Origin of the sequence: Enterococcus sp. DIV1420a (genome assembly GCF_051712165.1) — a bacterium.
GTDB lineage: Bacteria > Bacillota > Bacilli > Lactobacillales > Enterococcaceae > Enterococcus > Enterococcus faecalis.
In genome coordinates this window covers 1,268,774-1,384,116 of record NZ_JBIOOI010000002.1, presented here as the reverse complement: position 1 = coordinate 1,384,116, position 115,343 = coordinate 1,268,774, and the positions used below count along the sequence as shown (strand labels likewise).

The following is a 115,343-nucleotide window of genomic DNA, read 5'->3' as shown; positions in this document are numbered from 1 at the left end:
AGAAAACGCTGAAGTGGGCAAAGTGTTGTTTGATAAAGCGACAGCCAACGGCTACATTCCAATGTTTAATCAACAACCACCAACATTGGAAGAAATTTTCAAAATGAAAGTAGGTGGGCAAGATGAGTAAATTTTGGATTATTGCGACTGATGTCTATAAGAAAAATGTGAAGTCGCTGTCTTTCTTAATCATGATTTTAGCGCCATTTCTTCTTGTAGGAATTGTTTACTTAGCGGGCTCTCTAGCTAGCGGTTTTTCAGGAGATACTACCATTGGTCTGGTTTCGGAAAATCAAGCGCTCGTTAAAGAGTTGACAAAGAATAAAACAGAGGACTTTTCTTTCAAAGCTGTTTCTTCTGAGAAAAAGGCCCAAGAACAATTAAAAGACGAGAAAATTGATGCCTATTTACTTTTGGACACTACAGATAATCAGATTTCTGGTCAGCTTTACTCTGAACGCTCTTTAGGAAATGCAACCGAGATGCTAATTCCTCAAATGTTAAACCAATTACAAACAATGGCGAATGCCAATCGTTTAAACCTAACAGCTGAGCAAGTTGCCATGTTGAATCAACAAGCAACATTTAAAAAAGCCAAAATTAGTTTTGATGAAAATGGCAAAATAAAAACAGGAGAAGATAACACAGGGATTCAAATGGCGTTAGCAATGGGGATAACAATTTTGTTATTTGTCTTCATCAGCAGTTATTCTTCAATTATTGCCCAAGAGATTGCTTCTGAAAAAGGCACTAGAATCATGGAAGTTATTCTCTCTAGTACAAAAGCGCAAACCCATTTTTATGGCAAATTAACTGGGGTTATTCTAGTAGCTTTAACACAAATTTTTATTTACGGAGTGGCGTTTGTTCTCGGCTATTCTCAATTGAAAAATCTTGATTTTATGAAAAGTCTATTAAGTGGTATTTCACCACAAAGTATCTTTTCATCAACCTTTATTTTTACATTAGGCTTTTTCATTATTGGTATTCTCGTTTTTGCTGTTTTGGCAGCACTTTGTGGTTCTCTTGTTTCCAAACCAGAGGATACAGCAAAAGCAGTTCAGCCCATCATGTATATTGGTTTAATCGGTTATATGATTGGCATTACGTTTGGGACGAATGATCCACAAAATATCGTGGTGAAAGTGACTTCCTTTATTCCGCTGATTTCGTCATACATTATGCCAGTACGCTTGGCGACCGAAACGGCATCAACAATGGAAGCAATTGTCTCATTAGTGATTTTGGCAGTCTTTGGAATTATTTTAACAATCTTCTCTGCTCGCTTATACAAATCAAACGTTCTTGTATACAGCGAAGGCGGCATGATTCAATCCTTAAAACAGTCAATTTCTATTTTAAAAAATGAACAAAAGCATAAATAATTTTTGTTTAACTCTAAAAGGACCCGGTAAATCAGTCAAAGTGACTGATCTGCCGGGTCTTTTTTAGGCACCGTTCGTCGTTCAACTAGACGAACGGTTAATTTTTTTTCAGGAATGTTCGTCTGATTTAATTGGTTGTATAGGTAAATAAATGAGTTTTCGGCTTGATACTGAATGGCATAATCAACAGTCGTAATATGCATCAATTCACTGACATAACTATTATCAAAGCCAATGACAGCGACATCGCGAGGAACGGCATAATTTAGATTTTCAAGTTCTGAAATAAACTCAGCTGCTACGTGATCATTATAAAAGGCCAAAGCTTCTGGCTTTTCGGTTAATTGTTGCCAGTAATGGGCAATTTTGCGACCAGAATGGTTAGTATACTGATCATTAATCAGCCACTCAGCTTGCCAAGGTGCCTGAGTGTTTTCATAAAAATCTTTCATTGCACGTTTTCGTGCGTGCGTGTTTAAATTTTCGGGATTACCGAGGACATGACCAATTTTTTGGTATCCTTGTTGTTGTAAATATTCTAAGGAACGATAATAACCAGAGTAATGATCAATGTAGGAAGAGTATATATTAGGTGAATCGATACGATGCCAGGTTGCTAAAGGACCATACGCGCTGTATGGCTCAATCACCGACCATTCATTTGTTCGTGTCAATAAAAACAAGCCATCTAATTGTTTGTATTTTAATTGGTTCAAGGCATCAATTTCTTTTTGCTGATCGCCATCTGTAAAAAATAAGGTTACGGAATAATTGTATTTTTTGGCAATTGAAATAAAGCGATTCAAGAAAATACCTAAGGAACCTAAATAGCTAGGGGCTAAAAAGCCAATGGTTTTTGTGGCACCTGCTCGTAAATTCCGCGCCACATAATTCGGGGTATAATTTAATTCTTTCATTGCTTTGAGAATTTTTTCTTGACTATCGGCACTCACATATCCTTTTCCAGAAATTAAGCGAGAAACAGTCGATTTCGAGACACCGGCAACTTTTGCTACATCAATGATAGACGTCATTTTTTACCTCCAAAGTGGAATGTATTCTTATAAGAAGTATAGCATACATTTTTTTGAAAATAGTGCTTGACATGGGAACATTCCCATAATTTATCCTAAAGATGTAAACGATAACAATTTAATCAAGGAGGAAGAAGACGGATGACAAGAGGAGCATTAAAAATTGCAACAATTGGTGGCGGTTCTAGTTATACACCTGAATTAATTGAAGGATACATTAAAAGAAAAGATGAACTGCCAATTAAGGAAATTTGGTTAGTCGATATTGAAGCTGGTAAAGAAAAATTGGAAATCGTTGGGGCAATGGCGAAGCGCATGATTAAAGCTGCTGGTTTAGATTGGGAAGTTCATTTAACATTGGACCGTGAAGCAGCCTTAAAAGGGGCGGATTTTGTTTCAACACAGTTTCGTGTAGGATTATTAGATGCCCGCATTAAAGATGAACGGATTCCTTTGTCCCATGGGGTATTAGGCCAAGAAACAAATGGCGCGGGAGGAATGTTTAAAGCATTTCGAACAATTCCTGTCATTTTAGCTATTATTGACGATATGAAACGTCTTTGCCCAGATGCTTGGTTAGTGAATTTTACTAATCCAGCTGGAATGGTTACGGAAGCTGCAATTAAACATGGCGGTTGGAAAAAAACAGTTGGCTTATGTAATGTGCCGATTGGTCATAGAAAACAAGCGGCCGAAATGCTGGGAATTCCAGAAGAAGACTTATTCTTTAAATTTGCTGGAATTAATCATTTCCATTGGCACCGTGTTTGGGACAAAGAAGGACAAGAGCGAACACAAGAACTCATTGATTTAATTTACGGACCTAAGCAAGAGCAAGAAAGTCATTTGAAAAATATTTTTGATGCGCCGTTCCATTATGAACAGTTAAAAGATTTAGGAATGTTACCATGTGGTTATCATCGCTATTATTATATTGAAGATGAGATGTTGAAGCATTCCATCGAAGAGTATGAACGGGGCGAAACAAGAGCACAAGTGGTTAAAGAAACGGAAGGTCGTCTGTTTGAATTGTATAAAGATCCCAAACTAGATTACAAACCAAAAGAATTAGAAGAACGGGGCGGCACACACTATAGCGATGCAGCTTGTGAAATGATTGCATCAATTTATAATGATAAACGAACGGATATGGTTGTTTCTACTGAAAATAATGGGACAATTACTGATTTACCGTATGATTGTGTTGTAGAAGTATCTGGACCTGTGACAGCTCATGGCCATGAACCTTACAACTGGGGGGCCTTTCCGCCAGCAGCACGAGGAATTATTCAAAATATGAAAGCTATGGAAGAAACGGTTATTCGAGCAGCCATCAATGGTGATTACGGCGCAGCATTGCATGCTTTCACTATTAATCCATTAGTTCCTGGCGGCGTCATGGCGAAGACCTTGTTGGACGAATTATTAATTGCCCACAAAGCGCATTTACCGAATTTTGCAGATGCGATTAATAAAATTGAAGAAACACAACCAGAAACAGTCACATATGTGGCCGAATTAATGAAAAGTAATTAAAAAATATCGCACGCTAAAGATTCGTTTAGTGTGCGATACTTTTTTTAGAATAGGAAGCAAAGGATTCCGTTTTTTTCTTGACAGTAAAATGATAGGTTTGTTGCCGGAACAGCCACTGAATACCAGAGTAAATTAAAATTTCAGCAATAATAAACGTCGAAAGTTTCTGTGCGGAAAGGAATAATAGCGTTAAAATTAAAAATAAGACGACACAGGTATAAAAAACATGTTGCAATTTTTTAGAATTGATAATCGTGATTTCTTTGGTATCTTCAGTAACTTCAATGCGCCGATAAAATTGGAACCAGCCTTCATAGAACGTTAAAACATCCCCAGGATCAGCCTCAATTTCAATAGGTACATTAGTAAAAAGTTTCCCTTGATGCACGCCATTTTTATAAAATGTAAAATAGCGTAACGCGCCCCAAGCTGATGTTTTTCGTGTCAATGTAATCTTCATGGTTTTCACCTCCGTCTTTATTTTGCCATAGTTTCGGTAAAATTGTATCCTACTAAAGTCCGATTCTCTCATTTTAGGGTCAGAATTGACAAAAGAAAGCAGAGGTGTTAATGTGGGAGTAATTAAACGAGGAGGTATAATTGTATGTTGGCATCTATCAGAATTTGGATTGACTTTTTGACAAAATAAATTGAATAAATCTTATCAAAAAGTCTGAAATTAAAATTCATGGGTGGCGTGTGTACTTTTATACGAAACTACAAGGATAGCGATTAGGCTGTCCTTTTTTGCGTACCCAAGATTCTTTCGTTTCAGAAATGAAAGAAGAAGGCAAAATGAAAAAATTAAGTATTCATCTGAAAGAAGTAAGTATTCACTTTTCGGGAAAACCAATTCTAGAAATTGATGAATTATTTGTATATGAAAATGAAAAAATTGGGATTATTGGTAAAAACGGCGCAGGAAAATCAACACTGCTCAATTTAATTATGGGTAAGATTCAATCAGACAAAGGAAAAGTTCAAAGATTGAACGACTTTCATTACTTGGCACAAGTAGCTGAAGAAATAACGAATGAACCAGAGAAAACTGACAAAAACTGTTTGCTAAATCAGAAAAATCAAAAACTAAGTGGTGGCGAAAAAGTCCAAAAACGCTTAGCAACATTATTTTCAGAGTATCCAACCGGGGTTATTTTAGATGAACCAACTACACATTTAGATAAAGAACATCGTCAGTTGTTAGTGGCAGATTTAACGTATTATTATGGGACCGTTTTGTTTGTTAGTCATGATCGCTTTTTCTTGAATCAATTAGCAGAGAAAATTTGGGAAGTTTCGGATGGACATGTCAAAGAATATTTAGGAAACTACGATGCCTATTGTCGTCAAAAAGAATTGGAACAGCAAACACGATATAATGTCTATCATCAGTATCAAAAGGAAAAGAAAAAATTACAGGAATCTTACACAAAGAAACAAGCACAAGCGCAAAAATCTAGTCATGTTTCAAAAAAACAAAAACAAAAGCAAATTAAACCTAGTCGTTTAGCTGGTTCTAAACAAAAAGATACCGTACAAAAAGCACTCCAAAAACAAGCGAAAGCGATTAATGCCAGAATTGACAGATTACCCGATGTTGCGCAAGCAAAACAAGAGCGAAAAATTATTTTTCCTACTAATAATCAGTTCTCTTTATACAATCCATATCCAATTAGAATTGAAAATTTAACTTTCGCTTATGAGAATCGAACAATTCTTAACCAAGTGAACGTTCAAATTCCTTTAAACGAAAAAATAGCACTTTGTGGAAAAAATGGTGCTGGGAAGAGTACCTTCCTTTAACAAATTGAAGCTCGTCACCCGGCCATTTACTTTTCTCCCAAAGTCCGGTTAGGAACGTATCATCAATTAGATTATCGATTAAAAAATGATGAGCCACTGTTGACTTATTTATTGAAGCGGACAAATTATTCTGAAAAGGTTGTGCGTTCACTTTTATATCGGCTAGGTTTTCAACAAGAAAATTTACAGACAAAGATATCTTCTCTAAGTGGTGGCGAAGCCATAAAAATTACTTTGGCGCAACTGTTTATAGAACCAAATAATATTATCTTATTGGATGAACCCACCAATTTTCTTGATTTAGAGACAATCCAAGCACTTGAAGAATTTATAAGTGCCTATCAAGGAACAGTAATTTTCACCTCGCATGATGAAACGTTTGTGGAAAAAGTAGCCACCCGCACTATTTATTTAGAAAACGGGAAAATTATTGATAAATAAAAAAAGTAAACAAAAAGTCGCTATTTTAGCGACTTTTTGTTTAGACTTCTTCAATTGGTAAATAGGTGTATTCTGCAATTTCTGCGGCATGGGAGCCAGCAACATGTCCAGTGACAAATGCAGCTGTAACATTGTAGCCTCCAGTATAGCCATTAATATCTAAAAGTTCACCAGCAAAAAATAAACCATTGACTAATTTGCTCTCCATTGTTTTAGGGGTCACTTCTTTGAGGGAAATCCCACCGCCTGTGACAAAAGATTTTTCCAAAGGCAATGTTTTCGTAACAGTGAACTGAAAGTCTTTCAGTAGTTCCACAAAGGAAAGACGTTGCTTTTCTGTTAGTTGTTTGGCAGGCACTTCTTCAATTGCTAGTTTCTCTAGATAAAAAGTAAGCAGACGTTCTGGTATTAAAGAATGAAAGGCATTTTTTGCCACTTTATTTGGCTGTTCCTCAATCATGTAATCAACATTTTTCAGCACTTCTTCAAAAGATTTTGTCGGAAACACATCCAAGGCTACCGTGACAGGTTGATTGCCGTTGCGAGTTAACTCTTGGTTAATAAAACTAGAACAGCGGAGCGCGGCAGGTCCTGAAATGCCAAAATGTGTAAACAGCATATCCATTTGATGATTAACTAAAGGTTTTCCTTTTTGGTTCAAAACAGTTAAATTAATATCTTGTAAAGAGAGACCTTGCAACGTTTTATCAAGGATAAAAGGTTCTTCAGAAATAATAGGCGATTCGGTAGGGTAGAGCGGGCTGATGGTATGCCCCATTTTTTTGGCTAGTTTATAGCCATCACCAGTTGCTCCTGTGGAAGGATAAGTGCGGCCGCCAGTTGTTAATACAACACACGGTGCATAAATTTTTTCCAGTTCGGTTTCAACGCCAATTATTTGATCGTCTTTTCGTAGTAATTTTGTGACCTGTGTTTTTGTAAAAACAGTGACTCCTAATTCGTTAATGCGGTTAAATAGCGCATCAACAATTGACTTCGATTTATCTGTAACAGGGAACATGCGTCCGTGATCTTCTTCTTTTAAGTGAATACCATTGGATTCAAAAAAGTTCATGATATCATAGTTATCAAATTGTGAAAATGCGCTGTATAAAAATTTTCCATTCCCAGGAATAAATGAAATGATTTCTTCTGCGGGCCGATTATTGGTTACATTACAGCGGCCGCCACCAGTCATTAATAATTTTTTCCCAACACGGCGATTTTTTTCAATCAATAATACTTGAGCACCAGCTTCTGCGGCCGCAATCGTGGCCATCATACCACTCGTCCCAGCACCGACAATAATTACATCAAATTTCTTCATAGTTCTCCTCCAATTCAATAGGTAGTGTACCATAATTACAGGATTTTTTCTGGATTTAAGGAAAAAATAAACGTTTGACTATGGTAATTTTTGAATTTTCAGTTAAAATAAACTTATAACAATGAGAGGATGATTAAATGGACGCAAAACAATATGTTAAAAATATTCAAGAAAAAATTCACCAATTAGACCAAGGTCAAACAGAATATTTACAAGCAGTCGATGAGTTTTTACCAACCGTAGAAGGTTTTTTAGAAAAAAATCCTCAATACATTGAAGCAAATGTTTTAGGTGTCTTGATTGAACCTGAACGTATTTTTCAATTTCGTGTGCCGTGGCAAGATGACCAGGGCAACTGGCATGTGAACAGAGGCTATCGTGTCCAATATAATTCAGCGATTGGACCATACAAAGGTGGTTTGCGGTTTCATCCAAGTGTGAATTTAAGTGTGATGAAGTTTTTGGCCTTTGAACAAATTTTTAAAAATAGTTTAACTGGTTTGCCAATCGGTGGCGGCAAAGGCGGTAGTGATTTTGATCCAAAAGGTAAGTCAGATGCTGAAGTGATGCGCTTTTGTCAAAGTTTCATGACCGAACTTCAAAAACATATTGGTCCAAGTACAGATGTTCCAGCAGGCGATATTGGCGTAGGCGCTCGTGAAATTGGTTATTTGTTTGGCATGTATAAACGCTTGCGCAACTATGATGCAGGAGTGTTGACTGGAAAACCTTTAGGATACTGGGGAAGCCAAGCAAGAACAGAAGCGACGGGTTATGGAACGGTTTATTTTGTTAAACATTTATTAGCAGATAAAAACGATACGTTTGAAGGCAAAAAAGTCGCTGTTTCTGGTAGCGGTAATGTCGCAATTTATGCCATGGAAAAAGCAACTGAGCTAGGCGCCACAGTAATCACATGTTCCGATTCGTCTGGTTTTGTCTATGATCCAGAAGGAATTGATGTGGCGTTAGTAAAAGAACTAAAAGAAAAAAATCGTGAACGCATTTCAAAATATGTTGAAACACGTAAAGGCGCAACTTATTATGATAAAGAATCTGTTTGGGATTTCGAAACAGCTTATGACATTGCATTACCATGTGCAACACAAAATGAAATCAACGAAAAGCAAGCCGCTATTTTAGTGAAAAACGGAGTGAAAGTCGTGGCAGAAGGCGCAAATATGCCTTGTACACTAGAAGCAGTCGCCGTTTTTGCTAAATCAGCTGTAATTTATTGTCCAGGCAAAGCCGCTAATGCAGGTGGTGTTGCGGTTTCTGCATTAGAGATGAGCCAAAATGCTGAACGTTTAGCTTGGTCCTTTGAAAAAGTTGACGGTATGCTAGATCAAATTATGCAAAACATTTATGAGACTTGTCGTGATACAGCTAACGAATATCAGGCACGAGATAACTTTGTTTTAGGTGCGAATATTGCTGGCTTTGAAAAAGTAGCGGCAGCGATGCTAAGTCAAGGACTCGTTTAATAACAAAAAATGCTAGGATTTCCTAGCATTTTTTATTGATTTGTTTGATTAAGAGAATAAATATCTCTAATTAAATAGTTAAAATTAAACAATTGGTCTATCCAAAAGAATTTGCTTGAAAAAATGTCTAAAAACACGTAAAGTATACATGTAGTAAGTTTACTTTCGAGGAGGAAAAGGAATGTCACACATTCAATTAGATTATTCCAAATTAGCACCATTTGTTGCTGACCATGAATTGGAATACATGCAAACACAAGTCACTGCAGTGGACAAAGCATTACGTGAAGGTACAGGAGCTGGTAATGATTTTACTGGCTGGATTGATTTACCAGAAAACTATGACAAAGAAGAATTCGCGCGCATTAAAAAAGCAGCAGCAAAAATTCAATCTGACTCTGAGGTATTAGTAGTCATTGGTATCGGTGGTTCATATTTAGGTGCCCGTGCAGCAATTGAATTTTTGACACATTCATTTAATAATCTATTATCAAAAGAAGAACGGAAAGCGCCACAAATCTTCTTTGCTGGAAATAGCATCAGCTCAACTTATTTAGCTGATTTAATCAATGTGATTGGTGATCGTGATTTTTCTGTCAACGTTATTTCAAAATCTGGAACGACGACAGAACCAGCGATTGCTTTCCGCGTCTTTAAAGAGTTATTAATTAATAAATATGGCAAAGAAGAAGCCAATAAACGTATTTATGCGACAACTGACCGTGCTAAAGGAGCAGTAAAAGTTGAAGCTGATGCGGAAGGTTGGGAAACATTTGTGATTCCTGATGATGTGGGCGGCCGTTTCACTGTTTTAACGCCAGTAGGTCTTTTACCAATCGCTGTTAGCGGTGCGGATATTGATCGTTTAATGGAAGGTGCAAATGATGCACGTAAAGAATACGGCGCAACGAGCGACTTAAAAGAAAACCAAGCCTATCAATATGCTGCGTTACGTAACATTTTATATCGTAAAGGTAAAACAACTGAAATGTTAATTAACTATGAGCCTGGTATGCACTATTTCTCTGAATGGTGGAAACAATTATACGGTGAATCAGAAGGAAAAGATGGCAAAGGTATTTTCCCAGCAGCCGCAGACTTTTCAACTGACTTACATTCTATGGGTCAATATGTTCAAGAAGGTATGCGTAACTTATTTGAAACAGTGGTTAAAATTGAAAATCCACGCCATAGCATTTCAATTCCAGAACAAAATGAAGATCTAGATGGCCTAGGCTATTTACAAGGAAAAGAAATTGACTTCGTCAATACAAAAGCGTTCGAAGGTACGTTGCTTGCTCACACAGATGGTGGTGTGCCAAACATGATCGTTAAAGTGCCAACAATGGATGCTTATTCATTAGGTTATGTTATGTACTTCTTTGAAATTGCGGTGGGCATCTCAGGTTACTTAAATGGGGTTAATCCATTTGATCAACCAGGTGTTGAAGCTTACAAACGCAACATGTTCGCTTTATTAGGTAAACCAGGTTTTGAAGAATTAGCAAAAGATTTAAATGCACGTCTATAATTTGTAAATAACAGAAGAAAAGAGCCAGAAACACTTACGTTTCTGGCTCTTTTCTTCTGTTTAAATTATTTTTCCAAAGGTTCGTTCCATTTTTTAGGACTCCAAATAGTTCCTTCCAATGCAACTTGAAGACTTTCATTATCATCTTCTAATTGTTCAATATATTTGATGGTTTCCTCGATAATAAAAGAATTGGGTTCTTCACTGATTGACTGAAGTTGTTCTGCTAACCATGTATTTCTCATTTTTCTTCACCTCAAAATGTAGTCTATCATAGGTGAGCTTTTTAGTAATGAAACTTGCTTATTGGTTTTCCTTTAAAATAGCATAAATTCGTTCAATATCCGCTTGGGTGCCTCTTAATTCATAGTCAGCTAAGAAGGGAAAGTTAAATTGTTCCGCATACTGTTTAGCTGTCAGGCAGTATTGGTGATTAAAGTTTTTATTGCCGCTGCCCACCACGCCAGAGCAATAACGATAATTATTTTCAAAAGCAAGATATTCTCGCATGACTTCTGTTAAAATTTCGGTATTGCCGTTGTTGATGCCATCGCCACCATCTAAATAGGTAGGCACAAAGGTAAAAAATGGTTCTGTTTCTACTTCTAACGGAGAATTTTCCGAAATTTCTTTGAAAGTAATCGTAGGATTTTTTTCGTTGTGCTGATGTTGCTCTTCAGAATAAGTTGTTAAACGTTGAACAAATGAGCGTGTATTACCAGAGATTGAAATATATCGTATATTCATCAGAGATTCCTCCAAATAAATTTAATTGTTTACGTAAGTATAGCACATCTATGTGAAAAAAATTCAAGATCAATAATTATAAAGCGAAAAAAATAATGCCTTTTTATTACCTATTATAAAAGTGAAAATTTGTTATTTTAATTCATTTGGGTAAGTATTGAATTTTGCGAAAAACTTTGCTAAGATGGTAGAGTATTGAATAAAGAATGGTTGGGCGAAAGCTTCAAGGATTCAGTTCTTCAAGGGGTGAGAAGAACAATTTTTGAGTTTGCGCCTTTTTGCATACCTAAAACAAAAGGGCTGAGCGTATCTCTATTTCGCTAGTCCTTTTTCTTATATGCTAAAGGTGTAAAAACTAAGGAGGTGGAGACAATGGTACAAGAAGTACTAGAGCAAATCAAGGCAGCGGAAGATGCGGTGGAAGAGCATCGGCAACAAGCTAAGATGAATTGTCGTTTATATGAAGAACAGAAGCAAGAACGTTTAGCTGAACTACGTCAAGAGAGTGAAGAAGCTGTTGAAAAAGTGCTGACGGATTCACTAGCAACGCAAGAAAAGATGTTACAACTTGAAAAAGAACAACTTTTAGATGAAACAAAGCGCACTGAACAAGCGCTTCACGAACGTTACGAAGCGAACAAAGAACAAGTCATTGATTCAATTATTGAGAGGGTGAAAGACGTTTATGGCAGTTAGTAAAATGGAAAAAATGACAATAATTGCCGCTGCCGAAAAAGAAGCAGCAATTCTACAAGCCATTCAAGGCTTGCAAATTGTCGAAGTAAAACGGATTTTTCATTCGCCTGAAGAAGAACAAGCCTTAAAGAGTCAATATTCTTTTTTACAAGCAGAACAGTCAACTGAACAGCTACGTAAATATGAAACGATGCTACAACAATTGCAAGAGCTTCTTTTATTTTTGACACGCTCTTCAGGAAAAGGGTTAAAGATAAAAAGAAAAGTCTATACTTTGGAAGAGTTGGAACAAACCTTTGATGAAAAAACATTACAAAGCTATTTGACGGAATTAAAGAATATTCAAGAATCTTTGAAACAAATTCAAACGGATCGTCAAGGATTAGAAGCCGAAGAAGAATTATTAGGCCGCTGGCAATATCTGGATATTTTACCGCATAAACAACAGTTAAAAAGTAGTTATGTCGTTCATGGTTCGATAAATCTAGCCAATAAAGCCAGTTTTTTGAGCGCTTTGTCTCAATGGCCAACGGTTTATTTTGAAGAAATTTATCAAAGTATGCATCATAGTTACTTTACACTCGTTTACCTGAAGGAACATCAGCAGAGTGTAACCGAGTTATTAAACCAATATAGTTTTGAACCACTCCAATACCGTTATGATGTTCCGCCTAAAGAGGCATATCAACAAGTCAAAGAACGATATGAAATTTTACAAAAAGAAGAAAAAGCCTTAAAGCAACAACTGGCTTCTTATCATGATTTTTATGAAACGTTTTGCTTGGCTGAAGAAGTCTTATTGGCGGTTATCCAAAGAGAACAAGCACGTCAACATTTGTTAAATGCTTCATCATTTTTCATCTTGCAAACGTGGATTCCAGTCGAAGAAAAAGCCGATATTTTGACAGCGATTGAAGAAAAAGTTCCTAAGGACGAAATAGCTCTTACTTTTGAAAATCCTACGAAGGCGGAAATTGAGACGGATATACCAGTTAAACTAGCGAATAATAAATTGGTGCAGCCGTTTGAAATGTTAACAGAGATGTATAGCTTACCAAAATATGAAGAAGTTGATCCGACACCTGCGATGATGCCGTTTTATCTAGTCTTTTTTGGCATGATGGTAGCGGATATTGGCTATGGCTTACTGATGCTACTCTTGTCTATTATTGCTTTGAAAGCATTTGTTTTACCGAGAGGCATGAAACGTTTTGCCGACTTTTTCTTGATTTTATCATTTCCAACAATTATTTGGGGCTTCATTTACGGTTCGTTTTTTGGTGCAGCATTACCGCCAACAATGTTTGGAATCAAATCACCATTTCCGATTTTATCAACGACCGAAGATGTAAATACGATTCTTATTTTATCGGTTATTTTTGGGTTTATCCAATTGGTTGTCGGTTTAATGATTAATGGGATTCAGTTATCAAAACAAAAGCGCTATTTAGATAGTATTAACGAAAGTTACGCTTGGTTAGGGATTTTGTTTGGTTTAGCATTGTTAGTCGTTGGTAAATTAGTGGTTAAAAATGAAGGCTTATTTACAGCAGGTGCGATTTTAGCTAGCCTTTCTGCCATTGCAATTATTGTGATTCCAATGATTCAATCGAAGGCCAAATTAAAAGGCTTAGCCAAAGGACTGTATGGACTATACGGTGTGACAGGTTATGTCGGTGATTTAGTTAGTTATACACGTTTGATGGCGTTAGGAATTGCTGGGGGAAGTATTGCTTCAGCGTTTAATATGCTCGTAGAGTTCATGCCGCCAGTTGCCCGTTTTAGCGTGGGCATCTTGCTGTTAATTGTTTTACATGCGTTAAACATATTCTTATCGTTATTAGGTGCTTATGTTCATGGCGCACGTTTGCAATATGTTGAGTTCTTTGGAAAATTTTACACAGGCGGTGGCCGGGCGTTTAATCCGCTAAAAACAAAAGAAAAGTATGTCAATGTTGAGAAAAAATAGAAAATTATTTATTGGAGGAAAATAGAGATGATGGATTACTTAATTAATAATAATGGTGGAATTGTTTTTGCAGTATTAGGAATGGCAATGTCGACAATTTTTGCTGGGATTGGATCAGCCAAAGGGGTTGGCTTTACTGGGGAAGCAGCAGCAGCTTTAACGACGGAGCAGCCAGAAAAATTTGGTCAAGCGTTAATTTTACAGTTATTACCAGGTACACAAGGACTATACGGTTTCGTTATTGCTTTCTTAATTTATATTAACTTAGGAAACGATATGAGTATGGTTCAAGGATTGAACTATTTTGTAGCAGCTTTACCAATTGCTTTTGCAGGATTGTTCTCTGGGATTGCCCAAGGTCGTGTAGCCGCTGCGGGGATCCAAATTTTAGCGAAGAAACCAGAACATGCAACAAAAGGAATTATCTATGCTGCCATGGTTGAAACTTATGCCATCTTAGGGTTCGTAATTTCCTTCTTACTTGTATTGAACGTCAAATAATTGAGGAGGCAGATGGATGGATGCCATTGAAAAAATCATCAGTGAAATTAAGCAACAAGGAAAGCAAGAAGTCGAAGCCTATGTCACCAGTGAACAAACGCGCATCGATCAAGAATTCCAAGCAGCACAACAAGAAATTTTGCTGAAGCAAGAACATGAAATAGAAAAACGACAACAACAATTATTAAAAGAATTTAAACAACGCCAACAACGGCAAACACTAGAAATTCGTCAGGATGCATTAAATAAAAAACAAGCATATCTTAACCAATTATTTGACGAAGTGGTCTTAAAGATGAGTGAATGGTCAGCGGAAGAATTTCAAGAATTCATGAAAGCACAATTAGGTTCACTTGAATTAACAGGAAAAGCAACCATTCTTTTAGGCGAGTATTCTCAAACGAAAGTGACGCAAGAATGGCTGACCGCCCTTTCTGATGCTACTGTTCAATGGGAGCTTTCAGAGGAAGTTGTCCCAAAAGAAAGTGGCTTTATCGTTGCAAAAGACGGTTTGGATTATAATTTTCTCTTTTCAGCATTAGTTGAAGAGATTCAAAAAACAGAAGGCTTTAAAGTAGCAGAAAAACTTTTCAGTTAAGAAGGGAGGACGTAGCATGAGAAAACCAACGTATCATCAAATTAATCCGCTGATTCGTTTAAAAGAAACGGAGCTGCTTTCTGAGCAACAGTTTCAACAACTTTTAGAAGCGGAAACAGTTGAAGACGTTAAAAATATGTTAAAAAGTACGGTTTATCAACCTTATTTAACCGAAACTTTTGAAGAAAAATTTGACTACCATTCTTCTGAAGCGCTGGGAAGTCTTTATCGCTGGTTATATGAAATTGCTCCAGAACCAGCTGTAGTAACGTTGTATACGATGCGTTTTACCTTCCATAACTTGAAAATTTTGACGAAAGCTGAGCGAACAGGTAAAGATTTTGATTATCTTTATTTAGAAGATGGTCGTTATTCTCTAAACACAGTCAAAAGTGCCATTCATACAAAAAACTCTTCCGAACTTGAGCCAGCATTATTAGAAGTGATCCGTGATGTTTTTGCCTATCTGGAAGAGGGCGGTTTGCCGCAAGCAATTGATATCCTTTATGATCGAGCATTTTTAAAGCAACAACGAAAATTGGCGGATGAATTGGGCTATGAAGAGTTAACGAAGGAAGTCATCGCTTTTATTGATTTAACCAATCTATCAACGATGGCTAGAGGGATTGTTCAACATCAAAACAGTAACTTTTTATCAACCGTGATTTCTAGCGCTGGCAGTCTCTCAAAGAAAGAACTGTTGACCTATGCGGAAAAGTCACTTGTAGAATTTACAGCATTTGTCAGAACAACGAATTACGGACAACTATTAGAAAAGATTATCAATAAAGAAACCAATGAATTAAATTTATTGGCTTTTGAAAAACTCAAAGATGATTACCTGACCTCAATGTATGAAAACGGTCGGACGGTTGCTTTTGGGCCGCTCCCATTACTAGCCTTTTTGAATGCGAAAGAAGTTGAATGGAAAAATTTGCGTTTAATTTTGGTCGGAAAACATAGTGGGTTTTCAAATGAAAAAATTCGAGAAAGGATGCGAAAAGTCAATGGGGTATAAAATTGGTGTCATTGGAGACAAAAATTCAATCTTACCATTTAAACTGTTTGGCTTTGAGGTCCATCATGCCATTTCAGAAATGCAAGTTAGAGAAGCTATTGAAACTATGGCAAAAAATAAGTTTGGGGTCATTTTCATAACGGAAGAAGCCTCTACTTTAGCAGAAGAAACGATTGAACGATACAAAGAACAAGTGACACCAGCGATTATTTTAATCCCAAGTCATAATGGTACAATCGGAATCGGTTTAAGTGAGATTGAAAAAAATGTTGAAAAAGCAATTGGACAAAATATTTTATAATGCAAAGGAGAATGAGCGTGCAAATTGGAAAAATTGTCAAAGTTTCAGGTCCTTTGATTTTAGCTGAAAACATGTCAGATGCTAGTATCCAAGACATTTGTCATGTAGGAGATTTAGGCGTTATCGGAGAGATTATTGAAATGCGAGGCGACGTCGCTTCGATTCAAGTATATGAAGAAACAACAGGCATTGGACCAGGAGAACCAGTTATTTCAACAGGAGAACCATTATCTGTTGAATTAGCCCCAGGTTTAATTGCCGAAATGTTTGATGGTATTCAACGACCATTGGATACATTTCAAGAAGTAACCCACAGTAACTTTTTAGGCCGTGGCGTTAAAATTGATGCGTTAGATCGTGAGAAAAAATGGACGTTTGAACCAACTGTGGCAGTTGGTGAAGAAGTGTCGGCAGGTGACATCGTCGGTGTGGTTCAAGAAACACCGATTATTCAACATAAAATTATGGTGCCTTTCGGCGTTTCAGGAACGATTGCCGAAATTAAAGCAGGTGACTTTGCCATTGATGAAACAGTTTACTCAGTGGAAACGGCTAAAGGAACGGAAAGTTTTAGCATGATGCAAAAATGGCCCGTTCGGCGGGGACGTCCCATTTTAGAAAAACTAAGTCCCAAAGTACCGATGGTGACCGGACAACGCGTAATTGATACCTTTTTCCCAATTACGAAAGGCGGAGCGGCAGCAGTTCCAGGACCATTTGGCGCTGGAAAAACAGTCGTTCAGCACCAAATTGCCAAGTGGGCCGATGTCGACTTAGTCGTTTACGTTGGTTGTGGGGAACGCGGGAATGAAATGACAGATGTTTTAAATGAATTTCCAGAATTAATTGATCCAACAACTGGTGAGTCTTTGATGAATCGGACGATTTTAATTGCGAATACGTCAAATATGCCGGTAGCGGCACGGGAAGCCTCGATTTATACAGGGATTACCATTGCAGAATATTTCCGTGATATGGGTTACTCAGTCGCAATTATGGCGGATTCTACTTCTCGTTGGGCAGAAGCGTTACGAGAAATGAGTGGTCGGTTAGAAGAAATGCCTGGTGATGAAGGCTATCCAGCCTATTTAGGTAGTCGCTTAGCTGAATATTATGAACGAGCAGGACAAGTCATCGCGTTAGGAAAAGATCATCGTGAAGGAAGCATTACGGCGATTAGTGCGGTTTCGCCATCTGGTGGGGACATATCAGAACCTGTCACTCAAAATACGTTACGCGTTGTTAAAGTATTCTGGGGCTTAGATTCTCAATTAGCACAAAAACGTCATTTTCCTTCTATTAACTGGTTGCAAAGTTATTCTCTTTACTCCACAGAAGTAGGGCAATATTTAGACTTGGAATTGCAAGGAAACTGGGCCGCTATGGTAGCTGAAGGGATGCGGATTTTACAAGAGGAATCTCAATTGGAAGAAATTGTTCGTTTGGTTGGGATTGATTCCTTGTCGGATAAAGACCGTTTAACGTTGGAAACAGCCAAATCATTACGGGAAGACTATTTGCAACAAAATGCTTTTGATGACGTGGATACGTTCACTTCTCGAACCAAACAAGCGAAAATGTTGCAATTGATTCTAACTTTTGGTGAAGAAGGTCAAAAAGCCTTAAGTTTAGGCACTTATTTCTCTGAGTTAATGGCGGGAACAGTTGAAATCCGCGATCGCATTGCTCGTAGCAAGTATTTACCAGAAGAAGAATTAGAAAAATTGGATCGTTTACAAGCAGAAATTAAAACAACGATAAAAGAAATCATTGCTGAAGGAGGAATGACGAATGATTAAAGAATATCGTACAATCAATGAAGTCGTTGGTCCTCTGATGATTGTTGAAAAAGTGGCAGGCGTAAAGTACGAAGAATTAATTGAAGTACGCATGCAAAATGGCGAAATTCGCCAAGGGCAAGTTTTAGAAATCAATGGAGATAAAGCGATGGTCCAAATTTTTGAAGGAACGAGTAACATCAATATTCGTGATTCAAAAGTTCGCTTTCTGGGACATCCTTTAGAATTAGGGGTTTCGCCAGATATGATGGGGCGCGTTTTTGACGGCTTAGGTCGCTTAAAAGATAATGGACCAGAATTATTACCTGAGAAAAAATTAGATATTAACGGCGAAGTTATCAATCCAGTTGCTCGTGATTATCCCGATGAGTTCATCCAAACAGGGATTTCAGCGATTGACCATTTAAATACCTTAGTTCGTGGTCAAAAATTACCTGTTTTTTCAGCATCTGGCTTACCTCATAAAGAATTAGCGGCACAAATTGCCAGACAAGCCAACGTGTTAAATAGTGAAGAAGAATTTGCCGTAGTTTTTGCGGCCATTGGGATTACCTTTGAAGAAGCGGAATATTTTATGGAAGATTTCCGTCAAACAGGCGCAATTGATCGTTCAGTCTTGTTTATGAACTTAGCGAATGATCCAGCCATTGAACGGATTGCAACACCTAGAATGGCTTTGACAGCCGCTGAATATTTAGCTTATGAAAAGGGCATGCATGTCTTAGTTATCATGACGGATATGACCAATTATTGCGAAGCGTTGCGAGAAATTTCAGCAGCACGCCGTGAAGTTCCAGGACGTCGTGGTTACCCGGGTTATCTTTACACGAACTTAGCAACGTTGTATGAACGGGCAGGCCGAATTCGTGGCTCAAAAGGTTCCGTAACACAGATTCCTATTTTAACAATGCCAGAGGAGGATAAAACACATCCAATTCCCGATTTAACTGGCTATATTACAGAAGGGCAAATTATCTTGTCCCGGGAACTATATAAGAGCGGTATCCAACCACCAATTGATGTATTGCCATCACTTTCCCGTCTTAAAGACAAAGGAACTGGCGAAGGCAAAACGCGCGGGGATCATGCAGCGACGATGAATCAATTGTTCTCAGCCTATGCACAAGGGAAACAAGCCAAAGAATTAGCTGTCATTTTAGGAGAATCAGCTCTTTCCGATGTCGATAAAATTTACGCAGCTTTTGCCCAACGTTTTGAAGAAGAATATGTCAATCAAGGATTCGATACAAACCGTTCGATTGAAGAAACGTTAGATCTTGGGTGGGAACTATTAAGTATGCTACCGAGAACAGAACTAAAACGAATTAAAGAGGATATGCTCGATCAATATTTAACTGAAGGGAAGTAGAAAAATGGCTCGATTAAATGTTAATCCAACCCGTATGGAACTTTCCCGATTGAAAAAACAGTTAACTACGGCCACGAGAGGTCATAAGTTGCTGAAAGACAAACAAGATGAATTGATGCGACGGTTTATTGCGCTAGTCAAAGAAAACAATGAGTTACGTATTCAGGTTGAACAAGAAGTGACGGATGCGTTATCAAATTTTGTATTGGCAAACGCAACGTTGAACGAAGCCTTTATTGAAGAGTTAGTGGCAATTCCAGCCGAAAAAGTTGAATTAGAAATTATTGAACAGAACATCTTAAGTGTGCCAGTTCCTAAAATGATTTTTGATTACGATGAATCGGTTCAAGAAGCACCCTTAGATTATGGCTACGTGAATTCAAACAGCGAGCTTGATCAAGCTTTTGCTAAAATTTCAAGCATTTTACCGAAATTATTAGCACTTGCAAATGTTGAAAAGACGTGCCAATTATTATCAAAAGAAATTGAAAAAACGCGTCGTCGTGTCAACGCCTTAGAGTATATGACGATTCCGCAATTAGAAGAAACAATTTACTACATTCAAATGAAATTAGAAGAAAATGAACGTGGCGAAATTACACGTTTAATTAAAATTAAAAGCATGAACAAAGAAAATTAGTGGTTAGAAAGAACGAGTGCGAAGCCAGTTGGTAGCTTTCGTGCTCGTTTTTAATAAAAAAGGGAGTGGAAAAAATGAAAAATGAAGAACGCCGCAAAGCGATTGCACTGAATTGTCAAAAATACGAAAGTGACTATGCTCGCTTGGTGGAACCAATCAATGAGCTACTGTTAAACTTGGGAGCGGCTATTTCAGAAGAAGCCGCGAAGCAAATCATTCTGAATGTAAAACGATATCATCACGGCGTGAAATATCTTCCTGAGTGTCATTTAGATGAAAGTAACCAATTTATCGAAGATGGGCTTGAAGCTCTTAAAAAGGGAGATTTAGGCAACGGTGCGTTACAACTATTTGGGGCTGGCTTAAACTTTGCTAGTTTTGTAGCAAAAGCACAAGGAACCAAAAAAATTGATGCCCACCAAATGTTGGCAGAACGTTTTACGAAGTTGTTGTCTGTAAAGTAGCCAGCTACTCATTGTGAATTTTAGTATCTGGGACAGTAGTCAAAATGACTTTTGTCCCAGATATTTTTTTTATAAAAATATGAAACCTTTTACAGATACTTAACGTCTAATAGTTAGTTAAATGAAAAGAGGTGTTTTATGGATAAAATTTCAACAAAAAAATTAGTTCAGAAAGCAAAAAAAGGAGATGGACAAGCATTTGTTCACCTTTGTCAAAAATATGAAACAGTTTTATACAATGCTGCATATAAAATGCTATTAAACGAAGTCGACGTTGCTGATTGTTTACAAGAAACTGAACTATGTGCATGGGAAAAAATAACAACATTAAAAAATGAATATGCGTTTAATTCATGGATTTTTAAAATAATGTTAAACCAAGTTCAAAATATTTTTAGAGAAAAGCAGAAAACAACTCACTGGATGGATACTTATTCTCCTGTTCCTGCTTTTGATGATTTATATGATTTGGATAAAGGATTACATAAATTACCTGATAATTATCGCGTTCCGCTAGTTATGTACTATTATGTTGGCCTTAGTATAAAAGAAATCGCTCAGCAACTTGATGTTTCAACAAATACCATCAAAATTCGCCTTTCTCGTGGTCGAAAAAAATTAAGGACATATTTAAAGGAGACATGGTAAATGGATAGAAAACGAAGTGATATATTAAAATATGAAAAAAAGATGCCTTTAGAAACAGTGGAACGTTTAAACACACAAAGAACTAAGATATTAATGGGAGAAATAAAACAATACAGACAGCCAAAGAAAAAAATATCGCGTAAACATTTAATTATAGGGCTAATTAGTATTGCTACCACTTTTACTTTGATAGTAAAAACACCCATTGGACGTGCCATAGAAGAGGTATTGGGGATTAGTCAAGATACAGGTGTTCAAACAGTAGAATCTTCTGGTGTTCCAACAAAACTAGAATTGCGGAGTGTACAAAATGAGCGAGAAATCGTATTAACAAAATTTGTATCGACAAAAAATAAAATGGCGTTTGATTATCAATTTAAGATTAAAGATCAGAAATTAAAAGAGTTATTACAGAAAAAAATCGCTAGAAATAATTATTCTCAAGATATTCAACTAGGGTTATTTAGAGAAGAAAGCAAAGAAGATTTATTTGGGGGTGTAAGTTCAACATCGTTATATAGAATCGAGAAGGATGTTTTTTATGGTTCAGTGATTTCAACTTTCAATAAGCAAAAACTTGTTAGTCAAGATCAATTAACGCTTCATATCTACCGATTAGCTTGGGAAGATCAAGAACAGCATGATAATGAATTAAAAGAAGCAATCAAAGCAAGTAGCCGATCTTTTAGTGTTGAGAATGCATTAGAGTATCAAGGCGATTGGACGTTTAAAATTCCTTACCAACCCATTATGAAAGAAACGATACCTAGCATTAAAAACGTGAAAAAAATTAAAAATATTAAGGCCCAAAGTGATGCGCTTCAAACTACGCTGATTATGGATGTTCCAAATCCAGAAAAAAATAAAAAAAGTCGTGATATTCTAATTTCAGTTTATAAAAACGGTCTTGAGATACCTATTGCACGTCAAATTGGTAGTGGCTTTAATAAAGGGGAAGATGCTACAATTAACATTTCTTTTGACTTAAGTAGTTTGGATCATAAGTCATTATATAAAGTAATCGTTAGAAATTCTTATGAAGATGATGCAGCAGGAAAAGAATTAGGTTCGTTGGAGTTAAAAAATACTCAGAAATAATTGCTAAAAAGGTTATGGGAAATACAAATATTTTAATTAATATAACTACTAAAAAAAGCATCTTTTTTATTGAGCGTTGTCATTAAAAAAAGATGCTTTTATTTTCATTATCAATGGTTATCATTAGGGTATTCAGACACCTGTAATTGCCATAACTTATCTGTCACTGAAGCAATAAACGCAGCACTCTTAGCATTATCAGGTCCTTTAGTAAAAATTGCTAAAGCAAAGGGGTGAGGTGTTTCTAAAATCCCCATATCATGAATAAATTCATCATAGGAACCAATTTTATGAGCAATTTTTCCTTGAGTTGTGGGAGTTTCCATTCTTTCATGGAAAACACTTTGTTTCATAGAATCATAAATCGCTTGGTAATCTGGTTTTGTTGCTTTTTCAGTATATAATTTTTGTAGAATAACAAGCGCATCTTCAGAAGAAAATTGTGGCTCTTCAATCGAAGGTGTCTTGTGCAAATAACGCTGATACATTTCTCGTTTTGCTTTTGCATCACCACCCAATGTGTCATAGAGCATATTTTTAGCGATATTATCAGAATAGGTGATGGCATATTCTTGTAACGTTTTTAATGGATATTCTGGTTGGATATTATAGGCAATGATCCCAGTTCCTTCTTCATAATCTTCTTCGGCGTTATAGGGAATCAGGTCTGTCCATTTTTTTTGACCAGAAGCAACCGTGTCGGCGACTAGCATCGTCAGGGGCACTTTAATAGTACTAGCTGTATAAAATTCATGTTGGCCATTCACGGAACGCTGTTCGCCAGTTTCTAAATCCAAATAACTAATCCCGACCGTTCCTTCAAATTCTTTGACAGAAGCGACGAGCAGGTCATTTATTTTATCAAAAAATACTGTATTTGCTGAATTATTTTCTTCCTTGTCTTTCGTATGCTTCTCATGTTTGGCGGAATCAATTGTAACTTTTTGTTCAGATTCTTTGGCATAATCTTCGCCACGACTTGAGAAGAAGAAGCCTACAATTAGGAAAAAGCAAAGAAAGAAAATGATGCCGTATAGTGAGAGTTGCTGTTTCTTCAATGTAAAACCCTTTCCGTTTCTCTAATAGATATTTTTCTCAACTCCTCCATTTAATCATTTTTCGGATAAGAGCGCAAGCGTCTTTTTAACGGCACTACTGGTTTTGTTTCATTTGTTTTTGGAGTGCTTGCGATTGCTTTAATAGCTCTTTGCCGATAGTGGTATCTTTCACTAATAGCCGCTGTAAGGGGCGATCGATGACTTGTTTGATGGAATGAATGTCTTGATTATTTAAAATGGCTGTTTCTTTACTAGAAAAAGATTTATGCGCGGTCAGTTGTAAACCAAACGAGTTGTACAACAATGTATAACCAGCAATCCCAGTAATTGTCTGATAAGATTTTGAAAAGCCGCCGTCAATTACGAGAAGCGTGCCATTTGCTTTGATTGGCGATTCGCCTTTTGTTCGTTTAACTGGTGTATGGCCATTAATGATATGTCGATTTTCACCAGTCACTTCAAATTCATCTAGGATTCTTTCACAAACTTCAACCGTATCACGCAAAGAGTAGTAAGGATTCTTTTCTTCGTAATGTGTTTCTTTTTCAGCGAGAAAATAACGCTCAAAGGTTTTCATAGCTCGTTTACCAAATAATGAGGAACCTTCGCCACACCAAAGATACCATAAACAATCTGTCGCATAGTCATCTGTACTAGCAGGCTGAGCGTAAGCTTCTTCTAACATTTCCTGAAAGAAGTCAACTAAAGCTTTTCCTGAATAGGAGTGGCCTTTAAATGTATAAGCTTGAAAAGTACCGTCCGCATTCAGAGGCAGACAGCCATGAATCAATAAATTTTGATTATACACAAGATAAAGAGAGGCTTTTTCCATTAGAAAGCGCATGTGTTTTGTTAACCGCGGTGAAGACTGAAATTGCGTTAATAAATCATCAATTATCTGTTTTTCCTCACGTGTTAATTGGTAAGGCTGCTCTTCAGAAACGGTTTGGAAACAGCTGTTAATTAATGTATAACGACATTCGTCAAAAGTAATAGTTTCCCCTTGAATCTTATCTAAGCGTAGCCGATGTGCCAAGTTAAAATCAGGGCGTCGACCAATAATTTGCCCTTCTAGTTTTTCTTGAATAATGGCAATGGCTTGTTGCACACGCATCGCTACTTGTTTTTCATCTTCAGTTAACGCACGATAGGGATTTTTCTTGGGTTCAAAAGCAGGATTTTCTTTATATGTTTCTAAACTAAATTTTTTTAAGGCGGTTAAATCGATAGCATAACGTTCTTCTAACAAATCTAAATTTCCATAGCGAGCACAAATACGTACTACATTGGCTAAACAAGCCAGTGAACCACTATAAGCAGCCAGCCAAATCATATCGTGATTGCCTAGTTGAATATCCAAGGAGTGATAGGACATTAATCGGTCCATAATTTTATCTGGTGCTGGCCCCCGGTCATAGATATCCCCAATAACATGTAGGTGATCGATAATCAGACGTTGGATTAGATAAGCTAATTCTGTCACGAAACGTTTGGCTTCACCTAGTAAAATAATTTTTTCAATAATTTGTTGATAGTAACCGTTTTTGGTTGTTGTTTCATCATATTGATAAATCAATTCTTCGAGAATATACCCATAGGTTTCAGGAAGGGCTTTGCGAACTTTAGAACGTGTGTACTTCATCGAAGAAGAACGGACGATTTCAACCAGACGGCGAATCGTTAATAGCCACCATTCATAAGAGAGGGCGCTTTCATTTTCTAAAAGTGTTAATTTTTCTTCTGGATAGTAGATAATAAAACAAAGCTCGTCCATCTGATGGGCATTTAATTCTTGTTTAAATAAAAATTGAACTTTTTCTCGGATTCGCCCAGAACCATTTCTTAAAATATGGTCAAAAGCTTCAAATTCACCATGTAAATCACTGACAAAATGTTCTGTTCCTTTCGGTAAATTCAAAATTGCTTCCAAATTAATAATTTCTTCAATTTGTTGATCGCGGTTCAGTGTAGCCAAGTCATCTGCCTTCTTTCTTTTTCGTATATACCAATTTTGATTTAAAAGATTAAAGTCTTGATAATGAAGGTTTTTTATTCGTATGCCAATTATTGTAGGCTATTTGGCGAAAAAAAGCAACAGGAGAAAGTCAGAGAAAAATGTGGAAAATTATAGGAAGCTACTGGGTTTTATGCTATGATTTTTAATAAAACGAAATGAAGGGGCGGGAAAACATGTTATTTGGTACAGCAAAAATGAATCGGGAAAATCATTTAGAAATCGGTGGTTGTGACACCGTAAAGTTGGCGCAAAAATTCGGGACGCCGTTATTTGTCTATGATGTCGCTCATATTCGCGCGCAAGCACGTGGTTTTAAACAAACGTTAAATCAATTAGGTATCAAAAATAAAGTGGTTTATGCAAGTAAAGCATTTAGTTGTTTAGCTATTTATCAAGTGTTAAAGGAAGAAGATATTGCTTGCGATGTTGTCTCTGGTGGAGAACTATTCACAGCTTTAAAAGGGGGCATGGAGCCAGCGGAAATTGAGTTCCATGGAAATAATAAAACCCCTGAAGAATTACGTTATGCTTTGGACAACAAAATAGGTACAATTGTCATTGATAATTTTTACGAAATTGACTTGTTGGAAGAATTATTAGCTACACGAAACCAAACACAAAAAGTTCTTTTTCGGGTGAGTCCTGGCGTGGATGCAGAAACACATGATTACATTTTGACAGGCCAAGAAGATTCAAAATTTGGTTTTGATGTTGCAAGTGGCCAGGCAACAGAAGCGCTCGTTCGCCTTTTATCAAATCCCTCTTTTGATGTGCAAGGGGTCCATTGCCATATTGGCTCGCAAATTTTTGCTGTGGAAGGCTTTTTAGCTGCTGTTGAAAAAATGTTCACTATTTTAGAAGACTGGCGGCAAGTCCATCAATTTACAGCACGTGTTTTAAATATGGGTGGTGGTTTTGGTGTGCAGTACACGCAGCAAGATGAGCCATTAGCACCAGCAACATTTGTTGAAAAAATTGTTTATTCCTTGAAAGGTCATTGTGAACAATTAGGGTATCCACTGCCTGAGCTTTGGATTGAACCAGGCCGCAGTTTAATTGCCGAAGCGGGCACAACGATATATACAGTTGGCGCGCAAAAAGAGGTTCCTGGTGTTCGTCATTTTGTTTCCGTAGATGGTGGCATGGGTGATAATATACGGCCTGCTTTGTATCAAGCAGTTTATGATGGTTTTCTAGCGAATCGTGAGGGACATGATTCAGTCAAGAAAGTCACAGTGGTTGGTAAATATTGCGAATCAGGAGATGTCTTACTTCGAGATATTTTATTGCCAGAAGTTAAAGCAGGGGATTTATTGGCCATTAGTAGTACGGGGGCTTACGGTTATTCAATGGCAAGTAATTACAACCGAAATCCTCGACCAGCGGTGGTTTTTGTCGAAGATGGACAAGCAAAATTAGTTGCTCGCCGTGAGACATATGAAGATATGACAACGTTGGATTGTTGATAGATTAAAAGTAGCCGCCTCTTTTTGAGACGGCTGTTTTTTTTTTCAAAAAATAACAAAATGTAAGGGTGATTTCTTTCAGAAATGAAAAATCCATAGTATATTAAATGAAGAAGGAAATACTTTAGAAGAGGGTGTGATTTGCAGATGAAATGGCTCCTCGGGTTACTGATCATTTTTGCAATAATTGGCGTTGTTTTTTCTTTTTACATTGCCAATTATTTTTTGAAAATTGCGTTGCTTAAAGACAACCCTTGGTATCATAAAAAAGGGCATCGGTTATTAAATCCTGATAATTTTCAAGAACGTGAAACAAGATATACAAAAATAGAAGAACAACAAAAACAAGAAGGCGAAGCTTTTTGGACAGAGTCTTTTGCTGAAGATCGTTGGTTGAAAATTAAAGATGAAACATTGTATGCACGGTGCTTTATTCCTTATCCAGATAACCATCGTTGGGCGATTTGTGTGCATGGTTATCGTTCAAACGGAAAACGCGATATGGCATATACTGCATTACGTTTTGCAGAAGAAGGCTACAATGTTTTAGTTCCCGATTTGCGTGCGCACGGGAAAAGTTCAGGGAATAAAATTGGGATGGGATGGCTGGATCGGTTAGATTTATTAAGTTGGATTAGTGAAGTTCTTGCCATTGATATGGAAGCAGAAATTATTTTAGTGGGCGGTTCCATGGGAGCGGCTACTGTCATGATGGCAAGTGGTGAAAAGTTACCAACGAATGTCCGCGGATTAATAGTGGATTGTGGCTATACTTCTGTCTATGATGAATTTAAATACGTCCTACATGAATCTTTTCATTTACCCGCTTTTCCTATTTTAACGATTGCTAATCAATTAGCATTAAATAACTATGGCTTTCAATTGAAAACCGCTTCTTCCGTGAGACAATTACACAAAAATACGTTGCCGACATTTTTTATTCACGGTACAGGTGATCGCTTTGTTCCAATGACAATGTTTGAAGAAAATTTAGCGGCAACTCAGGGGATAAAAAAAGGCCTCATTGTTGCTAAAGCACCACATTTATCTTCAAGTGTCTACGAACCTGAAAATTATTACAGTAGTATTTTTGAGTTTTTGGAAGAAAACTGTCCTGCGGTAAAAACAATATCCGACTAAAAAAGACATGGATTTTCATGATTCCATGTCTTTTTTTTGTCTGACTCGTTTAGCTAAATTTAAAGTGCTTAAAAAGAAAAATAACGGCGCCAAACTACCAAGGCAAAGGAACCATTTCATTGAATAAGTTAACTCTTGCTGTAAAAGAGATTCTCGTATATAGCTGAAACCTTCGCCATGGACCCGCAAATAAATATAAATGTAAGCAAAAAGAATCACTAAAGGCAAAATACAGACTTCTAATATTTCCAAAAGATAAGGAAAGGTTTTATTTAATAATTTGAGGCGTGTCTTATTCAATAGATAAGCAAAAATGAAAATTGACCATAAAAAACCAAAAAAACTAATCAAATAAAAAATCAGATTCGCACTTCCTGCATTCATAAAAGCTTTCGGGAAAAGTAGTCTGCCGATGAATGTATTTTTAATTGTAAAAGGAACATCAAAAATGGAAATATAAAGACAAAAAAGTACTAATGTTAACAAGGCATGCCAAATCTTTTTCTCCATTTCATTTAAAAAATATCTAATTACTTGGTACATTTCCATAAACTGTCGCTCCGTGTTTGAAATAATTGTAGTTTTGACTATACCATAGCTGTTCTCAATTTTCTTGAAAAAAATACACGCAACCAGCCTCGACTATACGAAACACACAGAGTGTCTAAAAAATAAGTTGCCGATCGCATTTTTTCGCATGCTAGTGTTGCACTTCTGTTTCGTTGGTGTTTTCTAATTGATGATTTGTTGATTAAAAAAGGGCAGGAGGGAGCGTTTTTCTAGTATAATAATATAAAAGAATATAGAGAAAATCGTAGGATGGGAGTTATTCAAAGTGGCGGAGATTACAGTTAAGACAATTTCAGCGAAAGATGATTTAAAGAAGTTGCTTTTGGGTCAAGAGTATGACCAACAGCAGCCAGTTAAAAATATTTTAAAAGCTAGAACATCGAATGTCCATATTGAAAAGTACGAGGTTGTGGAGGATGTTTTTTTAAAGTTAACTGGGAAGGCGACCGCGCACAAAGATATTATGAACTCATTTTGGACAACGTATAAAATTATGTTACAACTTGTTTATCCCGATTTCTTTAGACCAGCGGAAGTAATTGGGGAAAATCAAGAAAGCTATTTAGAAAAACCTTCTGAACAGAATTTGCTTGCAGTAAATAGCAAGTATCCGCCTCATGATTCCGGGGCATCGGCTGTGATTTCGGACCAATATTTAACTTATTTTGACCAAGTTTTTCCTGACTATTTACCAAATCCTGTACCAAAAAAATATACATGGAATGAATTTCTTCTCTACAATTTTACTAAATTTGAGCGAGTCCATCAGGACCCACAATTAAAGCGTTTTGCCGAACTTACCCATTCAATTGGAAACATTACAGTAGTTCCACTAGGATTTAACAGCGGAAGAAGCTTATCGTTTAAAGATTATTGGGATTATTCTTTAGAACAACTTTCGATATTTTTAGCTTCGTTTCATTCATGGGAAAGCTACGTTCATACGTATGAGATGCAACCATTTTTAAATGAACAGTATCAACCAGTAGCGCTATGGAAAAATCATTTGAAAAAAGACTCGTTTATCTTACCTCAGAATATAGAGGAGATAAATGAATATTTAGTTCAAGTAAATCAACGAATAGAAAAAAGAGGGCAGCGAATAGTGAATCGGTTGTAATGAAATAAGAATCGACTTTTCACTAAACGTTGAAAGTCTCGAATCTTGTGCTCTTTTATTGACTCAGAAACAGAGAACAATTAAACTACTAGATTAGTATCAAAAAATAATTGCGTATAGGGATAACCAGTCGCATGTTTAAATAACTTTTAGGTCTTATGTAAGTAACAAAAGTTATTAGTACGAAGCAATCATTTTAGAAAGGAGCTTTTATGCAATTCACATTATTAAATCAAGAAAATCAAGCCTATTGGGAAGCAACCTACATAGAAGCTTTTCCAGAAGAAGAGAGACTGCCGTTTGATCAATTATTGACGTCTTCTCAAGCAGGAAAATTTCATTTGTTTGTTATTCAAGAGGCGGATGAGAACGTGGGGATTTTGTTAAATAGTCAAATTGCACTTGAAGCAACCTATGTCTTTTTCTTTGCAATTGATCAGCACCACCGAAACAAACGATTAGGCTCAACCGTGTTAGCGTTATTGAAGACACGTTATCCTAAGGGGGTTCTTTTAGAGAGTGAAGAAATTGGCAAAAATGCAGCGAATGAAGCCCAAAGAGAAAAACGTTATCAGTTTTATGAAAGAAATGGCGTGCAGGATACAGGGTATCTGATTATGGATAGAGGGCTCACTTTTCATATCATGTTTGCTGGAGCGTCAAGCTTCGGTGGAACGCAGTTACAGTTTTTATTAGACTTCCATCCAGTAGCAAAAATTTGGAAAAAACCAAGTATTGATGGCATTAGGTAATTTTTATCAAATAAGTAAATTAAACAAACAAAAAAACATATGAAAGAACGGACCAATCGGTTCTTTCATATGTTTTTTATCATTAGCCTCGAAATAACTAGCGAATACCCAAAGCAATTCGTGCGTAACGGCTCATTTTATCCGTTGTCCAAGCAGGGTACCAGACTAATTTTACTTCGATATTATTCACTTCAGGAATATCTTTTAAAACACCATGGATTTGTTCTGTTAAAACATCTGCTAACGGACAACCCATTGTGGTTAAGGTCATTTTGATGACAGTATCACCAGTTTCTTCTGCAAATTCAACTTCATAAATTAGTCCTAAATTAACAATATCGATGCCTAATTCAGGGTCAATCACTGTTTCTAATGCAGTTAAAATATCTTCTTTAATTGCTTCAACTTCTTCGGTTGAACGTTGTTGAGGTTGTTCACTCATTCGTCTTCTACTCCTTTGCAAGTTGCCTCTTTACTATCATACCTTTTTTAAGAATGTTTGTAAATGAGAAGTATCTCACATGTCATGGAATTTACTGATTTATTAAAAAAGCTCATAAAATTCGAAATTCATTTTATTTTAATCGAAATCTCATTATTTTATTGACATTAGAAAACAATGAGTTTAGAATGATCGATAACAATCTAAATTTAATTTTTGGATATTTTTAAAAAACTGAATTTTCAGTCAATTGGAAATATCAAAGGGAGGATTTTATGAAAATTAAGCAGGTACATGTTAGGGCATCGAAAATTAAACTGAAAGAAACATTTACGATCGCTTTGGGGACGATAGAATCAGCGGATAGTGCAATTGTGGAAATTGAAACAGAAGAGGGATTAGTTGGATATGGAGAAGGAGGGCCAGGCATTTTTATTACCGGTGAAACGTTGGCTGGCACGATTGAAACGATCGAATTATTTGGCCAAGCAATCATTGGCTTAAACCCCTTTAATATTGAGAAAATTCATGAAGTGATGGATAAAATATCTGCTTTCGCTCCAGCGGCAAAAGCAGCAATCGATATTGCTTGTTATGATTTGATGGGTCAGAAAGCTCAACTGCCTCTTTATCAATTGTTAGGCGGCTATGATAACCAAGTAATAACGGATATTACACTAGGTATTGATGAACCAAATGTGATGGCACAAAAAGCCGTCGAAAAAGTCAAACTAGGTTTTGATACATTAAAAATTAAAGTCGGAACAGGAATTGAAGCTGATATCGCAAGAGTAAAAGCGATTCGTGAAGCAGTTGGCTTTGATATCAAGCTCCGCTTAGATGCGAATCAGGCTTGGACGCCCAAAGATGCAGTTAAAGCGATTCAAGAATTAGCAGATTATCAAATTGAATTAGTGGAACAGCCAGTTAAAAGACGCGATTTAGAAGGTCTAAAATACGTTACTTCACAAGTTAATACGACAATTATGGCTGATGAAAGCTGTTTTGATGCTCAAGATGCGTTGGAATTAGTTAAAAAAGGCACAGTCGATGTTATCAATATAAAATTAATGAAGTGTGGCGGCATTCATGAAGCGCTGAAAATTAATCAGATTTGTGAAACAGCAGGCATCGAATGCATGATTGGTTGCATGGCGGAAGAAACAACCATTGGCATCACGGCTGCTGCCCATTTAGCTGCTGCTCAAAAGAATATCACACGAGCAGATTTAGATGCGACATTCGGTTTAGAAACTGCGCCCGTAACTGGGGGCGTATCCTTAGAAGCAAAACCATTATTGGAATTAGGAGAAGCAGCTGGATTAGGCATTTCTCATTAAAAAAGGAGTAAAGCAAATGAAGTATGATTTAAAGTATCTTAGTGTTCCTTTGCCTGAGGAAATTCAAAGGGTGAAAGAATTTGGCGATTTTGCAAGTGCGGATATTGCCATTGATTTTTGGTTGACAAAAGAACTTCCGCAGGCATTAAAAGAACGTTTGATAATTGAAAAAGATGTCATTAAAATGATGCGTATGAATGAGTATCCTCATAGCTTTGCAAAAGCTGATCAAATGATGAGAGACACTTTTCAGGATTATCAAACAGAGGAATTAATTCGTTTAAAAGAAACGGGATTAGTGGACTGGGTTTATATTGACGGTGAACCGTATTTCCAACTTCGATTTTTGGCCAATTTAATTAAAACAAATGCGGCATATGTTGCACGTTTGCGGGAAGCAGAAAGCAATCAATTAGAAATTCTCCGCAAAAAAGAACTAAAAGAGAACATCGAACAAATGCAAAAAAACGGTGGTAGAAAAGTGAGAACAACAATTAAAGCCACCATTCAGGTGAAAAAAGAATTTGAGCGTCCAGGTGAGCGTGTTCGTGTCCATTTGCCGCTGCCCAAAGCGTGTCAACAACAATCAGAAATTGAAATCCTAGCTACGTCACCTGAAGCAACCTATATTGCGGCAGAAGATGCGCCTCAACGAACACTGTGTTTTGAAACAATCTTAAAAGAAAATCAAACGTTTACAGTTGAATATTGTTATGTTAATCGGATGGTTTACCAACAGTTAGAAGAAAATAACGTAGACAAAATGCAACCAAGCTTTGATTTAGAGGAACATTTACCGCATATTCGATTCACGCCTTATTTAAGAAATTTAGCAGATGAGATTGTGGGCGATGAAAGTAATCCCTTAAAAAAGGCACGCTTGATTTATGACTTTGTGACGACAAAGATTCATTATTCTTTCATGCGTGAATATTTTACAATTTCCAATATTTCAGAGTATGCCGCAACTAATTTAAAAGGTGACTGCGGCGTGCAAGCGATTTTGTTTATCACGCTTTGTCGGATTGCAGGGATACCAGCCAAATGGCAATCGGGATTATATGTTTCTACACATTATACAGGCTGTCATGATTGGGCACAATTTTATATAGAACCGTACGGCTGGCTCTTTGCGGATTTATCTTTTGGCGGAGGTGCTTACCGAGACGGGGATAGACAGCGGTGGAATCATTATTTCGGCAATTTAGATGTTTTTAGAATGGTCGCAAATAGTGAGATCCAGGCAGACTTTCAGCCGGCGAAAATGCAATTGCGTGCAGACCCAATTGACAACCAGCGGGGAGAATTTGAGTACGAAAATGAGGGCTTGCCCTACGCATGCTTGATAGTTTCGCAAGAACGGCTTTCCATGGAAGAGTTGCCGTTTGATTGACACATAGGGGGAATAGTATGAAAAAGTTAAAAATGATGGGGATTATGTTATTTGTTAGTACGGTCTTGGTAGGTTGTGGCACAACAGCAGAAACAAAAATAGACGAGAAAGCAACTGAGAAAACCAGTGTCTCGAAAAAAGTTTTAAATTTAATGGAGAACTCGGAAATCGGTTCAATGGATTCTATTTTTACACAAGATGAAGCCAGTATTAACGCACAGTCCAATGTCTTTGAAGGGTTATATCAATTGGATGAAAAAGATCAACTAATACCAGCTGCCGCTAAAGAGATGCCTGAAATTTCTGAAGATGGTAAACGATATACCATTAAACTAAGAGAAGATGGTAAGTGGTCCAATGGTGATGCTGTAACAGCCAATGATTTTGTTTTTGCTTGGCGTAAATTAGCGAATCCCAAAAACCAAGCCAATTACTTTTTCTTGTTAGAAGGAACGATTCTGAACGGAACAGCTATTACAAAAGAGGAAAAAGCACCAGAGGAATTGGGTGTCAAAGCGCTTGATGATTATACTTTGGAGGTTACTTTGGAAAAGCCTGTACCGTATTTTACGTCGTTATTGGCATTTTCTCCATTTTTCCCACAAAACGAAGCATTCGTGAAAGAAAAAGGACAAGCCTATGGCACTTCTAGTGAAATGATTGTATCTAATGGTCCGTTTTTAATGAAAAATTGGGATCAGTCAGCGATGTCGTGGGATTTTGTGCGTAATCCCGACTATTACGATAAAGAAAAAGTAAAATCAGAAACGATTCATTTTGAAGTTCTTAAAGAAACCAATACCGTTTATAATTTGTACGAATCAGGTGAATTAGATGTGGCTGTCTTAACAGGAGATTTTGCTAAACAAAATCGAGACAACCCAGACTATGAAGCAATCGAACGGTCAAAAGTCTATTCCTTACGTTTAAACCAAAAAAGAAACGAAAAACCATCCATTTTTGCAAATGAGAATGTCCGCAAAGCTTTAGCTTATGCTTTGGATAAAAAAAGTTTAGTCGATAATATTTTGGCAGATGGTTCAAAAGAAATTTATGGGTACATTCCAGAAAAATTTGTATATAACCCAGAAACGAATGAAGATTTTCGTCATGAAGCAGGCGCCCTTGTCAAAACAGACGCCAAAAAAGCCAAAGAGTATTTAGATAAAGCAAAAGCAGAGCTAAACGGAGATGTAGCCATTGAACTTCTTTCAAGAGATGGTGATAGTGACCGAAAAGTTGCTGAATTTATCCAAGGCCAGTTACAAGAAACGTTGCCTGGTCTCACTATTAATGTCAAAACAGTTCCTTTAAATAATGCGATTGAATTAATGAGAAAAGGGGATTATGAATTGTCTGTTGGCATGTGGGGACCCGATTATCAGGATCCAATGACTTTCTTAGAAAGCTCAGTTAGTGGTAACCGTATGAACTATTCTAGCCCAACGTTTGATCAACTAATTGAAGAAGCAACAACTAAATACGCAAATGATCCTGAAACTCGTTGGCAAACATTAATTAAAGCTGAAAAAGTATTGGTGGAAGAAGATGCCGCTTTAATTCCTTTATACCAAGAGGCTCGTAGTCAGCTTATACGACCAGGTGTCAAAGGTATTCAGTATCATAACTTCGGTGCAACGAGCACATATAAGTATGCCTATAAAGAATAAATTAGTGAACGAGCGTGGAGCAAAAATCCAAAGTGATTTTTGCTCCACGCTCAAAAACTGATAAACGGCGGGAACAGAAGCAACACTACGCGTTGCTCTGATCTCAACAACTTCTAAGGTGTTTTCTCGACATGCGTCTCGTCACAGTACAGCTCTTCAAAAGAGCTACAGCTCTAAGAGTTGCGATGTTTCACTGTGAAGCATGAACAGATGAAATCATCGTACCTACTTGGTGAAGGTCCTTCGGAAATAAGCCGAAATTGTTGAGAATCACGAAGAACGTAGTGATTCGATGATGAACAATACCTACTTGGTCTCCAAAAATTAAAGAACACCGGGTAGGTATCATGCAACATCAACTCGTTCCTCGTTGTGTTTTATGACAATTTTCGGAAATTCCTTCTTATTGCTGAGAAACACTATTTGCAAAGCAAATAGATGTTGAACAGTACCTACTTGGTTCTCGGAATTAAACACTTCTGTCCCGACCTCTTCCCGATAAGAGCTTCTTTTTTGTTAATAGTCAACAATTAATAAAAAAATAATTGAAAAAGGTTGACAAAAATAATGATACTCGTTAGAATAAGCACTGTTAACAAATGAATAGCGTTTTCATGTGACTAGATAATACTAGGCATGGAAGAATTTCGTAATACAATGTGGTGTACAATGGTTACGCAACATGTTTAACGGGATTGTTCTATGCTTTTTTTGTTGTTTTCACTGAAAATGTTAGAATTACTTCTGCAGAAGAGGGTCATTTATGAAAATTAAAAAGGTGCTAAATCAAAATGCTGTACTTGTTCTTGACGAAGGACAGGAGAAAGTAGCTGTCGGTAAAGGCGTCGGGTTTAATAAGACTAAAAATGATGTCTTATCTCGACAATTGGTGGAGCGGATGTTTGTGATGGAGCCAGAAGGACTGAAAAAACTTCAAGTATTGCTATCACAAATCGAAGACAAATACTTTTTAGCGAGTGAAGAAATTATCCAACATGCTGAAACGGTATTGGGTGAAAAGTTGAATGAACATATTAATATTGGGTTGAGTGATCACATTGCTTTTGCAGCTGAAAATATTCAAAATAATATTATTGTTCGGAACAAGCTTTTAAGTGAAATTGAGATTTTATATAGTGAAGAATTTGCTATTGCTCAATGGGCTGTAGAATATTTAACACAAACCTTAGAGATTCCATTTAGTTATGATGAAGCGGGGTATATTGCAATTCATATCCATAGTGCTCGTAGCGGGCGTACTGATAATAGTAAAAGTATCCGTGAAGTTACAATCGTTTCTGAAATTATTCATTTAATCGAGCAGGAATTGGCTATTGATATTCATGATGATAAAAATAGTCTCAGTTATTCACGTTTGGTGAATCATTTACGTTTGTTTATTCATCGCTTCCAACAAAATCAATACGCTGTTTTAGATGAAGAAATTTTGGAAGTCGTAAAGAAAAAGTATGCTGAAAGCTATGAAATCTCAAAAAAAGTACAAGTCTTATTAATGAGAAATTTTCATTATCAAGTACCAAATGAAGAACTTGGTTATTTATCGATTCACATTGAACGATTAAGAATGACCAAATAATAAAAATTAAATAGTTTATGTGAGGAGTTACGTATAATGAAAGCGTATATGCAAAGAATGGGACGTTCGTTAATGTTACCAGTTGCTGTATTACCGGCGGCTTCTTTATTAGTCGGTATTGCTAACTGGATCGTGGGAACAATCGGCGCTAGTCCAGCCACAACTTTTCTAATGAATGGTGGTTTGGCTATCTTAAACAACTTAGCATTATTATTTGCGGTTGGTTTAGCGTTAGGAATGTCAAAAGATAAAGATGGATCGGCAGCATTAGCTGGTTTAGTCGCTTATTTAGTGCCAAAAACTGTTTTAGCGCCTGCTTCTATCCAAGCCATTAAAGGCTTCAAGGATATTGCTGAAGTAAACCCAGCCTTCAACAGCATGGACAACAATGTCTTTGTCGGGATTGTCGCTGGTTTAGTTGCTGCGGCAATGTATAATCGTTTCTCTGGTGTGAAATTGCCAATGGCTTTATCATTCTTTAGTGGAAAACGTTTAGTTCCTATTATGTCAGCTATTTCGATGTTAGCAATCTCAGCTGTCTTATTCTTCTTCTGGCCAGTTGTTTATAACGGATTAGTTGCTTTTGGTAAAGGAATCTCTAGCTTAGGTTTCGTAGGAGCTGGCTTGTATGGTTTCTTTAACCGACTATTAATTCCAACAGGCTTACACCATGCCTTGAATTCTGTTTTCTGGTTTGATGTTGCTGGTATCAATGATATTGGGAACTTTTTAGCTGGTCAACAAGCGTTAGATACTGGTAAAGCAATTGTAGGACAAACAGGGATGTATCAAGCTGGTTTCTTCCCAGTAATGATGTTTGGTTTACCAGCAGGCGCGTTTGCTATTTATCAATGTGCGCGTCCTGAGAAGAAAAAAGTTACAGCTTCATTAATGTTAGCTGCTGGTTTTGCGGCTTTCTTTACAGGCGTTACTGAACCTTTAGAATTCTCATTTATGTTCGTTGCTTGGCCTTTATATGTTTTACATGCAGTCTTTACAGGTATTTCTTTAGCATTCGCTGCGTTTATGCATTGGACAGCTGGCTTTGCCTTTAGTGCAGGTTTTGTAGACTTCTTCTTAAGTTTGAAAAACCCAGTCGCGAATCATCCAATGATGTTGGTGGTTCAAGGACTTGTCTTTGCAGCAATTTACTACTTCGGTTTCCGTTTTGCAATCACTAAGTTTAACTTAATGACACCAGGACGTGAAGAAGGCGATGGCGAAGAAACGCCAGATGTTGCAGAAGGTGACAACAAATTTGCTTCTCTAGCTCGTCGTATTTATGATGGTTTAGGCGCTGATGCTAATGTAACTTCTATTGATAACTGTACAACTCGTTTACGCTTAACAGTGAAAGATACAGGCAAAGTGGATCAAGCAAAAATTAAAGCAACTGGGGTTCCTGGTGTGAAAGTCATTGATGACACCAATATCCAAGTGATCGTTGGTACGGAAGTACAATTTGTTGCTGACGAAATGCAACGATTATATAACCACCAAGCGCCAGCAACACCAGTCAAAGAAACACCTGTTTCTCAATCAGTTGTTGAAGAAAAAGCACCAGTTTCAACGAAAGAAACTGAATTATATTCTGTAGCGAATGGGAAAGTTATTCCTATTTCTGAAGTACCAGATGATGTTTTCTCAGCAAAAATGATGGGTGACGGTTTTGCTGTCGTACCAACAGACGGCGAAGTTTCAACACCCGTTGCTGGTAAAATTACTAGCATTTTCCCAACAAAACATGCGTTAGGTATCCAAACAGATTCAGGCATTGAAGTATTATTACACATGGGTCTAGATACTGTTGAGTTACAAGGTGGACCATTTACATTACATGTTGAAGAAGGCCAAGTTGTAAAACAAGGCGATAAAATTGCAACCATTGATTTAGCGGCATTAGAACAAGCTGGCAAAAAATCAGATTTAATTGTTGTTTTCACAAATCAAGATATTGTTGCTCAATACGATTTACAAAAAGCAGGTCAAACGACTTCAATGAATGATGTAATCGGAAATGTTACCGTAAAATAAAAGTAAAAAAGGGCTAGCCGTAAGGCAGCCCTTTTTTGTATTCTTTGAAAGTATTAGTGTCTGTAGAGCCAGTAATTCAAAATCGCTTGCTCTGCAGATTTTTATTTATAAATAGCCTTAGAAAGTTTCGCATAATTGAACACTTTAACCACTCACAAAAATGGCCAATGTAACGGACAGAAAACAAGGAAGCGTTTTCTTTTATATGGATTATAATAAATATATCAAGGAGGGGTTGCTATGAGTTCGAAAAAAGAACGTGGACAAAAATTGTTGTTACTTCTCTCAAAAAAACAAGATTATATGACTGCAGAAGAATTGGCAAACTGCCTAAGTACTTCTCCTAAGACAGTTTATCGTTTGATAAAAAAAATTAACGATGAATTTTCAGAAGGTTCACTCATATTATCTGAGAAAGGACGAGGATACAAGCTAGACTATGAACGATTTATGGAACAGAATCGACATTTAGTCGAAAAAGAAAGTGATTTTTCGCCAAGGGAAAGACGCAATCGAATTCTGGAGGAATTGTTGTTAGCTTCTCCACAAGCTAAAAATGTTTATGAATTATTTGCAAGATATTATGTTGGCGATTCTGTGATATTTAGCGATGAACAACAATTATCCGAAGATTTAAAGAAATATGATTTAACACTCAAACGGAAAAATCGAACGTTGGCAATTATCGGTGAGGAAAGAGCTATCAGGAAAGCCATTTCCGATAGAATACAACTGTTGAACATTATCGATATTGAGGATCTTCGAAACAACAAAGCATTAAATTTTAATAATTATGATGTCCTTTTTACGTTAGATCAAGTCAGGAACATTGAAAAAAAACTGGATATTACTATTCCACATCCATATAACGTAAACATCTTTTCGCATCTTTATATCTTAATTAGTCGTTCACGAAAAGTAGCTATTTCTGAAAAATACCAATTATCTAACGAAGAAGAACAAGAATTAACAAAGGACTTAGTACTCAAAAAGGTCGCGCAAACAACGATTCAACAGATTGAAACTTATTTAAATAAGAGACTGCCTAACGTTGAAATTTATTACTTATATCAATATTTAGTTTCTTCTAGGATGCAAGGTTCGTTTAGTAAAGTAACTAATTTTTCTTTCAAAGTAATGCAAATTACTCAATTTTATTTAGAGGAAATGAGTGCACAACTAAAAATTTTAACTGATAATGATCAGCTACTTCTTGAATTGGCTAGTCATATAAAACCAATGATAAATCGTCTTGAAAACGGCATACATGTTAAGAATAGTTTATTGGATCAAATAAAAATGACGTATGAAACAATTTTCAGAAAAATTGTGCAAGTTTCTAAGCAAGTAAGTAAAAACTATCAACTGCCGGCTATAAACGAAGATGAGAATGGGTTTATTACATTGTATTTTGCGCGAATGATTGAAACCAATCAGTTACCTATTCGTACTTTGATTATGTGTACCACTGGAATTGGAACTTCAGAACTATTGAGAGTAAAAGTTGAAAAGAAATTCCCTGAATTACAAATTGTTGAAATTATTGCCACACGAAATATAAAGAAATCATTAAAAGATTATTCTGATATTGAATTGATTCTTACAACGATTCATTTACAGGAAAAGGTCCCCATTAAATCATTGTTGGTAAGTGCCATGTTTACAATGGATGATCAGTATCGATTACAAAGAAAAGTTGAGGAAATCTATCATGAACGTTAATCCTTTATACCAAGTTTTCCTAAACCAAGAACTTCTTTCAAAACAGCAAGTATATCAATTCATTGCAGAAACAGCAGCACCTTTGTTAACGCTCGAAGAAAAAAAGCAGATTGAGGAATCTTTGGTAAATCGTGAGAAGATGGGAAGTAATCAGATTGCAGAGCAAGTTGTCTTGCCACATTTAGAGAATGCACTCTTGAAAAAAAGTGAAATATATCTGATTGGCTTAAAAACAGAAATCCAAGAATGGACGGCAGACATTAAGCAAGTGAAATTAATTATTGTCATTTTACTAAAAGAAAATGAACAGTTAAAAGTAAAAAAAGAAATCAGTCGATTTACTAGAAAATTAGCAAATGAAGACTTCTTAGAAAAGTTGTTGCGTTTAAAAACAGAAACAGATTTTTATAAAATTATAGAAAAATTTGAGGAGGAAAAATAATGAAGATAGTCGGCGTAGCAGCCTGCACAGTAGGAATTGCTCACACATATATCGCACAAGAAAAATTGGAGAACGCTGCAAAAAAAGCAGGAGTTGAGATCCATGTAGAAACACAAGGGACCATTGGGATTGAAAACAAACTAACGGATGAACAAATTAAGGAAGCGGACATTGTTATATTAGCCATTGATGTAAAAATTTCTGGAAGAGAGCGTTTTGATGGGAAACGAATCATTCAAGTACCTACAGAAGTTGCTGTAAAATCACCCACTAAACTAATTGAAAAAGCAGAAGAAGTTATGACACAAGAAAAGTAATCTTCTAGGAGGAATTGTAATGGAAGTAAAGGATATCATTGACTTAAAAACCGTTAAAACGAATATGAATGTAAATACAAAAGAGGAAGCGTTAAAAGAATTAGCCAATCTTTTGCTTGAAAATGGCAATATTTCAGAGGAAAAAGGTTTTATAAAAGATATCTATGATAGAGAGGCGGAAGGCCAAACAGGCATCGGAAACTATCTAGCCATTCCACATGGCAAAAGTGCGTATGTAAAAAAAATAGGCGTGGCCATTGGTATTAATAGTACAGAAATTCCTTGGGAATCTTTAGATGATAATGGCGTAAAAGGAATCATTCTTTTTGCTGTGGGTAATGATCATAAAGAAACAACTAGCCATCTTAAACTATTATCATTGTTTGCCAGAAAACTCGGAAATGATGAAGTAGTGAGAGAATTCCTTCAATCAAAATCGCCAGAGGATGTAGTGAAGGCATTCTCTTAATGAAATTACTGAGACAGCATATTGTGGATATTTTCTACAGAAGAATCCACAACAGTAATTTTTTTAAATAGAAAATAAAATGAAAAGAACAATGTTTAGGAGGATAAAAATGAAAAAACTAAAAGAGTTAAATCTTAAAGGTCATTTATTAACAGCAATCTCATATTTAATTCCAATTGTCTGTGGCGCTGGCTTTTTAATTGCAATTGGTATGGGGTTTGGTGGCTCAAGTCAAGGAACCTTGGTGCCAGGTGAATTTTCGCTTTGGGATGCTTTAGCTACTATGGGTGGCGCTGGCTTAGGCTTACTGCCGGTTGTTATATCTACTGGCATTTCCTTTTCAATCGCTGGTAAACCTGGAATTGCTCCGGGCTTTATTATTGGTTTAACTGCGAATGCAGTTGGCGCTGGCTTTATTGGTGGTATCTTAGGTGGTTACTTGGCAGGATATCTTGTATTAGCTATTTTAAAATATGTGAAATTACCAAACTGGGCGAGAGGGTTAATGCCAACATTAATTATTCCATTTTTAACCTCAATTACTGGTGGATTAATCATGGTATATATTATCGGGACCCCAATAACGGCATTTACTTCATTATTAACGAACTTTTTAGATAGCTTAGGTAACTCGTCATTATTAATTTTTGGTGGTGTAATTGGTTTATTAAGTGGTATAGACTATGGCGGACCCATTAACAAAACTGTTTTTGCCTTTGTTTTGACAATGCAAGCGGAAGGACTTAATGGACCAATTACAGCATTGCAATTAGTAAATACAGCAACGCCAATAGGCTTTGGATTAGCTTTCTTCTTTGCTAAATTATTTAGAAAAAATATTTATACAAAACTAGAAGTTGAAACGTTAAAGTCTGCCGTACCAATGGGCGTGATTAACATTGTTGAAGGTGTTATTCCTTTAGTTATGAATGATATTGTCCGAGGAGTCATTGCTACAGCGATTGGCGGCTTCGTGGGTGGCGCAACAACAATGATCTTAGGGGCAGATGCGACAGTTCCATTTGGCGGTGTTTTAATGATTCCAACAATGAGTAAACCGCTGGCTGGCATTATTGCAATTGTTGTAAACGCTGTGGTTACCGGTTTAGTTTTAGCTATTATTAAGAAAGATATAACTGAGAAAGATATGGAAGCTTTAGTAGAAAAAGAAGAAGAGGAGATAAACTTGGAAGATATTCAGATTTTCTAAACAAAATGAAAAAGCGCAACAAAATTAATGCAATTTATATTGCCTGTCAGAGATGTGTCAACGTCTGAATATAACGAGTTAGAAAAATTTTCAAAAACATCAACCAAATAATCAGATAGAAAGAGTTGAAAATTAGAATGAACAAAGTTGAATTTTCTCCGTCACTAATGACGATGGATTTGGACAAGTTTAAACAACAAATCACCTTTTTGAATGATCATGTTGCTTCGTATCACATAGACATTATGGATGGTCACTATGTGCCAAATATCACGCTATCTCCGTGGTTTATTGAGGAGTTAAGAAAAATTTCGAAGCTCCCAGTATCTGCCCATTTAATGGTTACGAATCCAAGCTTTTGGGTACAACAACTAGTAGATATCAAATGTGAATGGATTTGTATGCATGCAGAGGTTTTAGATGGTCTAGCATTTCGCCTAATTGACCAAATTCACAATGCTAATCTTAAAGCAGGGATCGTCCTTAATCCCGAAACGCCTATTGAATCAATCTTTCCATATATTGAATTGTTGGATAAAATCACAATCATGACCGTTGATCCAGGCTTTGCTGGCCAGCGATTTATTGAAGGAACACTTGATAAAATTGTTGCTCTTCGTAATTTACGTGAAGAAAAAGGGTATCGTTATGTAATTGAAATGGACGGCTCATCGAATAGAAATTCATTTAAGCGAATTGATGCTGCAGGACCTGATATTTATATTGTTGGTAGAAGCGGATTGTTTGGATTGAATGAAGATATTGAAAAAGCTTGGAGAATGATGAGTAGAGACTATGAAGAAATGACTGGGAAAAAAATTCCATAAAACATTTGACTGTTTGTTAAAAGAATAGATAAGTTGTATAAAGCCAAGCCTAGAAAAGAATTTTGTTCATTCTTATCTGGGCTTTTTTGATGCAATAAATAAGCGCCAATAGAACAAAATTACTTGTTATTCTATTCTAGGTGAAAACGTTCAATCTTGCGAAGTTACGGTTTGTTCACAAAAAAGTTACTTTTATTAAATAAAACTAAAGAAGTAACAAAAACTTCGCTTTTTTCAGTTATTTCAAGTAACATAGAACGTATCTTAAAAGAAAAAGTTTGGATGATTCGATGCGTAGAGTAAGAAAAATAATTTATAAAATCATGCTACTTTTGTTTGTTGGTTTAGTTGCTGGTCTTGGCTATCTTGGCTATAAAATACATCAAAATGTTGAAACGGTAATGACCTTTGAAAAACAAGTAGAAGCAGAAGTCAAAAAAAATAAAATACCTGAATACAAAACATTAGCTTTAGCGATTATCTATACAGAATCTAAAGGGAAATCTGGCGATATTATGCAGAGCAGTGAAAGTGTTTATGGACAACAAGAAGTGATTGAAACACCAGAAGAAAGTATCGCGCATGGCGTAAAATTTCTCGCGGAAGCGTTAGCGAAAGCAAAAGAAGCTGGCTGTGATGAGTGGACAGGCGTACAAGCATATAATTATGGACTGGATTATATTCAGTTTGTTAAAGAACGCGGCGGGAAACACACGACAGAGTTAGCAGAAGAATATTCAAGAGAAGTCCTTTCACCGTTGCTAGGGAATGACCAAAATACGAAATATCGTTATTATCGTTGGCAAGCGTTAGTTTACAATGGTGGTTACCTTTATCAAAATGGTGGCAATATGTTCTATGCGGAAATTGTCAAAATGAATCGTTGGTTTATTGAAAAGTTAAATTAAAACGAGAAAAGTCTAAAGAATTCTTTCAACTTACAGGAATTTTTTAGGCTTTTCTTGCAGTTTCATGAAAATGCAAGTAAACTAGAAGGGATGTAACTGATTAATTGAAAAGGTAGGGAAAGAGCTGGATGTTGAATAAAGTCGACCTGAAAAAAGGGTTAAGTACAGAAGAAGTTGCCAAGCAGAAAGAGTTAGGCCTTCAAAATAATTATGAGGAAAATGTAGCAAAATCTACAAAAGATATTATTTTTGATAACGTCATGACGTTATTCAACTTTTTAAACTTTGCAATCGCTGTTTGTTTACTATTTGTCGGAGCGTATTCCAATCTGGCTTTCTTAGCGATTATTATTGTGAACATGTCAATCGGGATTTTCCAAGAAATTCATGCCCGTAATTTAGTTCAAAAATTATCTATTGTGGCAAAAGAAAATGTTCATGTTGTTCGAAATGGCGTACAACAAGAAATTGATACAAAAGAACTAGTTATGGAAGATATTGTTATTATCTCTGCAGGGGAACAAGTTCCTTCTGATATGGAAGTTATTGACGGTAAAGTCGAAGCGAATGAAGCGTTGTTAACAGGTGAATCAGATTTAATTGAAAAGGAAATCGGCGATACCTTGCTTTCTGGAAGTTTCATTGTTAGCGGACAAGCCTATGCCCGTGTTATCCACGTTGGTGCCGAAAACTATGCTGTGAAAATCACCCAAGAAGCTAAAGTGCATAAACCAATTCAATCAGAGTTAGTCAATTCGATTCGTAAAGTCTCTAAATTTACAAGTTGGGTGATTATTCCTCTAGGGATTATTTTATTTGTTGAAGCTTTTTGGCTAAGAGATGCTGGCATTAAAACATCTGTTGTTGCTTCTGCAGCTGCTTTGTTAGGGATGTTACCAAAAGGATTAGTACTATTAATTAGTATTGCGCTGACAACAGGTGTCATTAAGTTAGCCAAAAAACGTATTCTAGTACAAGATATGTACTCAATTGAAACATTGGCCCATGTGGACACTTTGTGTTTAGATAAAACTGGAACGATTACAGAAGGTAAAATGAAAGTGCAAAAGGCGATTATCTTGCATGACAAATATGAAGAACTCTTCCCACAGATTATCGGAAGCTACCTATCTGAAAGTACGGATAATAATATTACAATGCAAGCAATTCGTGATCATTATGAAGTATCCAATCGATTTGGCGCAAAAGAAGTCTTGGCTTTTTCTTCTGAACGAAAATGGGGGGCTATTGAATTTCCAGAAATTGGGACAGTTTATTTAGGGGCTCCTGAGCGTTTGGTAGACGATAGTCGGTTGCCAGAAGCTGTTTTTACAGCACAAGAGAATGGGTATCGCGTCTTGATGTTAGCCATTGCGGAACAACAACCGTTAAACGAAACCAAAATGCCTTACTTAGAGCCATTAGCAATTCTAGAAATTGATGATCCAATTCGCCAAAATGCCAAAGAAACACTGGCTTATCTAAAAGAAGAAGGAATCGACTTAAAAGTAATTTCTGGTGATAATCCGGTGACTGTTTCAAATATTGCTCGTCGTGCTGGGCTACCCGGTTATGAGTCTTATATTGATTTGTCGACCAAAACGACAGAAGCAGAAGTGCGTGAAGCAGTTCAGCAATACACAGTGTTCGGACGTGTATCGCCTCAGCAAAAACGAACCATTGTACGTGAGTTGAAAGACACAGAGCATGTGGTGGCGATGACCGGCGATGGCGTTAACGATGTTTTAGCGTTACGAGAAGCGGATTGTAGTATCGCCATGGCAGAGGGAGATGGCGCTACTCGGCAAATTTCTAATCTAGTTTTGCTAGATTCTGATTTTACAACGTTACCAGATGTCTTGTTTGAAGGACGACGTGTGGTAAATAATGTAACCAGAGTTTCCAGTGTTTTCTTCATTAAAACGATTTATTCGTTTATTCTCTCAATCATTTGTGCCTTAACGGCCATTGCGTTCCCGTTCATTCCGATTCAAGTGACCTTGATTGATTTAGCAATTGAAGGGTATCCAGCCTTCTTCTTATCTTTCGAAGGGGACAAACGAAAAGTTGTCGGGAAGTTTTTACCAACGGCTTTGAAAAATGCGTCTGTTAATGCGCTTTTAGTTGTAGCGAATATCATTGCTGTTTATCTGATTGGACAAAATCAAGGATTTTCTTCTTTAGACACCACGACGTTAATGTATTATTTATTAGTCGGAATTAGCTGTATGGCTGTTGTTCGAGCATGTCTGCCTTTAAATCCATTACGCATTTTCTTGGTTTTCAGTACCATTATTGGTATTTATGTAGCAGCTATGTTATTCCACAACATTTTAGAAATTGGTTTCTTAACTTCGCAAACAATGGGTCTCTTCTTTATTATGATGGCCATTAATATTGTAGTGCGTGTAACAATTGGTTTCGTACAAATGAAACGTGCTGGAAAAACAATTAAAGATTTATAAAAAGCAGAGGTTGAGCTAAAAGCATTCGTCTCCAGAAATGCAGTTCTTCTTTAAATCTTGAAGGAAGTCGGAGCAAGTTTGATGTTTAACTGATTATTTTAAGAGTTAGTGTCTGGGGCAGGAGTCAGGATGACTTTTGTCCTAGATACTTTCTTTTTTTGTTGAGTTGAAACAAGATACTTGAAAAACAGAGATTATGTGATACAATAAATCATGTGTAAATGTGTCCATTGGAATTCGCACTGAAATGACAGTGCGTTTTTTAAACGGTCAATCACATGAGTTAGCACAATGCTATTCTTAGGAGGTGAGGACAATGGCACAACGCATTCCTCAGGAAGTCATTGAGGAAGTTCGTCACCGAACGAATATAGTAGATATTATTGGGCAGTATGTCCAGTTAAAAAAATCCGGTAAAAATTATATGGGTTTATGTCCGTTTCACGAAGAACGTTCCCCTTCATTTTCAGTAGCAGAAGACAAACAAATTTTTCACTGTTTTGGCTGCGGGAAAGGTGGAACTGTTTTTAATTTCTTGCAAGAAATTGAAGGCATTAGTTTTCCAGAATCCGTGAAACGTGTTGCAGATTTGGAACATTTATCTGTGGACTTTGATTGGTCAGAGCCGCGTGAAGTAGCGGATACCCCAGAAAACCAACAAAGACGGAGTTTGTTACAACTGCATAGTAAAGCCGCAGAACTTTACCATCATATTTTAGTGAATACTAAAATTGGCGAACCCGCATTAAACTATTTATTAGAGCGGGGGTTAACACAAGAACTAATTGAGACCTTTCAAATTGGATTTGCGCCGCAAAAACGTGATTTCTTAAGTCAAGTTTTTAAAAACGAACAACTGGATGAAACGCTTTTTGAGCCTTCTGGGCTGTTTGTCCAAAGAGATAACGGTACGTTTTTGGATCGTTTCTATCAACGAATCATGTTTCCAATTAATGATCCCCAAGGCAATGTCATCGCCTTTTCTGGTCGCTTGTTAAAAACAGCTGATTTTCCAGGGGATGAGATGCCTAAATACTTGAATAGTCCTGAAACAACACTTTTTAATAAGCGAGAAACGCTGTTTAACTTTGATAGAGCCAGAAAAGAAATTCGTAAAGAAAATACGGTCTTGCTTTTTGAAGGATTCATGGATGTTATCGCTGCTTGGCAATCAGGCGTAAAAAGTGGGGTGGCTTCAATGGGGACTAGCTTGACCAATGAACAAATTCGGCGTTTGGAACGGGTCGCTAAGGAAGTAGTTATTTGTTACGATGGCGATAATGCCGGTGTTCAAGCCACAAACCGTGCGATTCAATTATTGCAAGAAAACAGTCATTTTGACTTGAGTATTGTCAGCATCCCTGAAAAGCTGGATCCTGATGAATATGTGCGGAAATATGGCGCAGAAGCTTTTCAAAATTTAGCCAATCATGGCCGAGAAACAGTTTTTAGTTTTAAAATGAATTATCATCGGTTAACTAGAAACATGAATAACGAAAAAGAACAATTGGATTATGTGAACGAATTGTTACGGGAGTTAACCAATGTTCAATCTCCCTTGGAACGTGATCGTTATTTAAACCAAATTGCTCAGGAATTTCAACTTTCTGTTCATAGTTTGGAAGAGCAATTCAATCAATTGAAGCAAGAGCAACGTTCAGTCCAACGGCAAGAAAGGCAACAATTTTATCAAGATGAAATGATGCCACCACCAATGGAAGAACCTGTTTTTGAAGAGAATCACGTCCAGAACAAGTTACCGTTAACCCAAGTTCAAAAAGCAGAACGTTCTTTATTATTTCGTTTAATGAATGAACAAGGAGTACGGCAAACCATTCAACAATTGCCAGATTTTTCATTCGCTCATGATGAATACCAAGAATTATATTTCTTGCTAGAAAGTTATGCGACACTGCATCAAAGTTTCGACATTGCCGATTTTATTAATTTTTTGCAAGATAATCAAACCAAACAATTAGCAATTGAAATTGCGTATCAGAATTTATCGGAAGAAAGCTCTGAGCGAGAAGTTGCCGATTTATTACATGTAATTGCCTTATCAAGTATTGCAGAGGCAATTGAGCAGAAAAAGATTCAACAGCAAGAAGCAAAACGAGTGGGCAACCAACAGCTTGAAGCCGAATTAACAATGGAGATTATCCAATTGGCTCGACAGCTTAAAGCTCAACGAACATTTACTTAAGCAATAAATGAATAGAACTAAGCGTTTTGTTCATTTTATTTTGATAAGTCCCAGTGATTTATCAGTTATTTCAAGCGTGAACCGAAAAATGAAGGGGGCCTTCTTTCATGGAAAAAGAAACAAGTAAAAAATATGAAGCTGCAGTGGCAGCATTTATCAAAGAAAACAAGCCTAAAGGAACAGTGGTTTATGATGATTTAGCGAATCAATTAGCCACACCGTATACTTTGGATGCAGAAGCTATGGAAAAATTGATCCAAAAAGTTGAAGATGCTGGTATCAGCGTGGTCGATGAAAATGGAGACCCAAGTGAACATAGCTTGAAAAAAGATGAAAAAGAAGCGGAAAAGGCCCAAGCAGAAGACTTATCTGCGCCAACAGGTGTTAAAATTAATGATCCCGTGCGTATGTACCTAAAAGAAATTGGGCGCGTTCAATTGTTAACTGCCGCAGAAGAAGTTGAATTGGCACTTAAAATTGAAGAAGGCGATCAAGAAGCAAAACAACGTTTAGCAGAAGCCAACTTACGTTTGGTTGTTTCAATTGCCAAACGATATGTAGGTCGTGGTATGCAATTCTTAGATTTAATTCAAGAAGGTAATATGGGCTTAATGAAAGCTGTTGAAAAATTTGACTACCGTAAAGGGTTCAAATTCTCTACGTATGCTACTTGGTGGATTCGTCAAGCGATTACGCGGGCAATTGCGGACCAAGCTAGAACGATTCGAATTCCTGTTCACATGGTTGAGACAATCAATAAATTGATTCGGATTCAACGCCAACTATTGCAAGATTTAGGTAGAGAACCAACGCCAGAAGAAATTGGTGCGGAAATGGATTTACCAACAGAAAAAGTTCGTGAAATCCTAAAAATCGCACAAGAGCCAGTCTCTTTAGAAACACCAATTGGTGAAGAAGATGATTCACATTTAGGTGATTTCATTGAAGACCAAGATGCTACCAGTCCTGCTGAACATGCAGCTTACGAATTGTTAAAAGAACAACTAGAAGATGTTCTGGATACTTTAACAGACCGTGAAGAAAATGTTTTACGTTTACGTTTTGGTTTAGATGATGGTCGGACACGTACGCTAGAAGAAGTCGGAAAAGTTTTCGGTGTCACTCGTGAACGTATTCGTCAAATTGAAGCAAAAGCGTTAAGAAAACTAAGACATCCTTCTCGTTCAAAACAATTAAAAGACTTTTTAGAATAAACATACCGTTTAGCGGCTCTTTTCGTGCATGCGAGAAGAGCCGCTTTTGATTTTTAAAAAGTCTCTAAATGTCATTGCTAGTTATTGGAAGAAGGCGCAAGTTGTGGTAAATTAGAAGTAATGGAATATTAGCAGAATGTGAGGCGGAAGAATGACAAAAAAATGTCCGAAGTGCGGGAACGAATTCGATGCAGAATTAACGACCTGCCCAACATGTGGCTATTCACTAACTGACACAACAGTTGATAAAGAAGAAGCGGAAACGACTTCAACAAATATAGATTTTGAAACACAGGAAAATGAAGAACACGAAGATCAATTAAATGAGAATATTGAGTGGTCTGAGTTAAAAGATATGAGCTTAGGCCATGTGATGGAACTGTTTGGCGAATCACCAGAAGAAGAAAGTAATGATGACAAAAAAGAAGAGTCGACAGAAGATAACTTAATAGTCTCTGATTCAGAGGATGTTTCTGGTCTAGAAGCATCGCTTCAAGAAGGGGCTAGTGAGGAGACTCATGATTCGGTGGAGGAGTCGATACCAGCGACAGAAGAGACGCCTACTCATTCAACAGAAGAAAAACTAGCAACGGACGAAGCAGTTAATTTAGAGGAAACAACAGAAGAAACAACGGAAGAAACAACTACTGTTGAAGCAGAAACAGCTGAGGTATCTGAGACGGTGAAGTCAGAAGAGGAAGCTTTAACAGAGATTTCAGGAACTGAAGTTATCTCTACCACTTCTGAAGAAGAAATTTTTTCACAACCACCGATAGAAGATCAAGATGTAACACCAAACGAAACTTTGCAAGCTTATATTCAAGCGCATCGAGCAGATACAGAAATGTCTGAAAATCCATCAGAAGAAACAGCAGAGACCCAAGAGTTAGAAACCAGCGGTGAGGCAGTATTAACCCAAGCCGAAACACCAACTGAATCCATTTCAGATTCTGAAGAAGGGTTAACAAGTGCAGCGTCGCTAGAGGCACCGAGCGACGCTGATGCAACCGAGGAAAAAGTTTCAGATTCAGGTGTGATACCACCGATGAATGAAACTGGGAATGCTCAACCAGCGCCTGCTCCGAAGAAACCATCAAAAAAAGTAGTTTTCGTTGCGCTTGCGGTTGTTTTATTAGCTGGAGGTAGTGCTTGGGCGTATCATGATCAAACGCAAAAAGCTGCCGCGCAAGAGGCGGCGGCACTAACCAAGAAAACAGATACGCTGAAAGATGAACTAGCAGCCTTTTATACCACGAAGGAGCAAGTTTTTATTAAACCCGATATGGTGACTGTTAGTCCAGAAAAACTCTTAAAACAAGTCGCGGAAATTAAAGATTCAGAAGAGTATTCTCAATTAAATAAACAAATTCAAACATTGAAAGAGAAGCAACAAACCATTCAACAAATCAACCAATTATTTGAGGCGCCGATTGTCAATGGCAATGAGTTGAAACCGGCGATTTTAGCTGCTGATCAACCAATTTCCGTAAAGAAATTAACAGGAAATGATCCATTTGACCAATTGATGAACCAAGCAATCGATCAAGCGAACCAACAATACAACCAATTACAAAAAGCTAAAAAAGCGGTTGAGGTCATTTATAAAGATGGAAAAACTACCAATCAGCTGAATCGAGACACGTATCAAGCTGCTAAGGCAGAAGTAGATAAAGTAACAAGTGATAAGCTGAAAAAAGAATTGGTCAAACAAGTCACGACAGCTGACCAAGCGTTAACCAAGGTTGAAGAAGAACAGAAAAGAATTGCAGAAGAACAAGCTGCCGCAGAGCAAGCAAAACAAGCAGAAGAACAAGCGAAACAAGCTGCTGCCGCGAAAAAAGAGAACGCTAAGAAGGAAGAAACAGCAAAAACAGAAGCGAATGGCTACACGGCGCCGAACAGTGACGGGGTTTACACTAGTCCGCTTTATGCGCCAGATGCTGCCGATATCGCTGATAGTAGCAATCCAGCGTGGACATGGGCACCAGGTGTGAAAGAAAAAGTCTTAGACACAGTGATTGCTCGTGGCTATGTGGTTCCTGGCGGATATTCTTTAGAACCTGCCAAAATTGTGAATGGCGAAGGTTACTACAATCTTTATGCAACAAACAATCAATCAAAATTATTAGAAGGCACTACAGAGAAAAATGTTCACATGTATTTAGTTACAATCAATGCTAAAACAGGTTGGTTCAAAGGGAACGCTTCTCGTAATGCAGGGCAATAAAAGAAAATAGAAACAATCGAACAAAAGCGGAAATCTTTTGTTCGATTGATTTTCCTTGAGGAGTTAATGATAAATGAGAGAATTACTAGCAACAACATTTACCGGCATTGTGGTCGATGAAAATGAACAATTTTATTTTGTTCAAAAAAATGGCATCACATTCCGTTTAAAAAAAGAAGAAGGTACGCATGCCATAGGAGAGGCTGTAGAAGGCTTTGGTTATTTAAATCAAAAACAAGAGCCAGCACTGACAACTACAATTCCTACTGTGCGCATTGGTAGCTATGGCTTTGGTACTGTCACAGGAACGAGACGTGATTTAGGTGTCTTTGTGGATGTTGGCTTACCAGATAAAGATGTCGTTATTTCGTTGGATGAATTACCAACTATGCGGGAACTTTGGCCTAAAAAAGAAGACCGAGTAATGGTTACTTTAAAAGTGGACAGTAAAGACCGCATTTGGGGCGAATTAGCAGATGAAAAAGTCTTTAAAGCAATGGCAAAACGCGGGAATGCTGAAATGCAAAACCAAAACTTAACCGGGCATGTGTATCGTCTGAAACTTGCAGGAACGTATATTTTAACTGATGATTTATACATTGGATTTATCCATCCTTCTGAACGATTCCAGGAACCACGTTTAGGTGAAAAAGTAGTGGGACGTGTGATTGGCGTGCGGCCGGACGGCGTATTGAATCTTTCATTAAAACCAAGAAGTCATGAAGTAATCAGCGATGATGCGTTAATGATTCTAACTTTCTTAGAAAGAGCAAACGATCACCAAATTCCTTTCACCGATAAATCAAGCCCTGATGAAATTAAACAAACCTTTGGCATTAGTAAAGCTCAATTTAAACGCGCCTTAGGCCATTTAATGAAACAAAAATTAATTAAACAAGAAGATGGTAAAACAATTCTAATTGGCTCGTTGGAACAATCAAAAGAAAAAAATTAAGGTAGCTAATTGAGAATATCTTGCAAATTACAGTTATTTCTTTTATAATTATTTTAATTTGATTGATAAATTAAGTTTCTTAATTTGTAATCATTCTAAACAAGGAGCTGTAATAATGGATTCGACTGCTGCTTTAAAAAAGACAAAAAAACAATTACATGAATCAGGCTTTAAATTAACACCACAACGGGAAGCAACCGTACTTGTATTATTGGAAAATGAAAAAGATCATTTATCAGCAGAAGAAATTTACTTCTTGGTAAAACAAAAAAGTCCGGAAATTGGTCTAGCAACAGTCTATCGAACGCTAGAAATTTTAACAGACTTAAAAGTCGTTGATAAAGTGAGCTTTAACGATGGTTTAGCTCGCTATGATTTAAGAAAAGAAGGCGCCAAACACTTTCACCACCATTTGTTATGCTTAGAATGTGGCACAATTGAGGAAGTGGAAGAAGACTTGCTTGGTGAAGTAGAGCAAATTGTTGAAAGTCGGTATCATTTTTTAGTCAAAGATCATCGCTTAACTTTTCATGGTATTTGTCAAAGTTGTCAAAGTAAACATTAAAAAAACTGCCTTGCATTAATTTATGCAAGGCAGTTTTTTATTCATTGGAATTATAAATTAGCGAATTTTTCCAATAAGCGAATCATTTGGCAAGTAAAACCATATTCATTGTCATACCAAGCCACAGTTTTCACTAATTGGAAATCGCCAGCTGTCGTTACTTCTGTTTGCGTTGGGTCAAAAATCGAACCTTCTGTCGTGCCGATTATGTCTCCAGAAACAATTTCACGATCATCATAACCGAAAGAAGGGTTATCAATGGTGTGTTTTTTCATTGCTTCATTTACTTGATCAGCTGTTACTTTTGTTTTTAAAATGCTAACTAATTCTGTTAAGGATCCATCCACAACGGGAACACGTTGGGCATGGCCTTGTAATTTTCCATTAAGTTCTGGAATAACTAAGCCAATTGCTTTAGCAGCACCAGTTGAATGGGAATAGTATTGTCTGCAGCAGAGCGTGCCGCACGAAGATTTCCGCCACGAACAGGGCCATCTAATAGCATTTGTGTTGATGTGTAGGCATGGACAGTTGTCATGGTACCAACTTCAATACCGAATTCATTATTTAAGAAGTAAGCCATCGGTGCTAGACAGTTTGTCGTACATGAACCAGCAGAAATGATTTTATCGTTGGCATCAAGTGTATCATCATTGACGTTGTAAACGATTGTTTTCATTGCGCCTGCAGGAGCAGAGATAACCACACGTTTCACACCTGCATCTAAATGAGCTTGTGCTTTTTCTTCAGAGGTATAAAAACCTGTACATTCAAGGACAATGTCTACTCCGTTTTCTTTAACCCAAGGGATTTTACTTGCATCTGGTTCTGCGTAGACACGGGTTTCTTCGCCGTCAACCACAATGCCATTTTCAGTGGCTGTCACGGTGCCAGGATAGGTGCCATGCGTAGAGTCAAATTGTAATAAGTGAGCCAACATTGTTGGGCTAGTCAAATCATTGATAGCCACAACTTCAATATCATCAGAAACTTCTTTTATTCGGCGAAAGGCTAAACGACCAATTCTTCCAAAACCGTTAATTCCTACTTTGACTGTCATAACAAAAATTCCTCCTTTAGATGTTTGTGTTTCTTTGGACCCTTGCTGAAAAAGTGATTTTCTTCAACTATCTATAGTATGAACCTCTAAAATTTTTTTGTCAAAAGACTGATAGCGAAGCGACAAAAAGAAAGCGAAAGATTCATGAGAAATTTTGCTTTTTCCAACGATAACTAACTAGAATTGCTAGACAAACGGTTGTTTTCCCGATACAATAATAAAGACTTTCGAATCACGCTTTTTGAGGTGATTAAAGATAGTAGAAGTAGAATAGGAGGACAAATTATATGTCCATGTTTTTAGATCAAGTGACGATTGATGTCAAAGCTGGTAAAGGCGGCGACGGAATGGTTGCTTTCCGTAGAGAAAAATATGTACCAGACGGGGGTCCCGCTGGTGGTGATGGCGGTCGCGGTGGCGACGTTGTTTTAGTTGTTGAAGAAGGATTACGCACATTAATGGATTTCCGGTTTAATCGTCATTTTAAGGCGACACCTGGAGAAAATGGTATGAGTAAAGGAATGCACGGTCGTGGTTCAGAAGATTTACTTGTCAAAGTTCCACCAGGTACAACAGTTCGTGATGCAGAAACCGGAGCCTTAATTGGGGATTTAATTGAGAATGGTCAGACCTTAGTAGTAGCGAAAGGCGGACGCGGTGGTCGTGGGAATATTCGCTTTGCTTCCCCAAGAAACCCTGCACCAGAAATTGCCGAAAACGGCGAACCGGGTCAAGAACGTAAAATCGAATTAGAATTAAAAGTCTTAGCAGATGTTGGTTTAGTTGGGTTTCCTTCTGTAGGGAAATCAACGTTACTCTCTGTTATCTCGTCCGCTCGTCCGAAAATTGGTGCCTATCATTTTACGACGTTAGTTCCAAACTTAGGGATGGTGACTACTAGTGACGGTCGAAGCTTCGCTGCAGCAGATTTGCCAGGCTTAATTGAAGGAGCTTCTCAAGGTGTCGGCTTAGGAACACAGTTCTTACGCCACATTGAACGGACGCGTGTTATTTTACATGTCATTGATATGAGTGGCATGGAAGGACGCGATCCTTATGAAGATTATTTGGCAATCAATAAAGAATTGGCTTCACACAATTTACGTTTGATGGAGCGACCTCAAATTATTGTTGCCAATAAAATGGACATGCCTGAAGCAGAAGAGAATTTAGCGAAATTTAAAGAGCAACTTGCGAAGGAACGCACCGATGAGTATGCTGATGAGCTACCTATTTTCCCAATCTCTGGGGTTACTCGTAAAGGTATTGAACCTTTATTAAATGCAACAGCTGACTTGTTGGAAGTAACGCCTGAATTCCCATTATATGAAGATGAAGTGGTAGAGGAAGAAACCGTTCGTTATGGCTTCCAACCAGAAGGTCCAGAATTTACGATTGATCGTGAACCAGATGCTTCATGGGTTTTATCTGGTGAAAAATTAGAAAAATTATTTGAAATGACGAATTTCGATCATGATGAAACAGTAATGCGTTTTGCACGTCAATTACGTGGTATGGGTGTCGATGAGGCATTACGAGCACGTGGCGCGAAAGATGGCGACATTGTTCGGATTGGTAATTTTGAATTTGAATTTGTCGAATAAGCATAAAACCAGTTCACTCAGTGAACTGGTTTTTTATTTTAAAATTAGTATTAAATTAGCGAATAGATTGAAATAATATTTTTAATAGCTTATAATTTTAAATGTAACAAAATAACAAACGAAAGGAGCGAAATTGAAATGGAAAACAATCAAGCAATGGTTCCTAAGTTTTCAGTTAAAAGTGCCGGTTTTCTTTTTAGTATGGGGTTCTTATGTGGTGTCCTGTTGCCGAGTGTTTTATTATGGACTTTCAGTCTGCCGTTTAATATTGGTGCCATGATTTTTTTGCCTGTTGGGATTGCTTTTGCGTTAGCGTATAGTCATTATTTTATTGAAACGAAAACAGGTTTTTGTAAGCGTTTTATTTGGTTGTTTTTAATTTCTCTTATTTTATTAGAGCTTATCTCTTATTTATGGCTGATTAAAGGAGTTATTTTTTAAGAGAAAAACAGAGGAGAGTGTTATTTATGTTAGATAAACTGACTGTTTGGATTGAAAATCATCTAGCTGGACCAATGGCTAAAATTGCCAATCAGCGCCATTTACGTGCGGTGCGGGATGGGATTATTGCGACATTACCTTTAATTATTGTCGGTTCTTTTTTTCTAATTATTGCGTTTCCGCCGTTACCAGAATCTTGGGGCATTACTCAATTTTTAACAAGTAATGCTGCTACAATCTTATTGCCTTACCGAATGACAATGTACATTATGGCGTTATATGCGACTTTTGGCATTGGCGCTAGTTTAGCGAAATCATATAATCTTGATCAAGTCTCTGGAGGGATTTTGGCTACGATTGCTTTTTTATTAACATTAGTACCTGTAGCGATTCCTGAAGAAGCCAGTAAAGCAGCTGGCGTTTCTGGGTTTGTTTTACCAATGGCTAATTTGGGTGGTGCAGGGATGTTTGTCGGGATTGTGACGTCAATTATTGCTGTCGAAATCTATCGAGTGACAGATAAGTCTAAGTTCAAAATTACAATGCCTGATAACGTTCCACCTGCTGTTGCTCGTTCATTTGAATCGTTGACTCCGACGTTAATTGTCATGTTATTGATTGGTTCAATCACTTATTATTTAGGCTTTGATTGGCACACATTTGTAGGGAACTTAGTAGGACCACTAGTTCAAGCAGCGGACTCTTTATTGAGTGTCTTGCTGTTGGTCTTTTTAACCACATTTTTCTGGTTCTTTGGGATTCACGGCGCTTCAATCGTAGGATCGTTGGCGCGTCCTCTATGGCTACAACTATTAGAGGAAAACACGACTGCTAAAGCAGCTGGCGAAGCATTACCTCGGATTGCGGCAGAACCTTTTTACCAATGGTTCATTTGGATTGGTGGTGCCGGAGCCACAATTGGTTTAGCCATATTATTAGCCTTTCGGGCAAAATCAGAATATGGTTCAAAACTAGGAAAAGCTATTTTAGCACCGTCTATTTTTAATATTAATGAGCCAGTTATTTTCGGTGTACCGATTGTCTTAAATCCTATTTTAATGATTCCTTTTATCTTTGCACCAATGGTTTTAGCAACGATTGCTTGGTTTGCCACAAAATTAGGTTTAGTAAGTGAAGTTGTCTTTACCGCTCCTTGGACCTTACCAGGACCAATTGGCGCCTTTATGGCGACAGGCGGCGATTGGCGTGCTGCTGTTTTGAATATTGTTTTAATTCTAGTGGCCATCTTGATTTACTATCCGTTCTTTGTAGCTTATGATAAAAATGAGCTTGCCAAAGAACAAGGCAAACAAATAGAAGAATAAAGAGTGCAGCCGTTTAGTGTCCAGAACAAAAGGTGATGACCTTTTGTTCTGGACCTATTTGTTTATAGGCGATGAAAATTCTCAATTTTTTTGAAATGTATAGAAAATTTTGAGAAAAGAAACGCATAAAAAAGTGTAAAATATTATATATATAATGAAAATGGTTTTCTTTTGTGTGAACATAATAAAGTTATTGTTAACTAAAAGAGAAAAGGGGTATGAAAATGGTTAGAACGAAGGTATATACAAAGGAAAAAATCTTAAACGTAGCTGAAAAAATTTTAGTAGATAAAGGTTTTTCTAATTTAACTGCTAGAAATATTGCAGATGCTATGGGGATTTCTACGCAGCCAATTTATTTAGAATTTGTCAACATGGACGATTTAAAACGAACCTTAATTAAATCGTTATTTCATCGTATGCAATTATTTTATAAAGCAGATGTCGGTGCCTCAGACCCAGTGATTGCATTGGGTCTGAACTTTATATTATTTGCCCAAAAACATCAAAAAATCTATACGGCGTTATTTATGAAAGCACATGGTTATGAAGAAGAATTGCAGCAAATGCTTCAAACTTTTTTTGAAGAGCGTTTATTATTGGATAAAAAATATGTACAAATGGACAAAGGAAAATTTGTCGAATTATTTCCTAAAATGGTGGTAATCTATTTAGGTTTAGCCACAGCGGTTACAATGAAAACAATTGACTTAACTAAGAATCAAGAAATTCAATTATTAAGTCAATTATTGATAGAAGAGTAGTGTTTTGTTATTTATTCAAAATAACAAAAATACGACATAAGTCTGAGGAAAAACTGGTCGTTGCGCCCGAGGAAGGATTGTTTAAAACTTGCTATACTTTGGAAGAAGTAACAGAGAATAATTACTCGGGAGGATTTATGTGATGAAATTTATTAAATTTTTAGTGGTGACAGCAATTGTTATTGGTGGTGGTTTATTTGGGGCCAAGTTTTACGCAGAGAAGAACTCTGGCGAATTAGCTGGTGTGTTAGATCAATTAAATCCATTGGTTAAAGAAGGAAATGTGTATGTTAAAACAAAGAAAGCCGATAGCGTTAATGGCTATGGAATTGCTAGTTATACGCAAGTAGCCGCAGATGAGGAAGGCAAAACGCGAGAAATAACTTTCACAGCGGACCATGAATTAAAAACAGATCATTATCTAAAAGTCTCAAATAAAGGGGCCCACATCAATACGTATGAAGAGGTCAATCAAGACCAAGTACCAGAAAAGGCATTACAAGCGATTCAAAAATAACAAAAAGTCAGAACGTATCTTCAGCGTACGTTCTGACTTTTTGTTATTTTTTTGCTTCTTGAAGAATATTGATTTTTTCAATTTTAACATCAGTTTTTGGTTTATCGTTGGCACCAACTTCGACTTTGGCAATTTTATCGACAATATCCATTCCTTTGGTTACTTGACCGAAAACAGTATGTTTTTTATCAAGAGAAGGATAGCCGCCTTTTTTGTAAGCATCAATGATTGCTTTTGGATAATCATCATATAAAAGACCATCAGATTGATCATCTGTATTTTGGACAATAAAGAACTGACTGCCGTTAGTATTAGGTCCTGCATTCGCCATTGATAACGCGCCACGAATGTTATATAACTGGTTTGAAAATTCATCTTCAAATGGTTTATTCCAGATGCTGTTTCCGCCAGTTCCATCACCGCTAGGATCGCCACCTTGGATCATAAAGTTATTGATGACGCGGTGGAAAGTCAAGCCATCATAATAGCCATCTTTGGCATGTTTCATAAAGTTCTCGACAGTTTTTGGAGCCTGTTTAGGAAATAGTTTGATTTCAATATTTCCCATTGAAGTAACCATTTGGACTAAGTCTTGATCTTCGGCAACTTTGTCATCTAGTTGTGGTAAATCTAGTGAATTTAAGTCGACCGAATCCTTTGTTTTGCTTTCACTGGATTTAGCGACAGAATCACTCGTTGCGGTCGTGCCTTTATTATTGGTTGTGTTACAGCCTGCTAAAAGCAAGGTGAATGCTGCAACTGAAGCAACAGCAAGTATTTTCTTATGTTTCATCTGTTTTCCTCTTCCTTTCACACTGACAATTAGGTTCTTTTTTATCATAACAAAAGAGAAGATAACAAACCAGTGGAATTTTTATAAGATTTCCTATAGGAAAGGTGTAGACCACTTTTGTTTTTTTTGTTACAATGTAAGCAGATACATTATTATGTTTTACAATTTAGGAGGCAATCACATGGGAAAATTAGGTATTTCAATTTATCCAGAACGTTCAACATTTGAAAAGGACAAAGCATATTTGGATTTGGCTCATAAATACGGCTTTAAGCGTGTCTTTACTAGTTTATTGCAAATCAATGATGATCGGGAAAAGGTATTAGCAGAGTTTAAAAAAGTCGTAGATTACGCCAACCAATTAGGTATGGAAGTGATGGTCGATATTAATCCTGCATTGTTCGAACAATTAGGCATCTCTTATGATGATTTATCATTTTTCCATGATATGGGCGCTTACGGTATTCGTTTAGATCTTGGTTTTACTGGGCAAGAAGAGGCGAATATGACAAGAAACCCTTATGGCATTAAAATTGAAATTAATATGAGTTCAGGGACAAGTTATGTAGATAATATTATGGCCTACTCACCAAACACAGAAAATTTACTAGGCTCACATAATTTCTATCCACATCGTTATACAGGCTTAGGCTATGAGCATTTTGTTTATTGTTCAGAAAAATTTAGAAAATATAATTTAAATACGATGGCGTTTGTGAACTCACACGATGCTACATTTGGACCATGGCCGACACAAGATGGGTTATGTTCTTTGGAAGACCACCGCGATTTAGAAATTGCAACGCAAGTTAAGCATTTAGTTTTAACAGGATTAATTGATGATATTTCTGTCGGAAATGCTTATGCCTCAGAAGCAGAATTAGCAGCAATGGCAGAAGCCTTTCATGCACCGTATCCTTCGATCAAAGTGGATACAGAACCAGAAATCACAGAAGATGAAAGAATTGCATTGTTCGATAACTTACACAGTTATCGTGGAGATCGTTCTGATTACGTTTTGCGTTCAACAATGACACGTGTTTACTATAAAGATCGTCCTTTCCCAGCTCATACAACGAGAGATATTGTTCGAGGCGATGTCTTGATTGACAACGTTGGCTATGGACAATACAAAGGGGAAACACAAATTGCTTTAAAAGAAATGAAAAATGATGGCCGTGTAAATGTGGTTGGTCGTATTTCTGATGACGAACGTTTCTTATTAGAATTTTTGAAACCATGGTCAAGTTTTAAACTTATTGAAAATAAATAATTTTTAGTTTCCTATAAATAGATAAGTGGAGCATAGCGTAAAAGGTAACATTTTTGTGCTATGCTTTTTTTGTCGCAACAAAATTGTCTCATTGTAGTGGTAAAGAAAGATGGCTGAATCTTTGAATGGTAGTTGTCAAAAAAAGGGCGACAACTTATAATGAATCATACAGTTTAAATAAAAGGAGTACGTAGATGAATCGATGGTTAAAAATTTTGATTGCGCTTATTGTAGTAATTGCAATTGGTTTAATTGCGGCAGGCTTATATTTTTATAATTATGCAGTAGTTCCAGGAAAGAAAGACTTTATAAATGAGAATACCCCAGGGTCAAAAGTGGTCCAGACACCTGAAGGCGCGTGGTTTAAAGATGACAAAAATCGACAAGAATGGTCAATTACTTCGGAAGATGGGCTACGTCTAAAGGCCATTTATTTACCAGCCGACAAAAAAAGTAATCGTACCGTTATTATGGCGCATGGTTATATGGGTTCGGCAGAAACGATGTCTGTCTTTGCGAAAATGTATCATGATTGGGGATACAATGTGTTAGCGCCAGATGCGCGTGGTCACGGGAAAAGTCAAGGAGATTATATTGGGTTCGGCTGGCCCGATCGTAAAGATTATGTCCAATGGATTGAGAAAGTTTTAACCGAAAATGGTCAGCAAGAACAAATCACTTTATACGGTGTCAGTATGGGTGCTGCTACAGTCATGATGACGAGCGGGGAAAAATTACCAGATAACGTGAAAGCCATTGTGGAAGATTGTGGCTATTCTACAGTCAATCAGGAGTTGCAATATCAATTGAAAGAGCTTTTCAATTTACCAAGTTTCCCATTAGTTAATGTTACTAGCGGGATTACGAAACTTAGAGCTGGCTATTTCTTTGGGGAAGCAAGTGCTGTTAAGCAATTGCAAAAGAATCATTTACCAGTGCTCTTTATTCATGGTGAAAATGATACGTTTGTGCCGTTTAGTATGTTAGACGAAGTTTATAATGCAACCCAAGGACCTAAAGAGAAATATGTCGTGCCTGGAGCAGAGCATGCGAAAGCTTATAATAAAAACCCAGAAAAATATAAGGAAACAGTAGCTGCTTTTCTAGATAAATATATAAAATAACAAATTTATTCTTTACTAATAGTAGCAACAACAAAAGACTTGTTCTTAAGTTAACGACTTAGTGAACAAGTCTTTTGTTGTCAGTTGATTTTTTTTAATAAGTTGGAATTTACCCATGCAATCTAGGGCATAATCTGATAGGATAGTACTAGAAATGAGGGAAGGATAATGGAAGAACAATTAGTCGATTATTTACACTATTTACAAATAGAGCGGGGCTTATCAAATAACACACGACGGAGTTACGAACGAGATTTAAAAAAATACGTAGCCTTTTTACAAGAACAAGGCCTGCATTCTTGGGACGAAGTTGACCGTTACATGATTACAGAATTTTTGCAATCCCTTCACGAAGAACAGCAAGCTTCAGCAAGTGTGATTCGGATGATTTCTAGTTTGAGAGGATTTCATCAATTTTTACGTCAAGAACGCTTAAGCGAACATAATCCGATGCAACATATTGACTCCCCCAAGAAAGTTCAAAAATTGCCAAGTACATTATCTGTTGACGAAGTGACTCGATTAATTGAAACGCCTGATACAAGTAAACCACTAGGTATGCGGAATCGTGCTATTTTAGAAGTGATGTATGCAACGGGCCTGCGAGTTAGTGAGCTAATTGAAATAAAATTAGGGGATCTGCATTTATCCATTGGTTTATTGCAAACAATCGGAAAAGGGGACAAAGAACGAATTATTCCTTTAGGCGATTATGCGATTCAATGGATTGAGCGCTATATGAACGAAGCCAGACCTCAATTGATTAAAAATCATCCGAATGAAACACACCTGTTCGTTAATCATCATGGCGAACCGTTATCTAGACAGGGCATTTGGAAAAATTTAAAACAGATTGTCCGAGAAGCCCAGATAGAGAAAAATATTACGCCGCATACATTACGGCATAGTTTTGCGACACATTTGTTGGAAAATGGCGCAGACCTTAGAATCGTTCAAGAATTATTAGGACATGCAGATATCTCCACGACACAAATTTATACACATATTACCAAACAACGAATGGCAGATGTTTATAAGGAACATTTTCCTCGGGCTTAATTTGCGAGAATGCCCACAAACGAATAAATTTATGGTAAACTAGGAAGTCGAGAAAAGAAAGTAGGTGTCGTTTTTGCAAGAAATTAATTTAAAACTAGATGTCTTTGAAGGACCACTGGATCTTCTACTACATTTAATTCAAAAATTAGAAATCGATATCTATGACATTCCCATTACAGCAGTAACTGAACAATACATGTCTTATATTCATGCGATGCAAACCTTAGAGTTAGAAGTCGCTGGAGAATATCTAGTCATGGCTGCCACCTTAATGGCTATTAAAAGTCAGATGTTGCTTCCAAAACAAGAGCTTGAAATCATTGATGATGAAGATTTTTTTGAAGAGGAAGACCCACGGGAAGCTTTAGTAGCTCAGTTATTGGAGTATCGGAAATTTAAATATGCAGCGACTGTTTTACATGAAAAAGAAGAAGAACGTAAACTCTATTATACAAAAGAACCAATGGATATGGATGATTATAAAGAGGAAGATACAACACTACCGCCTAATCAAATTAATACAATTGATTTATTTCTAGCCTTTCATGCCATGTTAGAAAAGAAAAAAAATCGCCAGCCTGTTGAAACAACTGTTGCTAGTGACGATGTTTCCATCGAAGAAAAAATCACCGCTATTTCAGAACGTATGCGTCAAGTACAGAAAGGGAAGGCAGTGTCGTTTGATTCTTTCTTCGATTCTTATTCCAAACAAGAAATTGTGACAACGTTCATGGCTCTTTTAGAATTAATGAAAACAGGCGTGATTTATGCTGAACAAGAAAATAATTATAGTGAAATTTTGTTATTTAATACAGAAACCCAGCAGGAAGATACAACAGAGGTGGAGGAAACACAGTGACATTAGTTAGTCAAATTGAAGCAATTTTATTTGTGGTTGGCGAAGAAGGAATTGGCTTGGAAGAGCTTGCGTACTTATTAGAGAAGTCAACAGCAAAAACCTATGAAGAATTAACGAAATTGAAAGAACATTATGCTTCTGACAATAAATCGGCGTTGAATATTTTAGAAGTCGGCAATCATTTTGTCTTAACAACGAAGAAAAAATATGCCTCATTACTAAAAAAATATGCGCAATCGCCTATGTCAAACGCCTTATCACAAGCGGCGCTAGAAACATTATCCATTATTGCTTATAAGCAACCAATTTCGCGTATTGAAATTGATGAAATTCGTGGCGTACAGACTTCTGGCTCTATCCAAAAGTTAGTTGCCCGTCAGTTGATAGAAGAAAAAGGCCGCGTCGATGGTCCTGGTAGAGCAATTTTGTATGGCACAACGAAGTATTTTATGGATTACTTTGGGTTGAAAAGTTTAGATGAATTACCAGATATCCAACAAATGGAAGATGAATTAGAAGAAGAACTACCAATGGATCTATTTTTTGATCGTTATCAAGAAACGAACCCAATGTCTGAAACAACAGAAGGCGAGGAAGCTTAAACAATGGAAAGATTACAAAAAGCAATTGCTCATGCTGGGGTGACTTCGCGTCGCAAAGCAGAGGAATTAATTGTCAAAGGTCGCGTAAAAGTCAACGGCCAAGTGGTCAAAGAATTAGGAACACAAGTAAGTAAACAAGATACCGTTGAAGTTGATGGTGTACCAATTTATCAAGAAGAATATGGTTATTATTTATTCTATAAACCAAGAGGGGTTATTTCTGCGGTGTCTGACGATAAAGGCCGTAAAGTAGTAACGGATTATTTTACAGATGTTACTGAGCGAATTTATCCAGTCGGTCGTCTGGATTATGATACTTCTGGGTTGTTACTTTTAACGAATGATGGAAGTTTTTCACAAAAATTAACCCATCCTAAACATGAAGTAGATAAAGTCTACGTAGCAAAAATTAAAGGTGTACCAACTAAACGAGATCTATTGCCATTAGCCAAAGGCATTCGCATTGATGGCAAACGCACAGCACCAGCCAATTTTCAAATTCTTTCAGCGGATATTAAAACAGGTAGCAGTGTCGTGGAATTAACGATTCATGAAGGACGTAATCATCAAGTGAAGAAAATGTTTCAAGCTGTTGGTTTCCCTGTTCAAAAATTAAAACGTGAACGTTATGGTGAGTTGACCTTACAAGGTTTGCGACCAGGGCAATATCGTGATTTAACTAAAAAAGAAATCAGTCAATTATTAAATCAAGCTAAATAAGATAAAATGACTCGATCTCTTCGCGCTTATGGCGAAGGGATTGTTTTTTTTTGAGAAATGAAACAATCAATGAAATTTAATAAAAAAGCTTAGTTAGTTGCATTCATTGTTCAAATCGGTTACACTAAGTAAGTAAAAAAATATAATACAAGGTTCGTCTTCAGGGGCAGGGTGTAATTCCCGACCGGTGGTTATAGTCCACGACTCGTTTTTAACGATTGAATTGGTGTAATTCCAATACCGACAGTATAGTCTGGATAAAGAAGATAGGGCTTATTTGAGACGCTTTTTCATCAGATAATCCTACTCTATTTTTCCCTGCAGAAAAATAGGGTTTTTTTGTATGACAAAGAAGCGAATCAAAAAGTTCGTTGAAGATGGGTCCTTAATTGGAGGATTTCAGATGAACAACAAGGTACAAAAAATGGTCAGCATTGCAATGTTGGCTGCAATCGGTACAGTATTACAATTTGTGGCATTTCCGATTATGCCGGCGTTTAGTTTTTTGAAAATCGATTTTAGTGATATTCCGATTCTACTCGGAATGTTCTTGTACGGACCGTTAGCAGGAATAATTACTGCTTTTGTTCGTTCGTTGCTACACCTGTTCTTAACCGGACTAGCACCGCAAAATATGGTGGGAGATTTCGCTAGCTTTTTAGCAAGTAGTATCTTCACCTTGCCAATTTTTTATTTCTTTGGTAAAAAGAAAAATATCCGTACAAATCGGATAGTGGGCTTAGTAAGTGGGATCTTAGCCTTGACAATTTTCATGAGTATTGCGAATTATTTTGTCATTACACCCATTTACTTACAATTATATGGTGTGACCACACAACAATTTTTAGGAACATCTTTAGCAAGCTATGTGGCGATTGGTATTGTGCCATTCAACCTTATTAAAGGCCTCTTAGTCAGTGGTGTTTTTCTAGTACTACATGCGAAGTTATTGCCATGGCTATCAAAAAAACAACATACTATTCAGAAAAAAACACCGTTAACAAAATAAATGATAAAAAACCTGCTGTTGAACAATGTTTGACAGTGGGTTTTTAAAATTTACGCCTAAAAGAAAAGAGGTTGTCATAATCTGTCATCATTCTGTTAAAAAATACTAAACCATCTGCATTGTAATTTTAACTTTCCCTTGGTATGATAGAAATCATCAAAGAAAGAGGAGTTTTCCTGAGTGAAAAAGTGTAAAAATTGTCGTCACGTGAATCGTGATACGGAGTCCTTTTGTGAAGAATGCGGCGCTCCGCTAATGAATGAATCAATGCATCAAGAGGAAAACCAAGCGCAACCATCAATGAATAAAGGGAACGAATCTACTCCTCTCAGATCAAAAAGAAGCTGGATCTGGGTGTTTCTTTTTGTGTTCATCGTTCTTGGAGCAGGTAGCTATTTTCTCGGGACGCATTATTTTTCTAAGGAACAACAAATTTCTCATTTTATTGAAGCGATTGAGAATGGTGATGCCCAAGAATTAAGTAAAAAAATGAGGACGAACGAGTCTGAATTTCAAGTGAATCCGCAAAGCATTAAGCCCTTAATCACTTATTATCAAAAAAATCCAACTGAGCTAAAAAAATTAGAAAAAGCGCTATTAAAGGATAAAAAGCTACATGGTTTAACTATTCGTGAAACAAGTCAAACAGCATTTTTCTTTCACCGTTATCAATTCATTTTAACGCCTGTTTCTGTTCAGTTAACGACGAATCAGCGCGGTGTGACGCTAGCAATGAACGGGCGGGAAGTGGGCACTTCCGACTCAACCACTTATCAAAAGGAATTGGGACCCTTAGCGCCAGGACAATATACCTTTACAGCCACAGTGAAAGATAGCACCGGCGAACCTGTTATCACAGAAGAGTATCGTTTATTAGAAGAGGAAAATTATATTTCTAGTATTCCTTTAGATTTTAAACGAATGAATTTTGTTGTGGAGAGCAATCTGCCAGACGCAGATATTTATATTAATGATCGGAAAGTTGGTACGCTAACGAATGGAAGCAAAACGATTGGCCCTTTGTTCTGGTCCAAAGGGATGACGATTCAACTTAAAAAGACGATTAATGGAGAAGAAATTCAAACATCAAAAGAAACGATTGGTGAAAATGATTTTGTCGAAGCGCTCTCCGATAATCCAACGCTACAATTGAATTTTCCGTTAGCTAGCGACTATGATGCCCGCAAAGCGCTAGAAACCTTTTATCAAGCATTTGCCAAACAAGTGAAAAGTCATACGGATAGTACAGAATTTGCTAAAAAATATCTCGTTGGTGGGGAAAATAATCCTCAATTTCCTTCTTTTATAGAAGCACTTGAACGATTACGTGAAAAGAAATCGACCGATGTTTCACCAGATTTTGAAGTGACCATTAATACGCTACAATTGGATGGTAAAGAAAATTACCATGTCAATTATTATTTAGAAGCTAAAAATTCTAAAGCAAAAGAAAATGGTCTTCGTTATGAATGGATCAATGGCCTAAATGATCAAATTCATTTAGTCAAAGAACCGCTAAAAGAAGGACAATTACAGTTTGTTTCGATAGATGAACAAACACTTGCTTGGCTCGAAAAAATACTCTAAGCAAAAATGAGTGCTAAATTATTTAGCACTCATTTTTGCTTATTTCTATTGCACGCGTGGGACATTTGCGGTACGCTTTTAACACATTCTCGCGTTCGTTTTCTGGAATAAATTGTTGTCGAGCATGCGGCTCGTCTTTAAAAAGGACAATCCCATGATCATCATAATCAAATATATTGGGCGCATAAACTTGACAAAGTCCACAAGCAATACATTTTTCAGGAACTAAACGTGATTGCATAAACAGTGACACATCCTATCTAAAAGAGGTTTACTATGGAAGCAACTTTTATTTTAGCGTTATTATCTCATGGATACAAGGTACGTGCATCAACTTTGTATCATCTTTTAAAAGGCAAACGGACTAGCTCTGTTTTGATTTATGGTTTTTTATATGATTGTTTACGGTTCATTGGCTGGTGGCCAACGATTTCCGAACAAGCCTTTTTTCAATTTCTTGAAAAACTTTCGAAGGCGAAACAAATTCAGTATCACAAAGAGACAAATGAGATTCAACTAACAAAAGAAGGGCAACTATTTTTAAAGGAGCATCATTTTTCGTTGCTGGATTATCCTGCAATTGATCTTTATCGTTTTGGCAGAAGTGATCGAGAAAGTTGGCAACTCATTCAATTTGCCGTGCAAGTGACTTCGTATTTATCATTTGAGGAAAAACAGTATATTCCACTTTTATCAACACCGATTCCGCAACTATATTTGAAACGATGGTTACAACAAGACAAGAAAGAGCAGCGCATTCAATCAATCAAAGAAGAACTGTTGCGAGGGTTTGAGTTACTACCTGAAGCAGAAAGCGACTATTTGGTTGCGCAACTTTCTGGTTATCAGCAAACTGGCAAAGTTCCTCAGCAATTAACAAGCCATAAGACAGCTCTTGAACAGCGTTTATGGCATACGCAAGCGGTTCATCATTTACTGCAGTTGATAATGTACGGAGGAAACTATCCTGCTTTACAAACGCTTGTATGGCCGTATCTAGAAAAAAATCTAAACCAAAGTATGCAAGAAACCCAACGATTGTTAACGGAAGGCAAGACGCTTCAAGAAATTGCTGAGCAGCGAAAAATAAAACTGAGTACCATTCATGATCATCTATTAGAGTTGGCTATTCAAGGGCAGCTGCAGGCGTCTGTTTATCTTGAAAAGGAGGCAATACTCCAAAACTTGGCTCAAACAGAACAAAATCCGCGGTTGTGGGTGTATCGGGATTGGCGAGCGCAAGAAGCGACGCTTTCTTATTTAGATTTCCGCTTATATCAAATCCAACAAATTTGGCAAGAAAAGGAGTGAGTGTTGTTGACATTAGAACAAGAATTATTCACTCGATTTGGTTATGCAGCGTTTAAGCCTGGTCAAAAAGAAGTGATTACAAACTTACTTGACGGTATGAATACATTGGCTGTTTTGCCAACAGGCACTGGCAAATCATTGTGTTATCAATTTGTGGGCCAAAAGTTAGAGGGACTAACGGTAATTGTTTCTCCCTTACTTTCGTTAATGGAAGATCAGGTGCGTCAATTACAAAGACAAGGAATTAAAGGTGCGGTTGCCTTAAACAGTACGTTACAGTATTCAGAAAAGCGTTATATTTTAGCGAAAATGTTCCAATACGATTATCTGTTTTTAAGCCCAGAAATGCTTTTGCAACAAGAAGTACTTAGTGTGTTACAACGCCAAAAAATTGCATTATTTGTGGTGGATGAAGCCCATTGTGTTTATCAGTGGGGCGTCGATTTTCGCCCTGAATATAGTAAATTAGATCTGGTCCAAAAACAGCTAGACTTTCCTTTGACCTTGGCGTTAACTGCCACAGCGACACCCGTTGTACAGCACGCAATTATAAAACAATTATTTTCTCATGGTAGCTATCAAGAAGTTCTTTCTTCAGTGAATCGAAAAAATATTGGCTTGTTCGTGAAGGAAACGTCAGAAAAAGAAGAAGTATTACTAGATTACTTATCTAAAACGGCTGGTAAAATCATTATCTATTGCGCCACGCGCAACAAAACAGAACAAATCAGTCAACTTATTCAGGCGAAAACCAGTTTTAAGGTAGCCTATTATCATGGGGGCTTGGAGGCTAGTGAACGTAGTCGCTTGCAAGAACAATTTATTGATAATCAAATCGATATTCTTTGTGCAACGAATGCTTTTGGGATGGGAATCGACAAACCTGATGTTCGTGGAGTGATTCATTTTGATTTGCCTGATAGCTTAGAAAATTACCTGCAAGAAATCGGGCGAGCTGGACGTGATAGTCAAAAAAGTTGGGCGCTATTATTGTATAAAAAAGGGGATGAATTTATTCATCGGTTTTTCTTAGAAGAGACAAGAGCGAATCGAGCGACCTTAAAATCGCTGATTGAAGGAGAAGAACAAGCATGTTTGTTAGAAAATGCCACCGAGTTACAACAAAAATGGGTTCAAGGCTATTTAGCCAAGGATTATTCTTTTGAAGAGCTAGAGCATCGTTTAGAGGAGAAAGAAAAAGATCGTCAAGCGCAATTAAGAGGGATGCTGACGTATATTGAAACCACAACCTGTCGAAGAACGTTGATTCAAACCTATTTTCAAGAACCGATTGTCAAACAATCACTGGAAACTTGTTGTGATAATTGTGCGTTATTCTTTGACATTTACCAAGATTCAATAGTAAAATCGAACAAGACCAGCAATCAAAATGAAGAAGATTGGCGTTCTAAATTTCTAAAATTATTTAAAGAACGTGATTAATTCATTTTTTTAGTCGGCAGTTGGCAAAAGCTATGATATAATAACAAGCGAGAGAAGTTTAGGAGGAAATTAGCAGTGAGTAAAAAGGACAAAAAGAAAAACCAAGCTCGTGAGCCATGGGAACAATCAATTTATGAACCTGATCAAAATGGTGGTGGTTCTCGTTTAGCAAAACGCCAACAGCAACGAGGAAATTCATTATTTCTAACTGTTTTAGTTATTTTGCTATTATTAATTATTGCCATTCCAATTGGGACTTTCTTATGGATGATGCAAGACAAGAAACCGAACGAAAGTGCTAGCAAAAATAGCCAGCCATCTTCTTCATTAGTCCAATCATCATCAAAAGAGAAGAAAAAAGAAAGTACGTCAAAATCAGTGGAAAGCTCAGAACCAGCAAGCAGCCAACCAGCTGAAAATACAACACCTTCAAGTTCAGATGCTGCTGCACAGCAACAACAGGACCAACAAGCACAACAACAACAGCAACAACAAGAGCAGCAACAACAAGAAGCTCAAAATCAACAACAGCAACAAGCGCAGAACCAACAACCTGTTTATGATACCGTTCAAAGTGGCGAAGGGGCGCGTCAAGTTGCCGAACGTAACGGAATGACATTAGAACAAATTTTAGCGTTAAATCCTGGGATTGATACATCTGTGTTTTATCCAGGACAACCATTACGTATTAAATAATCCAGAAAAAGAGGTTTGGACAGCACTTTCAAGGGCTAAACCGCGACGGATGATTACATGAGAATGCCAATAAGCAGAAATTTCCGAAAGATGTTTTGCGTCTTTCGAGGGATTTCGGCTTATTGCTTTTTCGTTAGAAGCTCGTCATCAGTTTAAATCCAAGTTCTTTTCTTCTGATTTTAATATAAAAGAAGAAGCGCATTTTAAAGGATGCATATCAGTTAAGGAGTTTTTTCATGGGGAAAATCAGTATTGCTATTGACGGACCAGCTTCGTCAGGCAAAAGTACAGTTGCAAAAATTTTAGCAAAACAATTGAATTATGTGTATTGTGACACGGGTGCCATGTACCGAGCGATTACGTATCTGGCCTTGCAAAATCAAATCGACATTCAAGCGGAAGAACCATTAGTAGCGCTTTGTGTCAACCACACTATTTCTTTTCAGCAAGCAGAGAATGGCCAACGTGTTTTTATCGACGGTCATGAAGTGACCGAAGCGATTCGCCAGCCAGATGTAACGAATGCTGTTTCAGCTGTTTCAAAACATGCAAAAGTTAGAGAAGAAATGGTGGCGTTACAACAGAAAATTGGTCAAGCCGGCGGAGTTGTCATGGATGGTCGAGATATTGGTACTGCAGTTCTACCAAAGGCTGAAGTAAAGATATTCTTGGTGGCTAGCGTTGAAGAACGTGCAGAACGTCGTTTTAAAGAAAATCAAGAAAAAGGGATTGAGACGGATTTTGAAACCTTGAAGGCGGAGATTGAACGTCGGGATTATTTAGATTCAACCAGAGAAGTATCACCCCTTGTCCAAGCAAGTGATGCTGTGAAAATCGATACAACAGGGTTGACGATTGAAGAAGTCGTCGCCGCCATACAAAATGTGATTAAACAAAAAGGTTTTGAACTTTTTTAAAGAATTTTAAGAAAAATAGAAGAAATCGCTTTATTTTTTTACAAAAATCTCGTACTATGTAAGTATATATAGCTAAGTTTTGGAATTTTTGTTGGCATAGGAGGATAAGAGGCATGACAGATTTTGAAGACAAACAAGTAGCAAACAACGAAACAATGGAAGATGCAATGAACAGCGTTCAAGAAGTCAGTGTTGGCGATATTGTTAAAGGCGAAGTTTTAGCCATTGAAGACAAACAAGTTGTTGTCGGCATTGAAGGAGCGGGCGTTGAAGGCGTTGTTCCTGCAAAGGAATTATCGACTTTACCAGTTGAAGATGTACACGAACTTGTGAAAGTCGGTGATGTGTTAGATTTAGTTGTTATCACATCAATTGGCAAAGATAAAGAAAACGGCAGTTATTTACTGTCAAAACGCCGTTTAGATGCTAAAAAAGTTTGGGAAGAAATTGAACAAGATTTCCAAGCGGGCAAAGTAATCGAAGCACCTGTTACAAATGTTGTTAAAGGTGGTTTGGTTGTTGATGTCGGTGTTCGCGGATTTGTTCCTGCCTCAATGGTTGAAGATCATTTTGTTGCAGATTTTTCTGAATATAAAGGTCAAACACTAGCATTTAAAATTATTGAAATCGAACCTTCAGAAAACCGCTTAATTCTTTCACATAAAGCAGTTGTTGAAGCTGAAAAAGAATCGAAAAAAGAAGAATTACTTTCTTCTTTACATGACGGAGACGTTGTTGAAGGGAAAGTAGCTCGTTTAACAGATTTCGGCGCATTCATTGATTTAGGTGGCGTGGATGGTTTAGTTCATGTTTCTGAAATTGCTCATCAGCATGTGGGCAAACCAAGTGATGCGTTAACTGTTGGCGAAGACGTTCAAGTAAAAATTCTTTCAATTAATCCAGAAGAAGGACGTATTTCTTTATCTATTAAAGAAACATTGCCTGGACCATGGACAGATATCGAAACAAAAGCAGCCGCTGGGACTGTTTTAGATGGCACAGTAAAACGCCTAACAAGCTTCGGTGCCTTTGTGGAAGTTTTCCCTGGTGTGGAAGGATTAGTGCATATTTCTCAAATTTCTCACAAGCACATTGCAACGCCTCATGAAGTCCTTCATGAAGGGGATCAAGTACAAGTGAAAGTTTTAGAAGTTAATCCAGAGGAACATCGTATTGCTTTAAGTATCAAAGCGTTAGAACCAAAACCTGAGTCTCAAGAAGAACCAAAAGAAGAACAGGAATATGAATTGCCTGAAGAAAATACTGGCTTTACCATGGGCGATATTTTAGGTGACGCTTTATCTGATGCGAAAGAAGAGGAATAACACGTTACTTTCTTGAAATTTATGAGTTTGACATAGCCGTAAACAGATCGGCTATGTCAAACTCATTTTTTCTTGAATTGGTTAGAAAATCAGCAGAAACTAAAACTTTTCTTGCACTTTAAGGTTTGATTAGGTAAACTAGTAAGGATTGAAATTCTCAAGGAGGGAATCAAATGGCAAATCCAACTATTGCGATTGTCGGTAGACCGAATGTCGGTAAATCGACTATTTTTAACCGCATTGCCGGTGAGCGTATCTCGATTGTAGAAGATACTCCTGGCGTAACACGCGACCGTATTTATACAACTGGAGAATGGTTAGGGCGTGAATTTAGTATTATTGATACCGGTGGGATTGATTTAGGTGACGAACCATTTATGGACCAAATCAAACACCAAGCAGAAATTGCGATTGATGAAGCAGATGTGATTATCTTTGTTGCTAGTGGCCGTGAAGGAATTACTGATGCAGATGAGTTAGTAGCAAAAATTTTATATCGTAGTAATAAACCAGTGATCTTAGCTGTTAATAAAGTTGACAATCCTGAAATGCGTAATGATATTTATGAATTTTATGCTTTAGGACTAGGGGATCCTTTCCCAGTTTCTGGTAGTCATGGTTTAGGCATTGGCGATGTGTTAGACGAAGCAGTTAAACATTTTCCTAACACTTCAGAAGAAGAGGACGAAGATACAATTAAATTTAGTTTAATCGGGCGTCCAAATGTCGGTAAATCATCATTGATTAATGCTATTCTTGGTGAAGATCGCGTGATTGTTTCAGATATTGAAGGAACAACGCGAGATGCAATCGATACGTATTTTGAATCTGAAGAAGGTCAAAAGTTCTTAATGATTGATACGGCTGGTATGCGTAAACGTGGGAAAGTATACGAATCAACTGAAAAATATAGCGTCATGCGCGCAATGCGGGCGATTGAACGCTCAGACATTGTTTTAATGGTCTTGAATGCAGAAGAAGGTATTCGTGAGCAAGACAAGCGTGTGGCGGGCTATGCCCATGAAGCAGGTCGCGGTATTATTATCGTGGTCAACAAATGGGATACAGTCAAAAAAGATACAAATACAATGCGTGATTTTGAAGCGGAAATTCGTGATGAATTCCAATATTTAGATTATGCACCTATTATTTTTGTGTCTGCATTAACCAAACAACGTTTAAATAAACTGCCTGAACTAATTGAAACAGTTAGTATGAATCAAAACTTACGGATTCCTTCAGCGTTGTTAAATGACGTTATAATGGATGCTGTAGCAATTAATCCGACACCAACCGATAAAGGAAAACGTTTGAAGATTTTTTATGCAACACAAGTGGCAGTCAAACCACCTACATTTGTTATTTTTGTCAACGAAGAAGAACTAATGCACTTTTCTTATGCCCGGTTTTTAGAAAATCAAATCAGAAAAGCATTTACGTTTGAGGGCACGCCGATTAAAATCATTCCGCGACGCCGAAAATAGTGCATTCTACCATACTTTTTTTAGATATTCAAATAAATTTATCAACTTTGAGAAAAAATGATTATTTTTTGAAAAAACTGGTTAAAATACACTAAAAACCTTGCTATTACAACTTTCTTATGCTATCTTGTTAACAGAATATTGAACCAGATCAATATTTGCTGTCTGTTTTTGGACCACTCAAAAATAGACGGAACTTTAGGTGTGTAAAAACATCGTATCTCTTATAGAGGAGGTGAAATGATCCATGGCAAATAAAGCAGAATTAATCGAAAACGTTGCATCTTCAACTGGTTTAACTAAAAAAGATGCTACTGCAGCAGTAGACGCTGTCTTTTCAACAATTCAAGAAACTCTTGCTAAAGGTGAAAAAGTTCAATTAATCGGTTTTGGTAACTTTGAAGTTCGCGAACGCGCAGCTCGTAAAGGACGTAACCCACAAACTGGACAAGAAATTCAAATCGCTGCAAGCAAAGTACCTGCATTCAAACCAGGTAAAGCATTGAAAGATGCAGTGAAATAAGACAGACAATTAGAACCCTTGGTTTCCAAGGGTTCTTTTTTGAATCATACATAAAAAATGTTATTTTAAGAGGTGGTCGAAACAGTACGCTAAAAGGCTAAATTGTAACGAGCCTTGGGTGAGAAAAACGTGCTTCGCTCCGAGAATCAAGCGGGAACGGTTCGACACTCGCTCCTTGCTTTTTTGATAAAAAGAGAAAGATTTATGAATGAAGGACAAAAATAAGTTGTTGCCAGTAGCTGTTTTTTAGTGGTTATGCTAGACTTGGGGTGAAGGAAGAGGAAACAGTCTTAAGGTGGTGAATCAATGAAATACAACTATTCTAGAGGGGAAAACAAGGTCGCTATTATTTATGGAGAAACATTTGCTTCCGTCCTAAAAAAACGACCAGTAACGACGGAGTCAATCGTTGTTTTGGCGAATCAGCGTTACTATGATCTTTTTTCGGAGAAGATTAATTATGCCTTTGGGGAACAGTTGGGATTAAACTGGTATATTTGTCGCAATGATGTTCATTGCAATGACTTATCAGAATTAGAAAGTGTGTTACGTTTCTTAGCTGATTGGCCAGAAAATCAGGATGTTTTATTGATTGGTTTAGGTAATGAAGGGGTACTACAATTAACCGCATTTTTGCACCAAGTAAGTAAGTGTTCCTCCAAATGTTGGCTGATGCCTGTGTCTGTTCAAGCGTTACGGCAAGGACTTTTACCAAGTGTCACAATTCAGCAAGCACAGCATGCAACCATGCATATAGAAAATCATTCAGAAGAAATTTTGTTTGATAGTACCTTGACCAATAAAAAAGGTGCCGCTCCTTTAATTGATTTGCTCGTTTTTATTCGAGCGGGTCTTGTCTGTGATTATGCTTATTTACAAATGCTATACCAAACGTATCCAGATAAAAAACGGTTGAATCAAACGTCATTTAATGGTATTTTAGACGAGTTGTTATCTTTTTATGAACAAGCAGGGGAAAAAGTGGATCAATTTGGCCGAGTTTTTGAAGCGGCCTTTGCTACAACCGAAAATGGCCATTTGTTATCAGGTCCCATGAAACGATTATTGGGATTATTGTTACAAGTTTTATGGAGCCAGCAAGTCAATCACTTTGACTTTCAATTTAAAAATTTTATCGTTTGGTTTATTCGCTTAGGTTTTCCGGTGGCGTTTCCAAAAGAAATTTTAAGTGCTGATTACGCAGAACAAGTCTTGGCTCACACAGAAACACTAGGTCCTCCTATGGTGTTGGGAAAAATCGGTCAACTAGGAGCAGCTTTAAAGCCAACGCCCGATCAACTGTTAACAACGATTGAAAGATACCAAGAAATTTTAAAAGAGATTTGAGGGGAAATTATGTCATATAGTGAAAAAATGGTTCAAGCATTACAAGCTGAAAATTTAGCAGAAGCACAGTTAATGTTTGAAGAAGCATTAAAGAAAGATGATGAAAATACCTTAGCTGATTTAGGGGAAACGTTATTATCTTTAGGTTTTCTAGAAGAAGCCAAACAAATTTTCCAACAATTGTTGGAACAATTTCCCGATGCAGATGGCTTAAACATTCCATTAGCAGAAATCGCCATTGAAAATAATGAAATAGATGACGCATTCATCTATTTAGAAAAAATTCCAGAAACTAGTGACAGTTATGTCCAAAGCCTCTTAGTTACTGCGGATTTGTACCAAGTTTTAGGGATTCCAGAAGTCAGTGAAGCGAAATTAAAAGAAGCAGCCAATCTTATGCCAGAAGAGCCGTTAATTCAATTTGCTTTGGGAGAACTATACTTTACAAATGGTCAATTTGTCGAGGCTATTACTCGTTATCAAAGCATTGTAGAAAGCGGGACAGCGCAAATCTCTGCTATTTCCTTGAATGAACGCTTAGGAAGTAGTTACAGCATGTTAGGTGATTTTGAAGAAGCAGTTCCTTATTTGGAAGCCGCGGTCAAAGAAGAACAAACAGACGATCGTTTATTCCAGTTAGCTTTCACTTATTTACAGTTACATGAGAATCAAAAAGCCATTACGTTGTTCCAGCAATTAAAAACACTAAACCCACATTATCAATCACTTTATCTATATTTAGCGGAAGCGCTCCAAGAAGAAGAGCAATTAGAGGAAGCAAAAGCGGTGATCGAAGAAGGAATTGCGGAAAATCCCTTCCAAGTAGAGTTATACCAATTTGCCTCTGAAAATGCCTATCGCTTACACGATATTGCTGGTGCTGAAAACTGGTTGTTAAAAGCTTTGGAATTAGGTGAGAAAACAGATGAAAGTCGTTTGACCTTAAGTAATCTCTACCTCACGGAAGAGCGTTTTGAGGAAGTAATTACTATCTTAAATGATTTAGAGGAAACGGATCATCCTTATGCTGAATGGAATTTAGCAAAAGCGTACAACGAATTAGAAGACTTTGCCGTCGCTAAAGTTCATTATGAACAAGCAGCGCAAGAATTGTCTCACGAACCAGAATTTCTAAAAGAATACGCATTGTTCTTACGAGAAGAAGGCGAACTTGAAAAAGCAAAACACTTGTTATACCACTATTTGGAACATGAACCTGGTGATGTCGACATGCAATCTGTGCTAGCAGATATGGAAGAAAGATAGGAAACGACGATGTTTGTTAGTTTATCAGAAAAGAAAAAATTTTTAACTTGGTTAGTGAATACCGTGCCTTTTGGAAGAAGAGAAGTACTGTGGATTTTAAATTACTTATTAACGCACGATGCGATTTTAAATAATGTTCATTTTGTTGAGAACGTAGAGAAAACCGATCGGGGGATCCGTGTGGTAGCGGATGGTTTAGGTAAGGAGCCGTTATTGCTTTTTATCCAAGCACAAGAATTTACAGATCCGGAACAAATTTTTCACGAGATTCGGATGAATTGGCGGAAAGCTCTTTATTTAGAATGTGTATTTCCAGAGGCTTGGCAAACGAGCCAGTATTTATCTGTTTTAGAAGACAATCCGTTTGCGCCATGGAATGAACAAGTGGATCAGGAAGTTGCCAGAGCGATTGATCAATACTTTAAGCAAGAAGAACAAACGCAACGAATGGCATTACTTAAAGCTCAAATTGATGATGCTTTAGAAACAGGCAACAAAGAAGCGTTTTTAGAATTATCCGATGAATTAAATCGTTTGAAACAACAATAAATAAAACCCAGCATTTTCAATAAATGCTGGGTTTTATTTATTGTTTTAATTTAAAGCGCCGTTGTTTGCTGGGTTTTGCATAAGTAAAGCCTTCGCCAATTGCTTCATGTACGTTAATGATGGACACAAAGGCTTTTTCATTTATTTCATTAGCAATCCGTTTGACTTCCATTATTTCTCGAGGACTGACTACCGTGTAGAGAACCCGTTTTTCCACTTGTGAATAAGCACCTTCACCATTTAAATATGTTACCCCACGTTCTAAAGAAGCCATTAAACTTTGACCGATTTCTTCGGAATGATTGGAAACAATTAAAATTCCTTTCGCAGCATAGGCTCCATCGAGTACAGAATCAACAACACGACTGAAAACAAAGGACACAATTAAAGTATACATCATTCGTTTGACATCAATATAGGTCAACGAGAGGAGTAAGACTGCAACATCAAAAAGTAACAACGAACGGCCCATGCTAATCCCAAAGTATTTTTCGAAAATGCGGGCAATGACGTCGGTCCCACCAGTGGTTCCGCCTACGCGGTAAACAAGGCCACTCCCGAATCCTGCGGCCAAACCAGCTAGGAGAGCAGCAATCAATAAATCATGATCTAAATTAATTTCAACAGGAAATTTTTGCCAAAACCACAAAAATACCGATAACGACACGGTACCAATTAGCGTATAATAGAGGGAACGTTTGCCTAAAATTTTCCCACCAATTAATAAGAGCGGAATATTGATTAATAATGTCGTATATGCTGGGTTAAAATGAAATAAGGCTCTTAAAATCAAAGTAATCCCCGTGACACCACCTTCGGCCAGGTCATTGGCAATATTGAAAGTAACCAAACCAAAGGCATAGATACAGCTTCCTAATACAATAAATAACACATCTTTAAAATAAAATCTTTGTTCTTCCATTTAATCACGTCCTTTTACAGTATAAACTGTATCATTCTCTATATAAAACAACAAGTAGAACCTTTCCAGATAGCCAAGTTTTTGATAAGATGTAGGAGGTAGAGTAAGAAAGGTTGGGGTAAAATGTCAGAATCAGAACAACGTAGTTTGCAATCGATGCAAACGGAAGTTGATGATTATATTCAACAGTTTAAAACAGGCTATTTTTCACCATTAGGACAAATGGCTCGTTTGACGGAAGAGGTCGGAGAATTAGCCCGTGAAGTCAATCATTATTATGGTGAAAAACAGAAAAAAGCAGACGAAAAACCAAAGACAGTATCAGAGGAACTTGGAGATGTCTTTTTTGTATTGATTAGCATGGCAAATTCTTTAGAGATTGATTTAACCGAAGTTTTTGAAGAAAATATGGCCAAATTTAACAAGCGGGATCGCTATCGCTTTGAAAGAAAGGATGGGAAAACACATGATTAAAATAATTGTCGCTGGGTTTAAAGGACGGATGGGCAGTACTGCTACACAAATGGTCTTAGAAACCGCAGACTTTGAATTAGTAGGTGTGTATGATCCTCATGAAGCACAAGAAACTGTTTCTTTCAATGATGAAACCGCAGTTCCCGTTTTTCAGCGTTTAGAAGAAGTCCTAGCTGTCAAACCAGATGTTTGGATTGATTTTACGGTTCCTGAAGCCGCCTATCCAAATACACGTTTTGCGTTGGAGCATGGTATGGCGCCTGTTGTTGGGACGACAGGCTTTACGGAGGAACAAATCAACGAATTGACAAACCTATCTCGAGAAAAAGCCATCGGCGGCTTAATTGCGCCAAACTTTGCAATTGGGGCAGTTTTAATGATGCAATTTGCCCAAAAAGCGGCACAGTATTTTCCGAATGTAGAAATCATTGAATTACATCATGATAACAAATTGGATGCACCGAGCGGAACGGCTATAAAAACTGCAGAATTGATTCAAGAAGTTCGGCCAGCAAAAAAACAAGGGAATCCGCAAGAGGTAGAATCAATACCAGGGGCACGCGGGGCTGATTTCGAGGGTCTGCGAATCCATAGTGTCCGCTTACCTGGTTTAGTGGCACACCAACAAGTCCAATTTGGCAGTGTAGGTGAAGGGCTCACTATTCGGCATGATTCCTATGATCGACGTTCATTCATGACAGGAGTGGCGTTAGCTTGTCGGCAAGTGGTACAGAGAACAGAACTACTTTACGGATTGGAACAGATGCTATGAAATTGACAACTATTCCAAACGAATTTAAAGAAGCCGCTCCCGTTATTCGTGAAATCAATGCACAGGGCTTTGAAGCGTATTTTGTCGGAGGCAGCGTCCGTGATGCTTTATTAAATAAACCAATCCATGATGTCGATATTGCGACAAGTGCCTATCCAGAAGAAATTAAGCAAATTTTTAAACGAACCGTTGATGTGGGTATCGAACATGGTACAGTCCTTGTATTGATGGAAGACCAACAGTATGAAGTAACAACCTTTCGTACCGAGTCAACTTATCAAGACTTTCGCCGACCAGATGAAGTCACCTTTGTTCGCTCCTTGAAAGAAGATTTAAAACGGCGAGATTTTACGATTAATGCCTTGGCGCTTGACAGCACAGGCGAAATCATTGATTTATTTGATGGTATCGAAGATTTAACTAATCAAACCATTCGTGCAGTCGGTAATCCCCATGAGCGGTTTCATGAAGATGCTCTGCGGATGATGCGGGGCTTACGCTTTGCTAGCCAATTAGATTTTAAAATTGAAGAAAAAACCTTAGCTGCTATCGCTGAATTTCATCCTTTATTGGAAAAAATTTCAGTAGAACGCATTACAATTGAATTTGTAAAAATGCTTTTAGGGGTTAATCGACAAGGTGGCTTAGCTCCGTTTATTGAAACAGAATGCTATCAATATTGTCCCAAATTACGAGAACAAGGGGCTGGACTTTTTCGTTTAATGGACTTGCCTGCTCGTCAAATTGAAACAGAAGCAGAAGCGTGGACGTTACTTATCCAATCGTTGAATTTACCAGAAGCAGAAATTCGCTCCTTCTTAAAGGCTTGGAAACTTTCAAATCAATTAATCCAAAACGTTTCACAATTAGTACGCGGTTTGCGTTTTCGCTTGAGTAACGACTGGCAGCCAATGATGCTTTATGAATTAGGCGAAGAATCAGCAGTACTTGTTGAAAGGCTTTTATATTATTACAAACAAGAGAGTCAAGTACAAGTAACAAAAGAGTTAGTTAAGGCATTACCCATCCATCAAAGACATGAATTGGCCATAACAGGAAAAGACCTTTTAGCCGTCTTAGAAGAAACACCAGGCAAATGGTTAGGGGAACTGATTGCTGAAATCGAGCAACACGTTGTTGAAGGTAGCTTAGAGAATAAACAAGAAGTTCTGCTTTCGTTTGCCAAAAAACAACGTTCAAAAGGAGAGAAAGCATAATGCCAACAGAAATGTTTACAAAAGAATTCTTGGTGAAAGAATCACAAACGGCTAAAATGCTCGGTTCTGGTGACTTAGAAGTTTTAGGAACCCCTGCTTTAGCTGCCATGATTGAACAAACAGCCAAAGAAGCTGTGAAGGACCAATTATCAGTTGGGGAAACAACTGTCGGAACGGTGTTAGAATTGCGCCACTTATTTCCATCCGCGGTAGGGGCGACAATCGTTGTTACGATGACCAGCATTGAACAGACTGCACACAAAATACGCTATGAATTTGTTGCTTATGAAGGAGAACGACAAATTGCCAAAGGTTCTCACCAACGTGCAGTAGTTGAGATTGATTCTTTTTTAAAAAGAATAACAAAAGATTAAGAATCTACAGCGAAAGTTTGTGACCGTTTATCAAAAGTATGGTAAACTAATAATGTAAGAAATTATTTTTAAGTAAGGAGATTTGTGCTATGGCTAGAGAAATGACAGGACTTAAATTTTATTTCAGAAATGGTGAAACTTGGACGATTGATCGTCGTTTTATTGGTGATTTATGGATCAAACATATTACAACAAGTTTTGGCCGTATCCATGGTAGTGAATTTGTTGAAATTCATCCATGTGAAGGGTTCAAAATTGAAATTTTCCAAGAAGGAGATCATGTTCAAACCCACGATATTAACTTAGGTGGCTTAGAATTAGGGATGTTCTCTCGTGCTTTAAAATATGAAGATATCGAACGTATGGAAATTCTTTACAAAAATGGCACACCAGATTTAGTTTATTTCCCTTACAAAGATAAAACAGATGAGGGCTTGGATAACATCTATCAATCTACAAAAGTCAGCGAAAAAACTAAAAACTTATACATTGTTATCGACCCAACACAAACAGTTGACGATGTATACGCTGAAGAATTAAAATAATTTTTGCCCCACAGGAATCAGTGAAATGACTGGTTCCTGTGGCTTTTTTCAGTCTTTTGACGAATAAAATAACATTGTTTTTAATGGAATAGTCGAAAAAATAAGCGAATAAGTGTTGACACATGTTTTTTCTAGCGGTATACTGTTAACAATTCTTAATTAAATCAGTTTTGGAGTGATTCTTATGACAACAACGAAGAAAAACCATACACAACTGAATAACTTTTACTTTAGCTATTTTAGATAGGTTTGTATTCATAACATTATGGGTACAGACAACAAACGTTTGTATCTATAATGGCTAGGGAAATTTAAGATGACTTTCAGCCATGTAGATTTAAGAAAATCTATAGTGGCTTTTATATTGCTTTTTTGTAGGGTATTCACTGTAGATTTTTCTTAAAATTTACTGTGAATATCCTTTTTGTTTGGCCAAAAATTAGGATTTCAGAAACTTACTAAAAAAATTTCGTAAAGGAGCACACAGGATGAAAGAAATAACTGGAGCTACTCGTTTAGCTGGGTTATTCGCGAAACCCAGCCGACAGAGTATTTCACCGTTGATTCATAATACAGCATTTCAAAATTTAGGAGTTGATGCTCGGTATCTGGCGTTTGACGTTGGACAAGAGACACTGCCACAAGCAATTGAAGCGATTCGAACGTTTCACATGTTAGGGGCCAACTTATCAATGCCCAATAAAGTGGCGGCTGTAAGTTATATGGATGAACTAAGTCCTACCGCCCAACTGGTTGGCGCAATTAATACGATTGTCAACAAAGATGGAAAACTTTACGGAGACAGCACGGATGGTACTGGTTTTATGTGGAGTTTGAAAGAGAAAAAGGTTGACGTTTTTCAGAATAAAATGACCATCTTAGGAACAGGTGGTGCAGCCTTATCAATCATTGCCCAAGCTGCTTTAGATGGCGTGAAAGAAATCGCCGTTTACAACAGGAAAAGCGCGGGGGTTAACGACAGTCAAAAAAAACTGGCAAATTTCACTGAACGAACCAACTGTGTAATTCATTTAAACGATTTAGCGGATACTGAAAAACTAGCAAAAGATGTTGCTGAAAGCGTCTTGTTAGTTAATGCAACGAGTGTGGGTATGCATCCACATGCACATAGTAGTCCTATAGAAAATTATGCAATGATTCAACCGAAGTTATTTGTGTATGATGCTATTTATAATCCCAGAGAAACACAGTTATTAAAAGAAGCCCGTTTACGTGGCGCAGAAACAAGCAACGGCTTGGACATGCTACTTTATCAAGGCGCTGCTGCTTTTGAACAATGGACAGGACAAAAAATGCCTGTATCAGTCGTAAAACGTAAAATTGAAAATAGATAAAAAGAGCGCCGTTTAAAGGCATGAGGAGAGAATATAATGATCGTAATTATGAAAGAAAATGCAACCGAAAAGCAAATGAAACAAGTCATTGATTTAGTAACAGGTGCAGGCTTAACTACTCAAACAAGTCAAGATAATGGAAAAACAGTGATAGGCTTGATTGGTGATACAGAAAAATTAGTTGAAGCAGAGTTAACAGCATTAGAAGGCGTGGAAAAAAGTGTTCGCATTTCGTTGTCTTACAAACTAACGAGTCGTTTATTTCATCCAGAGAATACAGTGGTTGATGTGAACGGTGTTAAAATCGGTGACGGCAGTATGACCATGATGGCGGGCCCTTGTTCAATCGAAAGCTTAGATCAGATTCGCGAATGTGCGCGAATTGCTAAAGCTGGAGGTGCAACAATTTTACGAGGTGGTGCATTCAAACCTAGAACGTCGCCATACGCTTTCCAAGGACTAGAAGAAGAAGGACTAAAATACATTCGCCAAGCGGCTGATGAATTAGATATGCAAGTCATTACAGAAGTGATGGATGAAGCGAATTTAGAACTTGTCGCAAAATACAGTGACATTTTACAAATCGGTGCGCGCAACATGCAAAATTTCAAGTTATTACAAGCGGTTGGTAAAACTGGAAAACCTATTGGCTTAAAACGCGGGATTGCTGGTACGATTGATGAATGGCTAAACGCAGCTGAATACATTGCTGCGCAAGGAAATTTCAATGTGATCTTCATTGAACGTGGGATTCGTACGTACGAAACCGCTACGCGCAATACACTTGATTTAAGTGCGGTGCCTTTAATTAAAAAATTAAGTCATTTTCCAATTATTGTTGATCCGAGTCATGGTGTTGGTATCTGGGATTTAGTACCGCCAATGGCCCGAGCAGGTGTTGCTTCAGGTGCGGACGGCTTGATTGTAGAAATTCACCCAGATCCAGCGAATGCGTGGTCAGATGGGCCACAATCCTTGAATGAAAAAACTTACCTACGTATGATGAAAGAAGTTCATATCATCGAAAAAGCAATGAAAGAAATTAATGCTTTAGAAGATTAGTAAAGACAGAGGAGTAGAGGACATGAAATTAACCGTAACGTTACCTACACATTCATATGATTTAACCATCGAAACAGGTGCCTTAGATAAAATTGGCACCTGGGTACGTAGCCTGTGGCAGCCACAACGGGTAGCGATTATTACCGATGAAACGGTGAATAAATTATATGGCGTAGCTGTTGAGAAAGAACTGCAAGCTGCTGGTTTTGAAACATCATTGATTGCTGTAGCGGCAGGTGAACAAAGTAAGAGCCTCGAAACAGCTCAGCTGCTTTATGATTTTTTAGCGGAACAGCAATTGACTCGAAGTGATGGTCTAATTGCTCTAGGTGGAGGCGTTGTGGGAGATCTAGCTGGATTTGTCGCTTCAACCTATATGCGCGGTATTCACTTTTTGCAAGTACCAACAACCTTACTGGCACAAGTAGATAGTAGCATTGGAGGTAAAACAGCGGTTAACACTAAAAAAGCCAAAAATCTTGTCGGTACTTTTGCCCAACCAGATGGGGTTTTAATTGATCCTAATACACTTAAAACATTAGAACCTAGACGTGTGCGTGAAGGAATTGCAGAAATTGTAAAATCAGCAGCTATCGCTGATGTTGAATTGTGGCACCGTTTATCCTCTTTGGAAAATGAACAAGATTTAGTGGCACATGCAGAAGAAATTATCACGGCCTGTTGCAAGATTAAACGTGATGTCGTCGAAGAAGATGAATTAGATTTGGGCTTACGTTTGATTCTGAATTTTGGGCATACGATTGGCCACGCATTAGAAAATACAGCTGGTTACGGGGTGATTGCTCACGGTGAAGGCGTTTCTTTAGGAATGATTCAAATAACTCAAGTCGCAGAACAACGAGGGCTTTCCCCACTTGGGACTACCCAAGAGTTGGTCACCATGCTAGAAAAGTTCGATTTACCAGTAACGACAGATCGTTGGCCAGAAGAACGTCTCTATCAAGCAATTACACATGATAAAAAAACACGTGGGGGACAGATTAAAATCATTGTCTTAGAAAAAATTGGTCAAGCGAAAATTGTCTCTTTACCAACGGAAGAAATTCGAGCATTTTTAAACAGAGAAGGAGGAATTTAAGATGCGCTTTATTACAGCAGGCGAATCACATGGACCTGAATTAACTGCTATTATTGAAGGCTTACCAGCCGGCTTGCCTTTAAGTAGCGAAGAGATTAACCGAGAATTAGCAAGACGTCAAGGCGGTTACGGTCGTGGGGGACGGATGAAAATTGAAAAAGACCAAGTACGTATTACTTCGGGCATTCGGCATGGTAAAACACTTGGCTCACCAGTAACGTTGATTGTCGAAAACAAAGACTGGAAAAATTGGACCTCCGTGATGTCAGTAGAGCCAGTTCCTGAAAAACAAAAGAAAATCCGCCGCGTCAGCAAACCACGTCCAGGACATGCTGATTTAGTTGGTGGCATGAAATATCAACATGATGATTTACGGAATGTTTTAGAACGGTCTTCGGCACGAGAAACAACGATGCGTGTGGCGATTGGTGCGGTTGCTAAAAAACTCTTAGCTGAACTGGATATCCAAGTCGCTGGGCATGTCGCGGTATTAGGCGGGATTGAAGCTACGATTCCTGAAAATTTAACGATCCGTGAAATTCAAGAACGGTCTGAACAATCTGTCGTTCGCGTATTAGATCCTTCCGTAGAAGAAAAAATGAAAGAACTAATTGACCAAACCAAGAAAAATGGCGATACAATTGGTGGGGTAGTAGAAGTACTTGTGGGTGGCGTTCCAGCTGGCTTAGGTAGCTATGTTCAATGGGATCGTAAACTAGATGCCAAAATTGCGCAAGCTGTTGTAAGCATCAATGCTTTTAAAGGTGCTGAGTTTGGCATTGGATTTGAAATGGCGCAACGCCCTGGTAGTCAAGTGATGGACGAGATTGTTTGGGACGAAAGTACTGGTTATACCAGAACTTCCAACAATTTAGGCGGTTTTGAAGGAGGAATGACCAACGGAATGCCAATCATCGTTCGTGGTGTCATGAAACCTATTCCAACCCTTTATAAACCATTACAAAGCGTGAATATTGATACAAAAGAGCCTTATAAGGCCAGTGTTGAGCGCTCTGATAGCACGGCGGTACCGGCCGCTAGCGTTGTTTGTGAAGCCGTTGTTGCAACGGAAGTAGCAAAGGCTATGCTCGAAAAATTTGATAGTGACTCATTTGAACAAATGAAAGAAGCAGTGAAACGTTATCGTCTATATACTCAAAACTTTTAATGGAAGAAAGTCGCAAGTATATGGAGGGAAAAAATGAAGAAACGTATTTTAATCGTAGGATTAGGGCTAATCGGGAGTTCACTGGCTTTGTGTATCAAAAAAGGACATCCCAAAAGTGAGATTATCGGTTTCGATAATCAAGCGGAGTCAACTGAATTTGCTAAGAAAACGGGTCTAATTGATGAGATAGCTGAATCTTTAACAAGTGGGGCAAGACGAGCAGAGATTATTTTTCTTTGTTCCCCAGTTAAAGCAACTTTAGTACAACTAGAAGAATTAAACCAATTATCACTAGAAACTGCTCTGATCACAGATGTGGGTAGTACCAAGGTGGAAATTAATCAGTTAGCAACAAAGCTTAACATGAAAAATTTTATTGGTGGTCATCCAATGGCTGGTTCACATAAATCCGGCGTAACAGCCGCTGATGAACGTTTGTTTGAAAATGCCTACTATATTTTTACCGATGACCATGGCGAAAAAAACAAACAGATTCAGGAGTTACAAACGTTACTAAAAGGAACGCATGCGAAGTTTATTACGATGCCTGCACAGGAACATGATGAAATTACTGGTGCTCTAAGTCACTTGCCACATATTGTTGCCGCAGCTTTAGTGAACGAAAGTCAGCAACTTAATACCACTTACCCTAGAGCACAGCAGCTAGCGGCTGGAGGATTCAGAGATATTACTCGAATTGCTTCCTCTGATGCAACGATGTGGACGGATATTTTATTAAGCAATCGCTTAGTATTATTGGACTTACTAGAAAATTGGCAAAAAGAGATGACTACTGTTTGCCAATGGTTAACAGAAAAAAACGCCCCAGCTATTCGTAATTTTTTTGATAAGGCCAAAGAAACACGTGCTCAGTTGCCCATTCATAAAGAAGGCGCAATCCCAGCTTTCTATGATCTGTTTGTTGATGTACCAGATCAACCAGGAATCATTGCTGAAATTACGCAAATTTTAGGCGAAGCGGACCTTTCTCTTACAAATATTAAAATTTTAGAAACGAGAGAAGAAATCTATGGGATTCTTCAATTGTCTTTTAAAAATCAATCAGACTGCCAAGCTGCAAAACAAATTTTATCTAAAAAAACGAACTATACGTGTTACGAAAAATAAGAGGTGATGAGGGTGCAACTACGTACAAATGTGAAACATTTACAAGGGACTCTGATGGTTCCTAGCGACAAATCGATTTCCCATAGAAGTATTATGTTTGGAGCGATTTCTTCTGGAAAAACGACGATTACAAATTTTCTAAGAGGCGAAGATTGTTTAAGTACCTTAGCGGCGTTTCGTTCTTTGGGTGTGAACATTGAAGATGACGGGACGACAATCACCGTTGAGGGGCAAGGATTTGCAGGTTTAAAAAAGGCGAGGAATACAATTGATGTTGGAAATTCAGGGACAACAATTCGTCTGATGCTGGGCATTTTAGCTGGCTGTCCCTTTGAAACGCGCCTAGCTGGTGATGCGTCTATTGCCAAACGACCGATGAATCGTGTGATGCTTCCTTTAAACCAAATGGGAGCGGAATGTCAAGGGGTTCAGCAAACGGAGTTTCCGCCAATTTCTATTCGCGGGACTCAAAATTTGCAACCGATTGACTACACAATGCCTGTTGCAAGTGCTCAAGTTAAATCGGCTATTTTATTCGCCGCTTTGCAAGCCGAGGGCACTTCTGTAGTGGTTGAGAAAGAAAAGACACGTGATCATACAGAAGAGATGATTCGACAATTTGGTGGGACACTTGAAGTAGACGGTAAAAAAATTATGTTAACTGGACCGCAACAATTAACAGGTCAAAATGTGGTAGTTCCTGGTGATATCTCTTCTGCAGCTTTCTTTTTAGTTGCGGGTTTAGTAGTCCCAGATAGCGAGATACTTCTGAAAAATGTTGGCTTAAATCAAACGCGGACAGGTATTTTAGATGTGATTAAAAACATGGGTGGTTCCGTCACTATTTTAAATGAAGATGAGGCCAATCACTCTGGCGATTTACTTGTAAAAACGAGTCAATTAACAGCTACAGAGATTGGTGGCGCTATTATCCCACGTTTAATTGATGAGTTACCGATTATTGCTTTGTTAGCCACTCAGGCTACTGGCACGACAATCATTCGAGATGCAGAAGAATTGAAAGTCAAAGAAACCAATCGGATTGATGCAGTAGCGAAAGAATTAACAATTTTAGGCGCCGACATCACGCCTACTGATGATGGCTTAATTATACATGGACCAACTTCTTTACATGGTGGAAGAGTTACCAGTTATGGGGATCATCGTATCGGGATGATGTTACAAATTGCTGCATTACTTGTAAAAGAAGGCACTGTTGAATTAGATAAGGCTGAAGCAGTTTCAGTTTCTTATCCAGCATTTTTTGACGACTTAGAACGTTTAAGTTGTTAACGAAGGAGGATAACGAACCGTGGAAAGCATTGTTTTAATTGGTTTCATGGGTGCGGGTAAAACAACTATCGGCCAAAGTTTGGCCAATAAACTAAAGATGCCTCATCTTGATTTAGATACAGCGTTAATTGAAAAAATAGGACGCTCAATTCCTGACTATTTCGAAAAATATGGTGAAGCAGCTTTCCGAGAACAGGAAACCCAACTTTTAAAGGAGCTGTCAAAAAATACAGCCGTCCTTTCAACTGGGGGCGGGATTGTTGTCGGACCAGAAAATCGTAGCTTATTAAAATCTTTTCAGCAAGTGATTTATTTACATGCGACACCAGAAGAGCTGTTAAAAAGAATCAAAGAAGATACTGAAAACCAACGGCCCTTAGCTATAGAACGTTCTTCAAAAGAAATCATCACTTTATTTGAGTCTCGTAAAAATTTTTATGAAGAATGTGCGAAGATGACAATTGATACGACCAATCGCTCACCAGAAGAAATTATCCATGAAATTCTGCAACAATTAAAGGAGTAGAGAAACGATGAAAGTTGGTTATTTAGGTCCGATTGGTTCCTTTACGTACAGTGCAACGTTGGCTGCTTTTCCTGAAGCTACGTTGATGCCGTACGCATCGATTCCAGCTTGCTTGAAAGCAATTGAACAGCAAGAAGTGGCATGTAGTATTATTCCAATAGAAAACACGATTGAAGGAACTGTTAACGCATCGATAGATTATTTGTATCATCAAGCGCAGTTACCTGTCCAAGCAGAGTTAGTTTTACCGATTCAACAACAATTAATGGTGGCAAAAGAGAATCAAGCGATCTGGCAACAAAGTCAGAAAATTTTATCACATCCGCAAGCATTAGCTCAATCGCAGATGTTTCTAGAGAAAAACTTTCCAGAAGCGATTTTAGAAGCAACGCCTTCAACAGCTTACGCCGCCAAATACATTGCAGAACATCCAGAATTACCTTTTGCAGCTATTGCACCAAAACTTTCTGCGGAAATGTATGATTTGACCATTGTTGAAAAAAATATACAAGATTTATCGGTAAATCAAACCCGATTTTGGGTTCTTGGTTCTGAAAATTTAGCGATTTCTTTCCCGCTATCTGAGAAAAAAATAACGCTGGCGATTACGATGCCAAGTAATGTTCCTGGCTCTTTACACAAAGCATTAAGCGTGTTTAGTTGGCGAGGGATTAATCTTAGCAAAATAGAATCGCGGCCGTTGAAAACAAAGCTAGGAGAGTACTTCTTTTTAATGGACTTAGTGAATGATCAACCAGAAAAATTAATTGAAGCAGCCTTAACAGAACTGGAACTCATTGGCGCAGAAATAAAAATTTTAGGGGATTACCCGATCTATGTTTTGTCCACACTTTAAAGAGTTAAAAATGAAAATGAAGCTTACTTATTAGATAAAGTGAGTTTCATTTTTTATTAAATTACATATTTGTAATAGGAATTTCCTGCGAAATGAGGTATCCTAAGAAAGGTGATAAAACACAGAGGTAAAGGAGTGACACGATGAGTCGTGTAGATCGTTATAAACATATTCATGAAAAATCGAGACCAGCAGAGCATAAAAAGACCTTTAATCCCCGAAAATCAATGGGTGAACATAGAGAAGAAGAACCAGAAGAACTAGCTGAAAGCCTTCAAGAGCCAGTTTACGAAGACAGCTATACTGAGGACAGTCGCAGAAGTGAGAGGCGACATCAAACAGATTCAGGTGGTGGCAACGGTTCTGACCAACCACCCCGCGGAAAAAAAGACAAGAAACCAAAAAAGAAACGTAAAAAATCAAAAACAAAACGCTTTTTCAAATGGCTAGTGATCCTATTGATTCTGTTATTTGCTTATAGTACAGTCATGTTTTTAAAAGGAAAATCTGCAGCAGAACATGATGACTCGTTGCCTCAAGAAAAAGTAGAAACATTTAATGGTGTCAAAAGTAGCAACGGGGCTAAGAATATTTTAATTCTTGGCAGCGATACACGTGGGGAAGATGCTGGACGAGCCGACACAATAATGGTTCTCCAACTAAATGGACCATCAAAAAAACCGAAATTAATTTCATTTATGCGTGATACATTCGTGGACATTCCTGGTGTCGGGCCGAATAAAATTAATGCCGCATACGCTTATGGCGGTGCTGAATTGGTTCGTGAAACGTTAAAACAAAACTTTAATTTAGATACGAAATATTATGCTAAGGTAGATTTCCAATCATTTGAAAAAATTGTTGACTCTATGTTTCCAAAAGGTGTCAAAATCGATGCAGAAAAATCACTGAATTTAGATGGCGTTGATATTGAAAAAGGGCAACAGGTCATGGATGGACATGTCTTACTTCAATACGCTCGCTTTAGGATGGATGAAGAAGGCGACTTTGGTCGGGTTCGTCGCCAACAACAAGTTATGTCAGCTGTAATGAGCCAAATGAAAAACCCAATGACTTTATTAAGAACCCCAGAATCACTTGGGAAATTAGTCGGCTATATGTCGACAGATGTGCCTGTTAGTTTCATGTTAACGAACGGACCATCATTGCTGATTAAAGGAAAAGCAGGGGTTGAGTCATTATCGGTTCCGGTACCAGATTCTTGGAATTTTGGTGAATCCTCTTATGCAGGCAGTATTTTAGAAGTAGATGAACAAAAAAATGCTGACGCCATCGAAAAATTCCTGAACGAATAAGGAAAGCATTTTAAAATATCTTTTTTTATGCTATATTAGAAACAACGTGGAAAATTAGTGAAACGAGGTTACAAAATGAAAATTGCTATTGTGACAGATAGTACAGCTTATTTACCCGAGCGCATTAAAGATCATCCGAATCTTTTTGTAATTCCCATCCCAGTCATTTTAGATGGAAAAATATACAACGAAGGCATTGACATTGAAGCAGATGAATATTATGCATTGCTAAATAATAGTAAAGAATTTCCGACGACTTCACAACCTGCTTTAGGAGAAGTGTTAGAGCTTTACAAATCAATCGCTGAACAAGGGTACGACACCATCATCAGCATTCATCTTTCTTCAGGAATCTCTGGTTTTGTTCATACATTGCACGGACTTACTGATGAAATCCCAGGCGTTGCTTTGTATCCATATGACTCAAAAATTACAAGTATGCCAATGGGACACATGGTAGAAGCTGCTTTAGATTTAACAGAAGAAAAAGCCAGCTTAGAAGAAATTTTTGCCAAATTAGATTTAATTCGTGACAATACGTATGCATATCTAATTGTAGAAGATCTGAACAACTTAGTTCGTGGCGGTCGCTTAACGAATGGCGCAGCCTTGATTGCTGGACTATTGAAGATTAAACCTATCTTGACTTTTGAAGATGGAAAGATTGTATTATTTGAAAAAATCCGTTCAACAAAGAAAGCTTTTGCTCGTGCAGAAAAGATTATTGGTGAACGAAACGCAGGGATTGAAGCACCAGTTAAACTGTACGTGATTCATGCCAATAACCGCATCGTTGCTGAAAAAGAACAAGCAAAATTACAAAAGCTATACCCAAATGCAGAAATTGAAATCGGTCATTTTGGTCCAGTTATCGGGACCCACCTAGGGGAAAAAGCAATTGGTTTAGCGATTTCAGCTCAATAATAAAAGATGAGACAAAAGTAAACTACTTCTGTCTCATTTTTTATTCTATTATTTTATCGTTCGCTGCTGTTACTCAGCCGAATACTTTTTGTTTATAAGAAAATGTAAAATTACTCCTTTTTATTAGAAAATATCTTGCAAATTAAGCAATTCCTTACAAAGTAATGTATACTAAGGAAGAGGAGGCGGTTAAATGAAAAGAAATATAGCCTTGTTGCAAAGCGAAAAAATGAAAAAAGTTCAAGCTTTAGCAAACTACTACCAAGAATCAATTGACTTACCGCCTGGAAAAAACCGTGAGGCGGTTATCAAAAAGATTAACGAATCAAAAAAAGAAATTAAAGAAATAAATGATATATTAACAGATATTCAAAAGAAAAAGAAATAAAGGAGTCGTTTGTGATTATCGATGGATTTACGTTATTGCTATTTTTATTTGTCGTCGTTATGTATGGTTACTTTTACTTCGTACGTAAAAGTATTGTAATTCCGGCTGCAAAACATCCTACAACAAAATATTTAGTTGCTTTTTTTAGTTTAATGATTCTGGCCAATGCATTTTCGGCAGGAGATAAAATTGAAATGATTCGAAGTGTGTTATATATTTTGATTATCTTCAGTTTTCTTTACGATGCAAGAGGTTTTGCGGAGGACTGTATTATTACGCATCCTTTTGACAATCGGGGCACGGCCTTTAAAGATATCGAAAAGATTGTCCTTGTTCAAAAGTCGAACGGTATTCGTTTAGGGTATTTAAAAAAAGGCAGAAGAGGGGTGGTTTTACGCTTTTCTGCGCCACTAGAAGAAATGGTTCTTTTTCTTTCAACACGGATGAATGAAGAGGCAGAAATTGATATTATTGTTAATGAAGATTAACCATGTTCAGCTCCTAGAAATCAGCTTTTCCCGCGTTAAGTTTTGTCTGAATTTCTTTTAAAAAAAAGAAAGCAATTTTGCTTGTACTTTTGGTAAAATTTGTTATAATTAGTCAGATTAAATTTTGGAAGGAAGTTGTTTCGGTGAGTGAAGAATTTGAAAAGTGTGTCGCTGACTTGAAAAAGAAATATCAAGCAATCCCTGAAGAAAAACGACAACACTTTGCAGAACGTATGCAAAAGAAAAATTTCTTACGCTACAAAAAAATTGAATTAATTAAAGGAGAACTTCTTCGTTTAGAAGCACGACGCGCTCAATTGGAACTTTGCGAACGCAGTTCTGAGTTAGAAGAAGTTGAAAAGAAAATTATTCTTAAAAAGAAAAAATTACTTAAATGTTTTGATCGGTAAGTCAATAAAAATTTAATATAGAAGGGAATGATAGGATGGAATTTACCTTTCTAATCATTGTTTTTGCACTGTCTATTACCTTCTCAAACATATTCAACCGGATTGTTCCCGTCATTCCGCTGCCAATTGTGCAAATTATTGTAGGCGTTCTAATTGGTTTAACTAAAATGGGGCAGGAAATTGAATTTGAGCCTGAAGTGTTTTTAGTAATGATTATTGCACCGCTTTTATTTAGAGAAGGGGAGCTAATCAATCTGAAAGCAATGATGAAAAATTTCGGGATGATTCTTTTCTTGGCCTTTTTTGGTGTGTTAATTACCTTAGTCGGAGTCGGCTGGACCCTGCATATGATTTTGCCTACTTTACCATTAGCCGCTTGCTTCGCTTTTGGAGCGGCTCTAGGGCCAACGGATGCGGTGGCGGTAGGTTCGTTATCAGGTCGAATTGACATTCCTGAACGTTCGATGAACATTTTATCTGGTGAAGGACTCATTAATGATGCATCAGGCGTTACAGCCTTTCAATTTGCATTAGCGGCTTTATTAACGGGGTCATTTTCGCCGGTGGAAGCGGCAGGGACCTTGGTTATTTCCAGTATTGGTGGAGCGGTAGTCGGAATCGTGTTAGTTCTATTAAAACAGCAAATTGTTCATTTACTTGAAACTGCGGTGGCAAAAGATGTTACAGGCTACTTGTTGATTGAATTACTCTTGCCATTTATTGCTTATTTAATTTCAGAGTTGATTGGCGTTTCTGGAATTATTGCCGCTGTGATTGCTGGAATTATGCAAGCGTCTAGTTTGAAAAAAGTTTCGCTTTTTGAAGCAGAACTGTCAAATGTTGGCGAAAGTATTTGGAGTATGATTGAGTTCACCTTAAATGCCTTAGTTTTCTTATTCTTAGGAATTGAACTTTCTCAAGTGTTTTCGCCAATTTGGATTGACCAACAATATTCAAACTGGTTCCTACTAATGGTTGTTCTAATTATTAGCGCCGTTGTCTTTTTGATTCGTTTCTTAGCCATTTTCAGTGTTTACACGCTTCAACATGGACTTAAGAAAGTTAAAAACGCAATGAATGAAATGCTGATTTTAACTTTTGGCGGTGTTAAAGGAACAGTGAGTTTAGCCACTATCTTTATTTTGCCAACAGCGATTAACGGCGAGCATTTTAAAGAACGACCGTTATTACTATTCATTACGGCTTGTGTTATTTTGGTGACTCTGATTGGCGGGATTCTAGTTTTACCATTTTTAACTGATTCAGAGACGGAAGTGGAAAATGAAGAGTCAGTCGAAATTGATTTATTACGTGATGTTATTGATGTCTTAAAACAGCAAAATGAAGAGAATCCTCGTGGTGAAATGAATGCGGTCATTGAAAATTATCAAGATCGTTTAAAAGAATTGTATACCGAGCAGCTAAGTGCAGAACGAAAACAAGAAGTGCAAGAGTTGCGGACGTTAATTGTGTCCATTGAACGAGACGGCTTAGAAGAAAGTCTGAAACAAGGAGAAATTAGTGTCAGAAGTTATCGTATGTATCAACGCTTAATTACACGGATGCAACGGTCGATTGCCAAACAATTATTATCGATTGTAGGCTTTTGGTTATTATTTGCTCGACAAATCATTTCGATTCTTTTACATCCTAAGTTATTTTTCAATCGTGGTGAAGCTTCTGAAGAAGAAAAAGAATTACGAAATGAAGAACTAGAAAATATTCGCCAAGTTTTTCTAAGAAATTCTCAAGTTATTCTGAAGAGTTTAGATAATTTGCGCGGTGTCTATGATGATGATTTAATTGATTTCTTCATTGACGGACGCTTGGATTTAGCCCATAAGTTTGAAAAAGGCGAATTTATTGATTCGTATATTGTTCATACGGAGACAGACTATGTCAAAGACCTATTATTAGGCTTCCAAGAAGAACGACGGATGATTGATCATTACGAACAATCTGAACGCATTTCAATTATCGAAGCGAACGAGTTACGAAAAAATGTCAATTTATTAGAGAGTTATTCGATTAGCGGCGAAGTGAATAACGTTCCGCTGAAACGATTTGTTAAAAATTTTAATAAAGAATAAGTAATAGTGTATGAGATGAAACCAAGACGATTTTTATCTCATGCACTTTTTTTATAATCCAATTTTTGATACAATAAGCAAGACCAAAATAGAAGGAGTTGGTAGTGTCGGTGAAAGAATTAAAAGTAACAGATTTAACCAAAACATATGGGGAAAAAACACTATTTGATCATCTTTCTTTTTTGATTCATGAAAAAGATCGCATTGGTTTAATTGGGATTAACGGCACAGGGAAAACCAGTTTATTAAATATTATTGCTGGCGTAGATAGCGGTGATGGTGATCTTGCTGCGATTCAGCAGCCAAGTGATTATCAAATTGGGTACCTTTCCCAGAATCAAACATTTGACGAGAATATTACGATTGCAGAAGCCGTGTTTCAGGGAGACAGCCCGATCATAAAAGCGGTCAAAAATTATGAATTAGCGTTAGCTGCTTTAAGTGAGAATGGTTTAGACGAAGGGGTTCAAAGACGTTACACGCAAGCAGAAGAAGCCATGAATAAACAAGATGCTTGGACAGCAGATACCAATGCAAAAATTATTTTACAAAAATTAGGCATTCCCACATTGGAAAAGAAAATAGGTGAGCTTTCTGGTGGACAGTTAAAACGAGTAAGCTTGGCGCAAGTCTTAATTGAAGCGCCTGATTTACTGTTATTGGATGAACCAACGAACCATCTGGATTATGAAACGATTGAATGGCTGGAAAACTTTTTAAATAACTATCGTGGTGCGGTTTTAATGGTGACCCATGACCGCTACTTTTTAGATCGAGTAACCAATCGGATTTTCGAACTTTCTTTTGGAAAACTGTATGAATACAAAGGAAACTATGAAACGTATGTGATGGAAAAAGCCGAACGTGAACGTGTCGCTGTAGAACAAGAAGAAAAAAGAAAACGCCTCTTCAAACAAGAACTTGCGTGGATGCGAGCAGGCGTTCAAGCACGAGGAACGAAACAGCAAGCAAGAATTGATCGGTTTCAGGATTTAAAAGAAAACTTGCATCAGGTACAAACCAATGGCACCTTAGAAGCAGACTTTGCCACGCAGCGTTTAGGGAAAAAAGTTCTGGAAATCAAGGAAGGAAATTATGCCATTGATCATAAACAGCTTTTGAAAGACTTTAATTTACTCATTCAAGCAAACGATCGAATTGGCATTACTGGTAAAAACGGTGCAGGCAAATCCACGTTATTAAATATTTTAGCTGGCCGCATTCCTTTAGAGAGTGGCCTATATAGTATCGGTGAAACCGTCCGAATTGGCTATTATACCCAGCAAAACGAAGAAATGGATCCTAATCAACGGATGATTGCTTATTTGCAAGAAGCAGCAGAAGAAGTGAAACGCAGTGATGGAAGCAGCGTTGGGGTCGCTGAAATGTTAGAGCGCTTTTTATTTCCTCGTTTTATGCACGGGACACTGATTGGCAAACTGTCTGGTGGAGAAAAACGCCGGTTATATCTCTTAAAATTATTAATTAGTCAGCCTAACGTGTTATTATTGGATGAGCCAACCAACGATTTGGACATTGATACGTTGACCATTTTAGAAGATTATATTCAAACGTTCAAAGGAGCGGTAATTGCGGTTTCTCATGACCGTTATTTCTTGGATAAAACAATGGATAAATTGTTAGTTTTTCAAGGAAATGGTCAGATCCTATCATTTTATGGCACGATGAGTGAATATTTGGCGAACCAAAAAGAACAAGAAAAGGTCAAAGAAAAACCACTCAATAAACCAGTAAAAGAAGCATCGACAGAAAAGAAAGAAAAAACAAAGCTGACTTATATGGAACAAAAAGAGTGGGCAACAATTGAAGAAGATATCACACAATTAGAAACGAAATTAGAAACATTAACTGAAGAAATGAATCATCAGGGTGATGATTTTGTTCGTTTACAAGAATTGCAAGAAGCAGTAACAGCAACGGAACAATTGTTAGAAGAAAAAATGAATCGTTGGGAATACTTGAGTGAATACGCGGATTAAGAGACGGAGGGAATAAGATGGAAGAAGCATACTTAGCGCTAGGAAAAAAGATTTTAGAAGAAGGTCATTTTAAAGAAGACCGTACAGGAACTGGGACGTATAGTTTATTTGGCTATCAAATGCGTTTTGATTTGGCCAAAGGATTTCCCTTACTAACAACCAAACGAGTACCGTTTGGCTTGATTAAAAGTGAGTTATTGTGGTTTTTAAAAGGCGACACGAATATTCGCTATTTGTTAGAGCGAAATAATCATATTTGGGATGAATGGGCGTTCGAACGTTACGTAAAAAGCGCAGATTATCAAGGACCAGACATGACGGATTTTGGGCATCGTGTCTTACAAGATCCAGCGTTTGCAGAACAATACAAAGAAGAACATCAAAAATTCTGTGATGCCATTTTAAATGATGCAGAATTTGCAGAAAAATATGGTGAATTAGGGAATATTTATGGTGCACAATGGCGTCACTGGGAAACCAAAGACGGTAGCTTTATTGATCAATTAGCTAATGTGATTGAAATGATTAAAACCAATCCTGATTCTCGTCGTTTAATTGTTTCTGCTTGGAATCCAGAAGATGTGCCTTCAATGGCGTTGCCGCCTTGTCACACTATGTTTCAATTTTATGTAAATGAAGGAAAATTAAGCTGTCAACTTTATCAGCGCAGTGCCGATGTTTTTTTAGGTGTTCCTTTTAACATTGCAAGCTATGCTTTATTGACACATCTGATTGCACATGAAACAGGTTTAGAAGTGGGGGAGTTTGTACACACGCTAGGAGATGCCCACTTATATCAAAATCATGTGGAGCAAATGCAAGAACAATTATCACGAGAAGTTCGTTCTTTCCCAACGCTCGTTTTGAATCCAGACAAGGCTTCTGTTTTTGATTTTGATATGGAAGATATTAAAGTAGAAGGCTATGACCCACATCCAACGATTAAAGCGCCGATTGCCGTATAAAAAAGGAGAGAGAAGCTATGTTAGCAGCCATTTGGGCCCAAGATGAACAAGGAGTGATTGGTAAAGAAGGCAAATTGCCTTGGCATTTACCCAACGACTTGAAATTTTTCAAGGAAAAAACAATTCATAATACATTGGTCTTAGGACGTGCAACTTTCGAAGGCATGGGATGTCGTCCGTTACCAAATCGAACAACGATTGTTCTTACCAGTAATCCGGATTACCAAGCTGAAGGCGTTTTGGTTATGCATTCCGTAGAGGAAATTCTTGCGTATGCTGACAAGTATGAAGGCGTGACCGTTATTGGTGGAGGTTCTGTCGTTTTTAAAGAACTGATTCCCGCATGCGATGTCTTATATCGGACGATGATTCATGAAACATTTGAAGGCGACACCTTCTTTCCAGAAATCGACTGGTCTGTTTGGGAAAAAGTTGCCACTGTTCCCGGCATCGTGGACGAGAAAAATCTCTATGCACATGACTATGAAACGTATCATCGAAACGATAAATAATAAAATGAAGGGAGGCATGAGCAATGCCGACATTGAAAGAAAAAATTATTCAAGAGAGTCAACGTTTAGGCATCGATAAAATCGGCTTTACTCATGCTGAACCATTTATTGAATTAGAAGATTCTCTGCATGAACAACGAGAGCGAGGATATAACTCGGGGTTTGAACATCAAAATGTGGAAGAACGAATTTACCCAGAAAAAACGTTTGAGCATCCTAAAAGTATTATCTCCATTGCTTTAGCTTATCCCACCAAAGCTCAGGAAAAAATGCCTAGAGATGAAAAGCGTGGACAATTTGCGCGAGCCTCTTGGGGAATTGATTATCATCACATTTTGCAGGATCGGTTGCAAAAATTAATTGCTTTTATTGAAGAGCAAGCTGCCACTGAAGCAGAAAAAGAACACTGGCGCTTTCGGCCACAAGTAGATACTGGCGAATATGTTGACACCGCTGTTGCTCAGCGGGCGGGTTTAGGATTCATTGGTAAAAATGGTCTACTGATTACCGAAGAATTTGGTTCCTTTGTATATTTAGGTGAGGTGACCACCAACATTCAATTTGAACCAGATGAACCTGTTCCAAATGGTTGCGGTGATTGTACTCGTTGTATCACAGGGTGTCCTACAGGGGCTTTGTTAGGGGACGGTCGAATGAATGCTCAAAAATGTTTGTCTTATCAAACGCAAACAAAAGGCATGATGCCTGAAGAGTATCGGAAAAAAATGCGTAACGTCATTTATGGTTGCGACATTTGTCAGCTGGTTTGCCCTTATAATAAAGGAAAAGATTTTCATTTTCATGAAGAGATGGAACCAAAGATTGAAGAAGTCTATCCCAAATTGGCACCGTTATTAACTATTTCCAATAAAGAATTTAAACAGCAATTCGGACACTTAGCAGGCTCTTGGCGTGGTAAAAAACCATTGCAACGGAATGCTTTAATTGCGTTAGCGAATTTGGGCGGCCGTGAAGCTATCCCACAAATTATTCTCTGTTTAAATGATCAGCGTCCTGTCATTCGCGGAACAGCTGCTTGGTCGTTAAGTCAGCTCGCAAAAAGAGAACCTGAGCAAAGTTTAGAAGCTTTAAATTATCTACTTTCTGTAGAAACTGAAGAAGAGGTTATCGAGGAAGCTCAAAAGGCTATTCACTTGTTAACAAGCAAAAAAGGAAGCCGCTCAACGGAGTGACTTCCTTTTTTTATTAAATATGATTGCGATATAAACCAACAACTTTACCTAAAATTGTAACGTTATCTAAAAGAATAGGCGCTAATGCATCGTTTTCAGGCTGCAAGCGGATATGATCTACTTCTCGGAAGAATCGTTTACAGGTTGCTTCATCTTCATCGGTCATTGCGATTACGATGTCGCCATTATTGGCATTCGATTGCTTACGAACAATCACTTGGTCGCCATCTAGAATACCTGCGTTAATCATACTTTCTCCTCGAATCATCAACATAAATAAAGCATTTTCTTCTGTACGTAAATCAGGAGGTAACGGGAAGAAATCTGATGCTTCTTCCACCGCTAAAATTGGTTCACCAGCAGTTACGACACCTAACATCGGAATAGTTGTCGGTTGAATTCCGATCTTTTCCAAGCCTTCTGGTGTTAATTCGATTGCTCGCGGTTTTGTTGGGTCACGTAAGATTAGACCCTTTTTTTCAAGACGAGCTAAATGTCCGTGAACGGTAGAAGTTGAGGATAAATCAACAGCCTTCCCAATTTCGCGAACGGTTGGCGGATAACCCTTTAATTCGACTTGTTCGTATATATATTTAAGTACTTCTAATTGTCTTGTTTCTGTACGTTTCGCCAAAACCCGCACCTTCTTTCAATTGATAAAATTAGTGTACCATAAAATGCGAACGAAATCAAACAAGCGTTCGTGTTTTATAAATATCAGAATATAGTTGTTTTTTTAAGGCAGTTCTTATAATATAGACAGTGAGAGTAAGGAGGGATTTTGATGTTATCGAAAGAAAAAATTGCCCGTATAAATGAATTAGCGAATAAAGCAAAAGTGGAAGAACTTAGTGCGAAAGAAAAAGTCGAACAACAAGAATTACGTAAAGAGTATTTAGAAGCATTTCGTGGAGGGATGCGTCACCATATCGAAGGAATGAAGGTCGTGGATCAAGAAGGGACCGATGTGACTCCTGAAAAACTAAAAAAAATTCAACGTGAAAAAGGACTTCACAACAGAAAGTAATTGCTTTCATTGTCGAAATAAGCTACACTATGAATAAAGGTAAAAAAAACCTAAATTAGGAGATGATTTTTTTGTTTGACAAGACAGATCAATTGGGCGTTAATACAATCCGGACATTAAGTATTGAAGCCGTACAAAAAGCGAACTCAGGACATCCTGGTTTACCAATGGGTGCTGCCCCAATGGCGTATGCACTTTGGACAAAACATTTAAAGGTGAACCCAACAACTTCTAGAAACTGGGTTGATCGTGATCGTTTTGTACTTTCAGCAGGCCACGGCTCTGCAATGTTGTACAGCTTATTACATCTATCAGGATACAACGTAACAATTGACGATTTGAAAAATTTCCGTCAATGGGATAGTAAAACACCAGGGCATCCAGAAGTGCACCACACAGATGGTGTTGAAGCAACAACAGGACCTCTAGGACAAGGGATTGCTATGGCTGTTGGTATGGCAATGGCTGAAGCGCATTTAGCTGCAACTTATAATCGTGATAGTTTCCCTATTATGGATCATTATACGTACGCAATTTGTGGTGATGGCGATTTAATGGAAGGTGTTTCTCAAGAAGCAAGTTCAATGGCTGGTCATATGAAATTAGGTAAATTAATTGTCTTGTACGATTCAAATGACATCTCATTAGATGGACCAACTTCTAAAGCCTTTACTGAAAATGTTGGGGCTCGTTATGAAGCATACGGATGGCAACATATTTTAGTTAAAGACGGCAATGATTTAGATGAAATAGAGGCTGCGATTGAAGCGGCTAAAGCTGAAACAGATAAACCAACACTGATTGAAGTTAAAACAGTCATCGGTTACGGAGCACCAAAAGAAGGAACATCTTCCGTTCACGGCGCGCCAATTGGTGAAGAGGGCATTACAGCGGCTAAAGCTGTTTATGGTTGGGAATATCCTGACTTTACTGTGCCAGAGGAAGTCGCTGCTCGTTTTAAAGAAACGATGATTGACGAAGGCCAAAAAGCTGAAGAGGCTTGGAATGAGATGTTTAAGAACTATGAACATGCGCATCCAGAATTAGCCAAACAATTTAAAGAAGCTTTTGCCAACCAATTACCTGAAGGTTGGGAACAAGAATTACCTAAATATGAACTAGGAACAAGTGCCGCAAGTCGTGTAACAAGTAAAGAAACGATTCAAGCTATTTCAAAAGTTGTTCCAAGTTTCTGGGGCGGTTCAGCTGATTTATCTGCCTCAAATAATACAATGGTTGCTGCAGAAAAAGATTTCGAACCTGGTCAATACGAAGGCCGTAATATTTGGTTTGGTGTTCGCGAATTTGCAATGGCTGCAGCAATGAACGGGATTCAATTACACGGTGGTAGCCATGTTTATGGCGGGACATTCTTCGTCTTTACTGACTACTTGCGTCCAGCAATCCGTTTAGCCGCTTTACAAAAAGTTCCTGTAACTTACGTCTTAACGCATGACTCTGTTGCGGTGGGTGAAGATGGGCCAACACACGAACCAATTGAGCAATTAGCAAGTGTTCGTTGCATTCCAAATGTTCATGTGATTCGTCCAGCAGACGGCAATGAAACTGTTGCTGCTTGGAAAATTGCTATGACTTCTACGGAAACACCAACTATTTTAGTTCTAAGTCGTCAAAACTTACCTGTTTTAGAAGGAACGTTAGAACACGCTTCTGATTCTGTTCAAAAAGGTGCTTATGTATTGTCACCACAAAAAGGTGAACAACCATCAGGGATTTTAATTGCGACTGGTTCTGAAGTAAATCTAGCAGTGGAAGCACAAGCTAAATTAGCGGAAGAAGGCATCGATGTATCTGTCGTGTCAATGCCAAGTTTTGATTTATTTGAAAAACAATCTGCTGAATATAAAGAAAGTGTGTTACCTAAAGCTGTGACAAAACGTGTGGCGATTGAAGCTGCAGCAAGCTTTGGTTGGGAACGCTATGTAGGAACAGAAGGCAAAACAATCACAATTGATCACTTCGGCGCTTCTGCACCTGGCGGTCTAGTTCTTGAAAAATTCGGCTTTACTCCTGAAAATGTGGTTAATACCTATAAATCACTATAAATAAACATTAAAAAACCTGAATGCTTGTGATAGCATTCAGGTTTTTTTGCTTCATTTCTTTTTGGGAGCAAAGAGCATAAAGTGAAAAAATAATGCGAACAATTGGAACCCAATACCAGTTAAAGTAACACCAGACCAACCATAGTTTTGCCACATTAATGTACCAATCAATGAACCCAGTGAACCGCCGATGAAATAGAAAAACATAAAGACGGTATTGTTACGATTGCTGGCTTCTTCTCCCAAATTTTGGACGCGTGTTTGATTGGCTACTTGCCCAAATTGAGTACCGATATCTAAAACAATAATTGCTAAGATTAGTAAGACCACATGTGTTCCACCTAGAAAAAGTAAGATAAAACTACCGAACTGCATCAACAGGCCAATCAAAACAATCTTCCGCTCTGGATAATAATCGGATAGACGACCAATGATGGGTGCTACGAATGCTCCCGATAAACCAAAAATTGCTAAAATACCGACTTCTTTCGGTCCCCAATAATAAGCTGGACTACTAACAAAGAAAATTAATGTAGACCAAAAGATTGAAAAGGTTGCAAACATAAAAAAGCCATTGACAGTTGCTTCTCTTAACAAAGGTTGCGATTTGATTAGCTTAGGAAGACTTTTCAAAGAACCTAAATAAGTTAATCGATTTGAAGTTTGAGTATGTATCACTGTTTTGGGCAATTTTAATTGAAGTAGAACGACCAATGCTAACACGAATATTACGGCGATTAGGTAGACTGTTCGCCAAGAAGCTGCACTAGCAATGAAACCCGAGATCGTTCGAGACAATAAAATTCCTGTCAATAGTCCGCCCAGCATTCGACCTGTTACTTTACCACGGTTCGCTGGTCCCGCCATGACCGCAGCATAAGGAATAATAATTTGGGCGACAATAGAGAGCAGCCCGATAAAAAAAGAAGAGAGTGCAAACAGGAGAAAACTTGGTGCAAAAAATGCAGCACTTAGAGACAGCGAGGAGAGCGCGGCTACTCGAATGATTAATTTGCGACGATCAACGACATCGCCTAATGGAACAAGAAAAAGTAAGCCTAGCGCATAGCCTAATTGGGTCAGCATAGTAACAAAACCAATAGAACCAATACTGACTTGAAAGGCCTGAGCAATTTGGGTGCCAATTGGTTGAATATAATACATATTGGCGACCACGACCCCGCAAGTTAACGCTAATAAAAACGTCACTTGATTTGTTAAACCCGATTGTTGTTTCTTCATCTAACCACCTACATTTCTATGTAATTCATTTTGTAATACAACAACTACTCGGCAATAGTTGTTTTGATTACAAAAACAGACTTCTCTTATAAAGTTTGTTCAAAAAGTGACAAGTCCATTAAAAATTTTATCACAATAAATAAAGAAAAGTAAGAGGATAAATAACAAAAATCTCATCAAATTGAAAAGAAGAAGTGGTTGTTTTCACAAGTGTGAAGAGGGTTAATTAAATACAAACAAGATTTCAATTACATTACAGAAATTTTAAAACTCAAAATTTAATACGTTTATTTCTTGTTTCAATAGGAAATTAACGGTAAAATAGAAAAGTGAGACAGTGAGGAGGAAAAATGAATGAGCGAACAGTTAACAAGAAGTAGTAAACATATTCAAAAAGCTCTTAAAAAGCAAAAAGCTTATAAACGTGCTACCGCCGTTGCGGGGACTTCAATGATTTTAGCACCTGTGGTTGGTGCTGCGGTACCTGCCCAAGCAGAATCAAGCCAGCAAGCATTTATTAATGAAATCGGAAATTCAGCAGCAGCCGTTGCCAATAGCAATGATATGTATGCTTCCGTCATGATTGCTCAAGCGTTGCTAGAAAGTAGTTATGGTAGTTCTGGGTTAGCATCTGCACCGAACTATAACTTGTTTGGTGTAAAAGGAAGTTATAATGGACAATCTGTTTATATGCCAACAAAAGAATATTTAGACGGACAATGGGTGACCGTCACAGCAGCATTTAGAAGTTATAATTCTTATGCGGAATCGTTCCAAGATCATGCCAATGTTATTCGTTCCACTGCTTTTGGGGATACATACCATTATTCAGGCGTTTGGAAGAGTAATACTAGCAGTTATCGCGATGCAACAGCCGCTTTAGCTGGAAGTTATGCAACTGATCCAGGCTATGCCGAAAAATTGAATTGGTTAATTGAAGCATATAATTTAACTCAATATGATTGGGGAACACCAGTCGCTCAAACCACTAGTTATTCAGATACAACGGGAACCGTTGATACAACAATCGATACAGCGGCTTCTGCAACAGCAACAGCAGAAACTGTAGCTAGTCAAAGTTACACTGTCGCAAACGGCGACACATTGTGGGACATTGCTGCACGTTTTGGAACGACAGTTGATAATTTAATGTCACTAAATGGATTAACATTGGATTCTGTTTTATCGGTGGGTCAAACCATCCAAATCGGTTAATTTTGCAATTATTTAGTTGAAGAAGGACCTTACAAAAGCGGCAGTTTTTGTAAGGTCTTTTATCGTGAAAATAGGTAGTGCCAGCAGCAATTATTGGATGAGTATAATCCGTTTTTTTATTTAATTTTTCACAAACTAAAATTCGTTTTTCTGGTAGAAATCGTTTTTTTGAGCTATGCTTAGAGAAAGAATTATTATATTGTTTGTAAAATTGGAGGATGTAGGATTATGACTAAAGGTTATGTAAAATCAGTAACAGAGTTAATTGGTCAAAGCCCAGTTGTGAAATTAAAACGGATGGTACCAGAAGGAGCTGCAGATGTTTTTGTTAAACTAGAGTTCTTTAATCCTGGTGGCAGTGTGAAAGATCGAATTGCTTTAAGCATGATCCAACAAGCCGAAGCAGATGGTCGCCTAAAACCTGGACAAACGATTATTGAGCCGACTAGTGGTAATACAGGCATTGGGTTAGCAATGGTAGGTGCTGCGTTGGAATATCCAGTTAAGATTGTGATGCCAGATACTATGAGTATTGAACGCCGCAAATTAATGCAAGCATATGGGGCTGATCTATTATTAACCCCTGGTGCCGAAGGAATGAAAGGGGCAATTGCAAAAGCTACAGCATTAGCAGAAGAACACGGGTACTTCATGCCTTTGCAATTTAATAATCCAGCTAATCCAATGGTACATGAACAAAAAACAGGAAAAGAAATTGTTGATGTCTTTGGTAAACGTGGCTTAGATGCGTTTGTTTCTGGTGTTGGCACTGGAGGAACCGTTACAGGAGTTGGCCATGAATTGAAACGGATTTTTCCAGATATTGAAATTGTTGCAGTAGAACCAACGGAGTCGCCTGTTTTAGAAGGTGGCGAACCAGGTCCACATAAAATCCAAGGAATAGGCGCTGGTTTTGTCCCAGAAGTTTTAGACACCACCGTTTATCAAAAAGTTGCCGCTGTTTCTAGTGAAGACGCATTAGAAACTGCTCGTTTAATGGGGCCAAAAGAAGGTATCCTTGTGGGGATTTCAGCAGGGGCAGCAATTAAAGCTGCCATTGATTTGGCAGTCGAATTAGGCGCAGGCAAACGTGTCTTAGCGCTGGTTCCAGATAACGGTGAACGTTATCTTTCGACAGCTCTTTACGAATTTCCAGAATAAAAAACACGCCAAAAAACGAGCATTTCTCTTAGTTTAGTAAAATGCTCGTTTTTTCCACGAGAATCCTACAATAATTCTTGTCAATCGTAATAAGAAATAGTATTATTTAAGAAAGATAGACAGGGGAGGGATACAAAGATGGACAACGTATTGGTTAAAAATGCACTTGCTGAATTAAAAGAAGCCAATATCCGAATTACTCCGCAACGTTATGCTATCTTGGAATATTTAATCGAAAATCATACACACCCAACAGCTGATGAAATTTATCGCGCACTAGAAGATCATTTTCCAAATATGAGTGTAGCAACGGTTTACAACAATCTACGTTTATTTACTGAAATCGGTTTCGTTCAAGAAATGAGTTATGGCGATGCATCTAGTCGTTTTGATTTTAGTTCGAAGAAACATTATCACGTGATTTGTCAAAAATGTGGTAAAATCGTTGATTTTCATTATCCAGGGTTAGAGGACGTTGAAATGGCCGCTAGTAAATTAACAGGCTTCGAAATTAATGAACATCGTTTAGAATTATATGGATTATGTCCAGATTGCCAACAAGCACAACAGGAGAATGTGTAAAAAATTACATACTGTTAAAAATTTATCAAAAGATAAGTCACTTGTCTAGGCAAATTTCACAAGCGTAAGAGTTTTCACTCTTATGCTTGTTTTTTTGTGTGGTTATTGACTTTTAAATTCTTAAAAACAAAAAATTAACTAGCTATTATTAAGAATTAGCAACAGTTTGTGAATTTTTTTATATGCGATTCACAAGCATAGAACTCGAATAAGCTTGATTCCTCTGATATATTTTAAACAGACAGAGGGAGACGTCACCTCTGCAAAACAAAGATTGTGAAAGAAGGGATTTACAACATGAAAGTCGTAGTCGTAGGATGTACCCATGCTGGAACTTCAGCAGTTAAAAGTATTTTAGCAAATCACCCGGAGGCGGAAGTCACTGTATATGAAAGAAATGACAATATTTCCTTCCTATCTTGCGGAATTGCCTTGTACGTTGGAGGCGTAGTTAAAAATGCTGCTGATTTATTTTATTCAAATCCAGAAGAACTGGCTTCTTTAGGAGCAACAGTGAAGATGGAACACAATGTTGAAGAAATCAACGTGGACGACAAAACTGTTATAGCGAAAAACTTACAAACGGGTGCAACTGAGACCGTTTCTTATGATAAATTAGTGATGACAACTGGTTCTTGGCCAATTATTCCACCAATTCCAGGAATTGATGCTGAAAATATTTTATTATGTAAAAACTATTCACAAGCCAACGTGATCATCGAAAAAGCGAAAGATGCCAAACGTGTCGTTGTCGTTGGTGGCGGTTATATTGGTATTGAATTAGTAGAAGCTTTTGTAGAATCAGGTAAACAAGTTACTTTAGTTGACGGGTTAGACCGCATTTTAAATAAATATTTAGATAAGCCATTCACAGATGTTCTAGAAAAAGAATTAGTTGATCGTGGCGTTAATTTAGCTTTAGGTGAAAATGTCCAACAATTCGTAGCAGATGAGCAAGGAAAAGTGGCAAAAGTTATTACACCAAGTCAAGAATTCGAAGCAGATATGGTGATTATGTGTGTTGGTTTCCGTCCAAATACAGAATTATTAAAAGATAAAGTTGACATGTTACCAAACGGTGCAATTGAAGTCAATGAGTATATGCAAACAAGCAATCCTGATATTTTTGCTGCGGGTGATAGTGCAGTTGTTCACTACAACCCAAGTCAAACAAAAAATTATATCCCATTAGCAACGAATGCTGTTCGTCAAGGTATGCTAGTAGGTCGTAATTTGACTGAACAAAAATTGGCTTATCGTGGCACACAGGGAACTTCTGGCTTATATTTATTCGGTTGGAAAATTGGTTCAACAGGTGTGACAAAAGAAAGTGCCAAATTAAACGGACTAGATGTCGAATCAACTGTTTTCGAAGATAACTATCGTCCAGAGTTTATGCCAACAACTGAAAAAGTTCTGATGGAATTAGTCTATGAAAAAGGAACACAACGCATTGTTGGTGGTCAATTGATGTCTAAATATGATATCACACAATCTGCCAATACTTTATCATTAGCGGTCCAAAATAAAATGACTGTCGAAGATTTAGCGATTTCTGATTTCTTCTTCCAACCACATTTTGATCGCCCTTGGAACTACTTAAACTTATTAGCCCAAGCCGCTTTAGAAAATATGTAATTAATAATAATAGAAAAAGGATGAAGAACAGAAGTTCTTCATCCTTTTTGTTAGTCACTAAGCGCTCCAGTTGTTTGGTTCATTAATGCCATTAATTGCTCTTTCGTTGTTCGTTTGATAGAAAGAGGGGGGAGATTATCTAAAGAAAAATAAGCACAATTCGAGGTTTCAATGTTTTTTTCAAAGGGATGATTTTCTAAAATCTCACAAGAAAAGATCATTTTATAGTACTGAAATAGTTGAGGAATGTCTTTTCGTTTATCTGTATCATAAACAGCAAGCAATTCTTTTGCTGTAACAACTAAGCCAGTTTCTTCCAATACTTCTTTTTCAATATTTTCTTTAGGGGAGCAGCCAATTTCGGCATAGCCACCAGGTAATGACCATTCTTTGGTCCGTAAATCTTCAACTAATAAAAAACGATTCTCTTTTTTTATTAAACCGCGAACATCTACTTTCGGTGTTGGATAACCTTCTTCTTTAGTTAAGATTTTTTCTAAGTCGGGCAAAACAGTCGCTTCGGGTCCGGTTGCGCTAATAAGTTGTAACGTAAGTTCTCGTAGTTCTTGGTAACGTTCTTGATCAAAAGCATCTTTCCCGTAAAAAAGACCTGCATCCGCCAATGCTAGCAACCGCTTATAGGTGTTCAGATAATCCATATACGCACGCTCCTCATAGACTTAATACGTTTAGTTTAACAGAAAAAAATAAAGAAAGGGCAGATTTAGCGAGAAAAGGCGTCGTTTTAAGGAAATAATAAAGAATAAATGACTAACTTACATTTTTAAACTACCTATGCTATTATTTAATAAAAAAGATTGGGTATACAATAATTTTGTTATGTAAACAAAAAGGAGGTTGTAAATTGAAAGAATTTACAATTATAAGGGAAAAAAATGCAGATAAAAAGACTCAGGCAGCACAAGAAGTATTGTTTAATCTTCCAGAATGGTTTGGCCTTGAAAAAGAGACCCGCAAGTATATCGATATAGCTAGCACTTTACCTATGTGGGTGGCAAAGGATGTAGAGAATAAAATACTCGGTTTTATAACACTTTCAGAAACAAGTAAAGATACAGTAGAAATCCATTGTATGGCAGTTAAAAAGCGGTATCATCGCAAAGGTATCGGCAAGTTATTGATAGAAAGCGTGGAAACGTATTCTAAAAATAACTATTTTTTTATTCAAGTCAAAACAGTTGACGAAGGAAATTATTCCGTGTACGATCATACTATTCGTTTTTACGAATCATTGGGTTTTAAGCGCCTTGAGGTTTTTCCGACATTATGGGACGCTTGGAATCCTTGTTTAATTTTAATTAAACAGTTGATTTAATCTACAAAGGAGTTTTAGTATGTCAGTATTTATTAGAGAGTGTACCGTCGCAGACGTACCAGAATTAGAGGCCATTTGCCAAGAGACTTTTGCAGATACTTATGGAGATGGCGAAAACGAAAAGGATTTACAGGCACATTATGAGAGGAAATTTAGTCCAGCAGTTTTAGAAAGCGAAATCTTACATAAAGATTCGCAATATTTCTTTGCTTTTTATAATAATGAACTTGCAGGTTATGTGAAATTAAATCACGGTGATGCTCAGATTACCTATCAACATCCACAAGCGTTACAAGTTGAGCGCATTTATATTCGTAAATCTTTTAAGCGTTTAGGCTTAGGCAAACATTTGATTACGAAAGCAATTGAATTAGCGGAAGAAGCAGAAAAAGAGACGGTTTGGTTAGGTGTTTGGGAACATAATCATCCAGCGCAAAAATTTTATCAATCATTGGGCTTCGTAAAAACAGATGAACATGATTTTTATATGGGAAATGAACGCCATACCGATTATACAATGACGAAACAGTTAAAAGAGTCAACGTAAAGCAAAAACAAGGAAACGGACGCAATGAAGCCGACGATTCCTTGTTTTTTTATCTTAAAATTGTGAAGGAGATTTTCCATAATATTTTTTGAATAATTTACTAAAATGATAGGCATCTTCGTAACCAACCGTTTTTGCTACTTCTTTGACACTTAAGGAATCATTTTTCAGCAATTCTTTCGCATGGTTTAAGCGGATTTGAATTAAATAATTGATTGGCCCAACGCCTGTGGCCGCTTTAAAGGTTTTCGACAAATAAGTCGGGGTCACATATAGCATTTCAGCTAACTGTTCCAAAGTAATTTCTTCGTCATGGTGCGTTTCCAGATAATAAATCGTATGATTGACTAAATTTCGTTTTCTTTTTTCCGTTTTCGATAGCCGAGTTTCAATTTTATTTTCTTGATCAACTGCTAAGCTTCTTAAAATATAAACCAATAGCTCAATAACTAAAGCTTTAATTTGTAACGCTGATTCAACTTCTTGATGGTTTAATTCATGAACAATTTGCCAAGCTTTTTCTAAAAAAGCACCATGTAAATGACTTAAATCTAATAAAGCTGATTTATTTGGAAATACGTTTCGCTCTAAGCCTTCTAAATAGAGATTTGAAATGCCAATGTGTAGTTGATGTGAGTAAGTTCCTGCTTTTTGTTGCTCACCATGTTCCGTTCGCGGATTAAAAAGAAACACCGTACCAGCAGTGGCATGGTACTGTTGCCCTTGAACAATATATTCAGATTCACCTTCTAAAAGAATAGATATTTCCAGAAATTCATGATGATGACAATTATAAGGGTGGGTCTCTTCGTTCCAAGGATCGAAGGCATATAAAATTTCAGGATTAAACGTTCGACTATTTGTGTAGTTCATAAAAAATCACTCCTACTTGTATCCGCTTTCTATACTATATTGTACATCAAAATATACAAGAATGCCCATTTCTTTTCCTATAAAAAAACAGTAATCTTATACACGTCCATAAAAACAAGAGAGAGTAGGGGAGAAAATGAATAGTTTTGAATGGATTTGGCAATATGCTAAAAAAAATAAGAATAAGTTACTGCTAGCTGTTATTTTTGTCGTTATTAACGCTATTTTAATTGTTATTATTCCATTGTTATCTGGCAGAATTGTAGACCAAGTAATCAATCAGGGGAAAACTGAAGAGCTTGTCCCAATTCTTGGGATTATGATTGGGGTGACCGTTATTCGGACAGTTGTTCGTTATAGTTATCAAGTCTTGTTTGAATCGGTTGGACAATCTGCGTTATTTGACTTAAGAAAAGATATGTATGTCAAACTTCAAGAATTAGATTTTGATTTCTTTAATCATACACGT

Annotated in this window: 110 protein-coding genes, 2 pseudogenes, 1 riboswitch and 1 other annotated feature (2 of these 114 running past the window's edge); of the genes and pseudogenes, 95 read left to right on the top strand and 17 right to left on the bottom strand. The window is 37.4% G+C overall.

Annotation, left to right across the window (positions count from 1 at the left end; all coding sequences use genetic code 11):
- Positions 1 to 130: the 3' portion of an ABC transporter ATP-binding protein gene (locus tag IGI80_RS17970; RefSeq protein WP_002357699.1), read on the top strand. 770 nt of this gene lie to the left of the window's left edge; 130 of the gene's 900 nt are visible here — the last part of the coding sequence; the start codon falls outside the window, past its left edge; its stop codon occupies positions 128 to 130.
- A complete protein-coding gene (locus tag IGI80_RS17965) occupies positions 123 to 1,385 on the top strand; it encodes an ABC transporter permease (RefSeq protein ID WP_002357698.1) in 1,263 nt (420 codons plus the stop codon). Before IGI80_RS17970 ends, IGI80_RS17965 begins: the two co-directional genes overlap by 8 nt.
- A gap of 35 nt (positions 1,386 to 1,420) precedes the next feature.
- On the opposite strand, the gene IGI80_RS17960 is transcribed toward IGI80_RS17965, so the two are convergent.
- Positions 1,421 to 2,419 (bottom strand): LacI family DNA-binding transcriptional regulator, encoded by a 999-nt coding sequence (locus tag IGI80_RS17960; protein ID WP_002360405.1) that lies wholly within the window; start codon positions 2,417 to 2,419, stop codon positions 1,421 to 1,423.
- A gap of 141 nt (positions 2,420 to 2,560) precedes the next feature.
- Between IGI80_RS17960 and IGI80_RS17955 the strand changes: the two genes are divergently transcribed.
- Positions 2,561 to 3,955 (top strand): 6-phospho-beta-glucosidase, encoded by a 1,395-nt coding sequence (locus IGI80_RS17955; protein ID WP_002357694.1) that lies wholly within the window; start codon positions 2,561 to 2,563, stop codon positions 3,953 to 3,955.
- Positions 3,956 to 3,980: 25 nt separating this feature from the next.
- Here the strand turns inward: IGI80_RS17955 and IGI80_RS17950 are convergent, their stop codons facing one another.
- Positions 3,981 to 4,487, bottom strand: a complete 507-nt coding sequence (locus IGI80_RS17950; protein ID WP_002357693.1) for a hypothetical protein — start codon at positions 4,485 to 4,487, stop codon at positions 3,981 to 3,983.
- A gap of 245 nt (positions 4,488 to 4,732) precedes the next feature.
- Between IGI80_RS17950 and abc-f the strand changes: the two are divergent.
- A pseudogene (gene abc-f, locus IGI80_RS17945) lies at positions 4,733 to 6,199 on the top strand (ribosomal protection-like ABC-F family protein).
- A 40-nt stretch (positions 6,200 to 6,239) separates the two neighbouring features.
- Here abc-f and IGI80_RS17940 read toward each other — a convergent pair.
- Positions 6,240 to 7,526, bottom strand: coding sequence for an NAD(P)/FAD-dependent oxidoreductase (locus IGI80_RS17940; protein WP_002361770.1), 1,287 nt, complete (start codon positions 7,524 to 7,526; stop codon positions 6,240 to 6,242).
- 137 nt (positions 7,527 to 7,663) lie between these two features.
- Here IGI80_RS17940 and gdhA point away from each other — a divergent pair, with 137 nt between their 5' ends.
- A complete protein-coding gene (gdhA, locus tag IGI80_RS17935; RefSeq protein ID WP_002360402.1) occupies positions 7,664 to 9,010 on the top strand; it encodes an NADP-specific glutamate dehydrogenase in 1,347 nt (448 codons plus the stop codon).
- 181 nt (positions 9,011 to 9,191) lie between these two features.
- Complete coding sequence (locus IGI80_RS17930) at positions 9,192 to 10,541, top strand: glucose-6-phosphate isomerase (protein ID WP_002357685.1); 1,350 nt, start codon at positions 9,192 to 9,194, stop codon at positions 10,539 to 10,541.
- Positions 10,542 to 10,606: 65 nt separating this feature from the next.
- Here the strand turns inward: IGI80_RS17930 and IGI80_RS17925 are convergent, their stop codons facing one another.
- Together IGI80_RS17925 and nrdI are read right to left on the bottom strand one after the other, a co-directional pair.
- Positions 10,607 to 10,786 carry a hypothetical protein gene (locus tag IGI80_RS17925; protein ID WP_002357684.1) on the bottom strand — a complete coding sequence of 60 codons (180 nt, stop codon included), beginning with the start codon at positions 10,784 to 10,786 and terminating at the stop codon, positions 10,607 to 10,609.
- Between the two features lie 58 nt (positions 10,787 to 10,844).
- Entirely contained in the window at positions 10,845 to 11,288 is a 444-nt protein-coding gene (nrdI, locus tag IGI80_RS17920; RefSeq protein ID WP_002382293.1) for a class Ib ribonucleoside-diphosphate reductase assembly flavoprotein NrdI, read from the bottom strand.
- 208 nt (positions 11,289 to 11,496) lie between these two features.
- Positions 11,497 to 11,544 (top strand) — a sequence feature (sodium ion sensor (DUF1646 type); this cis-regulatory element may regulate processes involved in with the transportation of sodium ions).
- Between the two features lie 116 nt (positions 11,545 to 11,660).
- Here nrdI and IGI80_RS17915 point away from each other — a divergent pair.
- The 12 genes from IGI80_RS17915 (at position 11,661) to IGI80_RS17860 (ending at position 22,389) form a co-directional block, all read left to right on the top strand.
- Complete coding sequence (locus IGI80_RS17915; protein ID WP_002381927.1) at positions 11,661 to 11,984, top strand: V-type ATPase subunit F; 324 nt, start codon at positions 11,661 to 11,663, stop codon at positions 11,982 to 11,984.
- On the top strand, positions 11,974 to 13,953 hold the full coding sequence (locus IGI80_RS17910) for a V-type ATP synthase subunit I (protein WP_002363904.1): 1,980 nt from the start codon (positions 11,974 to 11,976) through the stop codon (positions 13,951 to 13,953). The genes IGI80_RS17915 and IGI80_RS17910 overlap by 11 nt, the downstream gene beginning before the upstream one ends.
- A gap of 27 nt (positions 13,954 to 13,980) precedes the next feature.
- Complete coding sequence (locus IGI80_RS17905) at positions 13,981 to 14,454, top strand: V-type ATP synthase subunit K (RefSeq protein ID WP_438724230.1); 474 nt, start codon at positions 13,981 to 13,983, stop codon at positions 14,452 to 14,454.
- A gap of 16 nt (positions 14,455 to 14,470) precedes the next feature.
- Complete coding sequence (locus tag IGI80_RS17900) at positions 14,471 to 15,052, top strand: V-type ATP synthase subunit E (protein WP_002357678.1); 582 nt, start codon at positions 14,471 to 14,473, stop codon at positions 15,050 to 15,052.
- Between the two features lie 16 nt (positions 15,053 to 15,068).
- Positions 15,069 to 16,070, top strand: coding sequence for a V-type ATPase subunit (locus IGI80_RS17895; protein ID WP_438724229.1), 1,002 nt, complete (start codon positions 15,069 to 15,071; stop codon positions 16,068 to 16,070).
- Positions 16,060 to 16,371, top strand: coding sequence for a V-type ATP synthase subunit F (locus IGI80_RS17890; protein WP_002357676.1), 312 nt, complete (start codon positions 16,060 to 16,062; stop codon positions 16,369 to 16,371). Before IGI80_RS17895 ends, IGI80_RS17890 begins: the two co-directional genes overlap by 11 nt.
- 17 nt (positions 16,372 to 16,388) lie before the next feature.
- The gene (locus IGI80_RS17885; RefSeq protein WP_002371187.1) at positions 16,389 to 18,170 is read left to right on the top strand and encodes a V-type ATP synthase subunit A; all 1,782 of its coding nucleotides are present in this window, start codon (positions 16,389 to 16,391) and stop codon (positions 18,168 to 18,170) included.
- Positions 18,163 to 19,539 carry a V-type ATP synthase subunit B gene (locus IGI80_RS17880; RefSeq protein WP_002357674.1) on the top strand — a complete coding sequence of 459 codons (1,377 nt, stop codon included), beginning with the start codon at positions 18,163 to 18,165 and terminating at the stop codon, positions 19,537 to 19,539. Before IGI80_RS17885 ends, IGI80_RS17880 begins: the two co-directional genes overlap by 8 nt.
- Before the next feature lie 4 nt (positions 19,540 to 19,543).
- Positions 19,544 to 20,179: a V-type ATP synthase subunit D gene (locus tag IGI80_RS17875; protein WP_002357673.1), complete on the top strand. Its 636-nt coding sequence runs from the start codon at positions 19,544 to 19,546 to the stop codon at positions 20,177 to 20,179.
- 74 nt (positions 20,180 to 20,253) lie between these two features.
- Positions 20,254 to 20,643, top strand: coding sequence for a hypothetical protein (locus tag IGI80_RS17870; protein ID WP_002360394.1), 390 nt, complete (start codon positions 20,254 to 20,256; stop codon positions 20,641 to 20,643).
- Between the two features lie 138 nt (positions 20,644 to 20,781).
- Entirely contained in the window at positions 20,782 to 21,291 is a 510-nt protein-coding gene (locus tag IGI80_RS17865; protein ID WP_002360391.1) for an RNA polymerase sigma factor, read from the top strand.
- Positions 21,292 to 22,389 carry a hypothetical protein gene (locus IGI80_RS17860; RefSeq protein WP_174127236.1) on the top strand — a complete coding sequence of 366 codons (1,098 nt, stop codon included), beginning with the start codon at positions 21,292 to 21,294 and terminating at the stop codon, positions 22,387 to 22,389.
- Between the two features lie 110 nt (positions 22,390 to 22,499).
- Here IGI80_RS17860 and IGI80_RS17855 read toward each other — a convergent pair whose 3' ends face one another.
- Together IGI80_RS17855 and IGI80_RS17850 are read right to left on the bottom strand one after the other, a co-directional pair.
- Complete coding sequence (locus tag IGI80_RS17855) at positions 22,500 to 23,447, bottom strand: serine hydrolase (RefSeq protein ID WP_438724228.1); 948 nt, start codon at positions 23,445 to 23,447, stop codon at positions 22,500 to 22,502.
- Between the two features lie 94 nt (positions 23,448 to 23,541).
- On the bottom strand, positions 23,542 to 25,422 hold the full coding sequence (locus tag IGI80_RS17850) for a fructose-bisphosphatase class III (protein ID WP_002380260.1): 1,881 nt from the start codon (positions 25,420 to 25,422) through the stop codon (positions 23,542 to 23,544).
- Between the two features lie 197 nt (positions 25,423 to 25,619).
- Between IGI80_RS17850 and lysA the strand changes: the two genes are divergently transcribed.
- Both lysA and IGI80_RS17840 read left to right on the top strand, forming a co-directional pair.
- Positions 25,620 to 26,930 (top strand): diaminopimelate decarboxylase, encoded by a 1,311-nt coding sequence (lysA, locus tag IGI80_RS17845; RefSeq protein WP_002360386.1) that lies wholly within the window; start codon positions 25,620 to 25,622, stop codon positions 26,928 to 26,930.
- 147 nt (positions 26,931 to 27,077) lie between these two features.
- Positions 27,078 to 28,070 (top strand): alpha/beta hydrolase, encoded by a 993-nt coding sequence (locus IGI80_RS17840; protein WP_173963618.1) that lies wholly within the window; start codon positions 27,078 to 27,080, stop codon positions 28,068 to 28,070.
- Between the two features lie 15 nt (positions 28,071 to 28,085).
- Here IGI80_RS17840 and IGI80_RS17835 read toward each other — a convergent pair whose 3' ends face one another.
- Complete coding sequence (locus IGI80_RS17835; protein WP_002365632.1) at positions 28,086 to 28,619, bottom strand: hypothetical protein; 534 nt, start codon at positions 28,617 to 28,619, stop codon at positions 28,086 to 28,088.
- 286 nt (positions 28,620 to 28,905) lie between these two features.
- Here IGI80_RS17835 and IGI80_RS17830 point away from each other — a divergent pair, with 286 nt between their 5' ends.
- Positions 28,906 to 29,760 carry a hypothetical protein gene (locus IGI80_RS17830; RefSeq protein WP_438724227.1) on the top strand — a complete coding sequence of 285 codons (855 nt, stop codon included), beginning with the start codon at positions 28,906 to 28,908 and terminating at the stop codon, positions 29,758 to 29,760.
- Between the two features lie 212 nt (positions 29,761 to 29,972).
- Positions 29,973 to 30,512, top strand: coding sequence for a GNAT family N-acetyltransferase (locus tag IGI80_RS17825; protein ID WP_010819385.1), 540 nt, complete (start codon positions 29,973 to 29,975; stop codon positions 30,510 to 30,512).
- A gap of 97 nt (positions 30,513 to 30,609) precedes the next feature.
- Here IGI80_RS17825 and IGI80_RS17820 read toward each other — a convergent pair whose 3' ends face one another.
- Positions 30,610 to 30,954, bottom strand: a complete 345-nt coding sequence (locus IGI80_RS17820) for a metal-sulfur cluster assembly factor (RefSeq protein WP_002357660.1) — start codon at positions 30,952 to 30,954, stop codon at positions 30,610 to 30,612.
- Between the two features lie 275 nt (positions 30,955 to 31,229).
- Here IGI80_RS17820 and IGI80_RS17815 point away from each other — a divergent pair, with 275 nt between their 5' ends.
- The 18 genes from IGI80_RS17815 (at position 31,230) to fur (ending at position 54,512) form a co-directional block, all read left to right on the top strand.
- Complete coding sequence (locus IGI80_RS17815; RefSeq protein ID WP_002360381.1) at positions 31,230 to 32,294, top strand: dipeptide epimerase; 1,065 nt, start codon at positions 31,230 to 31,232, stop codon at positions 32,292 to 32,294.
- A 16-nt stretch (positions 32,295 to 32,310) separates the two neighbouring features.
- A complete protein-coding gene (locus IGI80_RS17810; RefSeq protein ID WP_010822801.1) occupies positions 32,311 to 33,687 on the top strand; it encodes a transglutaminase-like domain-containing protein in 1,377 nt (458 codons plus the stop codon).
- A gap of 17 nt (positions 33,688 to 33,704) precedes the next feature.
- A complete protein-coding gene (locus tag IGI80_RS17805; protein WP_129236231.1) occupies positions 33,705 to 35,357 on the top strand; it encodes a peptide ABC transporter substrate-binding protein in 1,653 nt (550 codons plus the stop codon).
- 763 nt (positions 35,358 to 36,120) lie between these two features.
- Positions 36,121 to 36,954, top strand: a complete 834-nt coding sequence (locus tag IGI80_RS17800) for a PRD domain-containing protein (RefSeq protein WP_002357655.1) — start codon at positions 36,121 to 36,123, stop codon at positions 36,952 to 36,954.
- Positions 36,955 to 36,990: 36 nt separating this feature from the next.
- Positions 36,991 to 38,988, top strand: coding sequence for an N-acetylglucosamine-specific PTS transporter subunit IIBC (nagE, locus tag IGI80_RS17795; protein ID WP_002371849.1), 1,998 nt, complete (start codon positions 36,991 to 36,993; stop codon positions 38,986 to 38,988).
- Between the two features lie 240 nt (positions 38,989 to 39,228).
- Positions 39,229 to 40,710 carry a BglG family transcription antiterminator gene (locus IGI80_RS17790; protein WP_016615008.1) on the top strand — a complete coding sequence of 494 codons (1,482 nt, stop codon included), beginning with the start codon at positions 39,229 to 39,231 and terminating at the stop codon, positions 40,708 to 40,710.
- The gene (locus IGI80_RS17785) at positions 40,700 to 41,152 is read left to right on the top strand and encodes a PTS sugar transporter subunit IIA (protein WP_010709411.1); all 453 of its coding nucleotides are present in this window, start codon (positions 40,700 to 40,702) and stop codon (positions 41,150 to 41,152) included. Before IGI80_RS17790 ends, IGI80_RS17785 begins: the two co-directional genes overlap by 11 nt.
- Positions 41,152 to 41,469, top strand: coding sequence for a PTS fructose transporter subunit IIB (locus IGI80_RS17780; protein WP_002357651.1), 318 nt, complete (start codon positions 41,152 to 41,154; stop codon positions 41,467 to 41,469). The genes IGI80_RS17785 and IGI80_RS17780 overlap by 1 nt, the downstream gene beginning before the upstream one ends.
- A gap of 19 nt (positions 41,470 to 41,488) precedes the next feature.
- Positions 41,489 to 41,938: a PTS sugar transporter subunit IIA gene (locus IGI80_RS17775; protein ID WP_002365638.1), complete on the top strand. Its 450-nt coding sequence runs from the start codon at positions 41,489 to 41,491 to the stop codon at positions 41,936 to 41,938.
- A gap of 109 nt (positions 41,939 to 42,047) precedes the next feature.
- Positions 42,048 to 43,148, top strand: coding sequence for a PTS fructose transporter subunit IIC (locus tag IGI80_RS17770; protein WP_010819984.1), 1,101 nt, complete (start codon positions 42,048 to 42,050; stop codon positions 43,146 to 43,148).
- 137 nt (positions 43,149 to 43,285) lie between these two features.
- Positions 43,286 to 43,975 (top strand): D-allulose 6-phosphate 3-epimerase, encoded by a 690-nt coding sequence (gene alsE, locus IGI80_RS17765; protein ID WP_002369425.1) that lies wholly within the window; start codon positions 43,286 to 43,288, stop codon positions 43,973 to 43,975.
- A 290-nt stretch (positions 43,976 to 44,265) separates the two neighbouring features.
- A complete protein-coding gene (locus IGI80_RS17760; RefSeq protein ID WP_002357646.1) occupies positions 44,266 to 44,883 on the top strand; it encodes a lysozyme family protein in 618 nt (205 codons plus the stop codon).
- A 128-nt stretch (positions 44,884 to 45,011) separates the two neighbouring features.
- Positions 45,012 to 47,348, top strand: a complete 2,337-nt coding sequence (locus IGI80_RS17755; protein WP_002357645.1) for a cation-translocating P-type ATPase — start codon at positions 45,012 to 45,014, stop codon at positions 47,346 to 47,348.
- Between the two features lie 316 nt (positions 47,349 to 47,664).
- A complete protein-coding gene (gene dnaG / locus IGI80_RS17750; RefSeq protein WP_002361790.1) occupies positions 47,665 to 49,551 on the top strand; it encodes a DNA primase in 1,887 nt (628 codons plus the stop codon).
- Positions 49,552 to 49,658: 107 nt separating this feature from the next.
- Positions 49,659 to 50,765, top strand: a complete 1,107-nt coding sequence (gene rpoD / locus IGI80_RS17745; RefSeq protein ID WP_002360364.1) for an RNA polymerase sigma factor RpoD — start codon at positions 49,659 to 49,661, stop codon at positions 50,763 to 50,765.
- A gap of 151 nt (positions 50,766 to 50,916) precedes the next feature.
- Positions 50,917 to 52,992: a cell division site-positioning protein MapZ family protein gene (locus IGI80_RS17740; protein ID WP_438724226.1), complete on the top strand. Its 2,076-nt coding sequence runs from the start codon at positions 50,917 to 50,919 to the stop codon at positions 52,990 to 52,992.
- Positions 52,993 to 53,065: 73 nt separating this feature from the next.
- A complete protein-coding gene (locus tag IGI80_RS17735; RefSeq protein WP_002361792.1) occupies positions 53,066 to 53,947 on the top strand; it encodes a CvfB family protein in 882 nt (293 codons plus the stop codon).
- A gap of 115 nt (positions 53,948 to 54,062) precedes the next feature.
- The gene (fur, locus tag IGI80_RS17730; RefSeq protein WP_002357640.1) at positions 54,063 to 54,512 is read left to right on the top strand and encodes a ferric iron uptake transcriptional regulator; all 450 of its coding nucleotides are present in this window, start codon (positions 54,063 to 54,065) and stop codon (positions 54,510 to 54,512) included.
- Between the two features lie 50 nt (positions 54,513 to 54,562).
- Here fur and gap read toward each other — a convergent pair.
- A pseudogene (gene gap / locus IGI80_RS17725) lies at positions 54,563 to 55,572 on the bottom strand (type I glyceraldehyde-3-phosphate dehydrogenase).
- A gap of 287 nt (positions 55,573 to 55,859) precedes the next feature.
- Here gap and obgE point away from each other — a divergent pair.
- From obgE to IGI80_RS17700, 5 genes are all read left to right on the top strand, one after another.
- Positions 55,860 to 57,176, top strand: a complete 1,317-nt coding sequence (obgE, locus tag IGI80_RS17720) for a GTPase ObgE (RefSeq protein ID WP_002384537.1) — start codon at positions 55,860 to 55,862, stop codon at positions 57,174 to 57,176.
- A 138-nt stretch (positions 57,177 to 57,314) separates the two neighbouring features.
- Positions 57,315 to 57,617, top strand: coding sequence for a hypothetical protein (locus tag IGI80_RS17715; RefSeq protein ID WP_002374891.1), 303 nt, complete (start codon positions 57,315 to 57,317; stop codon positions 57,615 to 57,617).
- A 26-nt stretch (positions 57,618 to 57,643) separates the two neighbouring features.
- A complete protein-coding gene (locus IGI80_RS17710; RefSeq protein WP_002363934.1) occupies positions 57,644 to 58,942 on the top strand; it encodes a PTS sugar transporter subunit IIC in 1,299 nt (432 codons plus the stop codon).
- 218 nt (positions 58,943 to 59,160) lie between these two features.
- Positions 59,161 to 59,706, top strand: coding sequence for a TetR/AcrR family transcriptional regulator (locus IGI80_RS17705; protein WP_002365644.1), 546 nt, complete (start codon positions 59,161 to 59,163; stop codon positions 59,704 to 59,706).
- Between the two features lie 142 nt (positions 59,707 to 59,848).
- Positions 59,849 to 60,223 (top strand): YxeA family protein, encoded by a 375-nt coding sequence (locus IGI80_RS17700; RefSeq protein WP_002357632.1) that lies wholly within the window; start codon positions 59,849 to 59,851, stop codon positions 60,221 to 60,223.
- 43 nt (positions 60,224 to 60,266) lie between these two features.
- Here the strand turns inward: IGI80_RS17700 and IGI80_RS17695 are convergent, their stop codons facing one another.
- Entirely contained in the window at positions 60,267 to 61,016 is a 750-nt protein-coding gene (locus tag IGI80_RS17695) for a peptidylprolyl isomerase (RefSeq protein ID WP_438724225.1), read from the bottom strand.
- Between the two features lie 181 nt (positions 61,017 to 61,197).
- Here IGI80_RS17695 and IGI80_RS17690 point away from each other — a divergent pair, with 181 nt between their 5' ends.
- The 8 genes from IGI80_RS17690 to IGI80_RS17655 all read left to right on the top strand — a co-directional run bounded on the left by IGI80_RS17690 (position 61,198) and on the right by IGI80_RS17655 (position 69,249).
- Positions 61,198 to 62,289 carry a DUF871 domain-containing protein gene (locus IGI80_RS17690; RefSeq protein WP_002360357.1) on the top strand — a complete coding sequence of 364 codons (1,092 nt, stop codon included), beginning with the start codon at positions 61,198 to 61,200 and terminating at the stop codon, positions 62,287 to 62,289.
- 194 nt (positions 62,290 to 62,483) lie between these two features.
- Positions 62,484 to 63,413 carry an alpha/beta hydrolase gene (locus IGI80_RS17685; RefSeq protein ID WP_002360356.1) on the top strand — a complete coding sequence of 310 codons (930 nt, stop codon included), beginning with the start codon at positions 62,484 to 62,486 and terminating at the stop codon, positions 63,411 to 63,413.
- A 168-nt stretch (positions 63,414 to 63,581) separates the two neighbouring features.
- A complete protein-coding gene (gene xerD, locus IGI80_RS17680) occupies positions 63,582 to 64,472 on the top strand; it encodes a site-specific tyrosine recombinase XerD (protein WP_002360354.1) in 891 nt (296 codons plus the stop codon).
- Positions 64,473 to 64,536: 64 nt separating this feature from the next.
- The gene (locus IGI80_RS17675; protein ID WP_002390627.1) at positions 64,537 to 65,331 is read left to right on the top strand and encodes a segregation/condensation protein A; all 795 of its coding nucleotides are present in this window, start codon (positions 64,537 to 64,539) and stop codon (positions 65,329 to 65,331) included.
- Positions 65,328 to 65,933: an SMC-Scp complex subunit ScpB gene (gene scpB / locus IGI80_RS17670; protein ID WP_002357625.1), complete on the top strand. Its 606-nt coding sequence runs from the start codon at positions 65,328 to 65,330 to the stop codon at positions 65,931 to 65,933. The genes IGI80_RS17675 and scpB overlap by 4 nt, the downstream gene beginning before the upstream one ends.
- A gap of 3 nt (positions 65,934 to 65,936) precedes the next feature.
- Positions 65,937 to 66,653, top strand: coding sequence for a pseudouridine synthase (locus IGI80_RS17665; protein WP_002357624.1), 717 nt, complete (start codon positions 65,937 to 65,939; stop codon positions 66,651 to 66,653).
- 152 nt (positions 66,654 to 66,805) lie between these two features.
- Positions 66,806 to 66,925, top strand: a riboswitch (FMN riboswitch).
- A 71-nt stretch (positions 66,926 to 66,996) separates the two neighbouring features.
- Positions 66,997 to 67,662: an ECF transporter S component gene (locus tag IGI80_RS17660; protein ID WP_016633212.1), complete on the top strand. Its 666-nt coding sequence runs from the start codon at positions 66,997 to 66,999 to the stop codon at positions 67,660 to 67,662.
- 255 nt (positions 67,663 to 67,917) lie between these two features.
- Positions 67,918 to 69,249, top strand: coding sequence for a zinc ribbon domain-containing protein (locus IGI80_RS17655; protein ID WP_002398998.1), 1,332 nt, complete (start codon positions 67,918 to 67,920; stop codon positions 69,247 to 69,249).
- Between the two features lie 22 nt (positions 69,250 to 69,271).
- Here IGI80_RS17655 and IGI80_RS17650 read toward each other — a convergent pair whose 3' ends face one another.
- Positions 69,272 to 69,490, bottom strand: coding sequence for a ferredoxin (locus IGI80_RS17650; protein ID WP_002357617.1), 219 nt, complete (start codon positions 69,488 to 69,490; stop codon positions 69,272 to 69,274).
- A 35-nt stretch (positions 69,491 to 69,525) separates the two neighbouring features.
- Between IGI80_RS17650 and IGI80_RS17645 the strand changes: the two genes are divergently transcribed.
- The 10 genes from IGI80_RS17645 to IGI80_RS17600 all read left to right on the top strand — a co-directional run bounded on the left by IGI80_RS17645 (position 69,526) and on the right by IGI80_RS17600 (position 80,110).
- Entirely contained in the window at positions 69,526 to 70,560 is a 1,035-nt protein-coding gene (locus tag IGI80_RS17645) for a helix-turn-helix domain-containing protein (protein ID WP_281517354.1), read from the top strand.
- Complete coding sequence (locus tag IGI80_RS17640; RefSeq protein ID WP_438724224.1) at positions 70,561 to 72,003, top strand: RecQ family ATP-dependent DNA helicase; 1,443 nt, start codon at positions 70,561 to 70,563, stop codon at positions 72,001 to 72,003.
- Between the two features lie 75 nt (positions 72,004 to 72,078).
- Entirely contained in the window at positions 72,079 to 72,699 is a 621-nt protein-coding gene (locus tag IGI80_RS17635) for a LysM peptidoglycan-binding domain-containing protein (protein ID WP_010776316.1), read from the top strand.
- A gap of 236 nt (positions 72,700 to 72,935) precedes the next feature.
- Positions 72,936 to 73,616, top strand: coding sequence for a (d)CMP kinase (gene cmk / locus IGI80_RS17630; protein ID WP_002357612.1), 681 nt, complete (start codon positions 72,936 to 72,938; stop codon positions 73,614 to 73,616).
- Positions 73,617 to 73,729: 113 nt separating this feature from the next.
- Positions 73,730 to 74,941, top strand: coding sequence for a 30S ribosomal protein S1 (rpsA, locus tag IGI80_RS17625; RefSeq protein WP_002360341.1), 1,212 nt, complete (start codon positions 73,730 to 73,732; stop codon positions 74,939 to 74,941).
- Between the two features lie 173 nt (positions 74,942 to 75,114).
- The gene (gene der, locus IGI80_RS17620; RefSeq protein WP_002360340.1) at positions 75,115 to 76,425 is read left to right on the top strand and encodes a ribosome biogenesis GTPase Der; all 1,311 of its coding nucleotides are present in this window, start codon (positions 75,115 to 75,117) and stop codon (positions 76,423 to 76,425) included.
- A 247-nt stretch (positions 76,426 to 76,672) separates the two neighbouring features.
- A complete protein-coding gene (locus tag IGI80_RS17615; protein ID WP_002357604.1) occupies positions 76,673 to 76,948 on the top strand; it encodes an HU family DNA-binding protein in 276 nt (91 codons plus the stop codon).
- Positions 76,949 to 77,254: 306 nt separating this feature from the next.
- Entirely contained in the window at positions 77,255 to 78,295 is a 1,041-nt protein-coding gene (locus IGI80_RS17610; RefSeq protein WP_002360338.1) for a hypothetical protein, read from the top strand.
- Positions 78,296 to 78,304: 9 nt separating this feature from the next.
- A complete protein-coding gene (locus tag IGI80_RS17605; RefSeq protein WP_002388106.1) occupies positions 78,305 to 79,561 on the top strand; it encodes a tetratricopeptide repeat protein in 1,257 nt (418 codons plus the stop codon).
- Between the two features lie 9 nt (positions 79,562 to 79,570).
- Positions 79,571 to 80,110: a ReoY family proteolytic degradation factor gene (locus IGI80_RS17600; protein WP_002360333.1), complete on the top strand. Its 540-nt coding sequence runs from the start codon at positions 79,571 to 79,573 to the stop codon at positions 80,108 to 80,110.
- Positions 80,111 to 80,147: 37 nt separating this feature from the next.
- On the opposite strand, the gene IGI80_RS17595 is transcribed toward IGI80_RS17600, so the two are convergent.
- Positions 80,148 to 81,032, bottom strand: coding sequence for a YitT family protein (locus IGI80_RS17595; RefSeq protein ID WP_438724223.1), 885 nt, complete (start codon positions 81,030 to 81,032; stop codon positions 80,148 to 80,150).
- Between the two features lie 123 nt (positions 81,033 to 81,155).
- On the opposite strand from IGI80_RS17595, the gene IGI80_RS17590 reads away from it, so the two are divergent.
- From IGI80_RS17590 to queG, 23 genes are all read left to right on the top strand, one after another.
- Positions 81,156 to 81,506, top strand: coding sequence for a nucleotide pyrophosphohydrolase (locus tag IGI80_RS17590; RefSeq protein ID WP_002363944.1), 351 nt, complete (start codon positions 81,156 to 81,158; stop codon positions 81,504 to 81,506).
- On the top strand, positions 81,499 to 82,278 hold the full coding sequence (dapB, locus tag IGI80_RS17585) for a 4-hydroxy-tetrahydrodipicolinate reductase (RefSeq protein ID WP_429975226.1): 780 nt from the start codon (positions 81,499 to 81,501) through the stop codon (positions 82,276 to 82,278). The genes IGI80_RS17590 and dapB overlap by 8 nt, the downstream gene beginning before the upstream one ends.
- Entirely contained in the window at positions 82,275 to 83,495 is a 1,221-nt protein-coding gene (locus IGI80_RS17580; protein WP_438724270.1) for a CCA tRNA nucleotidyltransferase, read from the top strand. Before dapB ends, IGI80_RS17580 begins: the two co-directional genes overlap by 4 nt.
- On the top strand, positions 83,495 to 83,869 hold the full coding sequence (locus tag IGI80_RS17575) for a thioesterase family protein (protein ID WP_002357588.1): 375 nt from the start codon (positions 83,495 to 83,497) through the stop codon (positions 83,867 to 83,869). The genes IGI80_RS17580 and IGI80_RS17575 overlap by 1 nt, the downstream gene beginning before the upstream one ends.
- 89 nt (positions 83,870 to 83,958) lie before the next feature.
- Positions 83,959 to 84,414 (top strand): hypothetical protein, encoded by a 456-nt coding sequence (locus IGI80_RS17570; protein WP_002357586.1) that lies wholly within the window; start codon positions 83,959 to 83,961, stop codon positions 84,412 to 84,414.
- A 488-nt stretch (positions 84,415 to 84,902) separates the two neighbouring features.
- A complete protein-coding gene (gene aroE / locus IGI80_RS17565) occupies positions 84,903 to 85,769 on the top strand; it encodes a shikimate dehydrogenase (RefSeq protein WP_438724222.1) in 867 nt (288 codons plus the stop codon).
- Between the two features lie 36 nt (positions 85,770 to 85,805).
- The gene (gene aroF, locus IGI80_RS17560) at positions 85,806 to 86,831 is read left to right on the top strand and encodes a 3-deoxy-7-phosphoheptulonate synthase (RefSeq protein WP_002363948.1); all 1,026 of its coding nucleotides are present in this window, start codon (positions 85,806 to 85,808) and stop codon (positions 86,829 to 86,831) included.
- Between the two features lie 22 nt (positions 86,832 to 86,853).
- The gene (gene aroB / locus IGI80_RS17555) at positions 86,854 to 87,930 is read left to right on the top strand and encodes a 3-dehydroquinate synthase (RefSeq protein WP_002365657.1); all 1,077 of its coding nucleotides are present in this window, start codon (positions 86,854 to 86,856) and stop codon (positions 87,928 to 87,930) included.
- Between the two features lies 1 nt (position 87,931).
- The gene (gene aroC, locus IGI80_RS17550; RefSeq protein ID WP_002408502.1) at positions 87,932 to 89,098 is read left to right on the top strand and encodes a chorismate synthase; all 1,167 of its coding nucleotides are present in this window, start codon (positions 87,932 to 87,934) and stop codon (positions 89,096 to 89,098) included.
- Positions 89,099 to 89,131: 33 nt separating this feature from the next.
- Complete coding sequence (locus IGI80_RS17545; protein WP_131750619.1) at positions 89,132 to 90,226, top strand: prephenate dehydrogenase; 1,095 nt, start codon at positions 89,132 to 89,134, stop codon at positions 90,224 to 90,226.
- A gap of 54 nt (positions 90,227 to 90,280) precedes the next feature.
- Positions 90,281 to 91,519, top strand: coding sequence for a 3-phosphoshikimate 1-carboxyvinyltransferase (gene aroA, locus IGI80_RS17540; protein WP_371858371.1), 1,239 nt, complete (start codon positions 90,281 to 90,283; stop codon positions 91,517 to 91,519).
- Positions 91,520 to 91,538: 19 nt separating this feature from the next.
- Positions 91,539 to 92,045, top strand: a complete 507-nt coding sequence (locus IGI80_RS17535; protein WP_047649237.1) for a shikimate kinase — start codon at positions 91,539 to 91,541, stop codon at positions 92,043 to 92,045.
- Between the two features lie 7 nt (positions 92,046 to 92,052).
- Positions 92,053 to 92,901: a prephenate dehydratase gene (gene pheA, locus IGI80_RS17530; RefSeq protein ID WP_173958461.1), complete on the top strand. Its 849-nt coding sequence runs from the start codon at positions 92,053 to 92,055 to the stop codon at positions 92,899 to 92,901.
- Between the two features lie 143 nt (positions 92,902 to 93,044).
- A complete protein-coding gene (locus tag IGI80_RS17525) occupies positions 93,045 to 94,217 on the top strand; it encodes an LCP family protein (protein ID WP_002365661.1) in 1,173 nt (390 codons plus the stop codon).
- Between the two features lie 75 nt (positions 94,218 to 94,292).
- Positions 94,293 to 95,141 (top strand): DegV family protein, encoded by an 849-nt coding sequence (locus tag IGI80_RS17520; RefSeq protein ID WP_002382324.1) that lies wholly within the window; start codon positions 94,293 to 94,295, stop codon positions 95,139 to 95,141.
- 193 nt (positions 95,142 to 95,334) lie between these two features.
- Positions 95,335 to 95,529 (top strand): hypothetical protein, encoded by a 195-nt coding sequence (locus IGI80_RS17515; RefSeq protein WP_002357574.1) that lies wholly within the window; start codon positions 95,335 to 95,337, stop codon positions 95,527 to 95,529.
- Between the two features lie 11 nt (positions 95,530 to 95,540).
- A complete protein-coding gene (locus IGI80_RS17510; protein WP_002357573.1) occupies positions 95,541 to 96,017 on the top strand; it encodes a hypothetical protein in 477 nt (158 codons plus the stop codon).
- Between the two features lie 77 nt (positions 96,018 to 96,094).
- The gene (locus tag IGI80_RS17505) at positions 96,095 to 96,427 is read left to right on the top strand and encodes an ACP phosphodiesterase (protein WP_002357572.1); all 333 of its coding nucleotides are present in this window, start codon (positions 96,095 to 96,097) and stop codon (positions 96,425 to 96,427) included.
- Between the two features lie 35 nt (positions 96,428 to 96,462).
- Positions 96,463 to 98,517: a cation:proton antiporter gene (locus IGI80_RS17500; RefSeq protein WP_002360309.1), complete on the top strand. Its 2,055-nt coding sequence runs from the start codon at positions 96,463 to 96,465 to the stop codon at positions 98,515 to 98,517.
- A gap of 110 nt (positions 98,518 to 98,627) precedes the next feature.
- Positions 98,628 to 100,517 (top strand): ABC-F family ATP-binding cassette domain-containing protein, encoded by a 1,890-nt coding sequence (locus IGI80_RS17495; protein ID WP_002365663.1) that lies wholly within the window; start codon positions 98,628 to 98,630, stop codon positions 100,515 to 100,517.
- Positions 100,518 to 100,534: 17 nt separating this feature from the next.
- Positions 100,535 to 101,482, top strand: coding sequence for a thymidylate synthase (locus IGI80_RS17490; RefSeq protein WP_002357569.1), 948 nt, complete (start codon positions 100,535 to 100,537; stop codon positions 101,480 to 101,482).
- A gap of 17 nt (positions 101,483 to 101,499) precedes the next feature.
- Positions 101,500 to 101,994, top strand: a complete 495-nt coding sequence (gene dfr, locus IGI80_RS17485; protein ID WP_002365665.1) for a trimethoprim-sensitive dihydrofolate reductase — start codon at positions 101,500 to 101,502, stop codon at positions 101,992 to 101,994.
- A gap of 23 nt (positions 101,995 to 102,017) precedes the next feature.
- Complete coding sequence (queG, locus tag IGI80_RS17480) at positions 102,018 to 103,187, top strand: tRNA epoxyqueuosine(34) reductase QueG (protein ID WP_438724221.1); 1,170 nt, start codon at positions 102,018 to 102,020, stop codon at positions 103,185 to 103,187.
- 13 nt (positions 103,188 to 103,200) lie between these two features.
- On the opposite strand, the gene lexA is transcribed toward queG, so the two are convergent.
- The gene (gene lexA / locus IGI80_RS17475) at positions 103,201 to 103,821 is read right to left on the bottom strand and encodes a transcriptional repressor LexA (protein ID WP_002389348.1); all 621 of its coding nucleotides are present in this window, start codon (positions 103,819 to 103,821) and stop codon (positions 103,201 to 103,203) included.
- Positions 103,822 to 103,971: 150 nt separating this feature from the next.
- On the opposite strand from lexA, the gene IGI80_RS17470 reads away from it, so the two are divergent.
- Both IGI80_RS17470 and tkt read left to right on the top strand, forming a co-directional pair.
- Positions 103,972 to 104,214, top strand: coding sequence for a DUF896 family protein (locus IGI80_RS17470; RefSeq protein ID WP_002382327.1), 243 nt, complete (start codon positions 103,972 to 103,974; stop codon positions 104,212 to 104,214).
- 71 nt (positions 104,215 to 104,285) lie between these two features.
- Positions 104,286 to 106,280, top strand: coding sequence for a transketolase (tkt, locus tag IGI80_RS17465; protein ID WP_002357564.1), 1,995 nt, complete (start codon positions 104,286 to 104,288; stop codon positions 106,278 to 106,280).
- Positions 106,281 to 106,331: 51 nt separating this feature from the next.
- On the opposite strand, the gene IGI80_RS17460 is transcribed toward tkt, so the two are convergent.
- Positions 106,332 to 107,522, bottom strand: coding sequence for an MFS transporter (locus IGI80_RS17460; protein WP_002357563.1), 1,191 nt, complete (start codon positions 107,520 to 107,522; stop codon positions 106,332 to 106,334).
- A 354-nt stretch (positions 107,523 to 107,876) separates the two neighbouring features.
- Here IGI80_RS17460 and IGI80_RS17455 point away from each other — a divergent pair, with 354 nt between their 5' ends.
- The 4 genes from IGI80_RS17455 (at position 107,877) to IGI80_RS17440 (ending at position 112,118) form a co-directional block, all read left to right on the top strand.
- Positions 107,877 to 108,737, top strand: coding sequence for a glucosaminidase domain-containing protein (locus tag IGI80_RS17455; RefSeq protein ID WP_010819999.1), 861 nt, complete (start codon positions 107,877 to 107,879; stop codon positions 108,735 to 108,737).
- A 228-nt stretch (positions 108,738 to 108,965) separates the two neighbouring features.
- Positions 108,966 to 109,898, top strand: a complete 933-nt coding sequence (gene cysK, locus IGI80_RS17450; protein ID WP_002360296.1) for a cysteine synthase A — start codon at positions 108,966 to 108,968, stop codon at positions 109,896 to 109,898.
- 138 nt (positions 109,899 to 110,036) lie between these two features.
- Positions 110,037 to 110,480 carry a Fur family transcriptional regulator gene (locus IGI80_RS17445; RefSeq protein ID WP_002357560.1) on the top strand — a complete coding sequence of 148 codons (444 nt, stop codon included), beginning with the start codon at positions 110,037 to 110,039 and terminating at the stop codon, positions 110,478 to 110,480.
- A 297-nt stretch (positions 110,481 to 110,777) separates the two neighbouring features.
- The gene (locus tag IGI80_RS17440) at positions 110,778 to 112,118 is read left to right on the top strand and encodes an NADH oxidase (RefSeq protein ID WP_438724220.1); all 1,341 of its coding nucleotides are present in this window, start codon (positions 110,778 to 110,780) and stop codon (positions 112,116 to 112,118) included.
- A gap of 50 nt (positions 112,119 to 112,168) precedes the next feature.
- Here IGI80_RS17440 and IGI80_RS17435 read toward each other — a convergent pair whose 3' ends face one another.
- A complete protein-coding gene (locus tag IGI80_RS17435) occupies positions 112,169 to 112,777 on the bottom strand; it encodes an NUDIX hydrolase N-terminal domain-containing protein (RefSeq protein ID WP_002363964.1) in 609 nt (202 codons plus the stop codon).
- Positions 112,778 to 112,953: 176 nt separating this feature from the next.
- Here IGI80_RS17435 and IGI80_RS17430 point away from each other — a divergent pair, with 176 nt between their 5' ends.
- A complete protein-coding gene (locus IGI80_RS17430; protein WP_002382331.1) occupies positions 112,954 to 113,454 on the top strand; it encodes a GNAT family N-acetyltransferase in 501 nt (166 codons plus the stop codon).
- Between the two features lie 19 nt (positions 113,455 to 113,473).
- A complete protein-coding gene (locus tag IGI80_RS17425; protein ID WP_002361836.1) occupies positions 113,474 to 114,001 on the top strand; it encodes a GNAT family N-acetyltransferase in 528 nt (175 codons plus the stop codon).
- Positions 114,002 to 114,055: 54 nt separating this feature from the next.
- Here IGI80_RS17425 and IGI80_RS17420 read toward each other — a convergent pair whose 3' ends face one another.
- The gene (locus tag IGI80_RS17420; RefSeq protein ID WP_002363966.1) at positions 114,056 to 114,874 is read right to left on the bottom strand and encodes a helix-turn-helix transcriptional regulator; all 819 of its coding nucleotides are present in this window, start codon (positions 114,872 to 114,874) and stop codon (positions 114,056 to 114,058) included.
- A gap of 136 nt (positions 114,875 to 115,010) precedes the next feature.
- Here IGI80_RS17420 and IGI80_RS17415 point away from each other — a divergent pair, with 136 nt between their 5' ends.
- Positions 115,011 to 115,343, top strand: partial view of an ABC transporter ATP-binding protein gene (locus IGI80_RS17415; RefSeq protein WP_002357553.1) — the 5' end (the start) only. Its footprint extends 1,416 nt past the window's final position; only the first 333 of its 1,749 coding nucleotides appear in the window; it begins with the start codon at positions 115,011 to 115,013; the stop codon falls past the right edge of the window.

What these genes read in the sequence shown, in the direction of transcription:
- IGI80_RS17740 (WP_438724226.1), top strand. Translation starts at nt 50,917, where the DNA reads ATGACAAAAAAATGTCCGAAGTGCGGGAACGAATTCGATGCAGAATTA.
- IGI80_RS17780 (WP_002357651.1), top strand. Translation starts at nt 41,152, where the DNA reads ATGAAGATAGTCGGCGTAGCAGCCTGCACAGTAGGAATTGCTCACACA.
- IGI80_RS17805 (WP_129236231.1), top strand. Translation starts at nt 33,705, where the DNA reads ATGAAAAAGTTAAAAATGATGGGGATTATGTTATTTGTTAGTACGGTC.
- IGI80_RS17490 (WP_002357569.1), top strand. Translation starts at nt 100,535, where the DNA reads ATGGAAGAAGCATACTTAGCGCTAGGAAAAAAGATTTTAGAAGAAGGT.
- IGI80_RS17930 (WP_002357685.1), top strand. Translation starts at nt 9,192, where the DNA reads ATGTCACACATTCAATTAGATTATTCCAAATTAGCACCATTTGTTGCT.
- IGI80_RS17455 (WP_010819999.1), top strand. Translation starts at nt 107,877, where the DNA reads ATGAGCGAACAGTTAACAAGAAGTAGTAAACATATTCAAAAAGCTCTT.
- IGI80_RS17785 (WP_010709411.1), top strand. Translation starts at nt 40,700, where the DNA reads ATGAACGTTAATCCTTTATACCAAGTTTTCCTAAACCAAGAACTTCTT.
- IGI80_RS17545 (WP_131750619.1), top strand. Translation starts at nt 89,132, where the DNA reads ATGAAGAAACGTATTTTAATCGTAGGATTAGGGCTAATCGGGAGTTCA.
- IGI80_RS17950 (WP_002357693.1), bottom strand. Translation starts at nt 4,487, where the DNA reads ATGAGAGAATCGGACTTTAGTAGGATACAATTTTACCGAAACTATGGC.
- IGI80_RS17900 (WP_002357678.1), top strand. Translation starts at nt 14,471, where the DNA reads ATGGATGCCATTGAAAAAATCATCAGTGAAATTAAGCAACAAGGAAAG.
- IGI80_RS17940 (WP_002361770.1), bottom strand. Translation starts at nt 7,526, where the DNA reads ATGAAGAAATTTGATGTAATTATTGTCGGTGCTGGGACGAGTGGTATG.
- lysA (WP_002360386.1), top strand. Translation starts at nt 25,620, where the DNA reads ATGAAGGGGCGGGAAAACATGTTATTTGGTACAGCAAAAATGAATCGG.
- IGI80_RS17580 (WP_438724270.1), top strand. Translation starts at nt 82,275, where the DNA reads ATGAAATTGACAACTATTCCAAACGAATTTAAAGAAGCCGCTCCCGTT.
- obgE (WP_002384537.1), top strand. Translation starts at nt 55,860, where the DNA reads ATGTCCATGTTTTTAGATCAAGTGACGATTGATGTCAAAGCTGGTAAA.
- IGI80_RS17445 (WP_002357560.1), top strand. Translation starts at nt 110,037, where the DNA reads ATGGACAACGTATTGGTTAAAAATGCACTTGCTGAATTAAAAGAAGCC.
- IGI80_RS17500 (WP_002360309.1), top strand. Translation starts at nt 96,463, where the DNA reads ATGGAATTTACCTTTCTAATCATTGTTTTTGCACTGTCTATTACCTTC.
- IGI80_RS17595 (WP_438724223.1), bottom strand. Translation starts at nt 81,032, where the DNA reads ATGGAAGAACAAAGATTTTATTTTAAAGATGTGTTATTTATTGTATTA.
- IGI80_RS17915 (WP_002381927.1), top strand. Translation starts at nt 11,661, where the DNA reads ATGGTACAAGAAGTACTAGAGCAAATCAAGGCAGCGGAAGATGCGGTG.
- IGI80_RS17520 (WP_002382324.1), top strand. Translation starts at nt 94,293, where the DNA reads ATGAAAATTGCTATTGTGACAGATAGTACAGCTTATTTACCCGAGCGC.
- IGI80_RS17715 (WP_002374891.1), top strand. Translation starts at nt 57,315, where the DNA reads ATGGAAAACAATCAAGCAATGGTTCCTAAGTTTTCAGTTAAAAGTGCC.
- IGI80_RS17665 (WP_002357624.1), top strand. Translation starts at nt 65,937, where the DNA reads ATGGAAAGATTACAAAAAGCAATTGCTCATGCTGGGGTGACTTCGCGT.
- nagE (WP_002371849.1), top strand. Translation starts at nt 36,991, where the DNA reads ATGAAAGCGTATATGCAAAGAATGGGACGTTCGTTAATGTTACCAGTT.
- IGI80_RS17515 (WP_002357574.1), top strand. Translation starts at nt 95,335, where the DNA reads ATGAAAAGAAATATAGCCTTGTTGCAAAGCGAAAAAATGAAAAAAGTT.
- IGI80_RS17700 (WP_002357632.1), top strand. Translation starts at nt 59,849, where the DNA reads ATGAAATTTATTAAATTTTTAGTGGTGACAGCAATTGTTATTGGTGGT.
- IGI80_RS17825 (WP_010819385.1), top strand. Translation starts at nt 29,973, where the DNA reads ATGCAATTCACATTATTAAATCAAGAAAATCAAGCCTATTGGGAAGCA.
- cysK (WP_002360296.1), top strand. Translation starts at nt 108,966, where the DNA reads ATGACTAAAGGTTATGTAAAATCAGTAACAGAGTTAATTGGTCAAAGC.
- IGI80_RS17755 (WP_002357645.1), top strand. Translation starts at nt 45,012, where the DNA reads ATGTTGAATAAAGTCGACCTGAAAAAAGGGTTAAGTACAGAAGAAGTT.
- IGI80_RS17865 (WP_002360391.1), top strand. Translation starts at nt 20,782, where the DNA reads ATGGATAAAATTTCAACAAAAAAATTAGTTCAGAAAGCAAAAAAAGGA.
- IGI80_RS17590 (WP_002363944.1), top strand. Translation starts at nt 81,156, where the DNA reads ATGTCAGAATCAGAACAACGTAGTTTGCAATCGATGCAAACGGAAGTT.
- IGI80_RS17645 (WP_281517354.1), top strand. Translation starts at nt 69,526, where the DNA reads ATGGAAGCAACTTTTATTTTAGCGTTATTATCTCATGGATACAAGGTA.
- IGI80_RS17770 (WP_010819984.1), top strand. Translation starts at nt 42,048, where the DNA reads ATGAAAAAACTAAAAGAGTTAAATCTTAAAGGTCATTTATTAACAGCA.
- rpsA (WP_002360341.1), top strand. Translation starts at nt 73,730, where the DNA reads ATGACAGATTTTGAAGACAAACAAGTAGCAAACAACGAAACAATGGAA.
- cmk (WP_002357612.1), top strand. Translation starts at nt 72,936, where the DNA reads ATGGGGAAAATCAGTATTGCTATTGACGGACCAGCTTCGTCAGGCAAA.
- dfr (WP_002365665.1), top strand. Translation starts at nt 101,500, where the DNA reads ATGTTAGCAGCCATTTGGGCCCAAGATGAACAAGGAGTGATTGGTAAA.
- IGI80_RS17925 (WP_002357684.1), bottom strand. Translation starts at nt 10,786, where the DNA reads ATGAGAAATACATGGTTAGCAGAACAACTTCAGTCAATCAGTGAAGAA.
- pheA (WP_173958461.1), top strand. Translation starts at nt 92,053, where the DNA reads ATGAAAGTTGGTTATTTAGGTCCGATTGGTTCCTTTACGTACAGTGCA.
- gdhA (WP_002360402.1), top strand. Translation starts at nt 7,664, where the DNA reads ATGGACGCAAAACAATATGTTAAAAATATTCAAGAAAAAATTCACCAA.
- IGI80_RS17880 (WP_002357674.1), top strand. Translation starts at nt 18,163, where the DNA reads ATGATTAAAGAATATCGTACAATCAATGAAGTCGTTGGTCCTCTGATG.
- IGI80_RS17655 (WP_002398998.1), top strand. Translation starts at nt 67,918, where the DNA reads ATGAATGAATCAATGCATCAAGAGGAAAACCAAGCGCAACCATCAATG.
- der (WP_002360340.1), top strand. Translation starts at nt 75,115, where the DNA reads ATGGCAAATCCAACTATTGCGATTGTCGGTAGACCGAATGTCGGTAAA.
- IGI80_RS17440 (WP_438724220.1), top strand. Translation starts at nt 110,778, where the DNA reads ATGAAAGTCGTAGTCGTAGGATGTACCCATGCTGGAACTTCAGCAGTT.
- aroE (WP_438724222.1), top strand. Translation starts at nt 84,903, where the DNA reads ATGAAAGAAATAACTGGAGCTACTCGTTTAGCTGGGTTATTCGCGAAA.
- IGI80_RS17690 (WP_002360357.1), top strand. Translation starts at nt 61,198, where the DNA reads ATGGGAAAATTAGGTATTTCAATTTATCCAGAACGTTCAACATTTGAA.
- IGI80_RS17955 (WP_002357694.1), top strand. Translation starts at nt 2,561, where the DNA reads ATGACAAGAGGAGCATTAAAAATTGCAACAATTGGTGGCGGTTCTAGT.
- IGI80_RS17810 (WP_010822801.1), top strand. Translation starts at nt 32,311, where the DNA reads ATGAAGTATGATTTAAAGTATCTTAGTGTTCCTTTGCCTGAGGAAATT.
- IGI80_RS17610 (WP_002360338.1), top strand. Translation starts at nt 77,255, where the DNA reads ATGAAATACAACTATTCTAGAGGGGAAAACAAGGTCGCTATTATTTAT.
- IGI80_RS17660 (WP_016633212.1), top strand. Translation starts at nt 66,997, where the DNA reads ATGACAAAGAAGCGAATCAAAAAGTTCGTTGAAGATGGGTCCTTAATT.
- IGI80_RS17860 (WP_174127236.1), top strand. Translation starts at nt 21,292, where the DNA reads ATGGATAGAAAACGAAGTGATATATTAAAATATGAAAAAAAGATGCCT.
- queG (WP_438724221.1), top strand. Translation starts at nt 102,018, where the DNA reads ATGCCGACATTGAAAGAAAAAATTATTCAAGAGAGTCAACGTTTAGGC.
- aroB (WP_002365657.1), top strand. Translation starts at nt 86,854, where the DNA reads ATGAAATTAACCGTAACGTTACCTACACATTCATATGATTTAACCATC.
- IGI80_RS17870 (WP_002360394.1), top strand. Translation starts at nt 20,254, where the DNA reads ATGAAAAATGAAGAACGCCGCAAAGCGATTGCACTGAATTGTCAAAAA.
- dnaG (WP_002361790.1), top strand. Translation starts at nt 47,665, where the DNA reads ATGGCACAACGCATTCCTCAGGAAGTCATTGAGGAAGTTCGTCACCGA.
- IGI80_RS17605 (WP_002388106.1), top strand. Translation starts at nt 78,305, where the DNA reads ATGTCATATAGTGAAAAAATGGTTCAAGCATTACAAGCTGAAAATTTA.
- IGI80_RS17695 (WP_438724225.1), bottom strand. Translation starts at nt 61,016, where the DNA reads ATGAAACATAAGAAAATACTTGCTGTTGCTTCAGTTGCAGCATTCACC.
- IGI80_RS17960 (WP_002360405.1), bottom strand. Translation starts at nt 2,419, where the DNA reads ATGACGTCTATCATTGATGTAGCAAAAGTTGCCGGTGTCTCGAAATCG.
- aroC (WP_002408502.1), top strand. Translation starts at nt 87,932, where the DNA reads ATGCGCTTTATTACAGCAGGCGAATCACATGGACCTGAATTAACTGCT.
- dapB (WP_429975226.1), top strand. Translation starts at nt 81,499, where the DNA reads ATGATTAAAATAATTGTCGCTGGGTTTAAAGGACGGATGGGCAGTACT.
- IGI80_RS17735 (WP_002361792.1), top strand. Translation starts at nt 53,066, where the DNA reads ATGAGAGAATTACTAGCAACAACATTTACCGGCATTGTGGTCGATGAA.
- IGI80_RS17615 (WP_002357604.1), top strand. Translation starts at nt 76,673, where the DNA reads ATGGCAAATAAAGCAGAATTAATCGAAAACGTTGCATCTTCAACTGGT.
- IGI80_RS17705 (WP_002365644.1), top strand. Translation starts at nt 59,161, where the DNA reads ATGAAAATGGTTAGAACGAAGGTATATACAAAGGAAAAAATCTTAAAC.
- rpoD (WP_002360364.1), top strand. Translation starts at nt 49,659, where the DNA reads ATGGAAAAAGAAACAAGTAAAAAATATGAAGCTGCAGTGGCAGCATTT.
- IGI80_RS17710 (WP_002363934.1), top strand. Translation starts at nt 57,644, where the DNA reads ATGTTAGATAAACTGACTGTTTGGATTGAAAATCATCTAGCTGGACCA.
- IGI80_RS17460 (WP_002357563.1), bottom strand. Translation starts at nt 107,522, where the DNA reads ATGAAGAAACAACAATCGGGTTTAACAAATCAAGTGACGTTTTTATTA.
- xerD (WP_002360354.1), top strand. Translation starts at nt 63,582, where the DNA reads ATGGAAGAACAATTAGTCGATTATTTACACTATTTACAAATAGAGCGG.
- IGI80_RS17800 (WP_002357655.1), top strand. Translation starts at nt 36,121, where the DNA reads ATGAAAATTAAAAAGGTGCTAAATCAAAATGCTGTACTTGTTCTTGAC.
- IGI80_RS17890 (WP_002357676.1), top strand. Translation starts at nt 16,060, where the DNA reads ATGGGGTATAAAATTGGTGTCATTGGAGACAAAAATTCAATCTTACCA.
- IGI80_RS17895 (WP_438724229.1), top strand. Translation starts at nt 15,069, where the DNA reads ATGAGAAAACCAACGTATCATCAAATTAATCCGCTGATTCGTTTAAAA.
- IGI80_RS17685 (WP_002360356.1), top strand. Translation starts at nt 62,484, where the DNA reads ATGAATCGATGGTTAAAAATTTTGATTGCGCTTATTGTAGTAATTGCA.
- IGI80_RS17600 (WP_002360333.1), top strand. Translation starts at nt 79,571, where the DNA reads ATGTTTGTTAGTTTATCAGAAAAGAAAAAATTTTTAACTTGGTTAGTG.
- IGI80_RS17820 (WP_002357660.1), bottom strand. Translation starts at nt 30,954, where the DNA reads ATGAGTGAACAACCTCAACAACGTTCAACCGAAGAAGTTGAAGCAATT.
- IGI80_RS17775 (WP_002365638.1), top strand. Translation starts at nt 41,489, where the DNA reads ATGGAAGTAAAGGATATCATTGACTTAAAAACCGTTAAAACGAATATG.
- IGI80_RS17760 (WP_002357646.1), top strand. Translation starts at nt 44,266, where the DNA reads ATGCGTAGAGTAAGAAAAATAATTTATAAAATCATGCTACTTTTGTTT.
- IGI80_RS17525 (WP_002365661.1), top strand. Translation starts at nt 93,045, where the DNA reads ATGAGTCGTGTAGATCGTTATAAACATATTCATGAAAAATCGAGACCA.
- aroF (WP_002363948.1), top strand. Translation starts at nt 85,806, where the DNA reads ATGATCGTAATTATGAAAGAAAATGCAACCGAAAAGCAAATGAAACAA.
- IGI80_RS17425 (WP_002361836.1), top strand. Translation starts at nt 113,474, where the DNA reads ATGTCAGTATTTATTAGAGAGTGTACCGTCGCAGACGTACCAGAATTA.
- IGI80_RS17905 (WP_438724230.1), top strand. Translation starts at nt 13,981, where the DNA reads ATGATGGATTACTTAATTAATAATAATGGTGGAATTGTTTTTGCAGTA.
- IGI80_RS17420 (WP_002363966.1), bottom strand. Translation starts at nt 114,874, where the DNA reads ATGAACTACACAAATAGTCGAACGTTTAATCCTGAAATTTTATATGCC.
- IGI80_RS17910 (WP_002363904.1), top strand. Translation starts at nt 11,974, where the DNA reads ATGGCAGTTAGTAAAATGGAAAAAATGACAATAATTGCCGCTGCCGAA.
- IGI80_RS17790 (WP_016615008.1), top strand. Translation starts at nt 39,229, where the DNA reads ATGAGTTCGAAAAAAGAACGTGGACAAAAATTGTTGTTACTTCTCTCA.
- IGI80_RS17840 (WP_173963618.1), top strand. Translation starts at nt 27,078, where the DNA reads ATGAAATGGCTCCTCGGGTTACTGATCATTTTTGCAATAATTGGCGTT.
- IGI80_RS17650 (WP_002357617.1), bottom strand. Translation starts at nt 69,490, where the DNA reads ATGCAATCACGTTTAGTTCCTGAAAAATGTATTGCTTGTGGACTTTGT.
- IGI80_RS17965 (WP_002357698.1), top strand. Translation starts at nt 123, where the DNA reads ATGAGTAAATTTTGGATTATTGCGACTGATGTCTATAAGAAAAATGTG.
- alsE (WP_002369425.1), top strand. Translation starts at nt 43,286, where the DNA reads ATGAACAAAGTTGAATTTTCTCCGTCACTAATGACGATGGATTTGGAC.
- IGI80_RS17470 (WP_002382327.1), top strand. Translation starts at nt 103,972, where the DNA reads ATGTTATCGAAAGAAAAAATTGCCCGTATAAATGAATTAGCGAATAAA.
- aroA (WP_371858371.1), top strand. Translation starts at nt 90,281, where the DNA reads ATGGTTCCTAGCGACAAATCGATTTCCCATAGAAGTATTATGTTTGGA.
- IGI80_RS17570 (WP_002357586.1), top strand. Translation starts at nt 83,959, where the DNA reads ATGGCTAGAGAAATGACAGGACTTAAATTTTATTTCAGAAATGGTGAA.
- IGI80_RS17435 (WP_002363964.1), bottom strand. Translation starts at nt 112,777, where the DNA reads ATGGATTATCTGAACACCTATAAGCGGTTGCTAGCATTGGCGGATGCA.
- nrdI (WP_002382293.1), bottom strand. Translation starts at nt 11,288, where the DNA reads ATGAATATACGATATATTTCAATCTCTGGTAATACACGCTCATTTGTT.
- fur (WP_002357640.1), top strand. Translation starts at nt 54,063, where the DNA reads ATGGATTCGACTGCTGCTTTAAAAAAGACAAAAAAACAATTACATGAA.
- IGI80_RS17835 (WP_002365632.1), bottom strand. Translation starts at nt 28,619, where the DNA reads ATGGAAATGTACCAAGTAATTAGATATTTTTTAAATGAAATGGAGAAA.
- IGI80_RS17575 (WP_002357588.1), top strand. Translation starts at nt 83,495, where the DNA reads ATGCCAACAGAAATGTTTACAAAAGAATTCTTGGTGAAAGAATCACAA.
- IGI80_RS17815 (WP_002360381.1), top strand. Translation starts at nt 31,230, where the DNA reads ATGAAAATTAAGCAGGTACATGTTAGGGCATCGAAAATTAAACTGAAA.
- IGI80_RS17875 (WP_002357673.1), top strand. Translation starts at nt 19,544, where the DNA reads ATGGCTCGATTAAATGTTAATCCAACCCGTATGGAACTTTCCCGATTG.